Origin of the sequence: Kluyvera intermedia, assembly GCF_034424175.1 — a bacterium.
GTDB lineage: Bacteria > Pseudomonadota > Gammaproteobacteria > Enterobacterales > Enterobacteriaceae > Kluyvera > Kluyvera intermedia.
Window position 1 is genome coordinate 2,818,675 of sequence record NZ_CP139986.1, and the last position, 114,937, is coordinate 2,933,611.

At 53.4% G+C, this 114,937-nt stretch carries 110 protein-coding genes, 2 tRNA genes and 1 pseudogene (2 of these 113 running past the window's edge); 42 read left to right on the forward strand and 71 right to left on the reverse strand.

The features are described from left to right. The 5 genes from purB to U0026_RS13725 all read left to right on the forward strand — a co-directional run. Positions 1-1,056, forward strand: the 3' portion of a protein-coding gene (purB, locus tag U0026_RS13705; RefSeq protein ID WP_062774848.1) for an adenylosuccinate lyase. The gene continues 315 nt to the left of window position 1, outside the view; 1,056 of the gene's 1,371 nt are visible here — the last part of the coding sequence; its start codon lies beyond the left edge, outside the window; the stop codon is at positions 1,054-1,056. A 124-nt stretch (positions 1,057-1,180) separates the two neighbouring features. Next, complete coding sequence (phoP, locus tag U0026_RS13710; RefSeq protein ID WP_062774850.1) at positions 1,181-1,855, forward strand: two-component system response regulator PhoP; 675 nt, start codon at positions 1,181-1,183, stop codon at positions 1,853-1,855. Further along, the gene (phoQ, locus tag U0026_RS13715; RefSeq protein ID WP_062774852.1) at positions 1,852-3,315 is read left to right on the forward strand and encodes a two-component system sensor histidine kinase PhoQ; all 1,464 of its coding nucleotides are present in this window, start codon (positions 1,852-1,854) and stop codon (positions 3,313-3,315) included. The genes phoP and phoQ overlap by 4 nt, the downstream gene beginning before the upstream one ends. A 77-nt stretch (positions 3,316-3,392) precedes the next feature. Beyond that, a complete protein-coding gene (locus U0026_RS13720; RefSeq protein WP_062774854.1) occupies positions 3,393-4,514 on the forward strand; it encodes a ribosomal protein uL16 3-hydroxylase in 1,122 nt (373 codons plus the stop codon). Positions 4,515-4,859: 345 nt separating this feature from the next. Continuing rightward, entirely contained in the window at positions 4,860-5,840 is a 981-nt protein-coding gene (locus U0026_RS13725; RefSeq protein ID WP_062774862.1) for an IS110 family RNA-guided transposase, read from the forward strand. Positions 5,841-6,132: 292 nt separating this feature from the next. On the opposite strand, the gene pepT is transcribed toward U0026_RS13725, so the two are convergent. After that, positions 6,133-7,362, reverse strand: a complete 1,230-nt coding sequence (gene pepT, locus U0026_RS13730) for a peptidase T (protein ID WP_062777851.1) — start codon at positions 7,360-7,362, stop codon at positions 6,133-6,135. 269 nt (positions 7,363-7,631) lie between these two features. Between pepT and potA the strand changes: the two genes are divergently transcribed. From potA to potD, 4 genes are read left to right on the forward strand one after another with little or no spacing between them, the layout of a single operon-like run. After that, positions 7,632-8,768, forward strand: a complete 1,137-nt coding sequence (gene potA / locus U0026_RS13735) for a spermidine/putrescine ABC transporter ATP-binding protein PotA (RefSeq protein WP_062777853.1) — start codon at positions 7,632-7,634, stop codon at positions 8,766-8,768. Continuing rightward, complete coding sequence (gene potB / locus U0026_RS13740) at positions 8,752-9,609, forward strand: spermidine/putrescine ABC transporter permease PotB (RefSeq protein WP_062777855.1); 858 nt, start codon at positions 8,752-8,754, stop codon at positions 9,607-9,609. Before potA ends, potB begins: the two co-directional genes overlap by 17 nt. Continuing rightward, positions 9,606-10,397 carry a spermidine/putrescine ABC transporter permease PotC gene (potC, locus tag U0026_RS13745; RefSeq protein ID WP_062777857.1) on the forward strand — a complete coding sequence of 264 codons (792 nt, stop codon included), beginning with the start codon at positions 9,606-9,608 and terminating at the stop codon, positions 10,395-10,397. Before potB ends, potC begins: the two co-directional genes overlap by 4 nt. A gap of 16 nt (positions 10,398-10,413) precedes the next feature. Further along, positions 10,414-11,460, forward strand: a complete 1,047-nt coding sequence (gene potD, locus U0026_RS13750; protein WP_062777858.1) for a spermidine/putrescine ABC transporter substrate-binding protein PotD — start codon at positions 10,414-10,416, stop codon at positions 11,458-11,460. 71 nt (positions 11,461-11,531) lie between these two features. On the opposite strand, the gene cobB is transcribed toward potD, so the two are convergent. Genes cobB through lolC form a run of 5 tightly spaced genes read right to left on the reverse strand, consistent with a single transcriptional unit; the run spans position 11,532 to position 16,478 of the window. After that, complete coding sequence (gene cobB, locus U0026_RS13755) at positions 11,532-12,356, reverse strand: Sir2 family NAD+-dependent deacetylase (protein ID WP_062777860.1); 825 nt, start codon at positions 12,354-12,356, stop codon at positions 11,532-11,534. A 12-nt stretch (positions 12,357-12,368) separates the two neighbouring features. After that, positions 12,369-13,280, reverse strand: coding sequence for an N-acetylglucosamine kinase (gene nagK / locus U0026_RS13760; RefSeq protein ID WP_062777978.1), 912 nt, complete (start codon positions 13,278-13,280; stop codon positions 12,369-12,371). Positions 13,281-13,340: 60 nt separating this feature from the next. Further along, positions 13,341-14,585 (reverse strand): lipoprotein-releasing ABC transporter permease subunit LolE, encoded by a 1,245-nt coding sequence (lolE, locus tag U0026_RS13765; protein ID WP_062777862.1) that lies wholly within the window; start codon positions 14,583-14,585, stop codon positions 13,341-13,343. Continuing rightward, the gene (gene lolD / locus U0026_RS13770) at positions 14,585-15,286 is read right to left on the reverse strand and encodes a lipoprotein-releasing ABC transporter ATP-binding protein LolD (protein ID WP_062777864.1); all 702 of its coding nucleotides are present in this window, start codon (positions 15,284-15,286) and stop codon (positions 14,585-14,587) included. Before lolD ends, lolE begins: the two co-directional genes overlap by 1 nt. Then, positions 15,279-16,478 carry a lipoprotein-releasing ABC transporter permease subunit LolC gene (gene lolC / locus U0026_RS13775; protein ID WP_062777866.1) on the reverse strand — a complete coding sequence of 400 codons (1,200 nt, stop codon included), beginning with the start codon at positions 16,476-16,478 and terminating at the stop codon, positions 15,279-15,281. Before lolC ends, lolD begins: the two co-directional genes overlap by 8 nt. 172 nt (positions 16,479-16,650) lie before the next feature. Between lolC and U0026_RS13780 the strand changes: the two genes are divergently transcribed. Then, complete coding sequence (locus U0026_RS13780) at positions 16,651-17,274, forward strand: DUF2238 domain-containing protein (RefSeq protein WP_062777980.1); 624 nt, start codon at positions 16,651-16,653, stop codon at positions 17,272-17,274. Positions 17,275-17,354: 80 nt separating this feature from the next. Here the strand turns inward: U0026_RS13780 and U0026_RS13785 are convergent, their stop codons facing one another. From U0026_RS13785 to melA, 3 genes are all read right to left on the reverse strand, one after another. Continuing rightward, positions 17,355-17,609 (reverse strand): SemiSWEET transporter, encoded by a 255-nt coding sequence (locus U0026_RS13785; protein ID WP_062777868.1) that lies wholly within the window; start codon positions 17,607-17,609, stop codon positions 17,355-17,357. Positions 17,610-17,611: 2 nt separating this feature from the next. Continuing rightward, positions 17,612-19,042, reverse strand: coding sequence for a melibiose:sodium transporter MelB (melB, locus tag U0026_RS13790; RefSeq protein ID WP_062777870.1), 1,431 nt, complete (start codon positions 19,040-19,042; stop codon positions 17,612-17,614). A gap of 85 nt (positions 19,043-19,127) precedes the next feature. After that, complete coding sequence (gene melA, locus U0026_RS13795) at positions 19,128-20,480, reverse strand: alpha-glucosidase/alpha-galactosidase (RefSeq protein ID WP_062777872.1); 1,353 nt, start codon at positions 20,478-20,480, stop codon at positions 19,128-19,130. Positions 20,481-20,751: 271 nt separating this feature from the next. Here melA and melR point away from each other — a divergent pair, with 271 nt between their 5' ends. The 3 genes from melR to fhuE all read left to right on the forward strand — a co-directional run bounded on the left by melR (position 20,752) and on the right by fhuE (position 27,736). Beyond that, positions 20,752-21,678, forward strand: a complete 927-nt coding sequence (gene melR / locus U0026_RS13800; RefSeq protein ID WP_062777874.1) for a transcriptional regulator MelR — start codon at positions 20,752-20,754, stop codon at positions 21,676-21,678. 117 nt (positions 21,679-21,795) lie between these two features. Then, complete coding sequence (mfd, locus tag U0026_RS13805; RefSeq protein ID WP_062777875.1) at positions 21,796-25,242, forward strand: transcription-repair coupling factor; 3,447 nt, start codon at positions 21,796-21,798, stop codon at positions 25,240-25,242. A 307-nt stretch (positions 25,243-25,549) separates the two neighbouring features. Further along, positions 25,550-27,736, forward strand: coding sequence for a ferric-rhodotorulic acid/ferric-coprogen receptor FhuE (gene fhuE / locus U0026_RS13810; protein ID WP_062777877.1), 2,187 nt, complete (start codon positions 25,550-25,552; stop codon positions 27,734-27,736). Positions 27,737-28,039: 303 nt separating this feature from the next. Here the strand turns inward: fhuE and ptsG are convergent, their stop codons facing one another. The 14 genes from ptsG to yceD all read right to left on the reverse strand — a co-directional run bounded on the left by ptsG (position 28,040) and on the right by yceD (position 40,553). After that, the gene (ptsG, locus tag U0026_RS13815) at positions 28,040-29,473 is read right to left on the reverse strand and encodes a PTS glucose transporter subunit IIBC (RefSeq protein ID WP_062777878.1); all 1,434 of its coding nucleotides are present in this window, start codon (positions 29,471-29,473) and stop codon (positions 28,040-28,042) included. Positions 29,474-29,773: 300 nt separating this feature from the next. Then, positions 29,774-30,568, reverse strand: a complete 795-nt coding sequence (locus U0026_RS13820; protein WP_062777880.1) for a metal-dependent hydrolase — start codon at positions 30,566-30,568, stop codon at positions 29,774-29,776. 10 nt (positions 30,569-30,578) lie between these two features. Further along, positions 30,579-31,583, reverse strand: coding sequence for a DNA polymerase III subunit delta' (gene holB, locus U0026_RS13825; RefSeq protein ID WP_062777882.1), 1,005 nt, complete (start codon positions 31,581-31,583; stop codon positions 30,579-30,581). Then, positions 31,580-32,221: a dTMP kinase gene (gene tmk, locus U0026_RS13830; protein ID WP_062777883.1), complete on the reverse strand. Its 642-nt coding sequence runs from the start codon at positions 32,219-32,221 to the stop codon at positions 31,580-31,582. Before tmk ends, holB begins: the two co-directional genes overlap by 4 nt. Beyond that, entirely contained in the window at positions 32,211-33,233 is a 1,023-nt protein-coding gene (yceG, locus tag U0026_RS13835; protein ID WP_062777885.1) for a cell division protein YceG, read from the reverse strand. The genes tmk and yceG overlap by 11 nt, the downstream gene beginning before the upstream one ends. 1 nt (position 33,234) lies before the next feature. Continuing rightward, positions 33,235-34,044 (reverse strand): aminodeoxychorismate lyase, encoded by an 810-nt coding sequence (gene pabC / locus U0026_RS13840; protein WP_062777887.1) that lies wholly within the window; start codon positions 34,042-34,044, stop codon positions 33,235-33,237. Positions 34,045-34,184: 140 nt separating this feature from the next. Further along, complete coding sequence (gene fabF, locus U0026_RS13845) at positions 34,185-35,426, reverse strand: beta-ketoacyl-ACP synthase II (protein WP_062777889.1); 1,242 nt, start codon at positions 35,424-35,426, stop codon at positions 34,185-34,187. Between the two features lie 89 nt (positions 35,427-35,515). Beyond that, a complete protein-coding gene (gene acpP / locus U0026_RS13850) occupies positions 35,516-35,752 on the reverse strand; it encodes an acyl carrier protein (protein ID WP_000103754.1) in 237 nt (78 codons plus the stop codon). A gap of 209 nt (positions 35,753-35,961) precedes the next feature. Next, on the reverse strand, positions 35,962-36,696 hold the full coding sequence (fabG, locus tag U0026_RS13855) for a 3-oxoacyl-ACP reductase FabG (protein ID WP_062777891.1): 735 nt from the start codon (positions 36,694-36,696) through the stop codon (positions 35,962-35,964). Positions 36,697-36,707: 11 nt separating this feature from the next. Beyond that, positions 36,708-37,637, reverse strand: coding sequence for an ACP S-malonyltransferase (fabD, locus tag U0026_RS13860; protein WP_062777893.1), 930 nt, complete (start codon positions 37,635-37,637; stop codon positions 36,708-36,710). Positions 37,638-37,654: 17 nt separating this feature from the next. Next, complete coding sequence (locus U0026_RS13865; RefSeq protein WP_062777895.1) at positions 37,655-38,608, reverse strand: beta-ketoacyl-ACP synthase III; 954 nt, start codon at positions 38,606-38,608, stop codon at positions 37,655-37,657. A 58-nt stretch (positions 38,609-38,666) separates the two neighbouring features. Next, positions 38,667-39,722 carry a phosphate acyltransferase PlsX gene (gene plsX / locus U0026_RS13870; protein WP_073971201.1) on the reverse strand — a complete coding sequence of 352 codons (1,056 nt, stop codon included), beginning with the start codon at positions 39,720-39,722 and terminating at the stop codon, positions 38,667-38,669. Positions 39,723-39,844: 122 nt separating this feature from the next. Further along, on the reverse strand, positions 39,845-40,015 hold the full coding sequence (gene rpmF / locus U0026_RS13875) for a 50S ribosomal protein L32 (RefSeq protein WP_062777899.1): 171 nt from the start codon (positions 40,013-40,015) through the stop codon (positions 39,845-39,847). Positions 40,016-40,031: 16 nt separating this feature from the next. Continuing rightward, on the reverse strand, positions 40,032-40,553 hold the full coding sequence (yceD, locus tag U0026_RS13880) for a 23S rRNA accumulation protein YceD (RefSeq protein ID WP_062777901.1): 522 nt from the start codon (positions 40,551-40,553) through the stop codon (positions 40,032-40,034). Positions 40,554-40,695: 142 nt separating this feature from the next. Between yceD and U0026_RS13885 the strand changes: the two genes are divergently transcribed. Together U0026_RS13885 and U0026_RS13890 are read left to right on the forward strand one after the other, a co-directional pair. Next, positions 40,696-41,280, forward strand: a complete 585-nt coding sequence (locus tag U0026_RS13885) for a Maf family protein (protein WP_062777903.1) — start codon at positions 40,696-40,698, stop codon at positions 41,278-41,280. Between the two features lie 133 nt (positions 41,281-41,413). Further along, positions 41,414-42,565: a dienelactone hydrolase family protein gene (locus tag U0026_RS13890; RefSeq protein WP_062777905.1), complete on the forward strand. Its 1,152-nt coding sequence runs from the start codon at positions 41,414-41,416 to the stop codon at positions 42,563-42,565. A 124-nt stretch (positions 42,566-42,689) separates the two neighbouring features. Here the strand turns inward: U0026_RS13890 and rluC are convergent, their stop codons facing one another. Continuing rightward, a complete protein-coding gene (gene rluC, locus U0026_RS13895; RefSeq protein WP_062777907.1) occupies positions 42,690-43,643 on the reverse strand; it encodes a 23S rRNA pseudouridine(955/2504/2580) synthase RluC in 954 nt (317 codons plus the stop codon). Between the two features lie 676 nt (positions 43,644-44,319). On the opposite strand from rluC, the gene rne reads away from it, so the two are divergent. Further along, positions 44,320-47,511: a ribonuclease E gene (gene rne / locus U0026_RS13900; protein ID WP_062777908.1), complete on the forward strand. Its 3,192-nt coding sequence runs from the start codon at positions 44,320-44,322 to the stop codon at positions 47,509-47,511. A gap of 76 nt (positions 47,512-47,587) precedes the next feature. Here rne and U0026_RS13905 read toward each other — a convergent pair whose 3' ends face one another. Next, entirely contained in the window at positions 47,588-48,544 is a 957-nt protein-coding gene (locus U0026_RS13905; RefSeq protein ID WP_062777910.1) for a LysR family transcriptional regulator, read from the reverse strand. A 109-nt stretch (positions 48,545-48,653) separates the two neighbouring features. On the opposite strand from U0026_RS13905, the gene U0026_RS13910 reads away from it, so the two are divergent. Beyond that, entirely contained in the window at positions 48,654-49,856 is a 1,203-nt protein-coding gene (locus U0026_RS13910; protein WP_062777912.1) for an MFS transporter, read from the forward strand. An 81-nt stretch (positions 49,857-49,937) separates the two neighbouring features. Here the strand turns inward: U0026_RS13910 and flgL are convergent, their stop codons facing one another. From flgL to flgB, 11 genes are all read right to left on the reverse strand, one after another. Beyond that, positions 49,938-50,876, reverse strand: coding sequence for a flagellar hook-associated protein FlgL (gene flgL / locus U0026_RS13915; protein ID WP_062777914.1), 939 nt, complete (start codon positions 50,874-50,876; stop codon positions 49,938-49,940). Positions 50,877-50,890: 14 nt separating this feature from the next. After that, positions 50,891-52,570 carry a flagellar hook-associated protein FlgK gene (flgK, locus tag U0026_RS13920; protein ID WP_062777916.1) on the reverse strand — a complete coding sequence of 560 codons (1,680 nt, stop codon included), beginning with the start codon at positions 52,568-52,570 and terminating at the stop codon, positions 50,891-50,893. 63 nt (positions 52,571-52,633) lie between these two features. Continuing rightward, positions 52,634-53,584, reverse strand: coding sequence for a flagellar assembly peptidoglycan hydrolase FlgJ (flgJ, locus tag U0026_RS13925; protein WP_062777918.1), 951 nt, complete (start codon positions 53,582-53,584; stop codon positions 52,634-52,636). Then, a complete protein-coding gene (locus U0026_RS13930; RefSeq protein WP_062777920.1) occupies positions 53,584-54,681 on the reverse strand; it encodes a flagellar basal body P-ring protein FlgI in 1,098 nt (365 codons plus the stop codon). Before U0026_RS13930 ends, flgJ begins: the two co-directional genes overlap by 1 nt. Positions 54,682-54,692: 11 nt before the next feature. Continuing rightward, positions 54,693-55,391: a flagellar basal body L-ring protein FlgH gene (flgH, locus tag U0026_RS13935; RefSeq protein ID WP_062777922.1), complete on the reverse strand. Its 699-nt coding sequence runs from the start codon at positions 55,389-55,391 to the stop codon at positions 54,693-54,695. 105 nt (positions 55,392-55,496) lie between these two features. Beyond that, the gene (flgG, locus tag U0026_RS13940; RefSeq protein WP_052285574.1) at positions 55,497-56,279 is read right to left on the reverse strand and encodes a flagellar basal-body rod protein FlgG; all 783 of its coding nucleotides are present in this window, start codon (positions 56,277-56,279) and stop codon (positions 55,497-55,499) included. An 8-nt stretch (positions 56,280-56,287) separates the two neighbouring features. Further along, positions 56,288-57,043, reverse strand: coding sequence for a flagellar basal body rod protein FlgF (locus U0026_RS13945; protein ID WP_062777924.1), 756 nt, complete (start codon positions 57,041-57,043; stop codon positions 56,288-56,290). Positions 57,044-57,063: 20 nt separating this feature from the next. Continuing rightward, positions 57,064-58,329, reverse strand: coding sequence for a flagellar hook protein FlgE (gene flgE, locus U0026_RS13950; RefSeq protein ID WP_062777925.1), 1,266 nt, complete (start codon positions 58,327-58,329; stop codon positions 57,064-57,066). Positions 58,330-58,408: 79 nt separating this feature from the next. Next, a complete protein-coding gene (flgD, locus tag U0026_RS13955; RefSeq protein ID WP_062777927.1) occupies positions 58,409-59,107 on the reverse strand; it encodes a flagellar hook assembly protein FlgD in 699 nt (232 codons plus the stop codon). Positions 59,108-59,117: 10 nt separating this feature from the next. Continuing rightward, positions 59,118-59,522 carry a flagellar basal body rod protein FlgC gene (gene flgC, locus U0026_RS13960; RefSeq protein ID WP_062777929.1) on the reverse strand — a complete coding sequence of 135 codons (405 nt, stop codon included), beginning with the start codon at positions 59,520-59,522 and terminating at the stop codon, positions 59,118-59,120. Positions 59,523-59,525: 3 nt separating this feature from the next. Next, positions 59,526-59,942, reverse strand: coding sequence for a flagellar basal body rod protein FlgB (gene flgB, locus U0026_RS13965; protein ID WP_062777931.1), 417 nt, complete (start codon positions 59,940-59,942; stop codon positions 59,526-59,528). A 156-nt stretch (positions 59,943-60,098) separates the two neighbouring features. On the opposite strand from flgB, the gene flgA reads away from it, so the two are divergent. The 3 genes from flgA to flgN all read left to right on the forward strand — a co-directional run bounded on the left by flgA (position 60,099) and on the right by flgN (position 61,582). Beyond that, positions 60,099-60,758, forward strand: a complete 660-nt coding sequence (flgA, locus tag U0026_RS13970; RefSeq protein ID WP_062777933.1) for a flagellar basal body P-ring formation chaperone FlgA — start codon at positions 60,099-60,101, stop codon at positions 60,756-60,758. Between the two features lie 97 nt (positions 60,759-60,855). Further along, positions 60,856-61,149: a flagellar biosynthesis anti-sigma factor FlgM gene (gene flgM / locus U0026_RS13975; RefSeq protein WP_062777935.1), complete on the forward strand. Its 294-nt coding sequence runs from the start codon at positions 60,856-60,858 to the stop codon at positions 61,147-61,149. A 4-nt stretch (positions 61,150-61,153) separates the two neighbouring features. Continuing rightward, a complete protein-coding gene (gene flgN / locus U0026_RS13980) occupies positions 61,154-61,582 on the forward strand; it encodes a flagella biosynthesis chaperone FlgN (RefSeq protein ID WP_062777939.1) in 429 nt (142 codons plus the stop codon). Between the two features lie 44 nt (positions 61,583-61,626). On the opposite strand, the gene murJ is transcribed toward flgN, so the two are convergent. The 4 genes from murJ to rimJ form a co-directional block, all read right to left on the reverse strand. Beyond that, positions 61,627-63,162 carry a murein biosynthesis integral membrane protein MurJ gene (gene murJ, locus U0026_RS13985; RefSeq protein WP_062777941.1) on the reverse strand — a complete coding sequence of 512 codons (1,536 nt, stop codon included), beginning with the start codon at positions 63,160-63,162 and terminating at the stop codon, positions 61,627-61,629. Between the two features lie 252 nt (positions 63,163-63,414). Next, a complete protein-coding gene (locus tag U0026_RS13990; RefSeq protein ID WP_062777942.1) occupies positions 63,415-64,338 on the reverse strand; it encodes a Gfo/Idh/MocA family protein in 924 nt (307 codons plus the stop codon). Between the two features lie 5 nt (positions 64,339-64,343). Continuing rightward, positions 64,344-64,997: a YceH family protein gene (locus tag U0026_RS13995; protein WP_062777944.1), complete on the reverse strand. Its 654-nt coding sequence runs from the start codon at positions 64,995-64,997 to the stop codon at positions 64,344-64,346. 10 nt (positions 64,998-65,007) lie between these two features. Beyond that, positions 65,008-65,592, reverse strand: coding sequence for a ribosomal protein S5-alanine N-acetyltransferase (rimJ, locus tag U0026_RS14000; RefSeq protein WP_062777946.1), 585 nt, complete (start codon positions 65,590-65,592; stop codon positions 65,008-65,010). 353 nt (positions 65,593-65,945) lie between these two features. Between rimJ and tatE the strand changes: the two genes are divergently transcribed. The 7 genes from tatE (at position 65,946) to U0026_RS14035 (ending at position 70,362) form a co-directional block, all read left to right on the forward strand. Next, positions 65,946-66,167, forward strand: a complete 222-nt coding sequence (gene tatE / locus U0026_RS14005) for a twin-arginine translocase subunit TatE (protein WP_082806332.1) — start codon at positions 65,946-65,948, stop codon at positions 66,165-66,167. Between the two features lie 181 nt (positions 66,168-66,348). After that, the gene (locus tag U0026_RS14010; RefSeq protein ID WP_062777948.1) at positions 66,349-66,909 is read left to right on the forward strand and encodes a lipoprotein; all 561 of its coding nucleotides are present in this window, start codon (positions 66,349-66,351) and stop codon (positions 66,907-66,909) included. Positions 66,910-67,044: 135 nt separating this feature from the next. Then, positions 67,045-68,091 (forward strand): dihydroorotase, encoded by a 1,047-nt coding sequence (gene pyrC, locus U0026_RS14015; protein WP_062777950.1) that lies wholly within the window; start codon positions 67,045-67,047, stop codon positions 68,089-68,091. A 71-nt stretch (positions 68,092-68,162) separates the two neighbouring features. After that, positions 68,163-68,408 carry a DNA damage-inducible protein I gene (gene dinI / locus U0026_RS14020; RefSeq protein ID WP_062777952.1) on the forward strand — a complete coding sequence of 82 codons (246 nt, stop codon included), beginning with the start codon at positions 68,163-68,165 and terminating at the stop codon, positions 68,406-68,408. A 284-nt stretch (positions 68,409-68,692) separates the two neighbouring features. Continuing rightward, entirely contained in the window at positions 68,693-68,947 is a 255-nt protein-coding gene (gene bssS, locus U0026_RS14025) for a biofilm formation regulator BssS (protein ID WP_062777954.1), read from the forward strand. Positions 68,948-69,083: 136 nt separating this feature from the next. Beyond that, complete coding sequence (gene solA / locus U0026_RS14030; protein WP_062777956.1) at positions 69,084-70,202, forward strand: N-methyl-L-tryptophan oxidase; 1,119 nt, start codon at positions 69,084-69,086, stop codon at positions 70,200-70,202. 46 nt (positions 70,203-70,248) lie between these two features. Further along, a complete protein-coding gene (locus tag U0026_RS14035; RefSeq protein WP_073971202.1) occupies positions 70,249-70,362 on the forward strand; it encodes a DUF2770 family protein in 114 nt (37 codons plus the stop codon). Here U0026_RS14035 and trhO read toward each other — a convergent pair. Then, positions 70,359-71,420: an oxygen-dependent tRNA uridine(34) hydroxylase TrhO gene (trhO, locus tag U0026_RS14040; RefSeq protein ID WP_062777958.1), complete on the reverse strand. Its 1,062-nt coding sequence runs from the start codon at positions 71,418-71,420 to the stop codon at positions 70,359-70,361. The genes U0026_RS14035 and trhO overlap by 4 nt on opposite strands. 228 nt (positions 71,421-71,648) lie before the next feature. Here trhO and U0026_RS14045 point away from each other — a divergent pair, with 228 nt between their 5' ends. From U0026_RS14045 to U0026_RS14055, 3 genes are all read left to right on the forward strand, one after another. Then, entirely contained in the window at positions 71,649-72,569 is a 921-nt protein-coding gene (locus U0026_RS14045; RefSeq protein WP_062777960.1) for a Kdo(2)-lipid IV(A) acyltransferase, read from the forward strand. Between the two features lie 133 nt (positions 72,570-72,702). Next, on the forward strand, positions 72,703-73,920 hold the full coding sequence (gene mdtG / locus U0026_RS14050) for a multidrug efflux MFS transporter MdtG (RefSeq protein ID WP_062777962.1): 1,218 nt from the start codon (positions 72,703-72,705) through the stop codon (positions 73,918-73,920). Positions 73,921-74,024: 104 nt separating this feature from the next. After that, entirely contained in the window at positions 74,025-74,399 is a 375-nt protein-coding gene (locus U0026_RS14055) for a MysB family protein (RefSeq protein WP_062777965.1), read from the forward strand. Here the strand turns inward: U0026_RS14055 and U0026_RS14060 are convergent, their stop codons facing one another. From U0026_RS14060 to mdoG, 3 genes are all read right to left on the reverse strand, one after another. Continuing rightward, positions 74,400-74,627 (reverse strand): YceK/YidQ family lipoprotein, encoded by a 228-nt coding sequence (locus U0026_RS14060; protein ID WP_062777981.1) that lies wholly within the window; start codon positions 74,625-74,627, stop codon positions 74,400-74,402. Between the two features lie 141 nt (positions 74,628-74,768). Continuing rightward, entirely contained in the window at positions 74,769-77,297 is a 2,529-nt protein-coding gene (mdoH, locus tag U0026_RS14065; RefSeq protein ID WP_062777966.1) for a glucans biosynthesis glucosyltransferase MdoH, read from the reverse strand. After that, positions 77,290-78,825: a glucans biosynthesis protein MdoG gene (gene mdoG, locus U0026_RS14070; protein WP_126441008.1), complete on the reverse strand. Its 1,536-nt coding sequence runs from the start codon at positions 78,823-78,825 to the stop codon at positions 77,290-77,292. The genes mdoH and mdoG overlap by 8 nt, the downstream gene beginning before the upstream one ends. Before the next feature lie 272 nt (positions 78,826-79,097). On the opposite strand from mdoG, the gene mdoC reads away from it, so the two are divergent. After that, entirely contained in the window at positions 79,098-80,258 is a 1,161-nt protein-coding gene (gene mdoC, locus U0026_RS14075; protein ID WP_062777971.1) for a glucans biosynthesis protein MdoC, read from the forward strand. Here mdoC and ymdB read toward each other — a convergent pair. After that, positions 80,255-80,812 (reverse strand): O-acetyl-ADP-ribose deacetylase, encoded by a 558-nt coding sequence (gene ymdB / locus U0026_RS14080; RefSeq protein ID WP_062777972.1) that lies wholly within the window; start codon positions 80,810-80,812, stop codon positions 80,255-80,257. The genes mdoC and ymdB overlap by 4 nt on opposite strands. Before the next feature lie 71 nt (positions 80,813-80,883). Further along, positions 80,884-81,195, reverse strand: a complete 312-nt coding sequence (locus tag U0026_RS14085) for a hypothetical protein (protein WP_062777975.1) — start codon at positions 81,193-81,195, stop codon at positions 80,884-80,886. A 573-nt stretch (positions 81,196-81,768) separates the two neighbouring features. Here U0026_RS14085 and U0026_RS14090 point away from each other — a divergent pair. Beyond that, positions 81,769-82,466 (forward strand): IS1-like element IS1B family transposase gene (locus U0026_RS14090; RefSeq protein ID WP_223364178.1). Its coding sequence is split into 2 segments (ribosomal slippage): positions 81,769-82,018 and positions 82,018-82,466, totalling 699 coding nucleotides; the frame shifts between segments, so codons are not numbered across the junction. A 262-nt stretch (positions 82,467-82,728) separates the two neighbouring features. Next, complete coding sequence (gene csgD, locus U0026_RS14095) at positions 82,729-83,376, forward strand: biofilm master transcriptional regulator CsgD (protein ID WP_062779856.1); 648 nt, start codon at positions 82,729-82,731, stop codon at positions 83,374-83,376. Positions 83,377-83,438: 62 nt separating this feature from the next. Here csgD and U0026_RS14100 read toward each other — a convergent pair whose 3' ends face one another. The 4 genes from U0026_RS14100 to ghrA form a co-directional block, all read right to left on the reverse strand. Continuing rightward, complete coding sequence (locus U0026_RS14100; RefSeq protein ID WP_062779854.1) at positions 83,439-83,921, reverse strand: DUF1097 domain-containing protein; 483 nt, start codon at positions 83,919-83,921, stop codon at positions 83,439-83,441. 96 nt (positions 83,922-84,017) lie between these two features. Beyond that, positions 84,018-84,569, reverse strand: coding sequence for a TorD/DmsD family molecular chaperone (locus U0026_RS14105; RefSeq protein ID WP_062779852.1), 552 nt, complete (start codon positions 84,567-84,569; stop codon positions 84,018-84,020). A gap of 19 nt (positions 84,570-84,588) precedes the next feature. Next, the gene (locus U0026_RS14110) at positions 84,589-85,326 is read right to left on the reverse strand and encodes a phosphatase (RefSeq protein ID WP_062779850.1); all 738 of its coding nucleotides are present in this window, start codon (positions 85,324-85,326) and stop codon (positions 84,589-84,591) included. A gap of 66 nt (positions 85,327-85,392) precedes the next feature. Continuing rightward, positions 85,393-86,331 (reverse strand): glyoxylate/hydroxypyruvate reductase GhrA, encoded by a 939-nt coding sequence (gene ghrA / locus U0026_RS14115; protein WP_062779848.1) that lies wholly within the window; start codon positions 86,329-86,331, stop codon positions 85,393-85,395. Between the two features lie 260 nt (positions 86,332-86,591). On the opposite strand from ghrA, the gene U0026_RS14120 reads away from it, so the two are divergent. Next, positions 86,592-86,679 (forward strand) — tRNA-Ser (locus U0026_RS14120). Positions 86,680-86,781: 102 nt separating this feature from the next. Here the strand turns inward: U0026_RS14120 and U0026_RS14125 are convergent. Together U0026_RS14125 and U0026_RS14130 are read right to left on the reverse strand one after the other, a co-directional pair. Further along, positions 86,782-87,630: an arylamine N-acetyltransferase family protein gene (locus tag U0026_RS14125; protein WP_228552156.1), complete on the reverse strand. Its 849-nt coding sequence runs from the start codon at positions 87,628-87,630 to the stop codon at positions 86,782-86,784. 73 nt (positions 87,631-87,703) lie between these two features. Continuing rightward, positions 87,704-88,609 carry a LysR family transcriptional regulator gene (locus U0026_RS14130; RefSeq protein WP_062779875.1) on the reverse strand — a complete coding sequence of 302 codons (906 nt, stop codon included), beginning with the start codon at positions 88,607-88,609 and terminating at the stop codon, positions 87,704-87,706. A 115-nt stretch (positions 88,610-88,724) separates the two neighbouring features. On the opposite strand from U0026_RS14130, the gene U0026_RS14135 reads away from it, so the two are divergent. The 3 genes from U0026_RS14135 (at position 88,725) to U0026_RS14145 (ending at position 90,515) form a co-directional block, all read left to right on the forward strand. Beyond that, positions 88,725-89,591, forward strand: coding sequence for a pirin family protein (locus U0026_RS14135; RefSeq protein ID WP_062779873.1), 867 nt, complete (start codon positions 88,725-88,727; stop codon positions 89,589-89,591). Positions 89,592-89,604: 13 nt separating this feature from the next. After that, positions 89,605-90,282 carry an isochorismatase family protein gene (locus tag U0026_RS14140; protein ID WP_062779872.1) on the forward strand — a complete coding sequence of 226 codons (678 nt, stop codon included), beginning with the start codon at positions 89,605-89,607 and terminating at the stop codon, positions 90,280-90,282. A 145-nt stretch (positions 90,283-90,427) separates the two neighbouring features. Then, positions 90,428-90,515: transfer RNA gene (locus U0026_RS14145), tRNA-Ser, on the forward strand. A 201-nt stretch (positions 90,516-90,716) separates the two neighbouring features. Here the strand turns inward: U0026_RS14145 and U0026_RS14150 are convergent. From U0026_RS14150 to putP, 10 genes and pseudogenes are all read right to left on the reverse strand, one after another. Further along, on the reverse strand, positions 90,717-91,724 hold the full coding sequence (locus U0026_RS14150; protein ID WP_062779761.1) for a methionine ABC transporter ATP-binding protein: 1,008 nt from the start codon (positions 91,722-91,724) through the stop codon (positions 90,717-90,719). A gap of 11 nt (positions 91,725-91,735) precedes the next feature. After that, positions 91,736-92,510: pseudogene (locus tag U0026_RS14155) on the reverse strand (MetQ/NlpA family ABC transporter substrate-binding protein). A 10-nt stretch (positions 92,511-92,520) separates the two neighbouring features. After that, positions 92,521-93,186, reverse strand: coding sequence for a methionine ABC transporter permease (locus tag U0026_RS14160; protein ID WP_062779759.1), 666 nt, complete (start codon positions 93,184-93,186; stop codon positions 92,521-92,523). 9 nt (positions 93,187-93,195) lie between these two features. Continuing rightward, the gene (locus tag U0026_RS14165; protein ID WP_062779757.1) at positions 93,196-94,419 is read right to left on the reverse strand and encodes an SfnB family sulfur acquisition oxidoreductase; all 1,224 of its coding nucleotides are present in this window, start codon (positions 94,417-94,419) and stop codon (positions 93,196-93,198) included. A 284-nt stretch (positions 94,420-94,703) separates the two neighbouring features. Next, complete coding sequence (gene phoH, locus U0026_RS14170; protein ID WP_062779756.1) at positions 94,704-95,492, reverse strand: phosphate starvation-inducible protein PhoH; 789 nt, start codon at positions 95,490-95,492, stop codon at positions 94,704-94,706. Beyond that, complete coding sequence (locus U0026_RS14175) at positions 95,471-95,770, reverse strand: hypothetical protein (RefSeq protein WP_062779754.1); 300 nt, start codon at positions 95,768-95,770, stop codon at positions 95,471-95,473. Before U0026_RS14175 ends, phoH begins: the two co-directional genes overlap by 22 nt. A gap of 317 nt (positions 95,771-96,087) precedes the next feature. Then, complete coding sequence (gene efeB, locus U0026_RS14180; RefSeq protein ID WP_062779753.1) at positions 96,088-97,362, reverse strand: iron uptake transporter deferrochelatase/peroxidase subunit; 1,275 nt, start codon at positions 97,360-97,362, stop codon at positions 96,088-96,090. A gap of 5 nt (positions 97,363-97,367) precedes the next feature. Further along, positions 97,368-98,495 carry an iron uptake system protein EfeO gene (gene efeO, locus U0026_RS14185; protein WP_062779751.1) on the reverse strand — a complete coding sequence of 376 codons (1,128 nt, stop codon included), beginning with the start codon at positions 98,493-98,495 and terminating at the stop codon, positions 97,368-97,370. A gap of 52 nt (positions 98,496-98,547) precedes the next feature. Continuing rightward, on the reverse strand, positions 98,548-99,381 hold the full coding sequence (gene efeU / locus U0026_RS14190; protein WP_062779749.1) for an iron uptake transporter permease EfeU: 834 nt from the start codon (positions 99,379-99,381) through the stop codon (positions 98,548-98,550). Between the two features lie 302 nt (positions 99,382-99,683). After that, complete coding sequence (putP, locus tag U0026_RS14195; protein WP_062779748.1) at positions 99,684-101,204, reverse strand: sodium/proline symporter PutP; 1,521 nt, start codon at positions 101,202-101,204, stop codon at positions 99,684-99,686. Positions 101,205-101,615: 411 nt separating this feature from the next. Between putP and putA the strand changes: the two genes are divergently transcribed. After that, on the forward strand, positions 101,616-105,578 hold the full coding sequence (putA, locus tag U0026_RS14200) for a trifunctional transcriptional regulator/proline dehydrogenase/L-glutamate gamma-semialdehyde dehydrogenase (protein WP_062779746.1): 3,963 nt from the start codon (positions 101,616-101,618) through the stop codon (positions 105,576-105,578). A 284-nt stretch (positions 105,579-105,862) separates the two neighbouring features. Here putA and U0026_RS14205 read toward each other — a convergent pair whose 3' ends face one another. Further along, positions 105,863-107,203 carry an MATE family efflux transporter gene (locus U0026_RS14205; protein WP_062779831.1) on the reverse strand — a complete coding sequence of 447 codons (1,341 nt, stop codon included), beginning with the start codon at positions 107,201-107,203 and terminating at the stop codon, positions 105,863-105,865. Positions 107,204-107,398: 195 nt separating this feature from the next. On the opposite strand from U0026_RS14205, the gene U0026_RS14210 reads away from it, so the two are divergent. Then, on the forward strand, positions 107,399-107,794 hold the full coding sequence (locus U0026_RS14210) for a lysozyme inhibitor LprI family protein (protein ID WP_062779832.1): 396 nt from the start codon (positions 107,399-107,401) through the stop codon (positions 107,792-107,794). Here U0026_RS14210 and rutR read toward each other — a convergent pair. Both rutR and U0026_RS14220 read right to left on the reverse strand, forming a co-directional pair. Next, positions 107,791-108,429, reverse strand: a complete 639-nt coding sequence (gene rutR / locus U0026_RS14215; RefSeq protein ID WP_062779834.1) for an HTH-type transcriptional regulator RutR — start codon at positions 108,427-108,429, stop codon at positions 107,791-107,793. The two genes, U0026_RS14210 and rutR, sit on opposite strands and share 4 nt — an antisense overlap. Positions 108,430-108,539: 110 nt before the next feature. After that, positions 108,540-108,719 carry a con-10 family general stress protein gene (locus U0026_RS14220; protein WP_062779835.1) on the reverse strand — a complete coding sequence of 60 codons (180 nt, stop codon included), beginning with the start codon at positions 108,717-108,719 and terminating at the stop codon, positions 108,540-108,542. A 371-nt stretch (positions 108,720-109,090) separates the two neighbouring features. Between U0026_RS14220 and wrbA the strand changes: the two genes are divergently transcribed. Both wrbA and U0026_RS14230 read left to right on the forward strand, forming a co-directional pair. After that, positions 109,091-109,696: an NAD(P)H:quinone oxidoreductase gene (wrbA, locus tag U0026_RS14225; protein ID WP_062779837.1), complete on the forward strand. Its 606-nt coding sequence runs from the start codon at positions 109,091-109,093 to the stop codon at positions 109,694-109,696. A gap of 18 nt (positions 109,697-109,714) precedes the next feature. Continuing rightward, positions 109,715-109,942 (forward strand): YccJ family protein, encoded by a 228-nt coding sequence (locus U0026_RS14230; RefSeq protein WP_062779839.1) that lies wholly within the window; start codon positions 109,715-109,717, stop codon positions 109,940-109,942. 457 nt (positions 109,943-110,399) lie between these two features. Here the strand turns inward: U0026_RS14230 and U0026_RS14235 are convergent, their stop codons facing one another. The 4 genes from U0026_RS14235 to U0026_RS14250 are packed head-to-tail and all read right to left on the reverse strand — an operon-like array spanning position 110,400 to position 113,502. Continuing rightward, a complete protein-coding gene (locus U0026_RS14235) occupies positions 110,400-111,083 on the reverse strand; it encodes an amino acid ABC transporter permease (RefSeq protein WP_062778349.1) in 684 nt (227 codons plus the stop codon). Further along, a complete protein-coding gene (locus tag U0026_RS14240; protein ID WP_174525777.1) occupies positions 111,073-111,855 on the reverse strand; it encodes an amino acid ABC transporter permease in 783 nt (260 codons plus the stop codon). The genes U0026_RS14235 and U0026_RS14240 overlap by 11 nt, the downstream gene beginning before the upstream one ends. Next, the gene (locus tag U0026_RS14245) at positions 111,852-112,673 is read right to left on the reverse strand and encodes an amino acid ABC transporter ATP-binding protein (protein WP_062778351.1); all 822 of its coding nucleotides are present in this window, start codon (positions 112,671-112,673) and stop codon (positions 111,852-111,854) included. The genes U0026_RS14240 and U0026_RS14245 overlap by 4 nt, the downstream gene beginning before the upstream one ends. Before the next feature lies 1 nt (position 112,674). Next, entirely contained in the window at positions 112,675-113,502 is an 828-nt protein-coding gene (locus tag U0026_RS14250) for an ABC transporter substrate-binding protein (protein WP_062778353.1), read from the reverse strand. A gap of 388 nt (positions 113,503-113,890) precedes the next feature. Between U0026_RS14250 and U0026_RS14255 the strand changes: the two genes are divergently transcribed. Next, positions 113,891-114,298, forward strand: a complete 408-nt coding sequence (locus U0026_RS14255; RefSeq protein ID WP_062778354.1) for a Spy/CpxP family protein refolding chaperone — start codon at positions 113,891-113,893, stop codon at positions 114,296-114,298. Positions 114,299-114,333: 35 nt separating this feature from the next. Here the strand turns inward: U0026_RS14255 and U0026_RS14260 are convergent, their stop codons facing one another. Further along, complete coding sequence (locus U0026_RS14260; RefSeq protein WP_062778356.1) at positions 114,334-114,870, reverse strand: hypothetical protein; 537 nt, start codon at positions 114,868-114,870, stop codon at positions 114,334-114,336. A gap of 20 nt (positions 114,871-114,890) precedes the next feature. Beyond that, positions 114,891-114,937, reverse strand: the 3' portion of a protein-coding gene (locus U0026_RS14265) for a Qnr family pentapeptide repeat protein (protein WP_062778357.1). 601 nt of this gene lie beyond the right edge of the window; the window shows 47 of its 648 coding nt (coding positions 602-648); its start codon lies off the right edge, out of view; its stop codon occupies positions 114,891-114,893.

A 114,937-nucleotide genomic window follows, 5' to 3' on the forward strand; every position in this document is an offset into this window, starting at 1 on the left:
TCAGTGCCAGAGCTGCACGCCGTGTCCGAGTTTATCCACTTCGCCTGTACTTCAGAGGACATCAATAACTTGTCCCACGCGCTGATGCTGAAAACCGCTCGCGAGGAAGTGGTACTGCCATACTGGCGTAAAGTTATCGATGCGATTAAAGATTTGGCAGTGCAGTATCGCGATATCCCACTGCTCTCCCGTACCCATGGTCAACCGGCTACGCCGTCAACCATCGGTAAAGAGATGGCAAACGTCGCCTACCGTATGGAACGCCAGTTCCGTCAGTTAGAGCAGGTTGAAATTCTGGGTAAAATCAACGGTGCGGTCGGTAACTATAACGCCCACATCGCCGCTTACCCGGATGTTGACTGGCACCAGTTCAGCGAAGAATTCGTCACCTCTTTGGGCATTCAGTGGAACCCGTACACCACGCAGATCGAGCCGCACGATTATATCGCCGAACTGTTTGACTGCATCGCCCGCTTCAACACCATTCTTATCGACTTCGATCGCGATGTCTGGGGTTATGTTGCACTGAACCACTTCAAACAGAAAACCATTGCCGGTGAAATTGGTTCTTCCACCATGCCGCATAAAGTTAACCCAATCGACTTCGAAAACTCCGAAGGCAACCTGGGACTGTCCAACGCACTTCTGCAGCATCTGGCCAGCAAACTGCCGGTTTCCCGCTGGCAGCGCGACCTGACCGATTCTACCGTCTTGCGTAACCTGGGTGTAGGTATCGGCTATGCGTTGATCGCTTATCAGTCCACCCTGAAAGGTGTGAGTAAACTGGAAGTGAACCGCGATCGTCTACTGGATGAGCTGGACCATAACTGGGAAGTTCTGGCTGAGCCGATTCAAACCGTGATGCGTCGATACGGCATTGAGAAGCCATACGAAAAACTCAAAGAACTGACCCGTGGCAAGCGCGTTGACGCTGAAGGGATGAAGCAGTTTATCGATGGTCTGGCGCTGCCAGAAGACGAGAAAACCCGTCTTAAAGCCATGACGCCAGCTAACTATATTGGTCGTGCTATCACTATGGTTGATGAGTTGAAATAACCTGCACTTCCCCCTCCTTCGTCCTGAAGGAGGGGAAACTCCCGGCAATTTAATTAATGTTTATCTCCACAAAGCCATAATCGGCGTTAATATATTCATGTTATTAATCAAATGGAGATACAGTATGCGCGTACTCGTCGTAGAGGATAACGCTCTGTTACGTCATCACCTGAAAGTACAGCTCCAGGATATGGGCCATCAGGTAGATGCCGCAGAAGATGCGAAGGAAGCGGATTATTACCTCGGAGAACACGTTCCCGATATCGCTATCGTTGACTTAGGCCTGCCGGATGAAGACGGCTCATCGCTGATTCGTCGCTGGCGTAGCCATGATATTTCACTGCCTATTCTCGTGCTTACCGCACGGGAAGGCTGGCAGGATAAAGTCGAAGTGCTGAGCGCAGGCGCCGACGACTACGTCACCAAACCATTCCATATTGAAGAAGTTTCTGCGCGAATGCAGGCACTGATGCGCCGTAATAGCGGACACGCCTCGCAAATTATCTCCTTACCGCCATTCCAGGTTGACCTCTCACGCCGCGAGCTTTCCATTAATGACGAGGTGATAAAACTCACCGCGTTTGAATACACCATTATGGAAACATTGATTCGTAACAACGGTAAAGTTGTCAGTAAAGATGCGCTGATGTTGCAGTTGTACCCTGATGCCGAATTACGCGAAAGCCATACTATTGATGTTCTGATGGGGCGATTGCGTAAAAAAATTCAGGCTCAATATCCTCACGACGTGATCATTACCGTGCGTGGCCAGGGTTATTTATTTGAATTGCGCGCATGAAAAATCTTCGTCGGCATATTTTTCCGCTGTCGCTGCGGGTGCGTTTTCTGTTGGCGACAGCCGCCGTGGTTATCGTCCTGTCCCTCTCCTACGGGATGGTGGCGCTGGTCGGGTATAGCGTTAGCTTCGATAAAACGACATTTCGCCTGCTGCGCGGCGAAAGTAACCTCTTCTATACCTTATCAAAATGGGAAAACAATAAGCTTAGCGTTGAAATTCCCGACAACCTGAGCATGCAAAGCCCGACGGTGGCGCTGATTTATGACGCTCAAGGTAAGCTGTTATGGCAGCAAAAAGATCTGCCCTGGCTCGTTAAGCGCATCAGCCCAGACTGGCTTAAAGGCAACGGTTTTTATGAAATCGAGGCCGACGTTGACTCGACCAGTTCGCTATTGGAAACCGATCATGAGATCCAAAAAGAGCTCACGGAAATGCGTAACCAGGGCGATGATTCAGAGATGACACATTCGGTCGCCGTCAACAGTTATCCAGCTACCCGTCTGATGCCCGCCATGGTCATTGTGGTCGTCGATACCATCCCCATTGAGCTCAAACGTTCCTATATGGTCTGGAACTGGTTCTCTTATGTGCTGGTCGCCAATCTATTGCTCGTCATCCCGCTGCTTTGGGTCGCCGCGCACTGGAGTCTTCGCCCCATCGCCGCGCTCACGCGTGAGGTGCGGGAGTTGGAGGAACATCATCGCGAGCATTTGAATCCAGAGACAACGCGCGAACTGACGAGCCTGGTACGTAACCTGAATCGGTTGCTCAAAAGTGAACGTGAACGCTACGACAAATACCGGACGACGCTGACCGATCTGACACACAGCCTTAAAACGCCGTTGGCGGTTTTACAAAGTTCACTGCGCTCGCTGCGTAGCGAACAAATTACCGTTAGCGAGGCCGAGCCGGTGATGCTTGAGCAGATTAGTCGTATCTCGCAGCAGATTGGCTACTATCTGCACCGCGCCAGTATGCGCACTGATAGCACATTACTGAGCCGTGAATTGCATCCGGTAGCCCCGCTGCTGGACAGTCTGATCTCCGCGCTCAACAAGGTCTATCAGCTTAAAGGGGTCAATATCACGCTGGATATCTCACCAGAGATCGTTTTCGTCGGCGAGAAAAACGATTTTATGGAAGTCATGGGCAATCTTCTGGACAACGCTTGTAAGTATTGTCTTGAATTTGTGGAGGTTTCCGCCCGCCAGAATGGCAATGACCTGCATATCATCGTCGAAGATGACGGCCCCGGGATTCCGCAGGGTAAGCGCGATATCGTCTTTGATAGGGGCCAGCGCATCGATACGCTGCGTCCAGGTCAAGGCGTAGGGCTTGCCGTCGTGCGCGATATCGTTGAGCAGTACGACGGACGAATTGTTACCCATGATAGCCTGCTCGGCGGGGCAAAAATGGAGGTTATCTTTAGTCACCAGGATCTGGATGGTCACGAAGGGTAAATAGTGTTGCCGCAGCAGGGTAGTTTTGTGAATAAGAAGGTATAATCCGGTCATACACCTGCTGCGGAAATATTAATATGGAATATCACTTAACGCTGAACTGGCCCGATTTTATGGCGCGCTACTGGCAAAAACGTCCGGTCGTGCTAAAACGCGGGTTTGCCAACTTTATTGACCCGATTTCACCGGATGAACTGGCCGGTCTGGCGATGGAAAATGAGGTGGATAGCCGACTGGTGAGCCACCTTGACGGGGCATGGCAGGTCAAACATGGCCCATTTGAAAGTTACGACCATCTGGGCGAAAGCAACTGGTCGCTGCTGGTTCAGGCCGTGGACCATTGGCACGAACCTTCCAGCGCGCTGATGCGCCCCTTCCGCTCCCTGCCCGACTGGCGTCTGGACGATCTGATGATCTCCTTCTCTGTTCCCGGTGGCGGCGTAGGCCCGCATCTTGATCAGTATGACGTCTTTATTATTCAGGGCACCGGTCGTCGTCGCTGGCGTGTCGGTGAGAAGACCGCGCTCAAGCAGCACTGTCCACATCCCGACTTGTTACAGGTCGCCCCGTTCGAAGCCATCATCGACGAAGAGATGGAACCCGGCGATATCCTCTATATCCCACCAGGTTTCCCGCACGAAGGCTATGCGCTGGAAAACTCGCTGAACTATTCTGTCGGTTTCCGTTCACCGAATAGCCGCGAATTGATTAGCGGTTTCGCTGACTATGTGTTGCAGCGAGATCTGGGAAACCAGCACTATAGTGACCCGGATGTCCCGTCGCGTGATCATCCAGCGGATTTGCTGCCTGAAGAGGTGGAGCGTCTGCGGGGGATGATGCTGGAGTTAATTGGGCAACCGGAGCATTTCCAGCAGTGGTTGGGCGAGTTTATCAGTCAATCTCGACATGAGCTGGATATAGCGCCACCAGAGCCACCGTATCAGCCTGATGAAATTTACGATGCGCTGCAACAAGGTGACATGCTGCAACGCCTTGGCGGCCTGCGAGTGATTCGTATCGGTGATGATTTCTTTGTCAACGGCGAGAAAGTTGACTCTCCGCACCGTCAGGCGCTCGATGCGATGGCGGGAAGCATCATGTTAGAAAGCCAGCACTTTGGTGAAGCTCTTGACGATCCGTCGTTCCTGGCGATGTTGGCGGCACTGGTGAACAGTGGGTACTGGTTCTTCGCTGAGTAAACATCGAGGTTTCCCGGCGGCGCTGCGCTTGGCCGGGCTACAAATATGCACAATGTAGCCCGGCCACGCTCGCGGCGCTGGTGAACAGCGGGTATTGGTTCTTCGCCGAATAAACATCGAGGTTTCCCGGCGGCGCTGCGCTTGGCCGGGCTTGTATGATGACTCCATCAGAAAGAACCGGCCAGTTCTCTCTGATGGCAGTCCGGATGCCGTGGCCGGGCTTAGGCTTTTGCGCCTGTTCCGTGGATCTTTGCACCGGACTGCCGTTCTTTCTTATGTGACAAACCGGACAGTATCATGGACCGGCTTTCACCGGTAACCCGCATTCGCAAGGTTGGTTTCACTATGGAAAATGAACTCTACTTCATCGGCATTGATGTTGCCAAAGCTAAGCTCGATGTTGATATCCTGCGCCCCGATGGCCGACATCGCGGTAAAAAATTCGACAATACGTCCCCCGGGCATGAAGAACTTGTCCGCTGGCTTCGCAGCCATGATGTGAACCATGCTCATGTCTGCATGGAGTCCACCAGTACCTACATGGAAAATGCTGCCGCGTATCTGAGTGATGCCGGCTTCACCGTCTCCATTATCAACCCCGCCCTGAGTGCCGCCTTTGCCCGTAGTGAAGGGTTGCGCAGTAAAACCGACAAAGTCGATGCCCGTATGCTGGCGCATTTCTGCCGGGAGAAACGCCCGTCGGCATGGGAGGCTCCGCACCCGACAGAGCGGGCGCTGAAAGCGCTGGTATTACGGCATCAGGCGCTGACAGAGATGCAGACGCAGGAGAAAAACCGTCAGGAAACCGCCCCTGAGGTCCAGCTGGCAAGCATTGATGTGCTCCAGGAATGCCTGAGCGCTGAACTGAAGCGTATCGAAAAACAGATAAAAGAGCTGACGGATAATGACCCGGATATGAAGCAAAGGCGGAAGCTGCTGAACAGTATCCCGGGCATCGGTGAGAAAACGGCGGCGGTTCTGCTGGCGTACACGGGGCTGAAGCTGAAGTTCGACACGGCGAGACAGTTCGCCGCGTATGCCGGGCTGACGCTGAAACAGCATGAATCGGGGAGCAGCGTGATGCGGACGAGCCGGATGAGTAAAGCGGGTCCGGTTCAGTTGCGCAGAGCATTATATATGCCCGCGATGTCAGCGCTGTATCACACGACGTGGGGAAAAGCGTTCGGAAAGAGACTGGAAGGTAATGGAAAGCGCCCGAAAGTGATAATAGGGGCGATGATGCGCAAGCTGGCGCAGGTGGCGTATGGCGTGTTGAAGTCAGGGAAGCCGTTCGATGCGTCACAACATGGAATAGCGGTAGCGTAGGGAGGTAATGGCCCCGGGAAGAAAAAGACAGCACCAGAAGGTGCTGTCTTAGGTGTGCCTGTCATCCGGCCACTGGAAAGAATAACGGTAAGTAAAAATGGTTGCCGATGCTCACAGTATCTACAAATATGCACAATGTGGCCCGGCGATGCTTACGGTGCTGGTGAGCTGTGGGTATTGGTTCTTCGCCGAGTAAACATCGAGGTTTCCCGGCGGCGCTGCGCTTGGCCGGGCTACAAATATGCACAATGTAGCCCGGCCAAGCGCAGCGCCGCCGGGGTTATATCTGATCTTACCGCTCTCGTTTCGCCGTCAATTCGGCAATTCGCACAATCACCTGCACCGCCTTCTCCATTCCTTCCAGGGTCACAAACTCGTGCTTGCCGTGGTAGTTATAGCCGCCAGTGAAAATGTTCGGGCATGGCAGTCCCATAAATGACAACTGCGCACCATCGGTGCCGCCGCGAATCGGCTTCAGCTCAGGTTCGATATGACAGTCACGCATCGCCTGCTGGGCGATATCCAGAATATAAGGATGATCGGCCACCTTTTCCCGCATGTTGTAGTAGCTGTCTTCAATAATCAGCTCAATATAACAATCCGGGTGTAGCCCCTTGCCGACCTTCTTGGCGATTTCCATCATTTTGCGCTTACGCGCTTCAAACTGCTTACGGTCAAAATCACGCACGATGTAGTGCATTTCTGCACGATCCACCGAGCCTTTCATGCTGGTCAGATGATAAAAACCTTCATAACCTTCGGTTTTTTCCGGACTTTCATCTGCAGGCACTTCCGCATGAATACGCGCGGCCAGCGATAGCGCATTGACCATCACTCCTTTCGCCGTACCAGGGTGTACGTTATTGCCGACAATCTTGATAGTGACGGAAGCGGCGTTGAAGTTTTCATATTCCAGCTCGCCCACGCCACCACCGTCGATGGTGTAGGCCCACTGCGCGTTAAAGGCAGCAACATCAAAATGTTTCGCGCCCTTACCGACCTCTTCATCCGGCGTAAAGGCCACTCGAATATCACCATGCGGCACATCTTTTTCTTTCATCACCGCCAGTGCGGTCATGATTTCAGCAATCCCCGCTTTGTCATCGGCACCCAACAGCGTTTTGCCGTCGGTGGTGATTAGCGTCTGACCGAGCAGTTGATGCAATACCGGGAACATGACCGGTGACAGCACTTCGTCGCCAATACCCAGCGCAATATCGCCACCGCGGTAGTTTTCAACAATTTGTGGGTTGACGTTTTTACCGCTGAAATCAGGCGCGGTATCCACATGGGAAATAAATCCAATCGCCGGGATATCGCCGCTGACGTTGGCAGGCAATGTACCCATCAACGTACCCTTCTCGCTCAGAGTCACGTTGACCAGTCCCATTGTTTCTAACTGTTCTTTGAGCAGGTTCAACAGCTTCCATTGTCCCTCGGTACTCGGTACCTGGCGCACACCAGACTTCGATTGCGTGTCCAGAGAAACGTACTGCAAAAAACGTTCGAGCAATTTATCCATGTAGCCACCCTCTCTTTTTGTGACAACATTATCAATAAGCGAGAAAAGACAAATATTGCGTCAGGTCACTTTTAGCCCGGCAAAGGTGACTTTTTTTCGTGATACGGTATCTAATAGCATGAGATACATACACGTAGCTTAGACAACGATTGGCGATTAGGTATCGTTTGCCGTAGAATGCCAGCCCTTATTAATACATTTCAGACCTCTAAACGTCTAAAGGTGGTTGACCACAAACCCCGCATCGACACGCTTTCCGATGCGTTTACATGGGACAGAGTAATAAATTGAATACAAAATCGCGTTCGCTGTCACCGCTGGTGCAACTAGTGGGGATTCGCAAGGACTTCGATGGAAAAACGGTCATTTCGGATCTGGATTTGACCATTAACAACGGCGAGTTTCTTACGCTGCTTGGCCCCTCCGGTTGCGGTAAAACAACCGTTCTTCGCCTTATTGCCGGTCTGGAAAGTGTCGACGCCGGACATATTCATCTGGAAAATCAGGACATCACTCAGGTGCCTGCTGAAAATCGCCACGTCAACACGGTCTTCCAGAGCTACGCGCTGTTCCCCCATATGACGGTTTTTGACAACGTTGCCTTCGGCCTGCGTATGCAAAAAACGCCCGCCAGCGACATCACCCCGCGCGTCAACGATGCGCTGCGCATGGTGCAATTAGAAGAGTTTGCCCAACGTAAACCGCACCAGCTCTCCGGCGGTCAACAACAGCGCGTGGCGATTGCGCGTGCGGTGGTCAATAAACCCAGTCTGCTACTGTTAGATGAGTCCCTCTCCGCGCTCGACTATAAGCTGCGAAAGCAGATGCAAAACGAGTTAAAAGCGTTGCAGCGTAAGCTGGGGATCACTTTCGTGTTCGTTACGCACGATCAGGAAGAGGCACTGACCATGTCTGATCGCATTGTGGTGATGCGCGATGGCAAAATCGAGCAAGACGGCACGCCGCGTGAGATCTACGAAGAGCCGAAGAATTTGTTTGTCGCAAGCTTTATCGGCGAGATCAATATCTTCAGCGCCACGGTCATTGAACGACTCGACAACCTGCGCGTCCGCGCCCATGTTGAAGGCCGCGAATGCAATATCGACGTCACCTTCCCGGTCACGCCAGGCCAGAAACTCAACGTACTTTTACGCCCTGAAGATCTGCGCGTAGATGAAATTCACGATGGCGTTGAAGTCGAAGGGCTGATTGGTTACGTACGCGAACGTAACTATAAAGGAATGACCCTTGAGTCGGTGGTTGAGCTGGAAAACGGCAAAATGGTCATCGTCAGCGAATTTTTCAATGAAGATGACCCGGATTTTGACCATTCTCTTGACCAGAAGATGGCCATTAATTGGGTTGAAAGCTGGGAGGTCGTACTGGCTGATGAAGAGCACAAGTAAGTTCCAGAACATGGTGATTGCCACCATCGTCGGTTGGCTTGTGTTGTTTGTATTCCTGCCCAACCTGATGATCATCGTCACCAGTTTCCTGACGCGCGACGATGCCAATTTTGTCCAGATGGTCTTTACCCTGGATAACTACGCCCGGCTGCTCGACCCGCTGTACGCCGAGGTGTTACTGCACTCGCTGAATATGGCGATTATCGCCACCCTGGCGTGTCTTGTTCTGGGCTATCCGTTTGCCTGGTTTCTCGCACGCCTGCCGCAAAAGGTGCGTCCGCTCCTGCTGTTTTTGTTGATTGTGCCTTTCTGGACGAACTCTCTGATTCGCATCTATGGGTTGAAAATTTTCCTCAGCACCAAAGGTTATCTCAATGAGTTTTTGCTGTGGTTGGGCGTGATTGATACGCCAATCCGCATCATGTTTACCCCGAGCGCGGTGATCATCGGTCTGGTGTATATCCTGCTGCCGTTTATGGTGATGCCACTGTATTCCAGCATTGAGAAGCTCGATAAACCGTTGCTTGAGGCGGCAAAAGATCTTGGGGCGAACAAATTCCAGACCTTTATCCGCATTATTCTTCCATTGACCATGCCGGGAATTATCGCCGGATGTCTGCTGGTGATGCTTCCCGCCATGGGTCTTTTCTACGTTTCTGACCTGATGGGCGGCGCGAAAAACCTGCTGATTGGTAACGTGATTAAGAGCCAGTTCCTGAATATCCGCGATTGGCCATTCGGTGCGGCCACCAGCATTACGCTGACGGTGGTGATGGGGCTAATGCTGCTGGTGTACTGGCGAGCTTCGCGACTGCTGAATAAAAAGGTGGAACTGGAATGATAGGCAAACTGCTGCGCGGCGGGTTTATGTCCGCCATTTATGCGTATCTCTATATTCCGATTATCATTTTAATCGTGAACTCGTTTAACAGCTCACGCTTTGGCATCAACTGGCAAGGCTTCACCACTAAGTGGTACAGCCTGCTGATGAATAACGACAGCCTGCTACAAGCGGCCCAGCACTCGCTGACGATGGCCATTTTCTCAGCCACTGCCGCGACATTGATTGGCTCACTGACCGCCGTGGCCCTTTACCGCTACCGTTTTCGTGGCAAACCGTTCGTTAGCGGCATGCTGTTTGTGGTGATGATGTCGCCGGATATTGTGATGGCGATTTCCTTGTTGGTGCTGTTTATGTTGCTGGGTATTGAACTTGGCTTCTGGTCGCTGCTGTTTTCGCACATCACCTTCTGCCTGCCGTTTGTGGTGGTCACCGTCTACTCGCGGCTAAAAGGCTTTGATGTGCGGATGCTGGAAGCAGCAAAAGATCTCGGCGCCAGTGAGTTCACCATTTTGCGTAAAATCATTCTGCCTCTGGCGATGCCCGCTGTGGCTGCCGGTTGGTTGTTGAGCTTTACGCTGTCGATGGATGATGTCGTGGTCTCCTCTTTTGTGACCGGCCCTGGCTATGAAATTTTACCGCTTAAAATCTACTCAATGGTGAAAGTCGGCGTATCACCTGAAGTGAATGCGCTTGCCACAATTTTACTGGTACTGTCACTGTTGATGGTCGTTATCAGCCAATTAATTGCACGTGATAAAACAAAGAGCCTGAACGTCAGGCACTAACCTCAGGGGACGTAAAATGATGAAATGGTCACGCCACCTGCTCGCGGCAGGCGCTTTAGCACTCACCATGGGTGCCGCCCACGCGGACGACAGCAAGACGCTCTACTTCTACAACTGGACAGAGTATGTGCCGCCGGGGCTGCTTGAACAGTTCACCAAAGAGACGGGGATCAAGGTTATCTATTCGACTTACGAGTCGAATGAAACCATGTATGCCAAGCTCAAAACCTATAAAACCGGGGCTTACGATCTGGTCGTGCCATCCACTTACTTTGTCGACAAAATGCGCAAAGAAGGGATGATCCAGAAAATTGATAAAACTCAGTTGACCAATTTTGGCAACCTCGACCCTGAGATGCTGAATAAGCCCTTTGATCCCAACAATGACTACTCTATTCCGTATATCTGGGGTGCGACGGCCATTGGCGTAAACAGCGACGTCATTGACCCGAAAACGGTGACGAGCTGGGCCGATTTATGGAAACCGGAATACAAAGGCAGCCTGTTATTAACCGATGATGCGCGCGAAGTGTTCCAGATTGCTTTACGCAAACTGGGATATTCTGGTAACACCACCGATCCAAAAGAGATTGAGGCGGCTTATCAGGAATTGCGAAAACTGATGCCAAACGTCGCGGCATTCAACTCTGATAACCCAGCCAACCCGTATCTGGAAGGTGAAGTCAATCTGGGGATGGTGTGGAACGGTTCGGCGTTCGTTGCCCGTCAGGCCGGTGCGCCGCTGCAAGTGGTATGGCCGAAAGAAGGTGGTATTTTCTGGATGGACAGCCTTTCAATTCCGGCAAACGCCAAAAACAAAGAAGGTGCGCTGAAGTTGATTAACTTCTTACTGCGTCCAGACGTAGCAAAAGAGGTGGCGGAAACCGTCGGTTACCCAACGCCAAACCTTGCCGCACGTAAGCTGTTAAGCCCGGATGTCGCTAACGATAAATCGCTCTACCCTGACGCCGAAACGATTAAAAATGGTGAATGGCAGAATGATGTGGGCAGCACCAGCACGCTGTATGAAGAGTATTATCAGAAGCTAAAAGCCGGGCGATAAGTTGGTTGCAGTTCAATAAACGGTAGGCCGGATAAGGCATTTACGCCGCCATCAGGCCTACCGTTCATAAATCACTTCAGATCGTTCAAGAGATTTTCAACAAAAGCAGGCACCACTTCACTGGCCAGACCGTAATGTTTCTCTTCGAACTCGCTGCCAACCTGGCTGGGTTCGAGATTCAGCTCAACGGTATGCGCACCGTGCAGTTTAGCTTCGTGGACGAAACCGGCCGCCGGATAGACGTGCCCGGAGGTGCCAATGGCGATAAAAATATCCGCCATCGACAGCGCCAGATAGATGTTGTCCATCTCAAACGGCATTTCACCAAACCAGACGATATGCGGTCGCAACGGCGCCGGGAACTGACAGCAGTGGCAGCGTTCGTCGACGGACAGTTCACCGGGCCAGTCAAACACCTGACCACTTTGGGTACAGCGCACCTTCAGCAGCTCACCGTGCATATGCAGCACGTTGTTATTGCCCGCGCGCTCGTGCAGGTTATCGATATTCTGCGTCACCAGCATAAAGTGGTCGCCAAGCGCCTCTTCAAGCCTGGCGAGCGCAAGATGCGCTGCATTGGGCGCAATCTCCGGCTGCTGCAACTGACGACGGCGCTCGTTATAGAAGTTTTGCACCAACACCGGATCGCGTGCGTAGCCTTCCGGCGTCGCAACGTCCTCAACTTTGTGCTCTTCCCATAACCCATCGGCCGCACGGAAAGTCCGGATCCCTGACTCAGCCGAAATGCCGGCCCCGGTAAGTACCAGTACCCTCGGTTTTTCTGTCTTATCTGACATAGCTCTGTCCGCGAAAAATGTACGCTGGCGAAGACGCTGGCGCAGCTGACGTTTATTCCGACGAAAACGGCTCAATCGATGTAAGCGGCGCGACTGCATATCGACTCCATGTTAGTTGGTGAGATGAAGGAACGCCGCGCCGCGCATTCCCCCTGCATCACCGTGCCGCGCGCGTTCAATACGCGGTGGTCGGGCTACAGGTAACAAGTGGCGCGGCAAGCGGTGCGCTAGTCCATCGGCGATCGCTGAAAAATTAGATAACCCACCGCCGAGCACCACCAAATCTGGGTCGACAATGGTCAGAATATTGCCCAGGCACACGGCCAGCAGATCAAGGTAACGCTCGACATGTTCAAGGGCGTTAGCGTCTCCCTGCTGCCAAAGGGCAACGATTTCCGGCGAGGTAAGCGACTGCTGGTAAAAATGGTTATACAGCCAGGCAAACCCACGACCGGACAAATAGTTTTCGATACAGCCGAGCTGACCGCAGCCGCAGCGGGTGAGCGGGAAATCGCGCCCCACCACTTCCAGCGCATCAACCGGCAGGCGAATATGACCAAACTCGCCGGTAATATAACTGTGACCGGTAATTGATTTACCGTTTTGCACAATACCGCCACCGACGCCGGTGCCCAGAATGAGCCCCATCACCAGCGGATATTGGGTGAATTCGTCATCCCACGCTTCGGAGATGGCAAAACAGTTGGCGTCGTTATCCAGACGCACATTCCTATCCAGCAGGCGGCTTAAATCTGCACGCAGCGGTTTGCCAGACGCCGCTGGGACGTTCGCGGCATACAACAAACCGCCCTGTGTTTCCGGCATACCAGGGATGCCGATACCTACCGTACCCCGACACTGAAAACGCTCGTCGGCTTCCACCACCAGCCCGATAACCGCTTCCAGAAAGGCGTCATAACTCTCTTTCGGGGTCGGGATCCGCTTTTCCCACTGAAGCTGGCGCGATGTATCAAATACGCCCAGCGCGATTTTGCTGCCGCCAATGTCAAATCCATAATGCATCATTGTTCATTCCTCTAACTGACACGCGCAGCAGCAAAGCCCCGCGGTCAGGACGTCAAATTACTGGCCACTCAGCACCCTCGCAGGGTCAATTCGGCTGGCGCGGCGGGCGGGATACCAGCTTGCCAGCAGACTCAGCAACAGTGCCGTGACCAGCACGTAAACGACATCCAGCCAGTGCAATTCAGACGGCAAGAAGTCGATAAAATAAATGTCGCCAGATAAGAACTGGTGACCAATAAGTTTTTCAATCCAATTGATAATGTGGGTCAGATACAGGGAACCCAACACACCGATAACCGCACCACACAGGCTGCCAAACAGACCGGCCAATAAACCATACCATACGAAAATGGCGCGTATCAGCCCGTCTTTTGCACCCAATGTGCGCAGCACCGCAATATCGCTACTTTTGTCTTTAACCGCCATCACCAGCGTCGAAACGATATTAAAACAGGCCACGCCGATAACCAGCACCATCGCCAGATACATGATGGCGCGAATCATCTGAATGTCGCGGTACATATAGCCGTAGGTACCAATCCAGCTCTTGATGTACACGTAATTATTGGTCACCTCACCGGCGTCACGCACCAGCTTGTTGGCGTTAAATACGTCGTTCACTTTGATGGCAATACCGGAGATGCTCTCCCCCATATCCAGATATTGCTGGGCATCCGTCATCGGGATCATGGCAAAGCTGTGGTCGAGCTGACCGCTCAACTGCAAAATACCGACCACGTGCAGACGCACGCGCTTAGGCTGCAACAGCTTATGTTCCGGGTTGGAATTCGGGATCATAATCGATACCCAACCGCCGGCTTTCACCTTCAGCGCATCCGCCACGCCTTTACCCAGGATGATCTGCTGCTCGCCCGCCTTAAAATTGGCCCATGCATCACCCTGCACAAAGCCTGGCAGCGCACTGAGTTTCATTTCCTGCTTAGGATCGACGCCTTTCACCTGGATGGCCCGCAGATTACTGCCGCTCTCCACCAGACCGGTAAAGTTGATGTACGGGGCTGCGGCTTCAATGCCCTTCACCGCTTCGACTTTGGGTAATATTGTGCGCCAGTTATTCCACGGTTGATTAACCGCTTCGATTTCGCCGTGAGGAACGACCGCCAGAATACGGTTATTGAGCTCGCGCTCGAAACCGTTCATGGCGCTGAGGCCTATGATCAGTACCGCCACGCCCAGCGCGATACCCACCGTGGAAATAATCGAAATCAGCGACACCATGCCGCCGCGCCGACGCCCGCGACTAAAACGCAGGCCAATCAGTAACGAAAGCGACGGGGCCATTACTGCGCTCCCATCAGGGTCAGTTCAGCGCTCAAATGACCGTCGCGCATTTCCAGCTGGCGTCCCATCCGTTTGGCGAGTTGCAGGTCGTGAGTGACCACTAAAAACGCCGTCCCCTGAGATTGGTTCAGCTCACCGAGCAACTTGAAGATGCTGTCGGCATTTTTGGCATCAAGGTTACCGGTCGGTTCATCCGCCAGCACCAGACGCGGGTTATTGACCAGCGCACGGGCGATTGCCACGCGCTGACGTTCGCCGCCTGAAAGCTCCGACGGGCGATGTTTTGCACGGTGATCAAGTCCCACGGCTTTGAGCATTGCCAGCGCCCGCTCGTTGATTTCAGCGGTTTTCTTTTTGCCAATCAGCAGCGGCATTGCCACGTTTTCCAGCGCGGTAAAATCCGGCAGCAGATGGTGGAACTGATAAATAAAGCCGAGTTTCTGATTACGCAGCTCGGCTTTCGCCGCTGAGGAGAGTTTGCTCATCGGCTGACCGCTAAAAATTACGTCGCCGGAAGTTGGCGTGTCCAGCCCACCCAGCAGGTGTAACAGCGTACTTTTACCGGAGCCGGATGTGCCAACAATCGCCATGGTCTCGCCTTCGCCAATGCTGAAGCTGACATCATGCAAAACATCAGTTTGCACATTGCCTTCCTGATAGCGTTTGCACAGGTTGTCGCATTGCAACAGGATCTTATTCATAACGTAAAGCCTCAGCGGGTTGGGTGGCGGCAGCGCGCCAGGAAGGGTACAGCGTTGACAGCAGCGCCAGGGCCATCGCCACCAGCGCAATCACGATAACCTGCAGCGGCTCGATAGCGACCGGTAATGCCGCACCGTCGAGGAACGCGCCGATAATCGGCATTAAATTATTGAGCTGGCTGGCGAGCAATACGCCAAGTACCGCGCCCAGCAGCGCCCCAATCACCCCGGCGCTGGCCCCTTGCACCATAAAGACGGTGAGGATTTGGCGCGGCGTCAGCCCCTGGGTTTGCAAAATGGCGACTTCGCCCTGCTTCTCCATCACCATCAGCCCCAGCGAGGTGATGATGTTAAACGCCGCCACGGCGACGATCAGGCTCAGCAACAGGCCCATCATGTTCTTTTCCATGCGCACGGCCTGGAACAGCTCGCCTTTACGCTCGCGCCAGTCCTGCCATTTCGTCCCTTCGGGAAGGGTTTGCTGGCTGAGCGTATCGACCTGCAACGGCTTATCCAGCCACAGACGCCAGCCGGTAATGTTGCCCAGCGGGTAGAGCATCAGGCGCGACGCGTCCTGAATATTCGCCAGCATCTGGTAGCCGTCGACTTCACTGCTCGCTGCAAAGGTGCCAATGACCGTAAACAAGCGCTGGCTAGGCAGACGCCCCATCGGGGTGAACTGGCTGGCGGACGGGACCATCACGCGAATTTGATCGCCGCGATTGACGCCAAGCTGCCCGGCTAACTGCTCGCCGAGGATAACGTTATACTTTCCGGCCACGAGGTCCGTTTGTTTAACGTTAACGAGGTACGGCGTCAGCGGATCCTTTTGCGCAGGGTCAATCCCCAGCATCACGCCGACCGAGACGCTGCGCGCGCTTTGCAGCACCACATCGCCGGTAGTCAGCGGCGCAACGCGCGTCACGCCTTGCAATTTAACGCTCTGTTCCGGGAATTTTTGTGGGTTCAGCGAGCCTTGATCGGCGCTAAGAATGGCCTGCGGCATCAGCCCCAGGATGTTGTTTTGCAGCTCGCGTTCAAAGCCGTTCATCACCGAAAGGACGGTAACCAGCGCCATTACGCCAAGCGTAATGCCGATAGTCGACAGCCAGGAAACAAAGCGACCGAAACGGTCCGCTGCTCGCCCACGCATATAACGCAGGCCAATAAATAATGCGACAGGTTGGTACATGTAATCCGTCTGGTTGCTGATAGCAGAAGCACGAGTATATAAGCGAATGCGGGATGGGTAAATGACTGAACCGTAAGCGCAAGCCTGACATTGGCTGACAATACAACACGGACATTGAATTTTTCGCCACAACGGGCAATAGTGATGTTTTCCCTTTATTTGCGAATTCATGATGATCCGCACGTTAAACCCTCTGCTCTTACCCGCTGGCGCGCTGCTGCTCGCGCTGTTCCTGGTTTATACCGGCGTTAATGCCGCCGAGAAAGTCACCTGGCTTATGGAAGTGACGCCAGTCATTATCCTTATTCCCCTGCTGCTGTTAACGGCCAAACGTTATCCACTGACGCCTTTGCTCTACACACTGATTTTCTTCCACGCCATCATTTTGATGGTCGGTGGACAGTACACCTACGCGAAGGTGCCGATTGGCTTTGATGTGCAAGCGTGGCTGGATTTAAGCCGTAACCCGTATGACAAGCTGGGGCACTTCTTCCAGGGGCTCGTACCGGCACTGGCTGCGCGTGAAATTCTGGTACGTGGGCAGTTCGTCCGTGGACGTAAAATGCTGGCGTTTCTGGTGTGCTGCGTGGCGCTGGCGATTAGCGCAACCTATGAGCTTATCGAATGGTGGGCGGCACTGGCGATGGGGCAAGGCGCGGATGATTTTCTCGGCACACAGGGGGACCCGTGGGATACCCAATCGGATATGTTCTGCGCCCTGCTGGGTGCGCTGACAACGGTTATTGTGCTGGCCCGTTGGCACTGCCGACAGCTAAAAGCTGCCGGATGGCGCTAACGCTTATCCGGCCTACTGGACAGTCGTCGTAGGCTGGACAAGGCGCTTGCGACGCTATCCGGCAATCTTCGGAATACTCCCTATCCCCGGCGTAATTTGATAATCAGGATCGGCAAGGCGAACAGTAAGGTTAAAAAGTTCGCCATGCTGACCGCAGTATCTTCAATCATCACCCCGTAAATCAGCCACATCACCAGTCCGCAAACAAACATCACGTACATCAATCCGGATATCCCCTGGGTATTGCGAGTGCTAATCACCTTAATCGCCTGAGGTAAAAACGAGAGCGTGGTCAGGCTTGCCGCCAGAAAGCCAATCAGCGAAATCCACTCCATGGTTAAACCTTCACTTCGCTGACTGCCGCAACAGGTATCGCGGGAGTGTCCGAAAGCGGAGCTGGCTGTGGCACTTTGCGATATTTGTCTAACAGGTGGATCTGAATTTTACGCAACATATCGCCATTCAAGCGGTAATAGCGGAAGTAGAGCACCAGCGTTATCGCGAAGAACAGCGTCGGCAGCGCAATCATAATGAACTGCATTCCAAGGATAGTTTCAGCAGTCTGCGCGACGTTCGGAATATAGCCAATTACCCCCAGTACCACCGCGATAAAGAAGGCGGAAAACGCTGAACCGCCCTTCACCACCATCGTTTGTACCGCGTAGGCAATACTTTCGCAGCGCACATTAAACTTGTATTCGCCGTAATCGACAGTATCCGCCACCATGATCACCTGAAGCACCCAGAACAGCGCGGTACCGATATTGAGGAACACGCCCGCAAGGCAGATAAGGAAGAGGTTGTGATATCCCGCCAGCGCCATAAAAAGCAACACACCGCCGCTTAATATCGGCATCAACGATGCTCCGGCCCACAATATACGTCGCGACATCGCTCTCGCAAGCCTTGGGAACAGCACCAGCGTCAGCAGGTTTGCCGCCCCGGCATACGACAGGTAGTACGGGAACAGCGCTGCATCACCCACCACGTAGGTGAAATAGTAAATCGCAAAACCGGTGATAATGTTGGAAGCAACGTTATAAGACAGCGCCATGCCCAGCAGGCAGGTCAGCTGATCGTTTTTGTAAATCAGGGCGAGTATAGATTTTAGCGACAGCCGAGAGCTGTCTGCCGTCGCGTCACTGTCTGAGGAGAAGACCTCCTGTACGTTTCGCAGTGTCACGATGGTTGAAGCAATAAAGAATGCAATCAGGATAAGCGTGAACATCTGAAAACCAAACCCACGATCCGCACCGCCAACCCAATTCACAAACGGCAGCGTGATGCCCGCGGTGACAAACCCGGCAAGGCTTGCAAAAAAGCGCGGGAAAGGTACCAACTGTTCGCGTTCTTGCTTATCGAGGGTAATGGTGGGCACCAGCGACCAGAAGGGAATATCCATCAAGGTATAGGTCGTACCCCACAAGATGTAGGTGATGCAGACGAATACCACCTGCGTGGTGCCTTCAAATAGATGGGCACTGAACAGTAAAAACAGCACCAGCGAGTTCAACAGCGTGCCGAGCAGGATCCACGGTTTAAATTTACCCCATCGCGTTCGCGTAGCGTTCACCACCCAGCCCATGATCGGGTCGTTGAACGCGTTCCAGATTTTCGCCACCAGAAACAGCGACCCCACCACACCGACCGACAAGCCCACAACATCGGTGTAGTAATACATCAGATACATGTAGACGATGCCGATGGCGAAATCCTTACCAAATGCACCGAACCCGTAACTTAGCTTTGTTTTCAGAGAGATGCTCATAGGGTACCGGGTCGCTGTTACCAGCGCCCGCCTTTATGTTATTTGAGAGGTAAAACGCCGGATTCACCGCCCGGCGTCGCCGTTATTAACGGTGCAGCCAGGCCGGTAGCCAGTTGCCGTGGGAGGCAATCAGGTCATCCACCAGCGCATAAATCTCCTCGATGCCTAATACGGCAGCGGTATGCGGATCCATCATCGCGGCGTGATACACCCTATCGCGGTTTTCCGTCAAAATGGCTTCGGTGAGCAGCGTCTGTACGTTGATATTGGTCTGCATCATCGCCGCCAGATGCGATGGGATCGTGCCCACTTTCGTCGGCTGAATACCGTTGGCATCCACCAGGCAAGCAACCTCTACACAACTTCCCTGCGGCAGGTTGTCGATCAACGCATCGTTACGCACGTTGCCGTAAATCACGCTCGGTTCACCGGTCCAGATAGCGTTCATAATCGTGCTGGCGTATTCCCGCGACGGTTTAATATCAATGCGATCGGCCGTTTTGTACTCCTCCAGCTCTTTATGCCAGTTTGCCAGTTGCTCCACGCAGCGTTTCGGATACTCATCCAGAGGCACCTTATAACGCTCAATCAGATCTTCGCGACCCGGCTTGATAAACCACGGGGTATATTCCGCGAAGTGTTCTGACGACTCGGTGACAAAATAGCCCAGCTTCTTAAACATTTCGTAGCGCACGATATTCTGGCAGCGATCATTGCCGTGTAAATTCGGTTTTGGCGCCTTACCTTCAGTAAACGCCGCCAGCAGTTCCGGGTAGAGATCGACGTAGTGACCCTCTGCTGTTTTCCGCTCCAGCTCCAGATAGAACGCCATATGGTTAATCCCGGCACTGCGGTAGCGCAACGTAGCAGGATCGATATCCAGATCGCGCGCCAGTTCTTCCGCTGTTCCCTGCACCGAGTGGCACAGTCCCACCTGTTTGATATGCGGATAGCGGGCGTACATCGCCCAGGTATTCATCGCCATCGGGTTGACGTAGTTAAGCATGGTGGCATTCGGACAGACTTCGGTCATATCGTCGCATATCTGCCACAGATGCGGGATGGTGCGCAGCGCGCGCATAATGCCGCCAGGGCCCAGCGTATCGGCGATGGTTTGCTCCAGACCATGGCGCTTACAGACGTCAAAATCGGTCACCGTACACGGTTCATAGCCACCAATCTGGAAGGCAACAACCACAAAATCGGCATTCTGCAATGCCGCACGCTGATCGGTATGGCAGGTGATATGGCCGGAAGCCCCGGCGGAATCCATCAGTTTACGCACCACAATGTGCGACTCTTCCAACCGCGTTTCGTCGATATCCATCAAGGCGATATGCGCCGACTTCAGCGCCTCACGGTGGAAAACATCGCCGAGAATATTTTTAACAAAAATAGTCGAACCCGCGCCGATAAAGGTAATTTTTGGTGCTGTCATCGTGACTCTCCAGAACAGTAGTTAACGTCTTCATCGTGGCACGCGCGGTCGGGGAAAACCTCCAGCTTCCCGGATGAGCGCTCCCATAAACTCAGATCGTCTGCGGACAGCGCGTAAATCTGAGGTTATGGGACAAGTTCACCGGAAAAGCAGAGTATCCGGCCTGTAAATATGTCTACCATTAAATAAAAGTATGACTTATGTGTCGGCATTCTCGGTCGCGGCAGCGAAAACCTGCCATGATTCTGATAATTCAGGAAATGGAGTCATCATGAGTATCGATCCGATAACCCTCCTGCCACCCGACCCACATATGTGCAACGGTGATGAAAAGCAGACCCGCAGCCCGCTGTCGCTTTATTCGGAATATCAACGGATGGACATTGAGCTACGTCGCCCGCACGTCATGCCCAGCAGCCACTGGCATGGTCAGGTTGAAGTGAACGTGCCGTTTGACGGCGACGTTGAATATTTAATCAATAACGAAGTGGTGCAGATAGAACAAGGCCATATCACCCTATTTTGGGCCTGTACCCCGCACCAACTTACGCGCATAGGCCATTGCCAGCAGATGGCGATTTTCAGCCTGCCGATGCACCTTTTTCTCTCCTGGCCTCTCGACCGGGAGTTGATTAACCACGTCACCCACGGCATGGTGATTAAATCACTGGCCACCCAGCAGCTCAGCACCTTTGAAGTTCTGCGCTGGCAGCAGGAAGTGCGCAGCCCGAACGAACAGATTCGGCAATTGGCAATCGATGAAATCGGCCTGATGCTCAAACGCTTTAGCCTCTCCGGCTGGCAGCCTATTTTGCTCAACAAAACCTCGCGCACGCATAAAAATAGCGTGTCACGCCACGCACAGTTTTACGTCAGCCAGATGCTGGGATTTATTGCTGATAATTACGATCAGGCCTTAACCATCAACGATGTTGCCGAGCACGTGAAACTCAACGCCAACTACGCGATGGGCATTTTCCAGCGCGTCATGCAGTTAACGCTGAAGCAGTACATTACCGCCATGCGCATTAATCACGTGCGGGCGCTCTTGAGCGACACCGACAAAACGATTCTCGATATCGCCATGACCGCCGGATTTCGCTCCAGCAGCCGTTTTTACAGCACATTCAGCAAGCTGGTCGGCATGTCGCCACAACAATACCGCAAGCTAAGCCAGCAGCGCCGACAGCTCATATGACACGATATCGCCATTTTCAACGGTTGCACTCCCGCCGCCATCACGGATAATAAGCGTATAAGATTGATATGATTACCGTGTCGAACACGGCTTTTATTCTGGAGAACGTGCGCGACTATGCCTGAACATGCCCGTTATGCCCTACCGACGAAACCCGGCGAGCAACGCCTACTTGGCGAACTGACCGGTGCTGCCTGTGCGACCCTGGTCGCCGACATCGCCGAACAACATGCCGGGCCAGTGGTGTTAATCGCCCCGGATATGCAAAACGCCCTGCGTCTGCACGATGAAATTGGCCAGTTCACTGACGCTCTGGTGATGAACCTCGCCGACTGGGAGACGCTACCTTACGACAGCTTCTCGCCGCATCAGGATATTATCTCCTCGCGCCTGTCGACGCTTTATCAGTTGCCAACCATGCAGCGCGGCGTGTTAATTGTACCGGTCAGCACCTTAATGCAGCGCGTGTGCCCGCATAGCTTCCTGCACGGTCATGCACTGGTGATGAAAAAAGGTCAGCGCCTGTCGCGTGATGCGCTGCGCAATCAGCTTGATACCGCCGGATATCGCCACGTTGATCAGGTCATGGAACACGGTGAATATGCCATCCGTGGCGCTCTGCTCGATCTCTACCCGATGGGCAGTGAACAGCCTTACCGCCTTGATTTCTTTGATGATGAAATCGACAGCCTACGCGTCTTTGACGTCGACAGTCAGCGCACACTCGACGAAGTCGACGCCATCAACCTGCTGCCCGCGCACGAATTCCCGACCGACAAAGCCGCCATTGAGCTATTCCGCAGCCAGTGGCGCGACCAGTTTGACGTCAAGCGCGATGCTGAACATATCTATCAACAAGTCAGTAAAGGCACCCTCCCGGCAGGGATTGAATACTGGCAGCCGCTATTCTTTAGCGAGCCGCTACCGCCACTCTTTAGCTACTTCCCAGCCAATACGCTGCTGGTGAACACCGGCGATATTGACGCCAGCGCAAACCGTTTTCAGACCGACGCCCAGGCGCGTTTTGAAAACCGTGGCGTTGACCCGATGCGTCCACTGCTGGCCCCTGCGCAACTGTGGCTTCGTACCGACGAGCTTAATAGCGAGCTGAAAAAATGGCCGCGCGTACAGCTCAAAATGGAACATCTGGCGAAAAAGGCGGCCCACGTCAATATGGGCTTCCAGCCGCTGCCCGACCTTTCGGTGCAGGCGCAGAATAAAGCCCCGCTGGATAACCTGCGCAAATTTATTGAGTCCTTTAGCGGGCCGGTGATTTTCTCGGTCGAGAGTGAAGGTCGTCGCGAAGCGTTAGGCGAACTGCTGGCGCGTATCAAGCTTGCGCCAAAACGCATCCAGCGCCTCGGCGACGCAGAGGGTAACCAGCGTTACCTGATGATTGGGGCCGCTGAACATGGCTTTATCGACACCCAGAATAACCGCGCGCTTATCTGCGAAAGCGATCTTCTGGGCGAGCGCGTGGCGCGTCGTCGCCAGGACTCTCGCCGAACGATCAATCCGGATACCTTAATTCGCAACCTGGCGGAGCTGCATATCGGACAACCGGTGGTGCATCTTGAACACGGGGTTGGACGTTATGCCGGCATGACAACGCTGGAAACCGGCGGCATCACTGCCGAATATCTGATGCTTGTCTACGCCAACGACGCCAAGCTGTACGTGCCGGTATCGTCGCTGCACCTCATCAGCCGCTACGCAGGCGGGGCAGATGAGAGTGCGCCGCTGCATAAACTGGGCAGTGATGCCTGGTCACGCGCGCGGCAGAAAGCGGCCGAGAAGGTGCGTGACGTGGCGGCTGAGTTGCTGGATATCTACGCTCAGCGCGCAGCGAAAACGGGCTTTGCCTTTAAGCACGACAAGGAACAGTATCAGCTATTTTGCGACAGCTTCCCGTTCGAAACCACACCAGATCAGGCGCAGGCCATCAACGCTGTACTTAGCGATATGTGCCAGCCGCTGGCGATGGATCGCCTGGTGTGTGGTGATGTGGGATTTGGGAAAACCGAAGTGGCGATGCGGGCGGCCTTCCTCGCCGTCGAAAACCACAAGCAAGTCGCGGTACTGGTGCCGACCACCCTGCTCGCTCAGCAGCACTACGATAACTTCCGCGACCGCTTTGCCAACTGGCCGGTGCGCATTGAAATGCTGTCACGTTTTCGTAGCGCCAAAGAGCAAACGCAGATCCTGGCTGAAGCCGCCGAGGGTAAAATCGATATTCTGATTGGCACGCATAAGCTGCTGCAAAGCGACGTTAAGATGCGCGATCTGGGGCTATTGATTGTCGATGAAGAGCACCGTTTCGGCGTTCGCCACAAAGAACGTATTAAAGCGATGCGTGCCGATGTCGATATTCTGACGCTTACCGCAACGCCTATTCCGCGAACCTTGAATATGGCCATGAGCGGTATGCGCGATCTGTCGATCATCGCCACGCCGCCGGCCCGTCGCCTGGCGGTGAAAACCTTCGTGCGCGAGTACGATAGTCTGGTGGTACGCGAAGCCATTCTGCGTGAAACCTTGCGCGGTGGTCAGGTGTACTATCTGTTCAACGACGTTGAAAACATTCAGAAAACCGCGGATAAACTTGCGGAATTGGTGCCGGAGGCGCGTATCGCTATCGGCCACGGTCAGATGCGCGAGCGTGAGCTGGAACGAGTGATGAATGATTTCCACCACCAGCGTTTCAACGTGCTGGTGTGTACCACCATCATCGAGACCGGGATCGATATCCCGACCGCGAACACCATCATCATCGAACGAGCCGATCACTTCGGTCTGGCGCAGCTTCACCAGCTGCGCGGGCGCGTGGGTCGTTCCCACCACCAGGCCTATGCCTGGCTGTTAACGCCGCACACGAAAGCGATGACGACCGATGCGCAAAAGCGTCTGGAAGCCATTGCCTCGCTGGAAGATTTAGGTGCAGGATTTGCGCTGGCGACCCACGACCTTGAAATTCGTGGCGCAGGCGAGCTGCTGGGTGAAGGCCAGAGTGGGCAAATGGAATCTATCGGCTTCTCGCTGTATATGGAGATGCTGGAGAACGCTGTCGATGCGCTCAAGGAAGGGCGCGAGCCGTCGCTTGAAGATCTCACCAGCCAGCAGACAGAAGTCGAGCTGCGGATGCCGTCATTGCTGCCGGATGACTATATCCCGGATGTGAATACCCGCCTGTCATTCTACAAGCGTATCGCCAGCGCTAAGGGCGAGCATGAGCTTGACGAGATCAAGGTTGAATTGATTGACCGCTTCGGTCTGTTACCGGACGCCGCACGCAATCTGCTGGATATTGCCCGTTTGCGTCAGCAAGCGCAGAAGCTTGGGATTCGCAAACTGGAAGGCAATGAGAAAGGCGGCGTGATCGAGTTTGCCGAGAAAAATCACGTGAATCCATCGTGGCTTATCGGTCTGCTGCAAAAACAACCGCAGCACTACCGTCTGGACGGCCCAACGCGTCTCAGGTTCTTCCAGGAGCTCGCCGAGCGTAAAACCCGCATGGACTGGGTTCGCCAGTTTATGCAGCAACTCGAAGAAAACGCCCTCGCCTAAGGGTCATAGCAGCGGGTACGTCAACGTACCCGCTTGACTCGACAGACTCGCATCCTTTTTGTGTTATCCCTCTCTCCCCCCTTTCAAACCAGCATCACCACCGGTGATATAAATCTTTCTCCTGCACATTAATTTACTAAAAAGCCATTTCATTACGTCTCAACTCTGATGCTTACTTCTGTTTACATTTTAATAAAAATGCGTATATTTCTCATTTGCATTCACCACAACGTATGCGCGTGGCAACTATTGACCGTAGCCGTAGAGCTCCGGAGAAAAATAAATATCATTTGATTAAGGACTTACCATGTCTTTCACTTCCAACACCCGGGATGGTCGTACCGCACCGTCTCTGATTGCTATCGGCGTCGCACTGGCGCTCTATCCTCAACTGGGCATGACCGCTGATAAAACTGAAGACACGATTGTTGTCGAAGGTTCATCAACCGATTCCAGTACCGATACGCAAAAACAGGACTACAGCGTTAAGACGACTACGGCTGGCACGAAAATGCAGATGGTCCAGCGTGATATCCCGCAGTCGGTCAGCATCATCAGCGAGCAACGCATGCAGGATCAGCAGTTGCAAACCCTTGGCGATGTCATGGACAGTACAACCGGCATCAGCCGCAGTCAGGCGGATTCTGACCGCAACAGTTATTACTCCCGCGGCTTTGAAATCGATAACTATATGGTCGATGGTATTCCGACCTATTTTGAATCACGCTGGAATTTGGGTGATGCCCTGTCCGATACCGCACTCTATGAGCGCATTGAAGTGGTACGCGGTGCCAACGGCCTGATGACCGGGACAGGTAACCCTTCTGCCTCCATCAATATGATCCGCAAGCACGCCACCAGCCGCGAGTTTACCGGCAATGTCTCCGCTGAATATGGTAGCTGGAATAAGCAGCGTTATGTCACCGACCTGCAAAGCCCACTGACCGAAGATGGCAATGTGCGCGCACGTATTGTGGCGGGCTACCAGAATAATGATTCATGGCTCGATCGCTACAACAGCGACAAGACGTTCTTCTCAGGCATTCTGGATGCAGATTTAGGTACAGCCACCAGCCTCTCCGTGGGCTATGAGTACCAGCGCATCAACGTCGACAGTCCAACCTGGGGCGGCCTGCCGCGCTGGAATACTGACGGCAGCACTCGCCACTACGACCGCGCGCACAGCACCGCGCCGGATTGGGCCTATAACGATAAAGAAAGCAACAAAGTCTTTATGACGCTAAAACAGCGCTTTGCCGACACCTGGCAGGCTACGCTGAATGCGACCCATACTGAGATCAAATTCGACAGTAAAACCATGTATCTCGACTCCTATGTCGACAAGACGACCGGTATGCTGGTTGGCCCTTATGCAAACTACGGCGAGGGTTATGACTACATTGGCGGTACGGGCTGGAACAGCGGCAAACGTAAAGTCGATGCGCTGGATCTGTTTGCAGATGGCAGCTATGAGTTGTTCGGTCGTCAACATAACATGATGGTGGGCGGGAGCTACAGCAAGCAAAACAACCGCTATTTCAGCTCGTGGGCTAACGTATTCCCGGATGAAGTCGGCAACTTTAACAACTTCGACAGTGCGAGCTTCCCGCAAACTAACTGGAAGCCTCAGAGTCTGGCGCAGGACGATACCACGCGGATGAAGTCTCTGTATGCCGCCACGCGCGTGACCCTGGCTGACCCGCTGCACCTGATTCTTGGCGCACGTTACACCAACTGGAGCCTGGATACGCTCAGCTACTCGATGGAGAAAAATCACACTACACCGTACGCTGGTCTTATTTATGACATCAATGATAACTGGTCAACTTACGCCAGCTATACCTCCATTTTCCAGCCGCAGAACGTCCGCGATAGCAGCGGGAAATACCTGACGCCGATTACCGGGAATAACTACGAGCTGGGTCTGAAATCTGACTGGATGGACAGCCGTCTGACCACGACCCTGGCAGTTTTCCGTATTGAGCAGGATAACCTTGGGCAATCAACCGGCAGACCAATTCCGGGAAGCGCGAATGAGACGGCCTATACCACGGCTGACGGCACTGTAAGTAAGGGCGTAGAGTTTGAGATAAACGGCGCGCTAACCGATAACTGGCAGATGACCTTCGGTGCAACGCGTTTTGTCGCGGATGATAACGAAGGCAATGCGGTCAACCCTAACCTGCCGCGTACCAGCATCAAGTTGTTCACCAGCTATCGTCTGCCAGCAGTGCCTGAGCTAACCGTGGGCGGTGGCGTTAACTGGCTGAATCGTGTCTATAAAGATACCGTGACGCCATACGGTACTTTCCGTGCAGAACAAGGCAGTTATGCGCTGGTTGATTTGTTCACGCGCTACCAGGTTACGAAGAACTTTTCCGTACAGGGCAACCTTAACAACCTGTTCGATAAAACCTACGATACAAACATCGATGGTTCTGTTGTTTATGGGGAACCGCGTAACGTGAGCGTAACTGCAAGCTACCAGTTCTAATGCTAATTTGAACGACACCCGGGGAGCCATCAGGCTCCCTTTTTATCGTCGGAACCTTCCCGGGGGCGGCTAGCGCCTTGCCCGGGCTACATAAGCCAGGCAACGCGACGCCTGGATATCTACCCAACCCACAAACGTAAAAAAGCCTCCCTTTCAGCGCTCCGACCTCCCCGGGCTACATTTACGCATGCAATTGTAGCCCGGCCAAGCGCAGCGCCGCCGGGATGTCTGCCCAACCCACAAACGTAAAAAAGGCAGCCATTCGGCTGCCTTAGTCTCCCCAAATCTACGACTTCGAATAACTTAGTTATTGCGAATATAGTCGTCCATCTCGGTTTTCAGGTTATCGGATTTAGTCCCGAAAATCGCCTGAACGCCGGAACCTGCGACAACCACACCTGCTGCACCCAGTTTCTTCAGCCCTGGCTGATCCACTTTCGCAACGTCGGCTACGCTCACGCGCAGACGGGTGATACAAGCATCGAGGTTAGTGATGTTTTCTTTACCGCCGAAGGCCGCAATCAGCGCCGGAGCCATTTCGCTGGTCGCCGTTGCTTTCGTGTCTTCAGTGTTGTCTTCACGACCTGGTGTTTTCAGGTCCAGTGCTTTAATCAGCACGCGGAAAACAACATAGTAAACGATCGCATAGCAGATACCGACAATCGGGAACAGCCACAGTTTGCTGCTGTTACCAGATAGAACGATAAAGTCGATCAGGCCGTGAGAGAACGAAGTTCCGTCGCGCATACCCAGCAGAATACAGATCGGGAATGCCAGACCTGCCAGTACTGCGTGAATGATGTACAGGATTGGCGCCACGAACATGAAGGAGAATTCAATAGGTTCGGTGATACCGGTCAGGAACGAAGTCAGCGCAGCGGAGATCATGATGCCGCCGACTTTTGCACGGTTTTCTGGTTTAGCAGAGTGCCAGATTGCGATAGCCGCAGCCGGCAGGCCGTACATTTTGAACAGGAAGCCGCCAGACAGTTTGCCAGCAGTTGGGTCGCCTGCCATGTAGCGAGGGATGTCACCGTGGAATACCTGACCTGCTGCGTTGGTGTATTCACCAATCTGCATCTGGAAAGGAACGTTCCAGATGTGGTGCAGACCAAACGGCACCAGGCAGCGTTCAATGAAGCCGTAGATACCAAACGCAACAACCGGGTTCTGGTAAGCAGCCCACTGAGAGAAGGTCTGAATAGCAGTACCGATCGGTGGCCAGATGAAGGACAGCACGATGCCCATAAAGATCGCGGTCAGACCAGAAATGATCGGCACGAAACGTTTACCGGCGAAGAAGCCCAGATACTCAGGCAGCTTGATGCGGTAGAAGCGGTTGAACATGTAAGCCGCGATCGAGCCTGCAATGATACCGCCCAATACACCGGTATCGGCAAGGTGTTTCGCTGCAATCTCTTCAGCTGGCAAATGCAGCACCAGAGGCGCAACCACTGCCATGGTTTTCACCATGATGCCGTAGGCCACAACGGAAGCCAGTGCGGATACACCGTCGTTATTGGTAAAGCCTAAGGCAACACCGATAGCGAAGATAAGTGGCATGTTAGCAAAAACGGAACCGCCCGCTTCAGCCATAACATGAGAGACGACGGCTGGCAGCCAGCTGAAGTTTGCGGAACCGACGCCCAGCAGGATACCTGCGATAGGCAATACGGAGACCGGCAGCATCAGCGATTTACCGACCTTCTGCAGGTTAGCAAATGCATTCTTAAACATAATTAGGAGTGCTCCTGAGTATTTGTACTTTTATCTACGTTTTCACGCATTAGTGAGTGGGGAGAGACTCACCAGGGACAGGGCATCTAAAGCACCCTTTATTTATTACACAGAGTAAAATAATTCACCTGAGTTTTGTTTGACCGCTATCACATTTCAAATAGCTATGACTTAGAATTTTAATCTTCTTTACATTAAACAGGCCCGTTTATTGCAAGATTAACATTCACCGCCACTTTTACGGCGGTGAACTCTACTCGCTTTAAGCATTAATTACGAGCATTAAAATAAGTCACGAAATCAGGCAGATTGTAGGCGGGTAGGATCGATATGGAAGAGGTTTGCGAAGTTGTCCGTCGTCGTCTGCGCCAGTTGTTCCACGCTAACGCCCTTCAGTACGGCCATGTATTCCGCGACATCACGCACCATTGCCGGCTGGTTCTCTTTACCGCGATGCGGCACCGGTGCCAGATACGGAGAGTCCGTTTCAACCAGCAGCCTATCCAAAGGAACATAACGTGCGGCTTCACGTAACTGCTCCGCATTGCGGAAAGTCACGATCCCGGAAAACGAAATATAGAACCCCATATCCAGCAGCTTACCCGCAGTCTCTGTGTCTTCAGTGAAACAGTGTAGTACACCGCCACAATCCATCACGTTTTCTTCACGCAGGATAGCCAGCGTATCGGCACGTGCATCACGGGTATGCACAATCACCGGCTTATTCAGCTCACGGCCAATCTGGATATGCTGACGAAACGACAGCTGTTGTTGTGCTTTAGTTTCCGGGGTATAAAAGTAATCAAGCCCCGTCTCCCCCATCGCCACAACGCCCTCTTCTGCTGCCATGCGACGCAAATCTTCGACATCGTAAGCTTCATCCTGGTTAAGTGGATGAACCCCGCAGGAGAAGACCACTTCCGGACGCTCCCCGACCAGTTCGCGCATCTGGCGATAGCCTGGCAACGTGGTCGCGACGGCAAGAGCAAAACGGACATCACGTGCGGCGGCTTTCGCCATCACATCGTCAACGTCTTTGTGCAGGGATTGATAATCAAGGCCATCAAGATGGCAGTGCGAGTCGACTAAAAACATAATGTCTCTCTTAGAGGTGGGATACTGGCAGTACCGCACCAGGTTGCAAATACTGTTCCCAGCGCAATAAGCGCTCGGTGAGGATAAGTTCGCGGTTCAACCCCGTGACGCTTAGCAGCTGTTCGCGGCAAACGCAGGCGTCGGCGGCAATGGCCTGTAACCGGGAAGCAGATAAAAGATTAGCCAGTTGATTCACAAGCGTCGTGTTGTCGACATTCGTCAAACGGACGATCCGCTGCTGATGTTTCAGCGCATCCAGCAGTAACGTTGACAACCAGTGTAGCCGTTGCACGACGCCATCGTGGTTCAGCGCTGGCAAAAGCGCCAGCCAGTCACCGCTATTTAAGCTGCTACCAAGCGCCTGACACAGCTTTTCGCGCGCCCCCCACGTATCGGCGGCCAACAGTTCCTGTGCGGCGGCAGGAGCATTATCGCAAAGGCGTAACGCCGTCAGCAGCGTTTCGCGCGGCGCGGTCATTTCACGCTCCAGCCAGGCTAGCGCATACTGTTCGCTGGGCGGGGCCAGATGGTAGAGCCGGCAGCGGCTGCGCATCGTTGCCAGCAAGCGTGCGGGTTCTTCACAGGCGAGAAAGAACCAGGTATTTTTTGGCGGCTCTTCCAGCGTTTTTAATAGCGCATTCGCGGCAGCTTCGGTAAACAAGGCCGCATCGGCTATCCAGACAACTTTTGCACCACCCAAACGAGCATGTTCGTAGAGTTTTTCGCTCACGCCACGCACCGCATCGATACCCAGCGTACTTTTACCTTTTTCCGGCTGTAGCACGTAGTAATCGGGGTGCGTTCCGGCCTGCATCAATTGGCAGCTATGGCACTGACCGCAGCTCTTATGACCATCAGGGTGGTGACACATCAGAAAGCGGGTAATGGCATAGGCCAGCGAATCAGCCCCCATGCCAGCGCGCGCCTGAATCAACAGCGCATGGTGACCCCTTCCCACTTGATAGCTTGCGACAAGCTGCTCAAACGGCGGGCGTAACCACGGATACCATTTCATGCCTGCTGCTCCGCTACCCACGCGGTGACCGTCGCGCGAATATCACTCATCACCTTTTCAAGTGGTTGAGTCGCGTCGATAGTGCGAATGCTGGAGTCCGCAGCCGCCAGTTCCAGATAACGCGCCCGCGTACGGTTGAAGAAGTTCAGGGATTCTTGCTCGATACGGTCAAGATCGCCGCGCGCTCGCGCACGTTTGAGGCCGACTTCCGGCGTTACATCAAGATAGATAGTCAGATTCGGACGGAAGTCACCCAGTACAGCATCACGCAGCGTCGCCAGCATCTCACGGTCGATACCACGTCCACCGCCCTGATAGGCCTGGGTAGAGAGATCGTGGCGGTCACCAATAACCCATTGGCCTTGTGCCAGAGCGGGTTTGATGACGGAATCGACAAGCTGTACACGAGCGGCGTAAAACATCAGCACTTCCGCTTTATCGGTAATCACTTCATCGCCAACCGATTTAATGTCCAGCACCAGGCTGCGCAGCTTTTCTGCCAATACGGTGCCGCCCGGTTCACGGGTGAACAGCAGGTCGTTGATGCCAAGGTCTCTTAGCGTCTCAACGATAACGTCCCGCGCGGTGGTTTTACCCGCCCCTTCCAGTCCTTCAATGACGATGTAATTACTGCGCATTTTTATCCTTTAGCACTTTCAGGTAATCCTGCACCGACCGGTTATGGCTTGCAAGATTGGTATTAAATGTATGCCCGCCTTTACCGTCGGCAACAAAATAGAGATATGGCGTTTTCGCCGGATGCGCGGCAGCCCTCAGCGAGGCTTCGCCCGGATTAGCAATCGCTCCCGGCGGCATACCGGCAATAGTGTAGGTATTATACGCGGTTGGCGTCTCAAGGTCTTTACGTGAGAGCTTTCCATTGTAGCTTTCACCCATGCCGTAGATCACGGTCGGGTCAGTTTGCAGCCGCATCCCGATACGCATACGGTTAATAAATACCGACGCTACACGATCACGTTCTTCCGCCACCGCCGTCTCTTTTTCAATAATGGAGGCCATGGTAACCAGCTGATTTTTATCATGGTATGGCAGATTATCCACCCGCCCATCCCATATTTTATCCACCTGGGTTACCATTTTTTGATGTGCACGCTTGAGGATAGCCACATCGCTGGTATTCGCGGTATACATCCAGGTATCCGGCCAGAACCATCCTTCAACCCATTCAGGGTTTTCCAGTTTTAACGCTGCCGCCACCGTCGCATACTTATCATCACTCAAAGTATGTTCGATATACGGTGACTCACGGAGCTGCTTGAGGTAATCACTCAGACGCATTCCTTCAACAAAACGCAGCGGGAACTGTGCTTCTTTACCACTGGCTATCAGTCGCAACATTTCGCGGACGGTCATTTGCGGCGTAAACCGGTAAGTCCCGGCCTTAAAGTGTGAAAGCTCAGGCTCCAGGCGCAGCAGCCACTGGAATACGCGAGGGCGATTGAGCACTTTCTCAGCGTAAAGCTGCTCCCCCAGCGCCAGACGCCCGGTGCCCGGTTTAAGGGTAAAGATGGTTTCGTCTTTAATGAGCAGCGTGCTGTCCGCCAACTGACGCACCTTCCACATGCCCACACCGGCAGCAATGCCGAGGACAACCAATATCAACAAAACAAAACGTAACATTTTCTTCATGTTAATCAGACGACTCACAAAGTGGGGCTAAAAATTGGTAAAGTTCGCGGGCAGGCCACTGTTGGTCTGCATAGCGCTGCACGGGAATAACCGGCATCAGCGCGTTACAAATAAGCACTTCATCCGCTTGCGCCAGCACGCCTGGCTTCGCATTAACTTCGACAACGCGATACGGTGAGTGTGCCAGCTGCGCAATAATAAACTGGCGCATAATGCCGTCCACCCCAGCCTGATCGAGGCGCGGTGTGTACACATCTCGTCCACAGCGCCAGAATAAATTCGCGGCACAGCATTCCGTAAGCCACCCATCGCTGTCAAGAACAAGGGCCTCATCGGCGTCCGTCTGCTCAAGATGAGAACGAATCAACACCTGTTCAAGACGGTTAAGATGTTTGAGACCGGCCAGATAAGGATTACGACCAAGCGGCACCGGGCTGAGTGCAAGGGTGACACCGGTCTGTTTCCAGCGATCATAATGGGCAGGCGTCGCCGAGGTTGAAACAATGCGCGTGGGCAATGCGCAGGCGCTGCCGCTATACCCTCGCCCACCCGCGCCACGGCTGATAATGACTTTCAGCACGCCGTCACGCTGCCGTGCGGCCAGTGCCGACATTTCTTGTGCCAGTAAAGACCAATCACTAAAGGGAATAGACAGGCGCTCACACGCCTGTTGCAGGCGTCCGATATGCGCGGCCATCAGCGGTACTCGCCCCTCAGTGATGCGCGCGGTCGTGAAGCTACCGTCACCAAACTGTGTTGCGCGATCGTTTGCCGCAAGCGTGTTTTGTTCGCTGCCATTTATCAAGAACATTGTGGCTCCTTAACAAGGGGCAATAGTTTCGCAGGATGATGTTGCCTGAACAAGCGGAGAAAGCTGAATAAAAAAAGGCCCGCCAGGCGGGCCTTCATCAATGCGTTATCTGACAGCTTCAAGCCGTCAGATAATCAGGCTCAGACCTTTTTGAAGATCAGTGAGCCGTTGGTACCACCGAAGCCGAAGGAGTTACACAGGGTGTACTCCATGCCGCTAACCTGACGGGCTTCGTGAGGCACGAAGTCCAGGTCACAACCTTCATCCGGGTTATCCAGGTTGATGGTTGGCGGAACGGCCTGGTCGCGCAGCGCGAGGATGGAGTAGATAGACTCTACTGCACCCGCAGCACCCAGCAGGTGACCGGTCATTGACTTGGTGGAGCTGACCATCACGCGGCTTGCAGCGTCGCCGAAAACAGACTTAACAGCCTGAGTTTCTGCTTTATCGCCAGCAGGGGTCGAGGTTCCGTGGGCGTTAACGTAGCCAATCTGACCCGCATCAATACCCGCGTCGCGAAGCGCGTTAACCATCGCCAGCGCTGCACCTGCACCGTTTTCCGGTGGTGAAGTCATGTGATACGCATCGCTACTCATACCGAAGCCTACGACTTCCGCATAGATTTTTGCACCACGTTTTTTGGCGTGTTCGTACTCTTCGAGTACAACCATGCCCGCGCCGTCACCCAGCACAAAGCCATCACGCTCTTTATCCCACGGACGGCTCGCCGCCTGAGGGTTGTCATTACGCGTAGACAACGCGCGTGCCGCGCCAAAGCCACCCACGCCAAGCGGGGTACTGGCTTTTTCTGCGCCGCCAGCAACCATTGCATCTGCATCGCCATAGGCGATGATACGCGCTGCCTGACCGATGTTATGCACACCAGAAGTACATGCAGTCGCGATGGAGATGCTCGGGCCACGTAAACCAAACATAATGGTCAGATGACCTGCCACCATGTTAACAATCGTTGACGGAACAAAGAATGGGCTAATCTTACGCGGTCCACCGTTTACCAGTGAGGTATGGTTTTCTTCGATAAGACCAAGACCGCCGATACCAGAGCCGATAGCGGCGCCAATACGATGGGCGTTCTCATCCGTAATTTCGAGGCCAGAATCCTGCATGGCCTGGGCGCCAGCGACAATTCCATATTGAATGAAGGCATCCATCTTGCGCTGTTCTTTGCGCGAGATAATGTCATCACAGTTAAAATCCTTTACTAAGCCAGCAAATTTCGTTGCATAGGCGCTAGTATCGAAATGGTCGATCAGGCTGATGCCACTCTGACCGGCAAGGAGAGCTTTCCAGGTAGACTCTACGGTATTGCCGACAGGAGACAACATGCCCAGTCCGGTCACAACTACACGACGCTTAGACACGTTTGTCCTCCAGGGAGGGATTAAAATAGATGCTTGTGGGACAAAAAGATAAAACTCAGGCGGTCGAATGACCGCCTGGAGATGTTCACTTACGCCTGGTGACCGTTGATGTAATCAATGGCAGCCTGAACGGTGGTGATTTTCTCAGCTTCTTCGTCCGGAATCTCAGTATCAAACTCTTCTTCCAGAGCCATTACCAGCTCAACGGTGTCAAGAGAATCTGCGCCCAGGTCTTCAACGAAGGAAGCATTGTTGGTCACTTCTTCCTGCTTAACGCCCAGCTGTTCGCCGATGATTTTCTTAACGCGTTCTTCGATAGTGCTCATACTCTTAAATTTCCTATCAAAACTCGCTTTCGCGATGGTTTTCGTAGTGTATAAAATGTTGAAAAATTTGCAACTAAATCCCGGCAGGTCGTACCACGATTTTGCGCTATTTTGCGGGTGTTTGCCCTCATAACGCAAATGATTTTGCACTAATCATACTCAGATATACGTAGATTGCCCGTTGTCTGAGCACTTTGTGCAAAACACGGTCAGACCATATACATCCCGCCGTTAACGTGCAACGTTTCACCCGTGATGTAACTTGCTTCGTCGGAAGCCAAAAATGCAACCGCACTGGCGATTTCATTTGGAGAGCCGAGGCGCCCCGCAGGAACAGCCGCCAAAGTACCCGCACGCTGCTCATCAGTCAGCGCACGCGTCATGTCCGTTTCAATAAAACCCGGAGCAACTACGTTTACAGTAATACCGCGTGACGCAATTTCACGCGCCAGTGATTTACTGAAGCCGATCAGACCCGCTTTCGCCGCAGCGTAGTTAGCCTGACCTGCATTTCCCATGGTACCAACCACAGAACCAACAGTGATAATACGTCCATGACGCTTTTTCATCATAGCGCGCATTACCGCTTTTGACAGACGGAAAACAGATGACAGATTGGTTTCGATGATATCGTTCCACTCGTCATCTTTCATGCGCATTAACAGGTTATCACGAGTAATCCCAGCATTATTGACCAGAATGTCGACTTCACCAAATTCCGCACGAATTTTTTCCAGAACAGATTCAATAGATGCCGGGTCAGTCACATTCAACATCAGACCTTTACCGTTTGCACCCAGATAATCACTAATTGCCTGCGCACCATTTTCGCTTGTCGCAGTGCCGATAACTTTCGCGCCGCGTGCGGCGAGTGTTTCAGCGATTGCGCGGCCAATACCGCGGCTTGCACCTGTTACCAGGGCAATTTTACCTTCAAAGCTCATGCTTTCCTCTTTTATTGCGCAAGTGCCGCTGACAGCGCAGTCGGCTCATTAATCGCCGATGCAGTCAGGGTATCTACAATACGTTTGGTCAGACCGGTGAGGACTTTACCCGGACCAACTTCATACAGGTGCTCTACGCCCTGGGACGCCATAAACTCAACGGTTTTGGTCCACTGTACTGGGCTATAAAGCTGACGAACTAACGCATCGCGAATCGCATTTGCATCAGTTTCGCACTTCACGTCGACGTTGTTCACAACCGGAACAGTCGGCGCGTTAAAGGTGATTTTTTGCAGCTCAACGGCCAGTTTTTCCGCCGCGGGCTTCATCAGCGCACAGTGGGAAGGGACGCTGACAGGCAGTGGCAGTGCGCGTTTTGCGCCCGCTGCTTTACAGGCCGCACCTGCACGTTCAACCGCTTCTTTATGACCAGCAATAACCACCTGGCCTGGCGAGTTGAAATTAACCGGGGAGACGACCTGCCCTTCGGCTGATTCTTCGCAAGCTTTAGCGATAGAAGCATCATCAAGACCAATGATAGCGGACATGCCGCCAGTGCCTTCTGGTACCGCTTCTTGCATGAACTTACCGCGCATCTCAACCAGACGAACCGCATCGGCAAACGCGATAACGCCCGCGCAAACCAGCGCAGAATATTCGCCCAGGCTGTGACCGGCCAGCATGGCTGGTGCTTTACCGCCCTGCTGCTGCCACAAACGGTACAGCGCAACGGACGCGGTCAGCAGTGCCGGTTGAGTCTGCCAGGTTTTGTTTAACTCTTCCGCCGGGCCCTGTTGGGTCAGCGCCCAAAGATCATAGCCCAGTGCCGCAGAGGCTTCATGAAAAGTTTCTTCAATTACCGGATAGGTTGCTGCCAGTTCAGACAACATCCCTACCGTCTGGGAACCCTGTCCAGGGAACACAAATGCGAATTGCGTCATGTTTTTTATCCTTGTACTTAGAAACGAACCAGCGCAGAGCCCCAGGTGAAACCACCACCGAATGCTTCTAACAGCACCAGTTGGCCGCGTTTAATACGGCCATCGCGGACGGCTTCGTCAAACGCACACGGCACGGAAGCGGCTGAAGTGTTACCGTGACGGTCAAGCGTCACCACTACGTTGTCCATAGACATGCCAAGCTTCTTCGCCGTTGCGCTAATAATACGTAAATTCGCCTGATGCGGAACCAGCCAATCCAGCTGTGAACGGTCGAGGTTGTTGGCCTCAAGCGTTTCATCAACGATATGTGCCAATTCGGTCACGGCAACTTTGAAAACTTCGTTACCGGCCATCGTCAGGTAGATTGAGTTATCTGGGTTCACGCGATCAGCATTCGGCAGCGTCAACAGCTTGCCATAGCTACCGTCGGCATGCAGGTGGGTAGAAATGATCCCCTGCTCTTCAGATGCACCCAACACCACAGCACCTGCACCGTCACCAAAGATAATGATCGTGCCACGATCGGTTGGATCGCAGGTACGGGCCAGCGTGTCAGCACCGACCACCAAAGCATATTTCACCGCACCAGACTTCACGTACTGGTCAGCGACGCTTAGCGCATAAGTAAAACCTGCACAGGCTGCGGCGATATCAAACGCTGGTGCGCCTTTCACGCCCAACATATTTTGAATCTGGCATGCCGCACTTGGGAAAGCATGGGTCGCAGAGGTGGTCGCGACCACGATCAAGCCCAGTTCACTGGCTTCAATGCCCGCCATTTCCAGCGCGCGCTTAGCCGCTTCGTAACCCAGCGTAGACACGGATTCGTCAGGGCCAGCGATACGGCGCTCACGGATACCTGTACGGGTGACAATCCACTCGTCGGTGGTATCAACCATTTTTTCCAGATCGGCATTAGTCCGCACCTGCTCAGGCAGGTAGCTGCCGGTACCAATAATCTTCGTATGCATGTACGCTCAGTCACTTTTCGCTAATATAGCCGCCCAACTCAACCCCCTGAAACTGGCCTTACTTGCTAGCTTCAGGAGTGTCAAATCCTGCGGGGTATACGGATTCCAGGCGAGCGGCAATTCTCTTTGGAACTTGTCGCTGCACTGCCTGCACTGCCTGTTCTATGGCGACCGTAAAGGCTCGCTGATTGGCCGCACCATGACTCTTAATCACCGTGCCGCGCAATCCTAACAGACAGGCGCCATTATACTGGTCGGGGTTGAGGTGACTAAATCGCCTGGTGAGACTTTTTTGTAACCAACGCTTTAATAAAATCAGCCACCACGACCGTTTTTTCCCCTCGCTCTGTGATTTCAGCAGCGAAAGGAAGACTCTGACAACCCCTTCCATCGTCTTTAAGGTGACGTTACCTGTGAAGCCATCGCAAACCAGAACATCGGTTTTCCCCGTCAACAGTTCGTTGGCTTCAAGATAGCCGATATAGTTGAGAGAGGAGATTGTTTTTAGCACTAAAGAGGCATCACGGATACTGTCGTGCCCCTTAATTTCTTCTTCGCCAATGTTAAGCAGCGCGACGCGTGGGTTCACGATCTCCAGCACCTCTTCTGCCATCACGGACCCCATGACGGCAAACTGCACCAGCATGGTACTGTCACAATCCACGTTAGCACCGAGATCCAGCACCACCGTTTTGCCCTTTTGTTGATGCGGTAAAACCGTCACCAGCGCCGGGCGCTCAATCCCCTGAAGAGGTTTGAGCAATAATTTAGCCAGCCCCATCAGCGCGCCGGTATTTCCCGCGCTGACACAAGCTTCGGCTCGCCCTTCTTTCACCATTTCTAGCGCCACACGCATTGAGCTTCCGCGACTATGGCGAATAGCATGCGAGGGCCGTTCATCACTGGCAATAACCGACTGGGCAGGAATTATCTGCAAACGTGAACGTTGTTCAAAGTCAGCTTTGGCGAGTAATGGCGTAATGTCGTCGGGATTGCCGACTAAAAGAAGTGAGAGTTGCGAATTAGAACCCAGTGCCTGCAATGCTGCAGGCACTGTCACAGAAGGGCCAAAATCGCCCCCCATGACATCTAACGCCAGGGTTAGACGTGTCAAGGTATCGTCGCCGCTTGGTTTGGTGTTTCCCCAGTTACCCGGGGAAATGCCTCACTAAGCTTCACCACGCTAAGGCTCGGGTCTTTCACATACGAGATGTGATTGACGAGAGCATCGCGTGATTACTTAGCGATAACCTTACGGCCACGGTAGAAACCGTCGGCAGTGATGTGGTGACGCAGGTGCTTCTCGCCAGAAGTTTTGTCTACAGACAAGTTGACTGCGGTCAGAGCGTCATGGGAACGACGCATGCCACGTTTGGAACGGGTTGGTTTATTCTGTTGTACGGCCATGGACCTTACTCCTCAATTACTTTTGCTTTAAGCTGGCTAATACGGCAAATGGATTTGGCTTCTGTGCCTCTTCAGGCAATTCACCAAAGACCATGTCCGCCTCGGACACTTCACAGTGTTCAGAATCATGCACCGGAACTACCGGCAAGGCGAGGATGATTTCATCTTCGACCAACGCCAGCAGATCGATTTCACCGAATTCGTTAACCTGAATTGGTTCATACGCTTCCGGGAGTGCTTCAACCTGGTCATCATTTTTGACCGGACTGAAACAATACGTTGTGTGTACATGATGGGTAAACGATTTCCCGCAACGCTGACATTCCAGCGACACCGTCACCTTCGCATCGCCGGTAATGACCGCAAGGCGTTGGTTATCGATGGCGAAAGAAATTTCGCATTCCACATCAGTGTCCACACTGACTACGAACTCGGCAACACGCTCTACCTGATCGCGGGAATACATACCCGTATAATCAAGGCGTTTTTGAGCCGTGCGAACCGGATCGAGAGTCAGGGGTAATTTTACGTTTTGCATAGGGCGCGCATATTAACTTTGTAACGTCATAGAGTCAAAGAAAAAGGCAGCCTCAGGTTGCCTTTTGCCAATTATTCGCACACATTGCGGCCTATAGTTTAAAATGTCGGAATCTAATTCGCTACACTCTATTTGAAAAATTATGCCTGAATTGATCCTTGCCTCCACATCCCCCTATCGCAAACTGCTGTTAGAGAAGCTTGAGCTGCCTTTTGAGTGCGCCGCACCAGAGGTTGATGAGCTACCGCTGCCGGGCGAAACACCGCGCAGTCTTGTGCTACGTCTGGCTCAGGCGAAAGCACAGGCGCTAGCCGAACGCTATCCACACCATCTCATTATTGGTTCCGATCAAGTTTGCGTACTGGATGGTGAAATAACCGGCAAACCCCACACCGAAGAGAATGCGCGTCTGCAATTAAGAAAGGCCAGTGGTAACGTGGTGACCTTTTATACCGGGCTGGCACTGTATAATTCCGCAAACGGGCAACTGCAAACAGAATGTGAGCCGTTTGATGTCCATTTTCGCCATCTAAGCGAGCAAGAGATTAACGTCTACATCCGCAAAGAGAGCCCGTTGAACTGCGCGGGGAGCTTTAAAAGCGAGGGATTGGGCATCGCGCTGTTTGACCGCCTAGAGGGGCGTGACCCTAACACGCTGGTAGGATTGCCATTAATTGCACTGAGCAAAATGCTACGCCGTGAGAACCTCAATCCGCTATTAGATTAATATTTTCCCGGCCTCGGCCGGGAAGTTCGGCCCATGATGTTGTTTATTCCTTCCGCGATCACAGTTTATTTTTCCACCATCATTAAAATCCTCAAACCAATATTGAAACAATGTTTTGATTTAAGGAGCGAGGATGCGTGGCAAAGGTAAAATATTCTTTATGCTGGCAATGTTAACCGCAATGCAGGCAAATGCCGATGATAGCTGGCAGCATCAGGGGGTAGTTGAAGGTAATCTGCCCGCCAGTTGGCAACAGATGAAAACGCAGATGACCTATCCGGATTCATGGCTCTCCGGGCACTATTCCAACTTTACGCGCTGGCAGCAGCATGCCCGCAAGGAATTCCGCCAATCCCTGCTGACGCCGGAATCAACCAAACCTTTCGCTGCAACGCAAATTTCCACGCAAGATCGCGGCAGCTATATTGCCGAAAAACTCGCACTCAACATCACCGATGATAACCGCATCGCCGCCCTGATGCTGACGCCGAAGACGCCTGGACCACACCCTGCGATCGTTCTTCTCCATGACCATGGTTCAAAATTTGATATTGGCAAAGAGAAGCTGATTCGTCCGTGGGGTGACGCTTCGCAACTTGCCAGCGCCGAGGCCTGGGCAGACAAATTCTTTACCGGAAAGTTTATCGGTGACGAACTGGCAAAACGCGGTTACGTGGTTATCGTCATCGACAGTCCCGGCTGGGGTGACCGTGGGCCGATGGTCTATGAGCAGCAACAGGCGCTCGCCAGTAACTACTTCAATCTCGGGCGTTCGCTGGCAGGAGAAGTAGCGTATGAAGATATGCGTACCGTCGATTTTATGGCGTCGCTGGAAAGCGTCGATAGCCAACATATTGGCGTACTGGGTTTCTCAATGGGCGGATTCCGTGCCTGGCAGTTGGCCGCACTCTCAGAGAAGGTCGCGGCTACGGCGGTCATTTCGTGGTTTGGCACTTATGAAGGGCTGATGAAGCCGGGTAACAACGTGCTGCGGGGGCAGTCGGCGTTTTACATGCTACACCCCGGTATGCCTGCCAAAATGGATATCCCCGATATCGCCAGCATTGCCGCACCGAAACCGATGCTGATTTTCAGCGGCGGGCAGGACAAACTGTTTCCGGCAAAAGCAGTCGATGACGCTTTTACCAAAGTACATCAAGTCTGGACGTCACAGAATGCAGATGAAAAACTCCTGACAAAGAGTTGGCCTGAGCTGGGCCACGTTTTTTATCAACAGCAGCAAGATGAAGTCTTTCCGTGGCTGGATAAGTGGTTAAAGCCGTAAAGATTGTAGCCCAGCCAAGCGCAGCACCACCGGGAATTTACGATGTCGCATTTGACACCGTATCTCCCCGGATTCAGCGTAACCGCCCTCGTCCGGGCTACCGGTCATTGCAGGTTGTGATAGTTTACTTCTGGTTGCGCAGCGCTTGCAAGCAACGTTTGAGCACGTTATCCATTGGAGCCTCAACGCGCATCACTTCTCCGGTGCCCGGGTGGGTGAACTTCAGCGCAGCGGCATGCAGGAAGAGGCGATTTAGTCCCGTGCCAGCCAGTTGCTTATCGAACTCGCGATCGCCGTAACGATCGTCAAAAGCAATCGGATGGCCCGCATGCAGCGTATGCACACGAATCTGGTGTGTACGCCCCGTCACCGGGCTACAGCGAACCAGCGTCGCATGCGTATAACGCTCTTCTACCTTAAAGCGGGTTTCAGACGGTTTGCCTTCCTGATTAACACGCACGATACGTTCGCCGCTCTGCAGAATGTTCTTCAGCAAGGGAGCCTGCACGCTTTTCACATGCGACTGCCACTGTCCACGCACCAGCGCCAGGTAATCTTTTTGCATCCCCTTCTCGCGCAACTGCTCGTGCAGCGAACGTAGCGCCGAGCGTTTTTTCGCCACCAGCAGGACACCCGAAGTATCACGGTCGAGACGGTGAACCAGCTCAAGGAAGCGGGCTTCCGGGCGTAACGCACGAAGACCTTCAATCACACCAAAGCTTAATCCGCTACCACCGTGAACCGCAGTTCCCGACGGTTTGTTGAGCACCAGGATATGATCGTCTTCATAGAGAATCACATCATTCAACGCGGCCACTTTTTGCAGATGCGGCGACAGCGCGTCTTCTTCTCGCTCGGCGACACGCACCGGCGGCACGCGAACTTGATCGCCATCTTCCAGTTTATACTCTGGCTTGACGCGTTTTTTGTTCACCCGCACTTCGCCTTTACGCAGGATGCGGTAAATCATACTCTTCGGCACGCCCTTAAGCTGGGTGCGCAAAAAGTTGTCAATTCGTTGCCCGGCTTCATCAGCGCTGATGGCAATCATTTTTACGGTCGGAGTCTCAGTTTTCATGGTGCGCGATTCTAATTACCCCCGCTCAATAGCGCCACTCATTTTTATATGCTTATATTTAGCATAATCGGTTTTCTGCTGGTGCTTTGCTCCCCGAGTTGTTTGTTATTAGAACAATCTCACAGGGCAGGTGAAGAAACTGTGAGTAACCGGGTGATAAAAGGTGAAAGTCATCTTGCTATAACCGGGTTAGCAAGGAATAATGAAGCTGTTTTCCGTGTTGAACCTGGAATAACAAGGGCATTTACGGAAAGACCCATTTTGTTTGTTTGATCATCCACGCAGCAATGGCGTAAGACGTATTGATCGCTCAAACAGTTAGCGGGCTGCGGGTTGCAGTCCTTACCGGTACGTATACTGTACGAATTTTAGTGGATAGACAGAAAGCGAAGCGGGAAATACCCGTGCTTACGTAAGTAAGACGCCAAGACCTCTGTTCTCTAAAAGATGACAAGTATAAATGGAATCTTCTCTGGAGAGTTATCCCAGGTTGTTCCCCAAATAATTGCACTGTGGTTCCGTTTGAAACACAGGCTACCGACACTCTGCGCCTCTTAAACGAGCGACAACCGTGAGGTTGGCGACGTGAATAGTCACGAGGCCATCGGTTTACCCCGGAAAGGCATTACTCTGCTCGCAGCTTAGTCGTCAATGTAAGAATAATGAGTAAGTTACGATGAAAAGAATGTTAATCAACGCAACTCAGCAGGAAGAGTTGCGTGTCGCCCTCGTTGATGGGCAGCGTCTGTACGATCTGGATATTGAAAGCCCAGGACACGAACAGAAAAAAGCGAACATCTACAAAGGCAAAATTACCCGTATTGAACCGAGTCTCGAAGCCGCATTTGTTGACTACGGCGCCGAACGTCATGGTTTCCTCCCCCTTAAAGAAATTGCTCGCGAATACTTCCCAGCCCATTACAACTCACACGGCCGTCCTAATATCAAAGACGTGCTGCGTGAAGGTCAGGAAGTTATCGTACAGATTGATAAAGAAGAGCGCGGCAATAAAGGCGCTGCGCTGACCACCTTTATCAGCCTGGCAGGCAGCTATCTGGTTCTGATGCCAAACAACCCACGTGCTGGCGGTATTTCTCGTCGCATCGAAGGTGACGATCGCACTGAACTTAAAGAAGCGCTGGCAAGTCTTGAACTGCCAGATGGCATGGGCTTAATCGTCCGTACCGCAGGCGTAGGTAAATCTGCCGAAGCGTTACAGTGGGATTTAAGCTTCCGCATGAAGCACTGGGAAGCTATCCAGAAAGCTGCTGAAAGCCGCCCTGCTCCGTTCCTGATTCACCAGGAAAGCAACGTTATCGTGCGTGCTTTCCGCGATTATCTGCGCCAGGACATTGGTGAAATCCTGATCGACAACCCGAAAGTTATGGAAATGGCGCGTCAGCACATTTCTGCGCTGGGCCGTCCAGATTTCAGCAGCAAAATTAAACTGTACACCGGTGAAATCCCGCTGTTCAGCCACTACCAGATTGAATCGCAGATCGAATCCGCTTTCCAGCGTGAAGTTCGTCTGCCATCCGGTGGCTCTATCGTTATCGATAGCACCGAAGCACTGACCGCAATTGATATCAACTCCGCACGAGCAACGCGCGGCGGCGATATCGAAGAAACCGCGTTCAATACCAACCTTGAAGCGGCCGATGAAATCGCTCGCCAGCTGCGTCTTCGTGACCTCGGCGGCCTGATTGTTATCGACTTCATCGATATGACCCCGGTACGCCACCAGCGCGCGGTAGAAAACCGTCTGCGTGAAGCGGTACGCCAGGACCGTGCACGTATCCAGATTAGCCATATCTCTCGCTTTGGTCTGCTGGAGATGTCTCGTCAGCGTCTTAGCCCATCACTGGGTGAATCCAGTCATCACGTCTGCCCGCGTTGCTCCGGCACTGGCACCGTACGTGATAACGAATCGCTGTCACTCTCTATCCTGCGTCTGATTGAAGAAGAAGCGCTGAAAGAGAACACCAAAGAAGTTCACGCGATTGTCCCTGTGCCGATTGCCTCTTACCTGCTGAACGAAAAACGTGCTGCAGTTACCGCCATTGAAGCTCGCCAGCCCGATGTGCGCTGCATCATCGTGCCAAACGATCAGATGGAAACGCCACACTACTCCGTACTGCGCGTGCGCAAAGGTGAAGAGACAACCACTCTGAGCTATCTGCTGCCGAAGCTGCACGAAGAAGAGATGGCGCTGGCAGTCGAAGATGAAGTTGCAGAGCGTAAAATCCCTGAACAGCCAGCACTGGCGACCTTCATCATGCCAGAAGTGCCACCGACGCCAACGGCAGAAAGTGCACCGGTTGCAGCACCGAAGGCGAAAGCTGCCGATGTAGCATCGACTGAACCGGGCCTTGTCTCCCGCTTCTTTGCTGCGCTGAAAAACCTGTTTGCGGGTGCTCCGGAGAAACCGGTTGAAGCCGAACCTGTGAAGCAGCCAGAAGCCAAACCAGAGCGTCAGCAAGACCGTCGTAAACCGCGTCAGAACAACCGTCGCGATCGTAATGACCGCAACGACCGTCGTAATGACCGTGGCGATCGTAATGACCGCAACGAGCGTAACGAGCGTAACGAGAATGCTGAAGGTCGCGAACCGCGTGATAACCGCGAAGGTCGTGAAGACAACCGCCGTAACCGCCGTGAGAAACCACAGCAGTCTTCTGAGGTGCGCGAAAACCGCCAACAGAGCGCAGCCGTCGTTGATGACAGCGAAAAAGTGAAGTCTCGTGACGATCAGCAGCAGTCTCGTCGCGAACGTAACCGTCGTCGCAGTGATGACAAGCGTCAGGCTCCACAGGACGCTAAACCACAGAACAGCGAAGTAGAAGTTGTTGTCGCAGCTCCGGAAGCGGCCCCAGAAGATCGTGTACAGAATATGCCGCGTCGCAAGCCGCGTCAGCTGTCACAGAAAGTGCGTATTGAAACCGCAGAGCAGACCGCCGCTCGCGAATTCGCACCAGAAGAACCTGTGTCCGAAGCACCGCGTACTGCACTGGCTAAAGTTGATTTGCCAGCCGTCGTAGAAGCACCGGTTCAGGCCGAGCACGATGATAACGGTGAAGCACGCGATAACAACGGTATGCCGCGTCGTTCCCGTCGCTCTCCGCGCCACCTGCGCGTGAGCGGTCAGCGCCGCCGTCGTTACCGTGACGAGCGTTACCCGACTCAGTCTCCTATGCCGTTGACCGTCGCATGCGCTTCACCAGAGATGGCTTCTGGCAAAGTGTGGATCCAGTACCCGGTCACCCAGGTTCAGGATCAGGCCGTTGTTGATGCACCAGTTGAGCAGGAAGTGATTGAACAACCTGTTGTTGCTGAGACCATCGAGCAGACCGTTGCACCGATTGCTGCCGCTGAGCCGGTCGCCGTTGAAGCACCGGCAGAGCCTGAAGCGATCGTTGAACCAACCACTGAAGACGTTGCACCAGTACAGGAAGAGACCCCTGCTCCGGTGATGGCCGAAACACCTGCAGTTGAAGCACAAACTTCACAGCCGGTAGAAGAAGCCGTACAGCCTGTCGAAGACGTGAAAGAGGAAACTCCAGTCGTCGCCGAACCGGTTGTTGAGCCAACGCCAGTAGTTGAAGCGCCTGTGGAAACAGCGCCGGTGGAAGAAACACCTGTGGTAGAAACCCCGGTTGCGCCAAAACCGGTCACTGTTGCCACAGCGGCGGTAAGTCACTCTACGGCGCCGATGACTCGCGCACCGGCACCTGACTATGTACCGGAAGCACCACGTCACAGCGATTGGGTTCGCCCATCCTTCGATTTTGAAGGTAAAGGCTCTGCTGGCGGTCATAGCGCAACGCATACCGCTACGGCCGGTCCTACGCGTCCGCAGTCGGCTGAATAATCCGACATAAGCGACATAAAAAATCGGCCCTGGTGGCCGATTTTTTTATTGCTGATATTTGCCTTTTACGCCTCAGCTATCCTGACGATTTATCCGATATGTCTTTTTCCGGTTGCCGCATTCCGGCTATTTGCGGCATCACTTCCCGCATCAGGTCGAGAAATTTACGTAATCGCGTCGGGTAATAACGCGCCCACGGATAGACCAAATGCACCGGCAATGGCGTAACCTGCCAGGCTGGCAACAGCTCAACCAGTTGCCCGCTCGCCAACTCCTCTTCCACTATCCAGCTTGAGACTACCGCAGCCCCCACGCCTGCCAGCGCGGCATTTTTCGCCACATACAGGCTATCTGTGCTCAAACGCGCCGCAATAGCAACATTGGCCGTTTGCTGGTCACCGTGATGATGCAGCACCACTTCATGCTGATAGAAGGTACTGATGGCAACCCACGGCAGCATCGAAAGTTGTTGCGGTTCTGTCACCGTGGCATAGCCGCTGAGCAACGCGGGCGCCGCGACAATACAACGCGGAACTTCCGCCAGCAGCACCGATACGGTTGCCGGATCGACATCGGCGCCGACGCGGATCGCACAATCAACGTTATCACTGATAAAGTCCACCGCCCTGTCATGCAGCATCCACTCAACCGACAGTTGTGGGAAGCGTGCCAGAAACCCCACTAGCGGCATCAAAAGCTGCTGCTGACCAAAGGCATGCGGAGCGCGTACCCGGAGCGTACCCACCGGTTGTTCATCTGTAATTTGCAGCGCATCCTCCAGCGCCAGCCATGAATCGACCACCTGACGCGCATGCTGATAGCAACGCTCGCCATCATCGGTCAACTTCATTGCATGGGTAGAGCGCAGCAGCAGCTTAGCTCCAAGCATCTCCTCCAGCGACTGTAACCGTCGGCTGATGGTCGCTTGAGTGGTTTCCATCTGCCGGGCGGCGGCTGACAATGAACCCGATTCCACAATTCGGATGAACGTGCGCATTAACTCAACGCGATCTATACGCTCATTTCTCTTCATAAACTTCCTGCCTATACGCCAAACGTATAACTGTTTTACCACTGCAACGGCTACCGCACCAGCCGTAAGAGGCGGAAAATGCGCTCCATACACCGTTGAGGACCAAACAATGAACAGTCAAAACACACATACTCCAACGTCCAGTCTGATGATTTTTATCCTGGCACTTGGCGCCGGATTCAGCGTCGCCGCTATTTACTACGCCCAACCGCTGCTGCCGCTAATGGGCAGCACCTTACATCTGAGCGTGGAAGGAATGGGGCTTATCCCAACGCTAACTCAAGCAGGCTATGCGCTGGGCATTTTGTTCCTCTTGCCGCTGGGCGACCGCTACGACCGCCGGACGCTGATCCTCGTAAAAAGTCTGGCTCTCGCCGTCTTGCTGCTGGTTTACAGCCTGACTCAACAGTTCCATTCGCTGCTGGCGGTGAGTTTGCTGATTGGGATGGCCGCCACCATGGCGCAGGATATCGTCCCCGCAGCCGCCATTCTGGCCCCCGCCGGAAAACAGGGAAAAATGGTGGGTACGGTGATGACCGGCCTTCTGCTGGGGATCCTGCTGTCGCGTACCGTCAGTGGCGTTGTTGGTGAGCTGTTTGGCTGGCGCGTTATGTATCAGGCCGCCGCGGTAAGTATCGCGTTGATAGGCGCAGTGATGTGGCGCGTGCTGCCTCACTTTGTAGCCCACTCTGAGTTACGCTATCCCGCATTGATGGTATCAATGGCGCACCTGTGGCGTCGTTATCCTACGCTGCGTCGTGCTGCGATAGCACAGGGTTTTCTGTCCATCGCCTTTAGCGCCTTCTGGTCGACTCTGGCGGTAATGCTGGCTGAGCACTATCACATGGGCAGCGCCGTTGCCGGTGGTTTCGGTATCGCAGGTGCGGCCGGTGCGCTGGCAGGCGGTCTGGCGGATAAAGTCGGTGCAGAGAAAGTTACGCAGTTAGGCGCTGCGCTAGTCAGTGTGTCGTTCGCGCTGATGTTTCTGTTACCCGCCCTGCCGCCAATGGCACAGTTGGTATTGATTGCAGCCTCCGCTATCGGCTTTGACCTGGGTCTGCAGTCAAGCCTGGTTGCGCACCAGAATCTGGTTTATAGCCTCGAACCGCAGGCTCGTGGCCGCCTGAATGCGCTGCTGTTTACTGGGGTATTTATCGGGATGTCGTTAGGATCGGTATTGGGTACCCAGATTTATGCCCTGGCAGGCTGGGAAGGTGTCGTCGCGCTGGCGACGGTGGCGGGTCTTATCGCACTGGCGATTCGGGTCAGTGAAACCTACCGCCTACGCAGCACGCAGGTCAGTACGCAGTAAAGAATAAAAAAAGCCCGCGACGGGGTGGTGCGCGGGCGATAAAAACACATCCAGCTTCCAGATATGTTCTGACCTGCTTTATTATTTATTCAGTTGAAACAGCGACATGCCTTGCATATCGGTAAACGCTTTGTACGCCGCCTGCAAGGCGGTTTGCTGCATGGTGTAGTTGGAAATGGTTTCATTCCAGTCCACATCCACCAGGTTACTCATCTGCTGAGATTGCGCGAGCTTGCGGTCATCGCCCAGCGCATCCAGATTTTCCAGTTCTTTAAGCTGGGTTCCGAGTTCAGCGCGAACGGTCAGCACGTTGTTGAGCGAGTTGCTCAGGCTACGGTTAGTCCGATCAATGTCGGCGGTCACCTTATCTTTCGTTGCATCATCAGCATCCGCTACGGGTATATTCAACGCGGCGATCGCCGAGTCGAGTGCGGTAAAGATATTATCGTCCGCATCCGGTTTGGCATTACTGGTTGAGTGATCGAAGATCAAATTACCCGTATGACCAATCACCATTGAACGCGATGAATCCACCTGTTGTTCGACGTTAATATCACCGCCGACATATTTGCCGGTGTCATCAAAAGGCGGCGTATCCGTTTTGTAACCGGCAAAAATATAGCGCCCGTTACCATCGGTGCTGTTGGCCAGGTTCAGGATCTGATCGCGGATCCCCTGCAGGTCTGTCGCCAGCGAGGCACGGTCGTCATCGCTGAGCGTGCCGTTACCGGCATAAACGATCTTCTCCTGCGCTGCCTGAATCGCGGTCGTCACCTGTTTTAAAGTGCTCTCTTCGGTCGACACGCGTTGTGTCGCAAAGGTACGCGCGGTGGCATACTGAGCCGTCTGCGCCTGAGCCTGAGACAACACAACAGCCTGCGAAGCCGCCACCGGATCGTCCGACGCACGGTTAACCCGTTTACCGGTCGACATCTGCTCACCGTACTTCAACCATTCAGACTGGGAGTTGGTAATCCCCCCCATATTCTGCTGGTACATCATTAAGGTACTGACGCGCATGATTTACCCTCTCCTTAACGGATATTAATTAATGCGTCGAAGAGGGTGCTTGCGGTTTGCAGCACCTGCGCATTGGCCAGATAGTACTGTTGGAAGAGCTGCAGGTTGCCGTACTCTTCATCAAGGTTTACTCCGGAGATAGACTGCTGCTGCTTGTTAAGCTGCGTCACCACGTTCGCCTGGGTGGTACTGCTACTTTTCAGCGTCGCCGTTTGGGTACCAATAGAACTCACCATCGCGGCATAGGCGTCGTTAAAGCTTTTTGAACCACCAACAACTTTGCTGGTTTGCAGATCCAGCAGCGCCTGGCCGTTACGGTTATCACTTTCACCACCGCTGGTACCGGTCGTATCCGCCAGCCCCATCGCGATTTGCGATTCGCTGCTGATTGCCACATTCATATTGACGATGGTGTCGCTTACCGGTTTGACAATAAAGCTATCGCTACTCTGTGCCGGGTCGGTACCGCCGGTTTTAATCTGCGCCGTAACCGTCAACCCATCAAACTTCAGCACGCCATTGGCAGGATCGCTATCGGTATCCAGTTTGACACTGGTGTTGTCAGACAGGCGCGTAACGTCCCAACCGCTGTCGGTTTTGATGATTTTGTAGTCTGTTGCCTGGACGGCAGAAGACTTATCGATTGTCACTTTCAGATCAACATCGCCAGTGTTTTTACTGTTCGACACCGAAGATGGCTTACCTAAATTAAAGAAATCAACGCCCGTTTTACCGTCGGCATCAATCCCCTGCTTATGCACCGTATTAAAAGCATCACCAAACGCCAGCGCCATCTGATTGAGGCTATTACGCGTTTGATCAAGGTCCTGAGAGCGGAATGTCAGCAGACCGCCCAGCGAACCGGAAGTCAGCATTTTTTCCGGGATTTCGACGTTACCCGCAACGTTATCAACGTAGGCTATGGTCGTACGATTAGGATCTGCGCTACTTGGTACCGCCGCCAGTTGGCTGGCTTTACTGCCGGCCACGAGGGTATAACCATTGGCCATGGTGATGTTATAGGTGCTGCCATCCTGGACGTTAACTTCGACGCCCACCAGCTTATTCAGCTCGCTCACCAGTTGATCACGCTGGTCGAGCAGATCGTTTGGTGATGCCCCTGCTCCCACGCCACTGAGGCGAGAGATTTTGTCGTTCAGACTGGCAATTTGCGAGGAGTAGTTGTTGACCAGGTTGACCGTTGAGCTGATAGACAGGTTCACCTGCTTATCCTGATCGCGCAGATACTGATCGACAACTTTAAACTGGTTTACCACCCCATCCGCTTTACCCAGCACGGTCTGACGCGCTGCCGGGTCTTCGGCATTGCTGACCAGCGTTTGCAGGCTGCTGAAAAAGTCCTGTAAGGTCGTCGACAAGTTATTGGTCGAGCTGGAGATCATGCTGTCGATTTTCGACACCTGCTCGTAGCGGGTGGTTAAGCCACTGCTCTGATTCTGTGCCGCACGAAGCTGGTTGGTAATAAATGCGTTGTACTCTCGCTGCACGCCAGTCACGTTAACGCCATTACCCACCCAACCGCCCGCGCCCATCGTGCTGTTGGCTGCCGCCAGCACGGTCGTCTGGCGGGTGTATCCGGCGACGTTGTAGCTCGCAATGTTATTACTGGTGGTGTTCAGCGCTGACTGCGCGGCGCTGAGCCCGCTCATCGCGCTGTTAATTAAACTGGACATGAACGCTCCTTCTTAAGGCCATGGTATTACTTATCGGATGGCGGACTGCAAACTTGAGGCTAATCAGAACAGATTTTCGATATCGTTGCGGTAGGTGTTACTGACCTTCTCGCTCATCGATTTCAACTGCTGGATCATGCCGGTTAATTTACGTGCGTACTGCGGATCGGTTGCGTATCCGGCATTCTGTAACGCTTGCGCGCCCTGCTCTGCGGTCGATGCTGAAGTCACCGCCGCATAGCGTGGATTACGGGTCAACAGGCCGACGTAATCTGACAGCGCTTCGAGGTAAGAACTGTAAACGCGGAATTTGGCCTTCACCTTCTTAGCCTCACCGTTTTCAAACTCAGTGGTCGTAATCTCGGTCACTTTGCCCTTCCAGTTCCCCGAGGCTTTGACACCAAACAGGTTGAAGCTCGGCTCGCCGTTTTGCTGGCGGATTTGCCGCTGGCCCCAGCCTGATTCCAGCGCGGCCTGCGCCAGAATCAGGTGGTGTGGAATACCGCTTTGCTCACTCGCCAAACGCGCAGGCAAAGAGAGCTGGGCCAAGAAGTCCTTCGAGTCGCCAGACAGCGGAACATCGCTATTGTCCGGCGCTTTCGGCAGCGCTTTACGCACCATTTGCGTCAGCGCGGCATTCTGATAGCTGGTGACGGTCTGCATATCAAACTTCATCGGCACCTGGCCTGCATTTTCCGCAGGTGCTTGCTGCTGTGCTGACAGCTGTTTAACCATCTCTTCCGCAAGTCCCAGCCCTTTACCCGCGGTCATCTGCTGGGCGATTTGCTGGTCATACATACTGGTATAGAGCCGGGTCTGGTCGCTGCTGAACATGCCATCTTTCGGCAGCGTCTCGCGCATACTCTTGAGCATCATCTGCACGAACATCCCCTCCACCTGACGCGCCACCGGCCGAAGGTTGGCCTGCGGATCTTGTCCGGCTTTGGTTTTCAGTTCGTTTAATGACTGCGCATCCCAGGCGGCGCTGGACAGTAATTTGCTGTCAGTCAGCATTAGACAATCTCCACCTTCGCGCGCAGGCAGCCCGCGCTCTGCATCGCTTGAATGATGGACATCAGTTCCATTGGCGTTGCCCCCAGCGCATTCAGTGCACGCACGACGTTGTTGAGGTTGGCACTGGCGCGAACGCTCTGCAACGAACCGCCGCTCTGGCGTAAATCAATCTGCGTTTGTGGCGTCACCACCGTTTGACCACCGCCAAATGGCGTATCCGGCTGGCTAACCTGCGCGGAACGGTTGACGGATACCGACAGGTTCCCCTGCGCGACAGCACAGGTATCCAGCGTCACTTCGCGGTTCATAACCACCGATCCGGTACGCGAGTTGATAATGATTTTCGCGTCCTGTGGCGGCATGCCCACTTCAAGATTCTGGATATCCGCCAGCAAGCGGACCTGGCCGCTGCCGCCGCTTGGCGCACGGATCTGCACGGTACGGGCATCCAGCGCGGTAGCGTTCCCCATGCTGCTGCGACGGTTGATGGTATCGGCAATCTGCTGCGCCATCGTGAAATCATCGTCATTGAGCTGCAAGTTGATGGTATTCCCCGAGCCAAACTGGGTAGGCAGTTCACGTTCAATGGTCGCACCAGCGGTAATTCGACCGCCGTTCAGCTGGTTTACCTGTACGCTGCTGCCGCCCGCCGAGGCGCCTGCCCCGCCGACCAGAATATTGCCCTGCGCCAGCGCGTAGACCTGGCTGTCGACGCCTTTCATTGGCGTCATCAGCAGCGTGCCGCCACGCAGACTTTTGGCGTTACCCATTGAGGACACGACTACATCAATGGTTTGCCCCTGACGGCCAAAGGCCGGAAGCTGCGCGGTCACCATCACCGCCGCCACGTTTTTCAACTGCATATTGGTGCCCGCAGGAACGGTAATCCCCAACTGCGACAACATATTGTTCAGACTCTGGGTGGTAAACGGCGTTTGCGTCGTCTGGTCACCCGTACCGTCAAGCCCCACCACCAGACCGTAGCCAATAAGCGAGTTTTCCCTGACCCCTTGCACACTTGTCAGATCGCGAATGCGTTCGGCGTGCGCCAGCCCGGTGACCAGCACCAGCGCCAGAGTTAGCAGAGTTTTAAACATGATTCACCTCGTTACATCGGCGATAAGTTAAGGAAGAAACGCTGCAGCCAGCCCATATTCTGCGCTTCATTGATGTAGCCGTTGCCCACGTATTCGATACGCGCATCTGCCACCTGCGTCGACGGCACGGTATTGCTGCCGCTGATAGTGCGCGGGTTAACCACCCCGGAGAAGCGGATAAATTCGGTACCCTGATTAATGGCAATTTGTTTTTCGCCGACGACATGCAGGTTGCCGTTTGCCAGCACCTGATCGACGGTCACGGTCAGCGTGCCGCTAAAGGTATTGCTGGCATTGGCCCCACCCTTACCATTAAAGCTATTGCCACCGGAAGCTTCGACGTCAGCACGTTCGTTGCCAAACAGTCCCTGCAAGTAACGCGGTACGGTGTCGAAACCAAAACTTGTTTTGCCATCGCGACTGGCGTTAGCCGACGAGCTTTTGCTCGCACTGACGTTTTCCTGCAATACGATAGTCAGCGTATCGCCAATATTGCGCGGACGGCGATCCTCAAACAGCGGTTGATAGCCGTAGTTAATCGGCTGCGCGGTCTGGAAAATAGAGCCATTTACCACAGGCACCGGGCCGGGGGTCGGCTGCGCGGTGGTCGCCCCTTCCACCAGCGGTTTGCTTGGAATCAAGGCACACCCCGCCACGCTAATGGCGACGACGGTTAAAAGCGGAAAACGGAACGCTGCGGATTTTTGCATTGCTTTCTTCTTCTGAATTTCAGGGACATCCCGGCGGCGCTTCGCTTGGCCGGGCTACAATAGAACGAGTAGCCCGGCTTCGCGCCGCGCCGCCGGATCATCCCTTTACAGTTGCGTCAGTTTTTGCAGCATCTGGTCGGTCGTTGATACCGCTTTACTGTTGATTTCGTACGCGCGCTGCACCTGAATCATGTTGACCAACTCTTCCGCCACGTTGACGTTCGAGGTCTCAACATATCCTTGATACAGCAGACCCGCGCCGTTCAAGCCTGGCGTGGTATCGTTCGGCGCACCCGACGCCTGTGTTTCGATGTACAGGTTTTCACCAATACTCTCGAGACCGGTATCGTTCATAAAGGTCGACAGATTCAGTTGCCCTACCTGTACCGGGTTCGCTTGCCCCTGCTGGGTCACGCTGACAATACCGTCGCGGCCAATCGTGATACTGATAGCGTTCGCCGGAATGGTGATGGCAGGCTGCACCTGATAACCGCTGGCGGTCACCAGTTGACCGTTTTGATCGACCTGGAACGAACCATCACGGGTATAGCCGGATGAACCGTCTGGCAGCAGGATCTGGAAGAATCCGTCACCTTTGATCGCCACGTCTTTACTGTTGTTGGTCTGTGACAGGTTGCCCTGGCTATGCAAACGTTCGGTTGCTACGGGACGCACCCCGGTACCAATTTGCAGGCCTGAAGGCAGCGTCGTTTGTTCGGATGATTGCGCACCCGGCTGGCGAACGGTTTGATAGAGCAAGTCTTCAAAGACCGCGCGCTGGCGCTTAAAACCATTGGTACTGACGTTCGCCAGGTTGTTGGCGATAACGTCCATATTGGTTTGCTGCGCATCAAGACCGGTTTTGGCGATCCATAATGAACTGATCATAATTTTCCTTAGCTCATTGACAGCAACTGGTTAGCTTTCTGCGTGTTTTCATCCACGCTGCTGATAACCTTCATTTGCATTTCAAAACGGCGGGAGCTGGCGATCATCTCTGCCATCGCCGCCACGGGTTTCACGTTACTGCCTTCCAGCACGCCGGACTGCAGGCGCAGCGTCGGATCGGCCTGTAGGGTCTGTCCACGCGTCGCCACGGCCTGCGGCGTCAGGTGGAAAAGCCCATCGTCACCGCGCGTGACTTCCGTTGCATTGGCTTTGACCACTTTCAGTTTGCCGACCGGTGACACCGTGTTAGCCGGGTCTCCAGGCGTCAATGCCGAAATCGTACCGTCCGCAGCAATGGTCACCTGCGAACCTTCCGGCACGCTCAGTGGACCGGCATCGCCGATAACCGGATGACCCTGAATGGTCAGTTGACCGGTCGAGTCGACCTGGATATTACCGTTGCGGGTATAGCCTTCACTGCCATCCGCCGACTGCACCGCCAGCCAACCATCCTGCTGAACCGCCACATCCAGCGGGCGCGCGGTATAGTCCAGTTGTCCCGGAGTCATATCGGCTCCCGGCGTGGTGGCGGCGACCAGCGTACGGGTCTCCACGGACGGCCCCATTACCGGCATCGCGCGCATAGCATTGAGCTGCGCGCGAAAGCCCGGCGTTGACGTGTTCGCAAGGTTGCTCGCCGTGACCGCTTGCTGTTGCATGGTCTGGCTGGCGGCGCCCATTGCCGTATATATCGCGTGATCCATAAGGTCACCCTGTTAGAGGATTAACGTAGGTTAACCAAAGTGTTAAGGATCTGATCCTGGGTTTTGATAGTCTGCGCATTCGACTGATAGTTACGCTGCGCGACGATCATATTCACCAGCTCCTTACTCAGATCGACGTTGGATGCTTCCAGCGCGCCATTGGTCAGCGAGCCGAAGTTGCCCGTCCCCGCCGTACCCAGTAGCGCCACGCCGGAAGATTGTGTCGCTGACCAGACGTTATCGCCTTCAGATTGCAGGCCACCGGTGTTTGAGAAGTTGGCGAGCACAATCTGCCCCAGCAACTGGCTTTGACGGTTGGAGTAGTTACCGACCACCGAGCCATCATCGTTGACCTGATAGCTCACCAGGCTGCCCGGCTCATAGCCGTTCTGCGTGGTGGCAACAACATCACTTGAACCGGTGTTTTGCTGCATGGAATTCAGGAAGCTCAGGGAGAAGTTGCTCGCCTGTGAGCCATTGAGAGAAGCCAGCGCGATATTGATTTCAGGGTTGGCGTTAGCCGGGCCGAGAATTAACGTCCCTGGGTTAGCAGTATCGTCAATATAGTTAGATACTGATGTCAGCGTACCGTTGTCATTAAAGCCCATCTGCGCCGCTTTCACGGCTGCTGCACCGCTGACGCTGGTATCTTGCGTGTAGACATCCCACTTATTCGCCGCTGTTTTCACGTAGTAAACGTTCAAATCGTGGGAGTTACCCAGACTGTCGTAAACGGTGACGGTACCTTTTTTGTTGTAGGTGTCCGGGTCGCTGACATTGAACGTTTTAGTGATAGTGCTATCCGTGGAATTCAGGTTCATCTGCATGGTGCCGGTCGTTGAGGCTTTAGCCGACATCAGTGAGTTCGGAATCGACAGTCCTACCGGGTTTGCCCCCTGCTGAATAGTTGGAGGCGTACCACTTGCCGGGTAGCCGGTCAGCTTCAAGCCCTGAGAATTCACCAGGTTACGGTCTTCATCGAGTGAGAATTGACCGTTGCGGCTGTAGTACACCGTGCCGCTGTTATCGACCAGACGGAAGAAACCGTTCTGACTGATAGCAACATCCAGCGCACGTCCGGTACTGGTCGTGGTGCCGTCGGTGAAATCCTGAGTGATCCCTGCCACTTTAACGCCAAGACCCACTTTGGAGCCGGCAAACATATCGGCAAAAGACGCCGACCCGGATTTAAACCCGTAGGTGGCGGAGTTAGCGATGTTGTTGCCGATAACATCGAGGTTAGTGGCAGCCGCGTTTAAACCGCTGACCGCTTGTGAAAAAGCCATAACGTCTCTCCTGAAATAGTGATGCACGAAATCATTCAAGTCGCTTTACAGCTGCCTGAATAATGACGTGTAGAAAGGCTTAGATAATCTGGCGAACCTCATCCAGCGTGGTGGTACCGTAAGTGCCTAAATCCAGCTTATTGCCGTCTTTGCCAAGCGTAACGCCCTGCACCAACGCGAACTGCAACGGCTGAGCGACCAACTGTGTCGTCCCCTGACTTGCCGCAAAGTTGATGGTGTAAGCACCATCCGGCACCGCAGCGCCGTCATCCATCAAACCGTCCCAGGTAAAGGTGTGTACGCCTGCGGTCTGCGCGCCCATATTCAGCGTGCGGACAACTTTGCCGTTACCGTCGGTGATGGTGGCCGTCACTTTCTCTGCCGCCTGAGACAGCTCAATGCCAAACGGCGTGGTGTCTACGCTGTCACTGCTACTGCTTTTACCAGCCAGTATCGAGGTTCCCGGAATCATGACCCCGCGACCGACCAGTGAGCTGGCCTGCAACGATTGGCTGTTATCGATTTGCCCGGAAATAGACCCGAGGGTAGTGTTGAGCTTCTCAATGCCGCTCAGGGTGCTGATCTGTGCCAGCTGTGAGGTTAATTCATTGTTTTGCAGCGGGTTGGTGGGATCCTGGTTTTTCAGCTGCGCCACCAAAAGCGTCAGAAAACTGCTTTGAAGATCCGAGGAACTGTTGGTTCCCGTACTGCTCACCGACGACGATGAAGATGTCGCGGTACTGCTGGCGGTATCATTAATATTGGATACGATGGACATTGTTATCTCCTTATTGCCCAAGCGTCAGTGTTTTAAGCATCATGCTTTTTACGGTGTTCAACACCTCGACGTTCGCCTGATAGCTGCGCGATGCCGACATGGTGTTCACCATTTCCCCTACGACGTCCACATTAGGCATGCGGACATACCCTTTGGCATCCGCCAGCGGGTTACCCGGCTGATACACCATCTTGTCAGGCTCCTGACTCTCCACGACATCCGCCACTTTGACACCGCCGGTCGCGGCACCGATTGGCGCATCAACCTGGAAAACGACCTGCTTTGCGCGATACGGCTGTCCGTCGGGACCGGCGACACTGTCAGCGTTCGCCAGGTTACTGGCGGCGACGTTCAGACGCTTAGACTGCGCGGTTAACGCAGACCCGGCGACGTCGAAGATATTGAGTAATGCCATGGGTTAGTTCCCCTGCTGCAGGACACTCATCATGCCCTTGATTTGTCCGCCCAGAACCGTAAGCCCGGTCTGGTACTGGAGGCTGTTATCGGCAAACTGCGTGCGTTCCCGGTCCATATCGACGGTGTTACCGTCCATAGCGGGTTGGTCAGGAATGCGGTACAGCAAATCGGCTTCAGGCGTCGAAATGGTCTGGGCGGGAATATGGCGTGAAGAGGTCAGCGTCAGCGCAACTCCGCTGTTTTCCGCCCGCCCGCGCGCCATCACTTTTTTAAGTTCACTGGAAAAATCAATATCGCGCGCCTGATACCCAGGGGTATCCGCGTTCGCGATATTGGCGGCCAGAATTTCCTGACGCTCCGCGCGCAGGTTTAGAGCTTCTTGCTGAAAACGTAATGCGGCGTCGAGTTTATCGAGCATGTCTCCTCCGCTAATGGCAAAGTTTCAGCTCACAGCTTAATTCCCCTTACACGCGCGTTATCGCCGGAATAAGCGCAATATGCGTCGCTATTTATTGCGTTGATGTCACCGACATATGGGTAAAATGCATACATTCGCCATCCACTGGAGCGTTCAATGCGTCAGCTCATTGCCCCGTTAACCGCAGCGATACTGGCTTTTAGCCCGCTGGCTCAGGCCGCCGATATTCAGACGCAACTGCGCGATTTTTTTAGTGCGCGGCTGACCGGTTTTAGTGATGAGGTCAACGTCAGTCTGCGAAATACGCAGAATTTGAAACTGGCCTGTGAGAATCCGACGTTCAGTACACCAGGCAATTCACGCCTTTGGGGAAACCTGACGGTGTTGGCGCAGTGTGGGAATGCGAAACAATATTTGCAGGTGAGCGTGCAGGCTGTCGGTGATTACGTCGTCGCTGCCACCCCTATCGTGCGTGGCGCGCCGATTGAAGCACAGAGCGTGACCTTAATGCGTGGACGATTAGATCAGTTGCCACCGCGCACAATGCTGACGCTTGCGCAAACCGAGGACGCTATCAGCCTGCGCGACGTGGCGATTGGTCAGCCGATTCAACTGTCGATGGTGCGTCAATCATGGCGCGTCAAGGCCGGGCAGAAAGTTCAGGTGATTGCGCAGGGTGAGGGATTCAGTATTAACGGTGAAGGCCAGGCATTAAATAATGCGGGTGTTTCGCAAAACGCTCGCGTGCGAATGTCGTCAGGACAGGTTGTGAGCGGACAGGTGAATACTGATGGGAATATTCTGATTAATCTATAAACGTCATAAAGAAACCGTGTCGCTTGCCGATAGATAATTAACAATTAATGAGAGTCGGCGCCTGCGCCCATACCAGAGCCTCCATGAGGAAAGAACCATGAGCATCGATCGTACATCACCTCTGAAAGCTGTCACCAGCGTACAACCGCGCGAAACGCCAGAAACCAGCGCGCAAAAGGCCCGTACGGAACAAACCACCACCGCCACCAGCGCGAGCGTCACCCTGAGCAATGCACAGACGGCATTAACGCGCTCTGGCAGCAGCGATATTAATATGGCGCGTGTTGAAGAACTCAAAACGGCAATCCGCAACGGTGAATTGAAGATGGACACCGGCAAAATTGCTGACGCATTGATTCAGGACACGCAAGACTATTTGCAGAGTAAATAAGCACATGAGCGGTTTGTCAGCAATTCTCGACCAAATGACCAGCATCCTGACCTCGTTAAATGAGGTGATGGATGCTGAGCAACATCAGCTCTCCGCAGGCAACGTTAACGGCCTGCAACTTGCCAGCATCACCGAAGAGAAAAGCTCTTTGCTGGCAACCTTAGACTATCTGGAGAAGCAGCGTCGCGTCGAGCAAAATGCCCAGCGCAATGCAGAAGAAGGAATAAGCGAACGCTGGCAGGCAATCACCGACTCAACGCAAGAATTACGCCGTAAAAACCAGCATAACGGCTGGCTGCTCGAAGGACAGATTGTGCGTAATCAGCAGGCGATCGATGTGCTCAAGCCGTACCAGGAAACCGGCCTTTACGGTAAAGATGGTCAGACTGCCAGCAATGGTGTGGCGCGCAGCGCGAAGAAGTTTTCAGTTTGAAGGTATGCGGGGCCACGGAATGAGCCCCGCCAGATTTATTTTGCTTACGCCGTGCGGCGGGCAAACTCTTTGATTTTGAACCCCAGCACCGCCAGTGTCGCAAAGTAAGCCACCACACCCACTACCACTACGCTAATCAGGCGCAGCAAGCGATACAGCATCGTTCCTTGTGACCATTCCGGCATCACATGCATCATCCCCAGTAACGCCGCGGCCATGACCAGCACAGACACTACCAGACGGACTAAGAACAGACGCCACCCTGGCTGCGGGGTGAAGATTTTTTGTTTGCGTAGTTGCCAGTACAGCAGCGCCGCGTTAAGGCAAGCCGCCAGACCAATCGACAACGATAACCCGGCATGCTTGAGTGGACCAATAAATGCCAGGTTCATCACCTGGGTCAAAATCAGCGTCACAATCGCAATTTTTACCGGCGTTTTGATGTCCTGACGCGAATAGAAGCCCGGCGCCAGGACTTTCACCACAATCAATCCCATCAGGCCCACAGAGTACGCGACCAGCGCGCGCTGGGTCATCGCCGCGTCAAATGCGGTGAATTTTCCGTACTGGAACAGGGCTACGGTCAACGGTTTCGCCAGAATACCCAACGCCACGGCACTCGGTAGCGCCAGCAGGAAACACAGACGTAATCCCCAATCCATCAGGCGCTGATATTCATCATGGTTGCCGCTGGCAAAGCTTTTTGACAGCGATGGCAGCAGAATTGTCCCCAGCGCGACACCCAGCACGCCGGACGGAAACTCCATCAAGCGGTCGGCGTAGTACATCCAGGAGACGGAGCCTGATACCAGGAATGATGCAAAAATGGTGTTGATAATCAGTGAGATTTGGCTCACCGACACGCCCAAAATAGCTGGGCCCATCTGTTTTATCACACGCACCGCGCCCGCATCTTTAAAGCTGACTCGCGGCAGCACCAGCATACCGATCTTTTTCAGGTGCGGCAGCTGATAGGCAAGCTGCAATACGCCGCCCACGGTGACGGCCCACGCCAGTGCCAGCACCGGCGGATTGAAGTACGGTGCAGCAAACAGCGCAAAGCCAATCATGCTGACGTTCAGGAAGGTTGGCGCAAAGGCTGGAACGGAGAAACGGTTCCACGTATTGAGGATAGCCCCCACCAGCGAGGCCAGCGAGATCAGCAGAATGTAGGGGAAGGTGATACGCAGCAGTTGGGTTGTCAGCGTAAACTTCTCTGCGGTATTGGCAAATCCAGGGGCGGTGATGGTTATCACCCACGGAGCGGCAATCATCCCCAGCACGGTAATCACCGCCAGCGCTAAGGTCAGAAGGCCTGAGACATACGAAACAAATACGCGAGTCGCATCCTCGCCCTGCTTACTTTTGTATTCAGCAAGAATAGGCACGAACGCCTGAGAGAATGCCCCTTCAGCAAAAATACGGCGTAGCAGGTTCGGCAGCTTAAACGCCACGAAAAAGGCATCCGTTGCCATCCCGGCACCGAAAATCCTCGCCACAATCGCGTCGCGCGCAAATCCCAATACGCGCGAAAACATGGTCATCGAGCTGACAGCTGCCAGCGATTTAAGTAGGTTCATTAATCTGTGATTCCACAACCCGGAACAAAACGCCCCATCAGCGGGCGCTGAAAAAGTGGCGTTAGTCTACCGGGTTCGGGGTGAATTGCTACTCTCAGATGTTACAGCGGGTTAGAGTCTGTCTCACTAGCGGAGAGTGGCACCGGGGGCTCCCCGGAGTCGGCGCTGTCGCGTCTCGTCCGGGCTACCGGTTATACGCTGTCTGTAGCCCGGTCGAACGCAGTGACACCGGGATCGTCTCAGGATCTGCGCTTATTCGCGAATGGCTTCGCGCCATAACCCTTCTACAATGCGCTGGGCGAAAATCGCCTGCTCACCGGCCGTTTCCGGAACCGTCTGATTTTGCACGCATTCAATAAAATGTCGCGCGCAACCGACGAAACCGCGTTGTTCGAGGGTCGTTTGCCAGCCAGGTATTGGTCGGGTGACAATACCGGCACCGCGCTCTTCCCGCCATTCACGCATATCCGTGACTTCGTACAGTCCACCGTCGGCCACTGCCTGCACCCATTCCCGCTGGCTACCTGCCCGCCGGTGCATACTGGTGGTTATCTGCAAGCCCGGTTGGCTGAAATGGTGTTCGGCATAGAACATACAGCCTTCATCGGTGGTACTTAACACGCCACCGCTCAGCTTCGCCTTCCCGTCTGCCAGCCATAGCGCGGTATCCACCACGTGCAAATAATCATCCAACAGCGTAAAACGCAAATCATGCGGGCCAACGCTATCGGCGCGATGTTTATCCATACGCAGCGACGACATCTCCCCGGCACGTGTTTTCAGCTCCTGATACAGCGGAGAGAATCGACGATTAAAACCGACCATCAGCGTCAGATGCTTACGCGCCGCCAGGGCGACCAACCGTTCGGCATCGTCCAGTTTGTCAGCCAACGGTTTATCGACGCAGACATGAACGCCGGCATTGAGTAGCTCGCTCACCACCGCATAATGCGACGCTGTTGAACTGTGAACAAACACGGCATCGCACTGAGCGGCCAGAGTCGCCAGCGAGTCGGCGTAAGGCAGGCGGTAAGTTTCACACACCCGCAGCGCTTTTTCTTTCCCCGGCGACCAGGCGGCCTGTAGTGTCCAGTCGGTCGCGGCGCTTAACACCGGCAGCCATGCTTTCTGCGCGATACCGCCAAGACCGACGACACCAATGCGTAATTTAGCCATGCTGATTACTCCCCGAGATGTGCCAGCAGTGAGTCCAGACGCTGTTTTAACTCGGCAACCTCGCCTTCAAGCGCAAGAACGCGGTCGCGTAAATCATCATTAGCACCCGATGCATCAGGCTGGCTTGTCGCCATCGTGTCAACGTCAACCTCACCGCTGAACAGATGCATATAGCGACTCTCGCGTTTTCCTGGCTCACGCGGCAGACGCACGACAAACGGGCCATCTTCGCGATTAGCCAGACGTTCAAGCGTATTTTCAACCTCAGCCATATCGCCAAATTCGTGCATGCGCTGCGCACGTCCACGCAATTCGCCCGGCGTTTGAGCGCCGCGTAACAGCAGCGTGGTCACCAGTGCAACCTCAGCGCTCGACAGTTTAAGGTCGCCAAATTCCGAATTACAAAAACGTTGTTCATACTTGGTGACGCGGTTGCCAAAACCGCTGACCGTACGCAGATAGTGGCGCTTAACCAGCATATCCAGTTGATCCTGTACCTCGGCATCGCTTAGTGTCATCACCGGTTCACGGTTGGTTTTCTGGTTGCAGGCGGTGGCGACACCGTTAATTGACAGCGGATACTGCTCCGGCGTAGTCACCTGTTTTTCCAGCAAACAGCCGATAACACGCGCTTCCAGCGGGCTTAATTGATATTTCATCTTTGTCTCCTTATCGACCGGCAGTCCATTGTGGGGTGGTTAACGCGGTAAGCACATGGTCACGCCACTCGCCATCAATCAGTAAATAGTCTTTTGCATACCCTTCTTTTTCAAATCCCAGACGTGCCAGCAGTCCGCCGCTGCGCTGGTTATGGGGCATGTAATTGGCCATGATACGGTGGATATGTTTCGTACGCTGCATATAACGAATGGCGCTGGTCAGCGCCTCATACATCATCCCCTGTCCCTGCCATTTTTGCGAAATGGAGTAACCGAGGTAACAGGCGTGGAACGAACCGCGCACGACGTTGGAAAAATTAGCCACGCCGATAATCTCTTTCTCTTCAGGATCGAGCAGCGCGAAGTAATAGGCCGTTCCCTGTTTATGAAATTCATTAATCATCGACAGCCGCGCCTGCCAGCCCGAGGGATAACAATGGCTGTCATCACGGATCGGTTCCCAGGGTTTTAAAAACTGCCGATTCTCTGCATAGTAATCAGCCAGACGCCAGGCGTCCCTCTCATGAACCAATCGCACAACAAGTCGGTCGGTGGTCAACCGTACTTTCGGTACACTACTGCGATAGCCAAACATCTCACTACTCCCGTACCCAACGTATACCCTGGTCATTTCACTATACCTGCCCGAAGGCGGCCAATGAAAAAACAATCTGTTATTTTGCATTGTGATAAAAAAGTGGTGTCGCTGGCAATACGTCAAAAGGTGAGATAACCCGGCAAAATCAATATGTTTCTCGTCAATGCTAACCGCTTGAGAAGTCGAGAGAATTCGGAGTGGTTATTTCTTCGACGTATTTCCGTTTTTTATGCCATTTTCAGACAAATAAAATCCCCCACGCTTTGCGAAAATCCCCCATCAGAAAATCTCGTGCCGTGAGTCATTGGCAAATCGGCGGCACTCTTCTTTATCTGCAAAAAAGGTTCATGATGGGTGAAATTAGTATTACCAAACTGCTGGTGATTGCCGTGCTGGTTATTTTATTGTTCGGCACCAAAAAACTGGCCACGCTTGGCACCGATGTTGGTGCAGCATTGAAAGGCTTTAAAAAAGCGGTGAATGACGATAAAGCGGGAGATGACGCCGACTTTTTGAATCCACATAAGGCGACAGACGAGTCATCAAAAGTCGACAATACGTCAAAGCGTTAGCCGTTATTGTCCAGCCTGTTATCAGCATCAGAATTTACGTAAGTCAGAAGAATATCCCGATTGCAGACAATTGATTTTGCCCTCCGGCGGCACTTTCAGTATTTTCCGCTGTCGGAAACATACTGGCATCGTATGCTGCTGTCTGTCAGGATGAACACGATGCTTCACGCTGAGGAACCCCATGAAAAAATTGTTAGTCATTGCCGCTTTGATCATAAGCGGTCTGGTTGTCGGCTGTAATCAGCTTACGCAGTACTCCGTGAGCGAACAGGAGATTAATCAGGCGCTGCAAAAGCGCAATAATTTCTCCAAAGATATCGGGGTACCTGGCGTTGCCGACGCCCATATTGTTTTAAACAATCTGACCAGCTCGATTGGCCGTACCGAGCCGAACAAAGTCACGCTTAGCGGTGATGCAAAACTGGATCTGAACTCACTGTTCGGCAGCCAGAAAGCCAATATCGCCCTGACCCTGAAAGCGTTACCGGTGTTTAATCAGCAAGAAGGCGCAATTTATCTTCAGGAAATGGAAGTGGTCGATGCCAAAGTCTCACCGGAAAAAATGCAGTCGGTGGTGCAGACACTCATCCCTTATCTTAATCAGTCACTACGCACCTACTTTAACAAGCAGCCTGCCTACGTGCTGAAAGAGGACGCCAGCCAGGGTGAAGCGCTGGCGAAGAAATATGCTAAAGGAATCGAAGTTAAACCGGGTGAAATTATTATCCCATTCACTAACTAATTCGATCCCTCACTGCCCGGTATTACCGGGCAGTTTTTTACTTAAAAAGGATGCAAAGGAAAACGTTTACGCTTATCCTTAGTGCCCGGCAAAAAGCAGCCATTATGACTGATCTCTCACCAGCCGGAGTCTCCCATGACCGCATTACCTCAAGTTCTGAAAATCCGCCGCCCTGATGACTGGCATATTCACCTTCGCGATGGCGAGATGCTGAACACGGTTGTTCCGTATACCAGTGAACTGTATGGTCGCGCGATTATCATGCCGAATCTGGCGCCACCCATTACCACCGTGGATGCGGCAATGGCTTACCGCCAGCGTATTCTCGACGCGGTTCCGGCAGGCCATAACTTTACGCCGCTGATGACCTGCTATTTGACCGACACGCTGGATGCCAACGAGCTTGAGCGTGGCTTCAATGAAGGCGTTTTTACCGCTGCCAAACTCTACCCTGCGAATGCCACCACCAATTCCAGCCATGGTGTTACCAGTACTGATGCCATTATGCCGGTGCTTGAGCGTATGGAGGAACTGGGGATGCCGCTGCTGGTTCACGGGGAAGTGACCCACGCCGATATCGACATTTTCGACCGCGAAGCGCGCTTTATCGATACCGTCATGGAGCCACTGCGCAAGCGGCTGCCGGGCCTGAAGGTCGTGTTTGAACATATCACCACCAAAGACGCGGCGGAATACGTGCGCGATGGCAATGACCTTATTGCCGCCACGATTACACCACAGCACCTGATGTTTAACCGCAATCATATGCTGGTTGGCGGCGTACGCCCTCACCTTTACTGCCTGCCAATTCTTAAGCGTAACGTCCACCAGCAGGCGCTGCGTGAACTGGTTGCCAGCGGTTTTACCCGTGCTTTCCTCGGCACTGACTCCGCGCCTCATGCTCGCCATCGTAAAGAGGCGAGCTGCGGCTGTGCTGGCTGCTTCAATGCCCCGACCGCACTGGGTAGCTATGCCACTGTGTTCGAAGAGATGAATGCCCTTGAGCACTTTGAGGCCTTCTGTTCGCTGAACGGACCACGCTTCTACGGCTTGCCGGTCAATGAAGATTTTGTTGAACTGGTGCGTGAAGAAAGTATTGTCGCCGAAAGTATCGCGCTCAGCGACGACACGCTGGTGCCATTCCTCGCCGGTGAAACTCTGCGCTGGACTGTAAAAAAATAAATTCGCGCTCCCTGTTGTAAATTCACGAAGGTGACTGTATAAATATACAGTATATTACACAGGGGGCAATTATGCGTATTGAAGTCACCGTAGCAAAAACTACCACGCTACCCGCCGGCGCCTTAGACGCACTGGCAGACGAACTTTCCCGCCGTATTAATGACCAATTTCCTGACCGTGGAGGTAGCGTCAGCGTGCGCTATGCCGCGAACAATAACCTCTCCGTCATCGGTGGCATCAAAGAAGATAAAGACCGTATCACCGAAATACTCCAGGAAACCTGGGAGAGTGCTGACGACTGGTTCATCACTGATTAACCTTTGTCACAACATTGTGTTTTTGCCGGGTCGCCCCGGCTTTTTTTAATCTTTATCTGGTTGTTATTCCTGCCATCCATCCCCATTATTTAATATCAGACGCAAAAACAATGCGCTACATGCTTGTTTATTGTGCAAACAACACGCTACTCAGGAATTTATGTTGCTTTTGACCTCAATTTTCGAGTATTGCTTAAATTGTTGTATACTGATAAAGCTTCACTAAAAATCGCATTAAACCTCGAGAGTTGTTGTTGCCTTTAACGCATAAATAAGGGGTTATGATGGAAAAGAATAATGAAGTCATCCAGACCCATCCCCTCGTCGGATGGGACATCAGCACCGTAGACAGCTACGACGCGCTGATGTTGCGCCTGCACTACCAAGACCCCAATGAATCGAGCAACAAAGAAGCAGAAGTTGGCCAGACGCTGTGGCTAACGACGGACGTCGCACGTCAATTTATTTCTATTCTGGAAGCTGGGATTGCCAAAATTGAATCTGGCGATTATCAGGCCAACGAGTATCGCAGGCATTAATAGCGATACTTTCCTCGAATTAAGCGCAAACAGGCACCTTCGGGTGCCTTAATTATTTCCACACTTGTATAACAACTGTAGGTTAATTACTCTACCAGACACTGTTTCACGCCTTATCATCGCGTCAGGAAAGACTATGCAATACGATCTCATCATTATTGGCAGCGGCTCAGTAGGTGCTGCGGCGGGTTATTATGCCCGTAAAGCGGGCTTAAATGTCCTGATGACTGACGCCCATATGCCTCCCCACCAGCACGGTAGTCATCACGGCGATACCCGTTTGATGCGTCACGCCTATGGCGAAGGCGAGAAGTACGTGCCGCTGGTGCTGCGCGCTCAGACGCTGTGGGATGAATTAGCCGCAGCTAGCGGTGAAGATATTTTTGAACGCAGCGGCGTGGTCAATCTTGGCCCTGCTGACTCCACTTTTCTCAATACCGTTGCCCAAAGTGCCGCCCAATTTTCACTACCGATAGAGCATCTTGATGCGGCTGCGGTCATGAAACGCTGGCCGGAAATTACCGTGCCACAGGATTATCAGGCTATTTTCGAACCTGACTCTGGGGTGTTGAAAAGCGAACTGGCAGTCAAGACGCTGATCGCCATGGCAAAAGATGCGGGTTGCGCACAGCTCTTCAATTGCCCGGTCACCGCCATTAAAAGCGACGCTAGCGGCGTAACGATTGAGACATCTGAAGGAAGTTGGCAGGGTAAAAAGCTGTTATTGACTGCGGGAACCTGGGTCAAGCAACTCTATCCAGAGCTGCCAATTCAGCCGGTGCGCAAGGTGTTCTCCTGGTTCCAGGCCGACGGCCGCTACAGTCAAAAGAATAACTTCCCGGCGTTTACCGGTGAGTTACCTAATGGTGACCAGTTCTACGGTTTCCCGGCGGTGGATGATGCACTAAAAATTGGTAAGCATAATGGTGGACAGATAATCAACAGCCCGGAAGAGCGTAAAGCTTTCGGCGCGGTAGCCACTGACGGTTCTGAAGCGTTCAGTTTCCTGCGACAAATCCTGCCGGGTATCGGTGGCTGTCTACACGGGGCAGCCTGCACCTACGATAATTCACCGGATGAAGACTTTATTATCGACACGCTACCGGGCCAACCGGATGTGCTGTTTATCGGCGGTCTGAGCGGTCACGGTTTTAAATTTGCAACGGTACTGGGGGAAATTGCCGCCCAGTTTGCTCAACAACAAACGCCTGAGTTTGATCTGAGCGCCTTTGCGCTAGACCGTTTTAACCATTAATAACAAAACGGCCCCGTATTACCGGGGCCGTTCATTAGAGAATACTATGCGTCGCCTGCTCGACTTCCTTATCAACAACATCCGCGAACACCTGATGCTCTATCTGTTGCTTTCGCTCCTGCTGGCCCTGCTCGACGTCGCGTATCTCTATTTTAGCTAGTTGCTGCTGGTTTCCGGGTCAGGAATACCCAGTTGGGTATTTAAACGGCCACGCGATTTATTAAAGATCTTATTGCCATTTTCACGCCCAGCCCGGCGCAGTCGCTGCTCTTCTTCCGGCAGTTTATGCTCTTCCTGACAGGCTTCGCTGCAGCAACCCTCATATTTTACGGCGCAAACCGGGCACTGGATAAACAGCAGGTGGCATCCATCATTCAAGCAATTGGTATGGCTATCACACGATGAACCACACTGGTGACAATGGGAAATCACTTCATCAGAAATACGCTCGCCCATACGTTCGTCAAAGACAAAATTCTTACCGATAAAACGCACCGGCAGACCTTGTTCGCGAGCGCGGCGCGCGTACTCAATGATACCGCCTTCTATATGCCATACCTGTTTAAAGCCGTTATGCTTCATAAAAGCGCTGGCTTTTTCACAGCGGATGCCACCGGTGCAGTACATCACAATTTTTTTATCTTTGTTTTCCTGCATCATCTCAACCGCTTTTGGCAGCTGTTCGCGGAAGGTATCCGCAGGAATTTCTAGCGCATTATCAAAATGGCCGACTTCGTATTCATAATGGTTACGCATATCGATAAACACCGCATCAGGGTCATCGAGCATGGCGTTAACTTCCGCCGCCTTCAAATACTTACCCACATTGCTGGCATCAAAAGTCGGATCCTCAATGCCATCGGCCACAATGCGATCGCGCACTTTCATGCGTAGCACCCAGAAAGATTTGCCGTCATCGTCAAGCGCAATATTTAGGCGCAAATTCTTCAGGGCCGGGTCGAAGCTGTCCAGGCATGCACGCAGTGCATCAACATTGCTCGCAGGAACGCTAATCTGCGCATTGATCCCTTCACGTGCAAGATAGACGCGGCCAAAGACATTCAACGCTGACAACGCCACGTAGAGAGCATCACGGGTCGCTTTTGGGTCGACGATGGTGAAATATTTATAGAATGAGATAGTGGTGCGTGGCTCAGTTTCAGCCAGCATCTGCGCTTTCAGCGTCTCATTCGATATGCGGTTATGTAACACTGGCATGGTGTTCTTATCCTGCAAAATTGAATTGATGGGTTTAGTAATAAACGCCGCGCATAATATAGCAATCACTGTTAATTTACATCCCTGCATTTTGCGCTACATTATCATCATCAATCATCACCTAAGAAAAACAATTGTTTGAATTAGCGTCAGTCGAGAGCTGGTCGTTTTGGATGACAGGAAAAAAGTGCAACAATAGCGTCAGTTGCTCATGACAACAGGATAGACATGACCCAGTTACCCAAATTTACCGCCGCACTATTACATCCCCGATACTGGCCATACTGGTTAGGTGTGGGTTTTTTGTGGTTAATCGTGCAGTTACCGTATCCGGTTCTTTACCGATTGGGGAATAGCCTGGGCAGGCTGTCTTTGCGCTTTATGAAGCGCCGCGCGAAAATTGCTTACCGCAATCTTGAACTGTGTTTCCCCGAGAAGACGGATGCAGAACGTCATCAGATGGTCGTCAAAAACTTTGAGTCGGTCGGCATGGGCGTCATCGAAACCGGGATTGCCTGGTTTTGGCCAACACGCCGGGTCAATCGTTGGATGGACGCCAGTGGCCTTGAACACATTCGCGCCGTACAGGATTCCGGGCGTGGTGTTTTGCTGATCGGTATTCATTTCCTGACGCTAGAGATGGGCGCACGCATGTTCGGCATTCACAATCCCGGGATTGGTGTCTATCGTCCAAACGACAACCCGGTTATTGACTTGATGCAAACCTGGGGTCGTATGCGCTCCAATAAAGATATGATTGACCGCAAAGATCTTAAAGGCATGGTACGCGCCCTTAAAAATGGTGAAATCATCTGGTATGCACCGGATCACGATTACGGCCCACGCGCCAGCGTATTTGCCCCGCTGTTTGCCGTTAAGGATGCTGCAACAACCTCCGGCACCTGGATGCTGGCAAAGATGTCCAAAGCCTGCGTTGTCCCGTTCGTTCCGCGCCGTAAACCTGATGGTAAAGGTTACGAACTGATTATTCTGCCGCCAGAGTGCAATCCGCCACTCGATGATGCGCAGACCACCGCGACATGGATGAACAAGATCATCGAAGAATGCATCATGATGGCGCCTGAGCAATATATGTGGCTCCACCGCCGCTTCAAAACCCGGCCTGAAGGCGTTCCCTCTCGCTACTAACCATCAAAACGCGCAGCCCCGGCTGCGCGTTTTAGCTTTAAAAGCTTCTCGCATTGCGACGGTATGAACACAGGTGCATAATTAGCAGGCTTATAAACACACCCTTTTGGCGTGATACCGCCCGCGGAATCTTATGCAACCCTCAGATGTGCCCATTAACTGGAAGCGTAATCTCGCTGTCGTCTGGCTAGGCTGTTTTCTAACCGGCGCCGCATTCAGTCTGGTAATGCCCTTTCTCCCCCTCTACGTCGAACAACTTGGCATCACCGGCCATAGCCAGCTCAACATGTGGTCTGGGTTAGTATTCAGTATCACCTTCCTGTTCTCCGCCATTGCATCACCGTTGTGGGGCGGGCTGGCTGACCGTAAGGGGCGTAAAATTATGCTGCTGCGTTCAGCCCTCGGGATGGCTATCGTGATGCTGCTGATGGGGCTGGCGCAGAATATCTGGCAGTTTCTGATTCTGCGGGCGCTACTTGGGCTTCTGGGCGGTTTTATTCCCAATGCGAATGCGTTAATCGCCACGCAAATTCCGCGTCATAAAAGCGGTTGGGCACTGGGTACGCTCTCGACAGGTGCGGTCAGCGGCGCATTGCTAGGGCCGCTCGCTGGAGGTTTTCTGGCAGATAACTACGGCCTGAGGCCTGTATTCTTTATGACTGCCACCGTGCTGCTAATCTGCTTTGTTCTGACGCTGTGTTTTATTCGTGAACAGTTCACGCCAGTGTCTAAAAAAGAGATGCTGCACGTCAAAGAGGTGTTTGGCTCGTTAAAGAACCGCGAACTGGTGCTGAGCCTGTTTGTGACCACATTGATTATTCAGGTCGCCACCGGTTCAATTGCGCCGATTCTGACGCTGTATGTGCGCGACTTAGCGGGGAATATCAGCAATATTGCGTTTATCAGCGGCATGATAGCCTCGGTGCCCGGCGTTGCAGCGCTGCTGTGCGCGCCGCGTCTGGGTAAGTTAGGCGACCGTATCGGCCCGGAGAAAATCCTGATTGTGGCCTTAGTGGTATCGGTGCTGCTGCTAATCCCCATGTCGTTTGTTCAGACGCCGTGGCAACTGGGTATCTTACGTTTTCTGCTGGGTGCCGCAGATGGTGCGCTGCTGCCTGCCGTACAAACGTTACTGGTGTACAACTCAAGTAACCAAATTGCCGGACGTATTTTCAGCTATAACCAATCATTTCGCGATATCGGGAACGTCACCGGGCCGTTGATCGGTGCCGCAGTCTCGGCACAGTACGGCTTCAGAGCCGTATTTTGCGTCACCGCTATGGTGGTGTTGATTAACGCCATTTACACCGGAATCAGCCTACGCCGCCGCGCATCCCCTTCCCGCCCTTAATACACTTGCCCGGTGGTTTGTATAAATTAAAAGCGCCGGGCGTGTACAAGTAAAAACTTAAGCTATTATTTCCCTGAATACCCATCAAATTGCAGGGAGTTGAGATGACTTTATACGCCACACTCGAAGAAGCTATTGATGCGGCTCGCGAAACGTTCCTCGCCGATAATCCTGGCCTTGAGGAAGGTGACGCGAATGTACAGCAATTCAATATGCAGAAGTACATTCAGCAAGACGGCGACATTATGTGGCAGGTCGAGTTCTTTGCCGACGATGACGAACAAGGTGAATGCTTGCCGATGCTCAGCGGCGAAGCCGCTCAGAGCGTGTTCGACGGCGATTTCGATGAAGTGGAACTGCGCCAGGAGTGGATCGAAGAAAATACGCTGCACGAATGGGATGAAGGCGAGTACCAGCTTGAACCCTCACAGGATACCGAAGAGGGTCAGGCCGCGGCTGACGAATGGGATGAACGCTAGTTACTCGTAAGGACCATGGCTGGCGTCAATGGGCAACAGTAAAGTATCAAAGACCAGCGAGAACGGCAGATCGAGGATAGTCACGTAACGCCACGCTGAATCACGCAAGTCCCATTGTACCCCTGGATAATACTGATTCCCGTGGCCCTGCCCCGGGATTGTCCGGCTGATAATACTGCCGCAACCACTCAGCACTAGCGCCATAGCAGAGACCAGGATAATTCGTATCACGTCGTCATTCCTCATTAAACAGGCAAAAAAATACCGGCACAGTATGCCGGTATTTTCTGTCGGTGAATATGTCTTCCACGCATCCCCGGAGTCGGTGTAACCACCTCGTCCGGGCTACCGGTCGGAAGCCTATCACCCTTATTTCGTTTTTAATGCCAACGGGTTCAGCTTCAGCTTATCGTACTCACTCACCCAGGACGTATATCTCTCAGGCGAAGCCCAGACACGATAGTGCAAACGCGCCAGCGTCACCGGGTCGCTCAGCAGCACCAGACGACGGTCGCGATTGAGTTTTTCCGGCGTTTCGTTCAGTGCCTGCTCAACATGACGATCGCGAGCGATCTCCAGCACATGGCTGGCACGGTGACGCGCTGTCGCCATGGCTGTCGCCAGGGCATTAAACGACGGGTTAAACACCGCATGCATAAAGCCATCATCGAGGATGCGTTCGCGGTTAAGCTTCAGATACGCTTCGGTATCGGCCAGCACTTTCGGCGTGTTGTATTCCTCTGGGATCAAGAACAATTTCCAGCGCTTGGAGCGCAGTCCGTTGGTTGCCCTGCTGGACACCACCGACACAAACGGCGACAGAATCAGCGAGAAGACAATCGGCGCCAGCCAGAACAGGAAGCGCAGATCCAGCCACGCCATGCCAACGGCCCAGACCAGGCCCAGCAGCATCTGCGAGCCATGACGCATAAAGGCTTCACCCCACGGCGTAGAGTCATCATCACGCTGCGGCGAGTTCCAGACCACTTCCCAACCGAGGAATGCGCTGACCACGAACACGGTGTGGAACAGCATACGCACCGGCGCCAGCAGTACTGAGAACAGCACTTCCAGCAGCAGAGAAATCGTGACGCGAACGAAACCACCGTACTCTTTAGAGCCTTTGCACCACACCAGAATAATGCTCAGCAATTTCGGTAGGAACAGCAGCACCATCGTGGAAGCAAACAGCGCAATCGCCAGCTCAGGACGCCACTGCGGCCACACCGGGAACAGCTGGCGTGGTTGCAGGAAGTACTGTGGCTCAGTCAGCGCATGGACAACCTGTAACGCGGTCGACAAGGCCAGGAACATAAACCACAGCGGCGCGGAGAGGTAAGACATAACCCCCGTCAGGAACACCGCACGGTGTACCGGGTGCATACCTTTGACCAGGAACAGACGGAAGTTCATCAGGTTACCCTGACACCATCGACGGTCACGCTTGAGTTCATCCAGCAGATTCGGCGGCAGTTCTTCATAGGAGCCCGGCAGGTCATAGGCAATCCACACGCCCCACCCTGCACGACGCATCAGCGCAGCTTCAACGAAGTCATGCGACAAAATGGAGCCAGCAAAGTTACCGTCACCCGGCAACGGTGCCAGCGCACAGTGCTCGATAAACGGTTTCACGCGGATAATAGCGTTGTGGCCCCAGTAGTGCGATTCCCCCAACTGCCAGAAGTGCAGGCCCGCGGTAAACAGCGGTCCGTAGACACGAGTCGCAAACTGCTGACAACGTGCATACAGCGTGTCCATTCCGGAGGCGCGCGGTGAAGACTGGATGATCCCCGCATTCGGGTTCGCTTCCATCAGGCGCACCAGGTTGGTCAGACAGTCGCCGGACATTACGGAGTCGGCGTCCAGCACCACCATGTAGCTATACTGATTGCCCCAGCGACGACAGAAGTCATCAATGTTGCCACTTTTACGTTTCACACGACGACGACGACGACGGTAGAAGATCTGCCCTTCGCCCTGCACCTCTGCGATAAGCTCCATCCAGGCCTTTTGTTCTGCAACGCAGATGTCCGGATTGTAGCTGTCACTTAAGATGTAGACGTCAAAGTGTTTCTCCTGCCCGGTTGCTTTAACAGACTCCCAGGTCGCACGCAGACCCGCAAATACGCGGGACACGTCCTCATTACAGATAGGCATAATCAGCGCCGTCCGGTGTTCCGGATTCAGCGGCTCATCGCCTACCGTCGAGGCAGAAATACTGTATTTATCGCGACCTATCAGCAGTTGCAGGAAGCCCATCAGCGCGGTCCAGAAACCGGCAGAAACCCAGCAGAACAGCACCGCGAACAGGATAAGGATCCCCGTTTGCAGCAAATACGGCAGCAGCTGCATAAAGGAGACCCAGACGTTTTGTCCAACCATATCGGCAGGATTGATCAACGCCCATCCTTGATACGGAAGAATGGTCTTCATGTACCAGGTAGCCACTACGGTCTGCGCCAGCGTCAGGATGAGCAGCGTATAGCGGCGTAAAGAACCCACCGTACGCCATTTTGCCTCATGCTCCTGCTCTTCTTTGGTCAGGCGGGAAAGATAGCGTGGCGTAACATCACGTCCACGAAGGCGATCCCAAAAACGCCCCACCGGGTTTGTCCGCCAAGGATCGGGGAACATAGAAGAACGCGTTGCCTTCGGCATCGCCTTAAGCTGAGCACGTCCTTCATCATCTTTGGTGAGCTGATCGCCCGCCAGAGAGTCAGGCCAGCTCTGTTCGAGCCGGGCCTTAACGGATGCCAGGGGCGTGTCATCATCACGGGAAAAAGTCTGATGTTCGCCATCAAGCGCTTCATGAACAGCACGAATACTCGTGCTGGGAAGCGCTGCTTTTTCGGTATCCGTAAGCGACAGTGCGTCGATGTACTTCGTTGTGTTATTCATTTGCAGGCAGCTGATAGCTCCAGGTTTCACTCAGCGGCTGATCGGCGTTGACCAGTGCGGCGCGCATTTCAGTGGTTTTCTTCGGATCTTTCACTTTCACGCGCAGCGTTAAGCGCCAACCTTTGGTGACCGGGTTGTAGCGAACGCTGTTTTCGACGATTTCACCGTTGTCGCCAATGCTGGCCTGCGCCGTTACCGGCGTATCCTGCGGCATTTTGCGCATATCTGCGCCGGTGAAGTCGACCACGAAGGCCACCGTACCGTCTGGCTGACGAATCAGATTAGACTGTTTCACATCACCGGTAGAACGACGGGTCTGCATAACATAAGCGCTGTCAGCGTCGTGCAGTTTTTCTTCGTCACGGGTGAAGGTGATGGTGTACTTGTAGTTCATCTCTTTACCGGCTTCCGGCAACTTGTCCGGCGTCCAGTAAGCGACGATGTTATCGTTGGTTTCGTCGTTGGTCGGAATTTCTACCAGTTCAACGGTCCCTTTACCCCAGTCACCTTTTGGGGTGATCCAGGCGCTTGGACGCAGATCATAGCGGTCGTCAAGATCTTCAAAGTGCGAGAACTGACGGCCACGCTGCAGCAAACCAAAGCCCTGTGGGTTTTCGGTAGCAAAGCTGCTTACGGCCAAGTGTTTAGGGTTGTTCAGCGGACGCCAAATCCACTCATCGTTACCCGCATGAATCGACAAACCGTTTGAATCATGCAGTTCTGGACGATAGTTGGTCGCCTGCGACGGCTGATTTGGCCCAAACAGGAACATACTGGTTAACGGTGCGACACCCAATTTGCCGACTTTATCGCGAAGATAGATTTTGGTCTGTACGTCAACCACGGTATCGCGACCAGGCATAACCACGAAACGGTAAGCACCGGTTGCACGTGGAGAGTCCAGCAGCGCATAGATAGTCAGGCGTTTATCATTGGCTTTCGGACGCTCAATCCAGTATTCACGGAAGCGAGGGAACTCTTCACCGGATGGCAAAGCGGTGTCGATAGCCAGACCACGCGCGGACAGACCATATACCTGGCCCTGACCGAGCACGCGGAAATAGCTAGCACCCAGCATGCTCACGATTTCGTCGTTTTTATCTTTGCTGTTGACAGGGTAAAGCACTTTAAAACCGGCGAAACCAAGGTCTTTCACCGTGTCTTTATCGTGTTTAACGTCACCAAAAGTAAAATAGTCCGGGCTGTATTTAATTTTACGCACGGAAGTCGCCGTGACTTCATTAATGGTCACCGGCGTGTCGAAGTACATACCCTGGTGGTAGAATTCGAGCTTAAATGGGGTCTTTATTTTGTTCCAGTAGGCCTTATCGTGGTTGAACTGGATTTGCTGGTAGTCCGCATATTTCATATCGCGGAACACGGATGGCAGGTTGCTTTTCGGCGCTTCGTAGCTTTTATCCGCCAGCGACTTAGCCTGCTTCGCAACGTCATCAATAGTGAATGCCCATGCAGATGAAGTACACAGGGACAACATTACGGCTGCGCCTAACCAACGCAGTTTCATCATCTGTGGTGTATGTTTCATATAACTAAGCACTTCCCCCTTTGTGTGCTTAAATCGATCCGATCCATTTTACTGGAAATTCAAGCAATCCGACAACATAATCCCCATATTGTTCAGTGCAGTGGCTTATGGAGTAAGCAACTGGTCACTGCACTTTGCACTTTGCGTGCTTATCCTGGAGACAGGTAACCAGAGTTAGTGTAGGGTTGCCAACGAATGTAATCTTTATCGTCTGGCTACGTAAGGCGATTAGTCTGAGAATCTTGCCTAACCCTATGAATAACAAACCCGCACAGCGTGAATACTTCCTCGACTCCATTCGGGCCTGGTTGATGCTACTGGGAATACCCTTTCACATCTCATTACTTTACTCCAGCCATACCTGGCATATGAACAGCGAAACACCCTCATGGTGGCTGACGCTGTTTAACGATTTTATTCACGCTTTTCGCATGCAGGTGTTCTTTGTTATCTCCGGCTACTTTTCCTATATGCTTTTTTTGCGTTATCCACTTAAAAAGTGGTGGAAAGTCCGCGTAGAGCGCGTTGGCATCCCATTGCTGACCGCGATCCCACTGCTCACGTTGCCGCAATTTCTGATGTTGCAATATGTAAAGGGTAAGACGGAAAGCTGGCACACGCTCAGTTTCTATCAAAAATATAATACGTTGGCCTGGGAACTGGTATCACACCTGTGGTTCTTGCTGGTGCTCGTCGTATTGACCACGATTGGGATTGCCGCATTCCGCCTGATGCGCCGTCGCCAGATGCGCAGACGAGCCGATCTTTTCGATAATATGTCGATGGCAAAACTGACGCTGATATTTCTACTGCTGGGCGTGGTTTACGCCGCCGTTCGCCGTACGCTTTTCCTGCTCTATCCGCCGATCTTAAGTGATGGCTTGTTTAACTTCGTCGTGATGCAAACGCTTTTTTACGTACCGTTCTTTATTCTGGGCGCACTGGCCTTTATCCACCCTCGGCTAAAAGCGCTCTTTACCACCCCTTCTCCCTGGTGCATTTTTGCGGCATTACTCGGGTTTGTCGCTTATCTCATGAACCAGCGTTATGGGTCGGGTGATGCGTGGATGTATGAAACAGAATACGTGATTACAATGGTGCTGGGGCTGTGGATGGTCAACGTGGTGTTCTCGTTTGGCTATCGTCTTCTGAATTTCCAGTCATCGCGAGTGACCTATTTCGTCAATGCCTCTTTGTTCATCTATCTGGTCCATCATCCCTTAACGCTGTTCTATGGCGCGTGGATTATGCCAAATATCAGCTCAAATTTGCTGGGCTTTACCACCGGTCTTATCTTCGTTGTCGGCTGCGCAATCGTGCTCTATGAAATTCATCTGCGCATTCCGCTGCTGCGTTTCCTGTTCTCCGGAAAACCGCAGCAAAAGGTCGAAAAAGCGCAGACGGCTAGCCGTTAAGTATTGGCGTCATTAGCCAGACTCGGAATGCGGGTCTGGCTCAGTTGATGTTGATATAACGCCAACATCTCTTCATCAAAACAAACAAAATAGACAACCTCAGGCAGGCTTCGGCGAGTCAAAAAAGCGGCAACCGTATTAACGGCGATTTCTACGGCTGCTTCATGAGGATACCCATACGCACCGGTCGAAATAGCTGGAAACGCCAGTGTGTGGTAACCGTTATCCAGCGCCAACTGCAAACTATTGCGGTAGGCCTGCTCTAACAGCGACGCTTCGTGCTCCCCTCCCCCCTGCCACACCGGCCCGACGGTATGAATCACTGCTTTCGCTTTGAGATTTCCCGCATGGGTAATCACCGCATGCCCAGGTGGGCAGGTGCCCTGCTGCTGACGCACAACGGCGCAAGCTTCCTGCAATGCAGGTCCAGCGGCTCGGTGAATAGCACCATCGACACCGCCGCCGCCCATTAGCGACGGGTTGGCGGCATTGACAATAACATCCACCTCGAGGCGAGTGATATCGCCCTGCAGCACCTGAATTCTTTCGGTCATGCTCACAATCCTCTGACTAAGACTGCCCTATTGTCTACCATAGACAACGCAGACCGCAATTTCGTTTCCGACTATTTATACTCAACCTGCAAGATGGCCATATTTTGTTCTTTGCTTATCCACTTTAACTGCGCAGTGCTTCTGTCATTGACTACAGGCCGCCCTTCCAGCAAAGCATTGAGTGGGATAACGTGTTCCGTATGGCGTTGGTTTTCATAGCAGTTCAAGCTGAGATTTTGCTGAGATGGCTGGTTATAAACACACGGTGACTCAACAATTTGCCCACGAAAATGGATAATACCGTCAGCGACGGCAAGCGTATCAGCGCTATACAGTACCAGTAACGAAGAAAGATAGAGCGGAAGGCGAGATAATGTTTGCATGGCAACTCCCCGTTTAGCCGGGGCCTCTCCTTATTTAAGGGAGGGCCTGTATGTTGAACCCATAATGAGTATACATTTCGTAAACATTTTGATTACATTAGTGCGTAAAAATACTTTCCGCAAAACCTTTTTATAGAGTAATTTCAGATAATTAGCATCAATTTATTATCTTGAATACATATATTTTTCATATCAATACGACACCAAAAAGCCATCGCGCTCGGGTTACAGCCATAAAGAATGTGTCAGCCTGTTATTCAGACATGATTTTCTCAATAGAAAGTATGATTAATTTCCCACTACTCAGACTTAAGTATTAAAATTTAGGTTAGTGAGAAACGTCTGCGAGGTAGTAACAGAAGGACCAATTATTGGTAGGGGAATTCAGCCATGGTGTGCCTTCTCCTTAACATCTCCCAACACCATCATTCAAAAAAACTGATATGCTCCTAAAAAACAAAACATAATATCTTGTTATTAATGACATTATATTTAAACAAATATATGTATGATAATTGGGTGATGCTGCCAACTTACTGATTTAGTGTATGATGGTGTTTTTGAGGTGCTCCAGTGGCTTCTGTTTCTATCAGCTGTCCCTCCTGTTCAGCTACTGACGGGGTGGTGCGTAACGGCAAAAGCACTGCCGGACATCAGCGCTATCTCTGCTCTCACTGCCGTAAAACATGGCAACTGCAGTTCACTTACACCGCTTCTCAACCCGGTACGCACCAGAAAATCATTGATATGGCCATGAATGGCGTTGGATGCCGGGCAACCGCCCGCATTATGGGCGTTGGCCTCAACACGATTTTCCGCCATTTAAAAAACTCAGGCCGCAGTCGGTAACCTCGCGCATACAGCCGGGCAGTGACGTCATCGTCTGCGCGGAAATGGACGAACAGTGGGGATACGTCGGGGCTAAATCGCGCCAGCGCTGGCTGTTTTACGCGTATGACAGGCTCCGGAAGACGGTTGTTGCGCACGTATTCGGTGAACGCACTATGGCGACGCTGGGGCGTCTTATGAGACTGCTGTCACCCTTTGACGTGGTGATATGGATGACGGATGGCTGGCCGCTGTATGAATCCCGCCTGAAGGGAAAGCTGCACGTAATCAGCAAGCGATATACGCAGCGAATTGAGCGGCATAACCTGAATCTGAGGCAGCACCTGGCACGGCTGGGACGGAAGTCGCTGTCGTTCTCAAAATCGGTGGAGCTGCATGACAAAGTCATCGGGCATTATCTGAACATAAAACACTATCAATAAGTTGGAGTCATTACCTGATAATTGACGCCTTGCATTTTAACTTCTAGAAATTTACAACTTTTACAACTTGTAATTTATTTTTACATCCAGTTTCGCGATTATTTCTTGCTTTAAAAGCCCGAACGACTAAATTTTAAATTAAGTGTAACTTGTTATTATTCCTATATTGGTAACCTTTTAACAACACCGCAACCACTTTTCAGCCGCGCTTAACCTGATGATTTTATGCTATTTGCTGCTGTTAAAAAAATGGGGTCTCATCATGCCAAAAGAGCTCAACCTTTCGAACCAGACTCTTTTCCTCATCACCCGGCCTTCGCTTCAATCCAGCGCACTGTCTCAAAATCTAAAAAAACAGCTAAAAATGGATGTTAAAATTATTAATATTCATCAATTTAACCTTGAGACCATAGCGAGTGGAATTATTCTTTTCGATATGATTGAAACTGACCGGCGGCTGGTTAAGGGATGGCAGGAAGAATTGTGCAAAATAAAAAGCGGCGTGAAGGTGCTACTTTTCAATACCCCGGCAGATTATGCCTTTTCAGAAATTAAATCCTGGCCGCATATCTGCGGCATTTTCCATGTACACGATGAAGAACACTTCCTGATCAAAGGGCTGGAAAAAGTAATGGAAGGAGAATGCTACTTTTCCCGCAAGTTGGCCAGCTATCTGATTATGCATTCAGGGAACTATCGTTATGACAACTCTGAAAGCACCATTTTGACCTATCGCGAGAAAGAGATTCTGAATAAGCTACGCATTGGCGCCTCCAACATTGAAATTGCCCAATCTTTGTTTATCAGTGAAAGCACGGTGAAAACCCATCTGTACCATCTTTTCAAGAAGATTGCGGTGAAAAACCGTACCCAAGCCGTATCATGGGCAAATGATAATTTTAAGCGCTAGCCGTGAACGATAAAAAAAGGCGGCAGGTTCTTAACCTACCGCCTTTTTTTAACTAATCGGCTTTACAACGCTGACTCATCCACAAGCTGACTTTTCGCTTTGCGATTCGCCAGCCATAAGCCGCTATTCTTCATCGCATAACCAAACACAAGCCCCACCAGCAATGATGGCACCACCAGCTTCCAGTCTCCCTGCCCGGCAAACGTCGCGCACGCACCGATGAAGGTACCAGGAACAAAGGCCAGCAGTCGTTGACGTGCCTGAATACACATTAAAAATGCCACGATGCCCGTCATAACGTAGCTGACGATTTCCAGATGTGGCGCTAAGGCGCTGCCGTAGATAATCACCAGTGCCCAGATAACACCGCTCAGCGTTGTGCTGCCAGAAATTGCCAGGCCTTTAAGACCACCAGTCGGACAGGCGAAATAAGCCGTGCAGCCTAAAAATCCAGCCCAGCTCAATAAACCAAGAGAGACAGCGACCCATCCCCAAATGCCGGAGAGGAGACCTGTTGTGATTGCGATAGCTAAGATAACGTTCATGGCGGGCATCTTAGCAGATGCCCGCCAATTTGATGAGATCACGAGCACATTATGCTCATCAAATACATTTCAGTTACATTGATTTTGTGACTTGCATCACTCTTCGTCAGTTTCCTGTAACTCATCGTACATCGCGGAGAGCGCTTCGCGCGTCAGCGTCGCCATGGTACGCCAGAAAGTGGTCGTGGCATGCGCTTCGAGTTTGCCAAGGAAAGTTCCCACCCAAGGCAGAATATACTCATCAAACAGCACTTCCAGCGCGTCATCATCTTCAACAGCATTGTCCTCAAGCCAGGAGGCAGCCAGCAGCAGTGTCCCTATCTGATCCGCTGGATTCTCGCCCAATGGCATACCGCATTCGGTCAGGAAGGCGCGAACCTCAGCTTCCGTTGCCCCCTCAACCCACGCGCTGCGCACCGGTGGCACGCTGCATTCCGCACCGACAAACAGGGCATTATAGTCAGCGGCAATTTGCCCAATATCACAGCTTTTTTGCAGACGGACCAGCAGTTCATCCTGCTCCAGAGGCCAGTTAGCCGCCAGCTTGCCTTCGCGGATCAGGGTAAACAGCGGAACCAGCAGCGGGTCTTGCGGTTGACGATAATACAGCGAGCCAAGCGCACGACAGATGATTGAAAACTCGTTCATGGGTTAATCCAGTTAGTCATTAAAGTTCAGCAAATTCACGAATCGGCGGCATTCCGCGCGACTCGAGGAAATTAAGAAAACGACGCGGCGTGACGTTTAAGATCCGCTCCTGCGGGAAGTCCACCGCATCAAGGATCTTTTGGCACTCGGTAAATTCACCCAGTGTGAAGGCGGTATGAGAATCCGAGCCCAGCGCCAGCCAGCCGCCAGCATCGCGGACAGCGGCAGCAATCGCCTGGCAGTTATGTTCACTGCCAATGCGCGAGCTGACAAAAGAGGAATTATTGATTTCCAGCGCCACATGATATTTCGCCGCTGCTGCGGCTATAGCCGGGATATCAACCGGGAATTTAGGGTTACCGGGATGGCTTATCATATGCACGTTTCCGCTTGCCATCGCCGCAATCATGGCCTGCGTGTGGGTCTCTTTGTCCTGTGGCGCAAAGACCGGCTCATGGAAGCCCGCAATGATAAAATCGAGCGAGGTGAGCATCGGCCCGGTGCAGTCAATTTCACCGTCGATATTTTTAATGTTCGACTCAATCCCGCGCAGGATCCCCACCCCATCGACCATTCGCGGCCAGATACGCATATTCACAAAATGCCAGTAATGCGGGGCATCGGCCATATCCGGGCCGTGATCGGTTATCGCGAAAAGCTTTATTCCTTTATGCTTTGCCGCGGCAATATAGTCATGCAACGTGCTGTAAGCATGCGTGCTAGCAACAGTGTGCATATGTAAGTCAACAGGATACATCACATTCTCCTCTCTCGTGATATGCCAAGAATAGCAGGAAAGCCTCGTTTTTATTAGCCAGGTGTATCAATAGCCGCGCTCGCGATCGACCTGACCGCCCGGCTTTTCGCCGCGCTCAAGCTGCATAATGCTCTGCGAAATATAGGCGATAGCTTCCTGTGGGCGAGTGACTGCAGCGACATGCGGCGTGATAGTCACGCGCGGATGACGCCACAGCGGGCTTGCCTCTGGCAGCGGTTCGCGGCTAAAGACATCCAACATTGCGCCTTTCAGTTTGCCGCTATCGAGTGCCGCCAGCAGAGAATCCTCGACCACGTGAACACCGCGCGCCAGATTCAGCACATAGCTATTATCCGGCAATTGCGCCAACAGCGACTGATTGATAATCCCAACGGTTTCAGCGGTATTCGGCAGCAGATTAATCAACACCCGGGTGTGTTGCAGGAAATCGGCCAACTCCCCTTCCCCGGCAAAGCTTTTCACCTGCGGCCACTCTTTACGACTACGGCTCCAGCACCTGACCGGGAATCCCCACGCCAGCAAGCTTTGCGCCACTTTCGAACCGAGCACGCCTGCTCCCATGATGCCAATAGTGAATGTGTCGTGCGGGTAGTCTGGCAGCGGCTCCCAACGGCCTTCGCGCTGCAACGCCTGGTAATCATCGAATCGACGGAACCAATGAAGCACCTGGCTCACGGCATATTCCTGCATCTGGCTTCCCATCCCGGTATCCTCAAGGCGATACAGCGGAATGGACTGTGCCAGCATTTCAGGATGTGCTTTGAGTTTACTGAGAATGGAGTCCACGCCCGCACCTAATGCAAAAACAGCCTTCAGGTCACGGCCCTGTAGCATTTCAACAGGAGGATGCCACACCAGGGCGTAGTCAGCGGGGGCATTATCACCACGTTGCCATGCGCGTATTTTTGCCCCCGGCAGTTTTTTGCCAAGCTCAGCTATCCAGTACGGGGTATCAAACGTAGGATGGTAAAAGATGATCTCCATAATGACTCCTGATTTAAAGCGCCTTGCCAGTTAACCCGCGGCACATTTTTTGATTTTTTGTGATTGAACAGCATAGCAAATTTCGTTTCGCTGTCCCGGCAAATGCGAGAGCGATCGCAAAAAAGACGATTTATGCGTGTTTAAGAAGCAAGTTGCGCGAAGTTTGTCTAAATGCACGTTTTTTTTAAAAAGTTTATTGACGGTGACAGGCCTTTTCCCTACATTATCGCTCGTCCCAGCAATGCTGGTGATGACAATACGGTGAGGTGTCCGAGTGGCTGAAGGAGCACGCCTGGAAAGTGTGTATACGGCAACGTATCGAGGGTTCGAACCCCTCTCTCACCGCCACATTTAAGAAAGAGCTCGTACGCAAGTACGGGCTTTTTTTTTTCGTCTGTAGACCGCCAACATCCAGCCAATATTTCCCGAGGTCTTGTACGCTCACCCGGGCTACTTCTCCCGTTCGTCCATCGGTAACTGCACGACAATCTCTTCTGCAATACCAAACCGTTCAATCAACAGCGCTTGCTGCTGACGATGCGTTAGCGACGTGAAGATCTCTTTACCTGCAACATCCCGTACGACTTTCTCCCCCTTAACAATCCCGGTGATGGACTCCCGTCCCGCTAAACGAATCAGCATTGCGCCATCAAAACGGCTATTACCCCGACTCTGTTCATGGCGCTTTGGATACTCATACCCTGCCGCATCCATCTCCAGTAGCTGGCAATCCACCCGCGACCGCCCAAGCGGTTTCCAGTTAACGCACCAGACGCCCTCATCTCTGTGAACCCGGGTTCCCCAGACCGGATGAGGTGAGTACCACGCTTGCAGCGGGAGAGGCTGATCGTGCAGCATCGTGGCATCAACGATAAACATCGTCTCGCCCAGACGGACAAAAAGCGTGCCGTGTCCTGGGGAATCGGCGCTAACCGGGCGTGGAGAACGCATGGTCGTGAGACCAAACTGCACGCTAAACCCTAGCGCGTTTAACAACGCATACAGCGCACCATGCCCAGCCCAGCAGGTGCCGCCGGTACCATAACGTAGCCAGCTGGCGAAGAAATGATCGGGGATAAAACCAGGAAGTTCAGCGTGTGCGCCTTTTGCCACCTGGATGCGCCGAAGGAGATTGTCGAAAGGCACGGTACGACACCATGCCTGATAGAGCTGGGTTAGCCCATGTTCAGTGAGCGCAGGCGGCTGACCAAAGCCCAGTTTTTCCAGAACCTGCTCGGTACGTGCCCGGCTGATTGCCATTTGAATATCTCGCGTATTCATTACTTGCTGCTGGCTCATGAACCCTATCCACAAAGAAACCGAGCTATGAGAGATAGCATATTTAGCGCGTAATTGTAAATAAAGTGTAAAATTACTCTTCAACTATCTGAGCATACTCTTCACTCAAAAAATCCACTAAGGCCCTTACCGCAGGCAGTAATCCCCGGCGTGACGGGAATACCGCGTGGATCACCTCCCGCTTCGGTTCCCACTCTTCGAGCACGCGTACCAGCGTCCCGTCCGCCAGTTGTTCACGCGCCATCAACAGAGGTAATTGCACCACGCCCACACCTGCCACCGCAGCTTCACGCAGCGCGAGCATATCGTTAGTGATAAACCGCGGAGTAAAATGCACCTCTGCTTTGGCCTTATTTGGGCCAGAGAGTCGCCATTGATGGGTATGCTTCCCCGCCGCCATGCTTAGCCCCGGCCAGCGACTCAGTTCATCGGGTGTCTGTGGCTTACCCAATGAAGCCACAAGCTCCGGACTGGCCACCAGACAGTGCCCCCGGTCAGCCAACACGCGCATCACCAGATCGCTATCATCGAACGGGCGAGGCCTGACGCGAATCGCAATATCAACCCCTTCAGCCACCAGATCGACTCGCCGGTTGGTGGCTTCCAGCTGAATTTGTACACCAGGATATCGCAGCATAAAACGTGCCAGCATCGGCCCTACATGAACGTGTAACAGCGTGACTGGACAGGTGATCCTGACGCTACCACGCGGTTCGGCTTGCAGCATGGCAATCGCTTCCTGCGCCGCCTCCGCTTCAATCAGCATCGCCTTACAGTGCTGATAAAAGGTTTGTCCCACCTCGGTGACCGTGAACTGGCGTGTCGTCCGATAAATGAGTCGCACGCCAAGCTGTTCCTCCAGTTGGGCGATACGTCGACTGAGTTTTGACTTCGGAATATCCAGCGCTCTCCCCGCTGCCGCAAAGCCACCGTTATCCACCACCCGTACAAACCAGGCGAAATCATTAAGATCCTGCATCCCTACCCCATCGTTCTATTTTTGCAACAGTGAGTACCAATTTCGCTATCTACCGAAACATTAACCACAAATATAAGCTAATAAACATCAAAGCTCACTACGCAGGAGGAAACAAATGAAACAGATTACGGGTGTTTATACCGCGCCACGTCCGCATTGGGTGGGCGATGGCTTCCCGGTTCGTTCGTTATTTTCTTATCAATCGCACGGTGAAAGCCTAAGCCCTTTCCTGCTGCTGGATTACGCCGGACCGCATCACTTCCCTGCGGACGGCGCAAAGCGCGGTGTGGGTGAACATCCCCATCGTGGATTTGAGACCGTCACTATCGTCTACGCCGGTGAAGTGGAACATCGTGATTCTACCGGTAAAGGCGGCGTGATTGGCCCAGGCGACGTGCAGTGGATGACGGCGGGTGCGGGCATTCTCCATGAGGAGTTTCACTCGGCGGAATTTGCCCGTCGGGGCGGCGAGCTGAAGATGATCCAGCTTTGGGTCAATCTTCCAGCCAAAAACAAAATGACCGCACCGGGTTACCAAAGCATTGAGGCGGCAGCCATTCCAACGGTACGTCTGCCCGAGAGCAACGGTTCGCAGCGGGTTATCGCAGGCCGTTATCAGGACGCAGTCGGCCCGGCGAGCACCTTCTCACCGCTGAACGTCTGGGATGTGCAGCTCGCACAGGACAACGAGTTTTCCTTTGAACAACCAGCGGGCTGGAGCACTGCGCTGGTAGTGCTGGAAGGCAGCGTGACGGTAAACGGTAGCGCAACGGCTCAGGAGGCGCAGCTCGTGGTGTTGAGCCAGCAGGGTCAACGCGTGCATCTGCATGCCAGCAGCGACGCCAAAGTACTGGTACTCGCCGGTGCGCCTATTGATGAACCGATTGTCGGCTACGGCCCTTTCGTGATGAACAGTAAAACTGAAATCGATGCAGCTATTCGCGATTTTAACTCCGGCCGTTTTGGTCAAATTGACGCTTAAAGAGGTGAAGAATATGTCTACTCCCGCTAATTTCAACGGTGCACGCCCGGTCATTAATGTCGACGACGCGGTGATGTTGCTCATCGATCACCAAAGCGGCCTGTTCCAGACCGTGGGTGATATGCCGATGCCTGAACTGCGTGCTCGTGCCGCAGCGCTGGCAAAAATGGCAACGCTTGCCGGTTTACCGGTGATCACCACCGCATCGGTGCCACAAGGCCCGAACGGTCCGTTGATCCCTGAGATCCACGCCAATGCACCGCATGCGCACTATATTGCACGTAAAGGCGAAATTAACGCCTGGGACAACCCGGAGTTTGTGGCTGCCGTGAAGGCAACCGGGCGTAAAACGTTAATTATTGCCGGGACGATCACCAGCGTGTGCATGGCATTTCCGGCGATTGCCGCCGTCGCTGATGGCTATAAAGTTTTCGCGGTGATAGATGCCTCCGGGACTTACAGCAAAATGGCTCAGGAGATTACGCTGGCGCGTGTAACGCAAGCAGGCGTGGTACCTATGGACACCGCCGCAGTCGCGTCTGAATTGCAGCGTACCTGGAATCGTCCGGACGCCGCGGAATGGGCCGAGGTGTACACCCACGTATTCCCGGCCTACCAGTTGTTGATTGAGAGCTATGCTCGCGCCCAGGATGTGGTGAAGAATAACGAGCAGTTGGATTCCCAGCGATAAATCACCCGCCCCGGTCATCAAGGCCGGGGCAGTGTTCATTGCTTAACCAAACAAGACGAAACGCATAAATTATGCTTGACCGTTTTAGCGCGACTCCCTATAGTAGCGCCCCGTTGCCCACCTAAGGTGAGCAGCGAGACAATACGGTGAGGTGTCCGAGTGGCTGAAGGAGCACGCCTGGAAAGTGTGTATACGGCAACGTATCGAGGGTTCGAACCCCTCTCTCACCGCCACATTTAAGAAAGAGCTCGTACGCAAGTACGGGCTTTTTTTTCGTCTGTAGATCGCCAACATCCAGCCAATATTTCCCGGCGGCGCTTCGCTTGGCCTGGCTACATTCGTGCATAGTTATAGATACGGTGAACACCTACACCCACTGTACACGAATGTATCCCAGCCAAGGCGTTTACGCCGCCCCCGGGAAGGGCATCGCACTAACCCGCCTGCACCGCAATCCTGTCTGCCACCCCCGCCGCTAGTCTCAACGTTTCCGCCGTTAGCGGCGTATCCACGCGGATTTTTAACTGCCCCACCACGCGTCCCTGAATAGGTTCACAGCTGCTATAAATCAACTGGCTACCGCTGCCCAACACGCGAGAAATCTCCCGTAAATCCGGCCGAATGCCATTCATACCATTAAAATGCAACGTGACAAACTGCTGCCCAACGGCCAACTGCTCACCGTATTCCGCGCGACCATGATGTAACGTCCCCAGCATCCCACGGGTTATCTCGTGCTGTGGATCGCCAAACACACGCCAGACATCGCCTTGTTCAATCACCCGTCCGCTCTCCAGCACCGCCACCCGATCGCACAACGTCCGGATAACGTCCATTTCATGGGTGATGAGAATGATCGTCAGCCCCAATCGCTGGTTAATTTCTTTAAGCAGGCTCAACACCGCCAGCGTATTTTCCGGGTCGAGTGCAGAGGTTGCCTCATCACACAGCAGAATCTCCGGCTGGGTGACCAACGCGCGGGCAATCCCGGCACGCTGTTTTTGTCCACCGGAGAGTTGTGATGGCCAGCTCTCTCGCAGCGACTCAAGCCCTACCAGCCGTAAAATATCGTCCACCCGGCGTTGCCGTTCACCGCGAGGAATGCCCGCCATCCGCAGCGGCAGCGCCACGTTCTCGGCTACCGTTTTTGTCGACAGTAAATTAAAGTGCTGGAAGATCATCGCCACCCGACGGCGCAAATCCCGCAGTTGCCGACGCCCCCCACCGCTTATCGATGTGCCGTTAATGTGAATATCGCCACTGTCAGCACCCTCCAGACGGTTAAACAAGCGCAGCAGGGTTGATTTCCCGGCCCCACTACGGCCGATAATGCCGAAAATCTCCCCGCTCTGAATCTCCAGATTGATAGCCTTTAACGCCTGCACCCCGTTCGGATAGGCCTTGCTAATATCGCGAAGCTGGATATGAGAATGTTGCGTCATACCGTACTCTCCTAAAACCCCGGGGCGATTTTTCCCTGATATCGTGTCAGGATGAACTGGCGTACCGCATCAGAATTCAGCGCTTTCGCCAGCTTTTGAATGCCTGGATCGTTAATGTTATCCGGCCTCGCTACCAGATATTCGACGTACAAACTCTTACCTTTTTCAACAATCAGCGCCTTGTCGGTATCTATTCCCGCTTCCAGCGCATAGTTGGCGAAAATAAACGACAGATCCACCTGGCTCACCGCGCGCGCTAACATTGCCCCTTCCAGCGGGCGAATCTTAAAGTGATGTGGATTCCCGGTAATATCCTTCTGGGTCGATTGCGGATCTTGCGGGTTTTTCAGCGTAATCAGCCCCGCCTCAGCCAGCAACACCAGCGCCCGTCCGGTATTCACCGGATCGTTTGGGATCGCAACGGTTGCTCCATCAGGCAGTTCTTTAAGACTTTTATATTTGGTCGAGTAAGCGCCGAACGGTTCGATATGCACCCCGACGACCGGCACCAGATCGGTGTGGCGGGTCTTGTTATAATCATCCAGGAACGGGCGATACTGGTAATAGTTGGCATCGAGATTCTTTTCGGCCAGTTGCTGATTAGGCTGAATAAAATCGTTGAAGACCTTTATTTTGAGGTCGATCCCCCTCTTTTGCCAGTGTCGGTTTTACAAACTCGAGGATCTCAGCATGCGGAACCGGTGTCGCCCCCACGACGAGCGTTTCATTGGCAACAGCCGCGGCACTCAACAGTGCCAGTAACCCAGCAATTATGGTTTTTTTCATTATCGTATCCTTATTTACGGCTCATTCGGCGCACCAGACGGTCACCGCTCATTTGTAAAATCTGTACCAGAGCAATAAGCAGTACCACCGTCACTGCCATCACATCGGTTTGAAAACGCTGATAGCCAAAACGGATCGCCAGATCCCCTAGCCCACCGCCGCCAATCACGCCCGCCATCGAGGTGTAGTCCACCAGCACAATCGCCGTGACGGTCACCGCCGCAATCAATCCTGAACGCGACTCCGGCAGTAAGGTGTACCAGATCAATTGCCAGGTGCTGCCGCCCATCGCCCAACTGGCCTCTACCAGCCCATGATCGACTTCACGCAGCGATGTCTCCACCAGACGCGCAAAGAAAGGTGCGCAGCCCGCCACCAGCGGCGGGATCGTGCCCTCAACGCCCAGTGACGTACCGGTAATCAGCGTGGTAAGAGGGATCATCACAATCAACAAAATGATGAAAGGCAGCGAACGCATTACGTTAACCAACAGCGAAAGTACCCGATGCAGCAACGGCGCATACAGCAGGCGCGGCTGACCTGTCAGGTACAGAATGACGCCGAGCGGGAGTCCAATCAGCACCGTAAACCCCAGCGCCCAGCCCAACATGGTCAGGGTATCCCCTACCGCTTCCGCTACATCACCCCAGTCAATACCGGCAAGAAACGCGAACATACTCACTCCTTAGTTCCAGTCGTGACGCGCGGGTGCTTTGCCGTTCAATACCCAGTTGCCCAGCAGGTGGTATTTCCAGCGCACCGGATCATGCAGGGTGTGAACCCGGCCATTACGCCAGTGACGATCGAAGTTATAGCGTGGATGCGTCGAGCGGGTTCCACCCAGTTCAAACAGCCGTGAGGCGGCTTCAAGCGCGGCTTCGGTGGTGAAAATTTTGGCGCGCGCGACGGCCAGGGATGCCAGCGCTACGGTCTCTTCGGTCAGGTGATATTTATAACGATCCAGCACCTTTCCGGCCTGTTCTAATAACGCATCAGCGGCGGCAATTCGGCTATCGAGTACGCCAATTTGATGGATAGTGAGAGGATCATCCCCGGCTCGCTCCACGCCCGCATCAATCCACGGACGCGCAAACTGGTTCACGAAGCTGACGGTGTCATTCAGGGCTGCGCGAGCAATCCCCGCGTCTATTGCGGCAGTGGTCAACTGAGCAAAGGGCCCGGCGAGCGTCGGCGTATCATAGGATTTCCAGCTAGGGATCAGATTGAATGGCTCCACCAGCAGATTATCCACCAGCACCGTACCACTGGAGGTTGTGCGCTGTCCCAGGCAGACCCAGTCGTTCACCACCGTCAACCCGGTCGCATGACGCGGGACAAACGCCAGTTGCGCCCGTCCCTCTTCGTCAAGCGCCAGCACGCCCAGCCAGTGCGCGTACAAAGAGCCGGTGCAGTAGCCTTTACGCCCATTAATCCGCAGACCCTCTGAGGTTTGTGTCAACCGGGTCTGGATATCCTGTACCGTCTTGCCGCCGGTTTCTGACAGCGCATTAGCAAAGCGATGACCGCTCAACGCCAGTTCAAAGAAGAAACGGCGCTGCTCGTCGCTGCCCTGCAAGCGGATATCTTCGAGCAGACAGTAGTGATTCTGCGGGATTTGCCCCAGCGCCGGGTCAGCCGCGGAAATGATCGCAATAACTGCTGCCAACGTAGCAGCCGAAACCTCTGCGCCGCCAAACTCATGCGGCACGGTTATTCCCCATAGGCCGCTGTTCGAGAAGGCATTTACCACCTCCGCAGGAACAACACCCGATAGATCGCGCTCCGATGCGCCCGGTTGCAGATAAGCGGCAATTTCATGGGCAATGCTGAGGGCCTCTTCATCGCTGGTAATACGATAAGCATGGGGAGTGTGTTGGGTATAATCTGGCGTGTCCTGGGTCACTGGCATAGCGTCATCTCTTAGGTTTTATCAGTACGTCCAGACACAATCATCCGATTGATATTTATACATATCCATTTATGGGATTAATTATTGTGTCTTTACGCCGTTAGGTTATATGTGTTGATAGCAAAGTCTATGCCAGGATGAGAGGTGATATCTTTCAATGAGTTATATTTATTGATGCGGGTGACGCGGTGTGAAATGCAACACGCTTTCGCTGAGGCTGTTGGATTTGCAACAGCCAGAAATAACAAAGCCCGGTTTCCCGGGCTTTGCAGAGGTGATAACGATCAGTCGTAGGCTTTCAGCGTCCGCTGGCAAAGCGCCGAGCGGACGCAATCGTCTTTGGTGAAACGGACAATGCCTATCATTTCATCTTCTTCGAAACGGGCCATGGCATCACTGAGGCCAGATTGAACGCCGCGAGGTAAATCACACTGGGTGATATCCCCGTTCACGATAACCGTGACGTTCTCCCCGAGGCGGGTTAAAAACATCTTCATTTGCGCGGCGGTGACATTCTGAGCCTCATCAAGAATGACCACGGCATTTTCAAATGTACGTCCGCGCATATAGGCGAACGGCGCGATCTCTACCTTACCGATTTCCGGACGCAGGCAATATTGCATAAAGGAGGAGCCAAGCCGCTTCACCAGCACGTCATAGACGGGGCGGAAATACGGGGCGAACTTCTCCGAGATGTCGCCTGGCAGGAATCCCAAATCTTCATCAGCCTGAAGGACGGGACGCGTGACGATGATTTTATTCACATCCTTATGAATCAGCGCCTCGGCCGCTTTTGCGGCAGAAAGCCAGGTTTTGCCACAGCCCGCTTCGCCAGTCGCGAAGATCAGCTGCTTACTCTCGATAGCATTCAAATAATGGGCCTGAGCTTCATTGCGGGGGGCAATGGCAGAGCCGTCGCGACTGTCGCGAGCCATGCCAATAGCTTCCACACCACTCATATGCACAAGCGAGGTGACCGATTCTTCTTCACGTTGTTTGTGGCTGCGTGAATCCCGTCTGAGCACACGTTTTGCTTCGCGATGAGCTTTGATCACTGCTTTCTGTCTTCCCATGGATAGCACCTTGAGTTGTTGGTATACATCACACGCGCTAATAACAGCGCGATTATGCGCACGAACGTCTGAGGTTTGGCTTCCTTGTAAGCCATAGCAATTGCCTGTCGAAATGAAGCCAATACGCGGCTACGCGCACCGCGCATGACATCGTTTACTTCAAGTTGAATTCTGCATGGGGGAAAAATTAAGGTGACGAAATCGCTGCCGGAGGAGAGGCCTCCGCGCTGGATGGTGCGGGTTTTGATGCTGCTAAGTCCAGTCAAGGACGCTACCATTCGCGATCTCCATAGTGAAACTGCATCACTGCCGGGAACTACCGCTCTACTTTATGTTTACATCATAAAACATAAATTATGCAACATAATATTTACATAATTATAACGATGGTCACTGAAGATAGCATCTGACACTTATGTGACAGTTTTATATCAATCGGGGGAGAAATGAAAAAAAGTGCTGATTTTTGGCGATATTCTGAGTATGTGCAGATAAACCCGGCGGCGCTGCGCTTGGCCGGGCTACCAATATGCACTCGCCGGTATATAAATATGTACAAATGTAGCCCGGCCAAGCGCAGCGCCGCCGGGAATGCTCAAGCTTCCAGCAACGTGCTGCCTAAATAAGCCTGCTGTGAAACCACACCCGGCAACACAAAGAAATACCCGCCGCCAATCGGCTTCACGTACTCCTCAAGCGCCTCACCGTTGAGTCGTTTCTGCACTGCCAGGAACCCTTTTTCAAGGTCGTGCTGATAGCACACAAACAACAGCCCCATATCCAACTGGCCGGAGTTGGTCACCCCCAGTGAGTAGCTATAACCCCGGCGCATCATCAGGCTCGACTGCGTCTCTTTGGTGCGGGGGTTAGCCAGACGAATATGGCTATCCAGCGCAATCACCTCACCGTCCGGGTCGCGGCTGTAGTCCGGCACATCGTGCTCGAGCTTCATGCCAAGCGGCGCACCGCTGTGCTTGTCGCGGCCAAAAATCGTCTGCTGCTCTTTCAGCGGCGTACGATCCCAGAACTCGACGTGGAACTGAATAATCCGCACCGCCTGATACGAACCGCCCTTCGCCCACGCCGGTTCACCCTGCTCGCCTGTCACCCACACCACTTCGTCCATCAGCGAGGTATTGCTGCCGTCGGGGTTAGCAGTACCGTCTTTAAAGCCCAGCAGATTGACCGGTGTCTCTTTACCTTTGCTGCGCGCCGCGTGGTCAGAGATAAACCCTTCGCGCTTCCAGCGCACGCTGAGCAGGTCAGGCGTGTGCTTGATAATATCGCGCAGTGCATGGATAACCGTGTCCTGAGTATTGGCGCAAATCTGCAGCAACAGATCGCCATGACACAGCGCGGCATCCAGCGAATCGTTGGGAAAGCGCGTCATCTTCTGCAACTTTCTCGGCGCTTTATCCGCCAGCCCAAAGCGCATATCAAACAACGACTCGCCGACTGATAGCGTCATCGTCAGGTTATCCGGCGCGATGTACGCCCCCAGAATACCCGAGTCCATCGGCGGCAAGCGCGGATTTGGCGTATCCGGTGCCGGGCCGCCTGTGGTCAGAAACGCGATACGCTGCGTCAGCAGACGGAACAGACGCTCAAGGTCGGTTTTATCGGCCGCCAGCACGTCAAACGCCACCAGCATCATCGATGCCTGCTGCGGCGTTAACACGCCAGCCTGGTGCTCACCGTAAAACGGCTGCGTCTCCATCCGGCTATTCGAGGCGACCGCGCCGCCAGGCTTTGCCGCATGCGCCACCGGACAACCACCCGCAATAGCCAGCGCGCCTCCCAGCGCGCCGATCCCTTTTAATAAACGACGACGTGACGGTTCATTCAGGTCATCAGTGTGCTGCTTTTCCATGGTGCTTAGTCCAGACCCAGGATCCCACGCAGTTGCGCCAGATCTTCCGCCAGTGTGGTGATCGGCCCTTTCAGCGCATTGCGGTCAGCGTCGGTCAGTTTGTCATAGGTTTCATAACCGTCTTTGGTACGGTATTTCGCCAGAATCGCATCTACTTTTTTGAAGTTAGCGTCAACTTTAGCCAGCAGTGCACTGTTCTCTTTTTGTAACTGCGGACGCAGCAAGTTAACGATTTTCTGCGCGCCATCGATATTGGCCTGGAAGTCCCACAGGTCAGTATGGCTGTAGCGATCTTCTTCACCGCTGATTTTGCTCGCCGCCACTTCTTCAATCAGACCCGCCGCGCCGCCGACCACTTTTGATGGCGGGAAGGCCAGTTCGTCGATGCGTTTTTGCAATTCCAGCACGTCACTGTTCAACTGGTCAGCATAGTGTTCCATGCCTTTAACGCTGTTGTCGCCAAACAGGGCTTTTTCAAGACGGTGGAAACCGGTGAACTTCGGATCGGCCGCTTTCTGCTCGTAGTCATCTTCGCGGGCATCAATGCTGCCGTCGAGGTCAGAGAACAACTCGGCAATCGGTTCGATACGCTCATAGTGCTGACGCGTTGGCGCGTACAGGGCTTTCGCTTTTTCGATATCGCCCGCTTTCACCGCGTCGGTAAAGGCTTTGGTGCCTTTGACCAGTTCGGCAGTTTCTGCCACCACATAAGCTTTATAAGCGGTGATTGCCGTGCTGAGATCCAACAGAGCATTGGCTTTCGCTGCATCGGCTGTGGCTTCGCCTTTGACAATCAGCTTACCTTTCGGGTTAGTCAGCAGACCGCAGGTCATGTCATATTCGCCCGGTTGCAGATTAGCAGTCATCTTCTGGGTGAAGCCCGGCGCAATGTTCTCACGCTCTTCAACCACCATCACCCCTTTGAGGATCTCCCACTCCAGCGCTTTCTGGCTATGGTTCTGGATGATGAACTGGGTTTTACCCGCGTTCACGGTGAGGGACATCGGTTCACACTGTTTGTCGTTCACCGTCACTTTAACCTGAGGAATATCAGCGGCGTGTGCCATAAACGCGGTCGAGAAGAGTGCGACGATACCGGTCTGCAACGCGCTGCGGCGGAAGTTCTTGGTCATGTTCCATCCCTTTTAAAGAAAGTTTGTTGTCACTAAGCAACCGTTATCAGCCTTACGGGGCGATACGTGATGTTGATGTCGTTGCGCGCGGCGGCCAGAAAAACAGCACCAGTGCGGGAATCAAATACAGGAAATAGACCGCCACTTCGCTAACGCTTGGCGCTTCCTGGTAACCAAAAATGCCTTCCAGCAGCGTGCCAAAAAGCGAATGTGTCGTCAGGGTGCCGCTTAAATCAAAGGCCACATCCTGGAAAGCGTTCCACAAGCCGGCTTCGTGGAAGGCACGAATCGCGCCCGCTGCCAGACCGGCCGCAACCAGCAAAATAAACAGACTGGTCCAGCGGAAGAACACACCGAGATTCAGGCGGATCCCGCCCCAATACAGCATGAAGCCCAGCACAATTGCCGTTGCCAGCCCAAGTAATGCGCCTATCGGCGGCCAGATGCCGACATCCTGCTGGAACGCCGCTAACAGGAAGAACACCGACTCCAGCCCTTCACGCGCCACGGCGAAGAAAACCATCATCACCAGCGCCCAACCGTGGTTATTGCCTTTTTGCAGCGCGTTATCCACCGCCTGCTCCAGCTGCTGTTTGACGTTGCGGGAAACTTTACGCATCCAGAACACCATCCAGGTGAGGATCACCACGGCAATCACCGCCACCAATCCTTCAAACAGTTCCTGTTCTTTTTGCGGGAACTCGCCGGTAGTTTCGTTGATAAAAATTCCTAAGCCCAAGCACAGCGCGGCGGCAAGGATCACGCCAATCCACATCACGCCAATCCAGCGTCCGCGTTGTGTACGTTTTAGATAGCTGGCAATCAGGCTAACAATCAGCGCCGCTTCCAGCCCTTCCCGCAACATAATGAGAAACGGAACAAACATGCAGACATCCTTAAATGTGAAACGCCGTCAACTTTTGCAAAGACAGGTAAATGTGAGTGATAGTGATTATCATTAAGCCAAACGGAAACACAAGGGAAATATGTGGGAAATAATGACGAGATGTAAAAGAATAGCGGCGGAATAGTTGCGTGATTTATCGGTAGCAAACTAATACTGTGCGCGTAAAAAAGCCTGCAATATGCAGGCTTAGAATTGTGCGTCCGGGCTACAACCTCAACAGCCGTGTAGCCCGGCCAAGCGCAGCGCCGCCGGGATGTACTCCAGACTTCGCAGAGTCGGCGCTAGCGCACCTCGTCCGGGCTACCGGTACGGGGTACTGGCGCCGTATGATAATACGCATCCGCGTCAGCAAAGCGTTTTTGTATGCTGGCAGATGGCGCTTTACCAAGCAGGCTGAACAGCACAATGCCGATGCTGCCAAAGATAAAGCCTGGGATAATTTCATACAGCCCCAACCACGCAAACTGTTTCCAGATAATCACGGTGAGCGCACCGATAACCATCCCCGCCAGCGCGCCGTTGCGGGTCATGCGTGACCACATAACGGAGAACAGTACTACCGGGCCAAACGCGGCACCAAAACCTGCCCATGCATAGCTCACCAGACCCAACACGCGGTTTTCCGGGTTTGCCGCCAGCGCAATCGCCACCAACGCCACCACCAGCACCATAAAGCGCCCTACCCACACCAGCTCTTTCTGGCTGGCGTTTTTACGCAGAAACGCTTTGTACAGATCTTCAGTAATCGCACTGGAACAAACCAGCAACTGACAGCTTAACGTCGACATCACTGCCGCCAGAATCGCCGACAGCAGGATGCCCGCAATCCACGGGTTAAACAGAATTTGCGCCAGCTCGATAAACACGCGCTCAGCATTCTGGCTCACCGGGCCTGCTAACGCAGGGTTATTCTGGAAGTAAGCAATACCAAAGAAACCGACGGCAACCGCACCGGCAAGACACAGGATCATCCAGGTCATACTGATACGACGAGCATGCACGATACTGTGGTGAGAATCTGCCGCCATAAAGCGCGCCAGAATATGCGGCTGCCCGAAGTAGCCCAGACCCCAACCCATCAGCGAGACAATCGCCACAAAGTTAAGCCCTTTGAGCATATCCACGTTTTCAATGCTCTTTTGCTTAATCACTTCCAGTGAATCACCCAGACCGCCAACGGCAAATATAACGATAACCGGTGTCAGGATCAGAGCGAATATCATCAGGCTCGCCTGTACGGTATCCGTCCAACTTACCGCCAGGAATCCACCGATAAAGGTATACAGAATTGTCGCTGCCGCACCGGCCCACAGCGCCGTTTCGTAGCTCATGCCGAAGGTGCTTTCAAACAGACGCGCCCCGGCAACAATCCCGGAGGCACAGTAAATAGTGAAGAACAGCAAAATAACCAGCGCTGAAATAATTCGCAGCACGCGGCTATTATCTTCAAAGCGGCCGGTGAAATAATCCGGCAACGTTAAGGCGTTATTATTGGCCTCAGTGTGAACGCGCAAGCGTCCGGCCACCAGTTTCCAGTTAATCCATGCGCCAAGTGTCAGGCCAATGGCAATCCAGCTTTCAGAAATACCGGCGATAAAAATCGCCCCCGGCAGGCCCATCAACAGCCAGCCGCTCATATCAGATGCACCGGCAGACAGCGCGGTAACAAACGGCCCTAAGCTACGCCCACCCAAAATATAATCATCGAAGTTTTTGGTGTTGCGCCAGGCAAAAAAGCCAATGAGGATCATGCCAAAAATATAAACAAGAAAAGTCACCAACATCGGTGTGCTAATAGTCATTACAGTCTCCAGAATTATTTGTCGGCAATATCCCAATTTGCCGTTTTTTACCATTGCCGGAACGGGACAATGATTTGAGGCGACCGTATCCTGACGGAAGCTGAATTTTTTCACAAACGATTTAACACTGCATTTACATCAAATGCATCCCTGCATTAAGAGCATTTTTCTATAGGTTGCACTCTCTCACGCTTTTTCAGGTTGCACCACGAATAACTGTTAAGTCGCTCATGAAATAACGCTTTATCGCCTATTGCCAGGCACACTTATCATAAGTTTTACCATTAACATTTAATTCATTTTCAAGCCTGCAACGGACATCACATTTAACACGGTTGCACAAAGTTGCAACATGGTGGATATTCCTGTCACGCACATAAAAATCAAAGTCAAGCAACAGGAGTAGACAGCATGGGCACCACCACCATGGGGGTTAAGCTGGATGATGCAACGCGTGAGCGGATTAAGAGCGCGGCGACACGGATCGACCGCACCCCTCACTGGCTCATCAAGCAGGCAATTTTTAACTATCTGGAAAAACTGGAAAACAACGAAACTCTACCGGAGCTGCCTGCATTGCTGTCCGGTGCCGCCAATGAAAGCGATGAAACTGCGCCTGCGGTTGAAGAAAATCACCAGCCTTTCCTGGAGTTTGCTGAGCAGATCCTGCCGCAGTCGGTGACTCGTGCCGCGATCACCGCCGCCTGGCGCCGCAGTGAAACCGATGCCGTCCCGATGCTGATGGAGCAGGCCCGCTTGCCGCAGCCGATTTCTGAAAAGTCTTATCAGCTCGCCTGGACGCTGGCAGAAAAGCTGCGCAATCAGAAAACCGCCAGCGGCCGTGCCGGCATGGTGCAGAGTCTGCTGCAAGAATTTTCCCTCTCCTCTCAGGAAGGCGTGGCGCTAATGTGTCTGGCGGAAGCGCTGCTGCGTATTCCTGATAAAGCCACTCGCGATGCCTTAATCCGCGACAAAATCAGCAACGGTAACTGGCAGTCTCACATTGGCCGCAGCCCGTCGCTGTTCGTCAACGCCGCCACCTGGGGGCTGCTGTTTACCGGTAAGTTAGTGTCCACCCATAACGAAACCAGCCTGTCTCGTTCGCTGAACCGAATTATCGGCAAGAGCGGCGAGCCGCTGGTACGTAAAGGCGTCGACATGGCGATGCGCTTGATGGGCGAGCAGTTCGTCACCGGTGAAACCATCGCTGAAGCGCTGGCCAACGCCCGCAAGCTGGAAGATAAAGGTTTCCGCTACTCCTACGACATGTTGGGTGAAGCAGCGTTAACCGCCGCCGATGCCCAGGCTTACATGGTCTCGTATCAGCAGGCCATCCACGCCATTGGTAAAGCCTCCAATGGTCGCGGTATTTATGAAGGCCCGGGGATTTCCATCAAACTCTCCGCCCTGCACCCGCGCTACAGTCGTGCGCAATACGACCGCGTCATGGATGAGCTGTATCCACGTCTGAAATCACTGACGCTGCTGGCACGCCAGTACGATATTGGCATTAATATCGACGCCGAAGAGGCTGACCGTCTGGAGATCTCCCTCGACCTGCTGGAAAAACTCTGCTTTGAGCCTGAGCTGGCGGGCTGGAACGGAATTGGTTTCGTGATTCAGGCCTACATGAAACGCTGCCCGTTCGTCATTGATTACCTGATTGACCTTGCGACCCGCAGCCGTCGCCGCCTGATGATTCGTCTGGTGAAAGGCGCGTATTGGGACAGCGAAATCAAACGCGCACAGATGGATGGCCTGGAAGGCTATCCGGTTTACACCCGTAAGGTCTACACCGATGTCTCCTATCTGGCGTGTGCCAAAAAACTGCTCGCGGCACCTAATCTGATTTACCCACAGTTTGCCACGCACAACGCCCATACGCTGGCAGCAATTTATCAGTTGGCCGGTCAGAACTACTATCCAGGTCAGTACGAATTCCAGTGCCTGCACGGGATGGGTGAGCCACTGTATGAGCAGGTAGTGGGCAAAGTTGCTGACGGAAAACTGAACCGTCCATGCCGTATTTATGCGCCAGTAGGCACCCACGAAACGCTGCTGGCTTACCTGGTGCGCCGCCTGCTGGAAAACGGGGCCAACACGTCCTTTGTCAACCGTATCGCCGACAGCACTCTGCCACTGGAAGAGTTGGTTGCCGACCCGGTACTGGCGGTCGAGAAAATGGCGTTGCAGGAAGGTACCGCGGGTCTGCCACATCCGAAAATTCCTCTGCCGCGCGAGCTGTACGGTAAAGGCCGCGTCAACTCTGCCGGTCTGGATTTGGCTAACGAACATCGTCTGGCGTCACTCTCTTCTTCCCTGCTAAACAGCGCCTTGCAGAAATGGTCGGCAAAACCGATGCTCGAATCCGCCGTCACCGAGGGCAATATGACGCCGGTGATGAACCCGGCAGAGCCGAAAGACGTGGTGGGCTATGTGCGTGAAGCCACGGAAAGCGAAGTGGAACAGGCGCTGGAAAGTGCCGTCAACAATGCGCCAATCTGGTTCGCAACCCCGCCAGAAGAACGCGCCGCCATTCTCGAACGTGCTGCGGTGTTAATGGAAGATCAGATGCAATTACTGATGGGTATTCTGGTGCGCGAAGCCGGGAAAACCTTCAGCAATGCTATCGCTGAAGTGCGCGAGGCCGTCGACTTCCTGCACTACTACGCCGGTCAGGTACGCGATGATTTTGATAATGAAACTCACCGTCCATTAGGTCCGGTAGTGTGTATCAGCCCGTGGAACTTCCCGCTGGCCATCTTTATGGGACAGATCGCCGCAGCGCTTGCCGCAGGGAATAGCGTGCTGGCAAAACCCGCCGAGCAAACACCACTTATCGCCGCGCAGGGTGTCGCCCTGTTGCTGGAAGCGGGTGTTCCGCCAGGCGTGGTGCAGTTGCTTCCAGGCCGTGGTGAAACCGTTGGCGCACAGTTAACCAGTGATGCCCGCGTTCGTGGGGTGATGTTCACCGGTTCGACCAACGTCGCGACGCTCTTGCAACGCAATATCGCCACGCGACTGGATGCACAAGGTCGCCCAACGCCGCTTATCGCCGAAACCGGCGGGATGAATGCGATGATTGTCGACTCTTCCGCACTGACCGAGCAGGTAGTAGTGGATGTGGTCGCATCAGCCTTCGACAGCGCCGGACAGCGCTGCTCGGCGCTGCGCATTCTCTGTTTACAAGATGACATCGCCGACCACACCCTGACCATGTTACGCGGCGCCATGGCCGAGTGCCGGATGGGCAACCCGGGTCGCCTGACAACCGATATTGGTCCGGTGATTGATGCCGAAGCGAAAGCGGGTATTGAGGATCATATCCAGGCAATGCGCGCCAAAGGACGCACTGTGTTCCAGGCGGCGCGTGAAAACGCGCAAGACAGCCAGGAATGGCAGAGCGGCACCTTTATTCCACCAACGCTGATTGAACTGGAAAGCTTCGATGAGCTGACAAAAGAGGTCTTCGGCCCGGTACTGCACGTAGTGCGCTACAACCGCAGCCAGCTTGATGCGTTAATCGGTCAGATTAATGCTTCCGGCTATGGTCTGACCCTCGGGGTGCATACCCGTATTGATGAAACCATTGCCCAGGTCACCGGCAGCGCCAAAGTCGGCAACCTGTATGTGAACCGCAATATGGTGGGTGCTGTGGTTGGCGTGCAGCCATTCGGCGGCGAAGGTCTTTCCGGTACCGGCCCGAAAGCCGGTGGTCCGATGTACCTGTATCGCCTGCTGGCAAGTCGTCCGGAAACGGCGCTGAAGACAACGCTGGCGCGTCAAGATGCAGGCCAGGTGGTGGATACTCAGTTGAAAACGCTGCTGGAAAAACCGCTCATCGAGCTGCAAACCTGGCTGGCGAATCGCCCAGAACTGCTGGCGCTGAGCCAACAGTACAGCGAACTGGCGCAGGCCGGTACTCAGCGCGTACTGCCGGGGCCAACCGGCGAGCGCAATACCTGGACGCTGGTGCCTCGCGAACGCGTGTTGTGCCTTGCCGATAATGAAAACGACCTGCTGACGCAGTTGGCTGCGGTTCTGGCAGTAGGCAGTGAAGTTCTGTGGGCCGATGCGCCATTACAACGCGAACTGGCAAAATCATTGCCAAAAGCGGTGACTGAGCGCCTGCACTTTGCGAAGCCGGATGTGCTGATGACCCAATTCTTCGATGCGGTTATCTACCACGGTGATTCCGACCAGTTGCGCGAATTGTGCGAACAGGTGGCGGCACGTGATGGCGCGATTGTGTCGGTACAGGGCTTTGCACGCGGGGAAACCAATCTGCTGCTTGAGCGTTTGTACCATGAACGTTCGCTCAGCGTGAATACCGCAGCGGCTGGCGGCAACGCCAGTTTGATGACCATCGGTTAATCGTTCAATCCCGGCGGCGCTACGCTTGGCCGGGCTACATTTGTGCATATTTGTAGCCCGGCCAAGCGTAGCGCCGCCGGGAATCCACCAAACCAAAACGTAGCCCGGACGAGCGTAAAGCGCCCCCGGAAACCCACCACACCAATATGTAGCCCGGCCAAGCGCAGCGCCGCCGGGAACCCACCAAACCAAAACGTAGCCCGGACGAGCGTAAAGCGCCCCCGGGAACCCACCACACCAATATGTAGCCCGGCCAAGCGCAGCGCCGCCGGGAACCTCCCGAACTAAAACATCGACTTTGTCGTCCACACCCTGCTGCGCCAGCGGCGGAACATCAGCACCGCACGTAACCCCTCATCAATAATGTACGCCAGCCACACCCCAACCAGCCCCAGCCCGGCATAAACCCCGAGCAGATACGAGAAGGGCAGACTGACAATCCACATCACGATAATCCCGCAAATAAATGGAAAACGCACATCTCCGGTAGCATTCAAACTGCTTATCACAATGATATTGGTCGCGCGACCCAGCTCCAGCAAAATGGAGAATAAAAACAGCCGCTTGGTCAGAGCAATAATCTCCTGATTCCCGGTGAAAAGCTGCATAATCGGCTCGGCGAACAGGTAAATCACCACGCTTATCGACAACGCCACCAGCATCCCCAGCCGCCAGCTTTTCACCCCTTGCCGATATGCTGCATCAATTTCCCTCGCCCCCACCGCGCGACCGATAATAATCTGCGATGCCTGCCCAATCGACATGGCAAACAGCGCGACAAATTGGCTAATGGTTGATGCGTAAACTTTGGTGGTCAGCGCTTCGGTGCCGAGAAACGCAATAATCGCCGTCACCACTAACTGTGAGCCTGCATAGGAAAGATTTTCCCCCGCCGACGGCAGGCCATAACGTAAAATAGCCCCGAGCATTTTGCGTGAGCATTGCTGCAACTTCTGCCAGCGGAAAACATAGCCAATGTATTTTTTCAGCATCCAAGCCGACATCAGCATACCAATCACATTCGCAATACCGACCGCGATACCCACGCCGGTCACGCCAAGGCCAAGAAAACTCAGCTTCCCGTAGAGAAACAGATAATTGAGCACCACGTTAACCACGCTCACGGTAATCGGTACCAGCATGGCCTGACGCACGAAGCCGTGGGTGCGGAGAATCGGCAGAATGGAAGAGTAAAGCGCAATCACCACCGAGATACCGCCGATGATACGAATAAACGGCGAGCCCACCGCAACCAGTTGCTGGCTCAGACCAAGCATGCGTAAGAAGCTGTCGCCAAAAAGCACGAATACCAGACTCATGATGACACCAATTAAGAATGCCACCACCAGCCCGTTGGTGATCACCCGCTCTACGCGTTTAAAGCGTTTTGCCCCAATAAGCTGCGACACCACAATTTGCACGCCGACGGTGAGAAAACCATAAAATATCACCGAGATAGCAAGAATTTGATTGGCAACGCCGGTAGCGGCAACCGCTTCATCTGAATAGTGTCCGAGCATAAAAACGCTGACATAGCCCAGCATCAGCCGTAGCAGCTGTTCCACAAAAATGGGCCAGGCAAGGGTATAAAGTCCTAACCGTCCCTGAGTTTCCACACCCGACATCGCTGATAATCTCCCTTTGCCCCAACACACGCATCCTGCGACGGATCATCAACCTTCTACACCTGAGCGTCTAGGTGAACGTTGCGCCACCTTCAAAATTAAGAAAAACGCACGCTGGTTGGACGAGATTCCACGGTAAAATCGTGTTATATCCTGAACGAATTGGCTTTATCTGAACATCTGGGGAGTAAATCAATGAAACGTGTTTTACCGGCTCTTGCCCTGCTGCTGGCAAGCGGCTACACGCTGGCGGACGACTGTACCAACGCCAGCACGCAAGCTGACATCAATACCTGTACCGCTAACGAATACCAGGCGGCGGATAAGAAGCTAAACCTTACCTGGCAGGACGTGATGAAACGGGCAGCGCCCGCGCAGCGTGATTTACTCAAGAAAGCGCAAAGCGCATGGATTGCCCTGCGCGATGCCGACTGTGCATTTATCAGTTCCGCCACCGAAGGCGGCAGTATTCAGCCGATGGTTCACAGCCAGTGTCTGACGGATAAAACCGTCGACCGGGAAGCGTACCTCGCCTCGCTGATGCAGTGTGAAGAAGGCGACCTGAGTTGCCCGCTTCCACCGGCTAACTAACGCACGCGAATCCCGTCGATAATGATCTGCTGAACATTTTCTACGGTTTGCTGGAAGAAGGTTTCATCACGCAGCGTTTTGTCGGTCACCGCCTCCACCTGGGTGGCGAAATCGGCATAATGCTGCGTAGTTGCCCAAATCATAAAAATCAGATGATGCGGGTCTATGGGCGCGAGCTTGCCGCTATCCACCCATGCCGCAATGATCGCTGACTTATCAGCCACCAGCGTTTTCAGATCCCCCGTCAACTCGTTCATCACCAGCGGCGCGCCCTGTAGCATCTCCAGACAGAACAACTTTGAGGCCTGCGGATAGTCGCGCGACACTTCGAGTTTAAGCCGGATGTACTCTTTGACGGCCACTAATGGCGCCAGATCCTCACGGAATGCCTTCAGCGGCGCCAGCCAGATATCGAGAATCTGCTGCATCACGGCAACATACAGTGCTTCTTTTGAGGGGAAATAGTAGAGCAGATTTGTTTTGGAGACCCCGGCAAGTTCTGCAACCTGTTCCAGGCGCGTCCCGTGGATCCCATACTGCGAAAAGGTATTCAGCGCGGCGCTGAGAATGGCCTGTTTTTTGGCGCTCACCGCCTGCGAACGTTTGCCACTCTTTTTTACTGCATCCTGAGCCATCCGCCCTCTCCTTGTTATTTACAGCATCAATACCTATTTTGCGGGTTGGCGCCATAAAAAGAAACCGCCGGGTCAACCGGCGGTCTGGTGAGGGACAGATAATTTACGCATTACTGGCTTTCGCGATGCGTACCATGGCTGTTTTTCCCGCCTTTTTTACCCGCCTCAGAGGCGCGCTGGGGATCGTTTTTAAAGTTCCCGCCGCTATGCTGGCCTCCTTTACGACCTGCTTCTGATGCTCTTTCACGGTCTTCGGCAAAGTTGCCTGAACCGCCACGATGGTTTGCCATTACTGACCTCCAGTTGTGAGAACGCATAATGCATGATGTCGATGAAAAGCGTCATCACCCGTACCGTTGCACGGGTACTTTAAAGCATAGCTGTCGTAAAGGGCGTCTCCGGGTCTTGGTCATATTTTGTCATATTTCACCCCCGCTATTTTCCGCCGCCGCCAGGGTTTCGCCTTAATTCACTCTTATCGCTAAAGAAAAACAGGCCCGCAAAAATGTGTCATTGTGCGTCAATGTACAGCACCGGTGGCAGCGCTGCGTGCCACCCTTGCCCGTTTTTATTGCGGGCGCGATACGGCACGCTTTTGAAGAGCGACTATGCTTAATGAGGCTTGTTGTATCACCAACCAATTTGACACAGGAGAGTTAAGATGAGTGGAAATGCAAGTATTCTGGTGCTCTATTATTCCATGTATGGACACATTGAGACGATGGCAAAGGCCGTCGCGGAAGGCGCAAACAAGGTGGATGGCGTCGATGTTGTCATTAAGCGCGTACCAGAAACCATGCAAGCAGAAGCGTTCGCTAAAGCGGGCGGTAAAGCTCAAGCTATCCCTGTCGCAACCCCACAAGAGCTGGCGGATTACGATGCGATTATCTTTGGTACGCCAACCCGTTTCGGCAATATGGCCGGGCAAATGCGTACCTTCCTCGATCAGACCGGCGGCCTTTGGGCATCCGGCGCGCTGTACGGCAAGCTGGCGAGCGTATTTAGCTCAACAGGCACCGGCGGCGGTCAGGAGCAAACCATTACCTCCACCTGGACGACGCTTGCCCACCACGGCATGGTGATTGTGCCGATTGGCTACGCCGCTCAGGAACTGTTTGATATTTCAGAAGTTCGCGGCGGGACACCGTACGGTGCTACCACCATTGCCGGCCCGGACGGTTCGCGTCAACCGAGCCCTGAGGAGCTGTCTATTGCTCGCTATCAGGGTGAGTACGTGGCGGGGCTGGCGGTTAAATTAAAAGGCTAATTATTGAGGGAGTCAGATATGCCCACAAAAGAAGACAAAGCACATCACGTTGGTGAATGGGCGAGCTTACGTAACACCTCGCCAGAAATAGCCGAAGCGATTTTTGAGCTCGCAAAATACGATGAGAAAGTCGCGGAAAAAATCTGGGAAGAAGGCAACGATGCCGTTCTCGAACTGGCCTTTAGCAAAACAGATAAAGATGCGCTGTTTTGGGGAGAGCAAACCATCGAACGTAAAAATGTCTGATTAGCGTTCGGATTCCCCCGGCGGCGCTTCGCTTGGCCGGGCTACAGATTGGGTAGCCCGACCGAGCGAAGTGCCGCCGGGAAATCAGATTGGGTAGCCCGGCCAAGCGAAGCGCCGCCGGGAAATAAGATTTAGTAGCCCGGCCAAGCAAAGCGCCGCCGGGAAATCAGATTGGGTAGCCCGGCCAAGCGAAGCGCCGCCGGGAAATAAGATTTAGTAGCCCGGCCAAGCAAAGCGCCGCCGGGAAATCAGATTGGGTAGCCCGCCCGAGCGAAGCGCCGCCGGGAAATAAGATTTAGTAGCCCGGCCAAGCAAAGCGCCGCCGGGAAGTAAGATTGGGTAGCCCGGCCAAGCGAAGCGCCGCCGGGAAATAAGATTGGGTAGCCCGGCCAAGCAAAGCGCCGCCGGGAAATAAGATTGGGTAGCCCGGCCAAGCGAAGCGCCGCCGGGAAATCCGTTACCCCGCAACCCGTCTTTGCCAGCGTTTTGCCACTCTTTCCAGCCCAAAACAAAGCACGTAGTAAACCACACCGATAAACACGAAGATCGCCGTCGGGTAAATCTGTACACGGTTATTCACCTGCCCCGCCACGGTGGTTAGCTCTGGCACGTTGACGATAAACGCCAGCGACGTATCCTTGAGTAAACCAATAAAGATCCCCACCAGCGACGGCAACACGTTACGCAACGTCTGCGGCAACAAAATTAAGCGCAAGCTCTGCCCGGCACTCAATCCCTGCGTCAGCGCCGCCTCATATTGCCCACCCGGCAATGCCTGAAGCCCCGCCAGCACAGAGTGCATCACCATTGCCGCCGTAAACCAGGCCAGCGCCAGAGTGACCGTCACCGCACCGGGCAAATCGCTACCGGTCAGCATTGGCAGCAGGTACCACAGCCAGAAGATGACAAAAATCAGCGGGATCCCGCGAATGATTTCGGCCCACAAATACAGCAACCGCCGCACCGTACCGGGAAAGCGCCAGGCCACACAGGCCAGTAGAATCCCGCCGGGTAACGCCAGCACGCCCGCCCCCACAGCCATCATCAGCGTTAACGCCACGCCACCCGGCTCACCGACCGCCAGCCGTCCCCACAACAGGTAATCCAGGTTGTCGTAAATGACCGCCAGATTAGCGTTCATACTCAATACCTCCCTGTACATTCGTCGCCTGACGTTTGCGCGTAGACTGCCCCACCGGTTTTGGCCCCAGGCGAGTCAGCAGCAGCCCCAGCACCACGCCGGTGAACAGATAAAGCACTGTGCCAACAGCAAATGCCTCCAGCGCATGCGCGTTGTAACTTTCAATTTGCCGCACTTGATAGGTCAATTCGGCAAAGCCAATACCGCTTGCCAGCGATGAGAGCTTCATCAAATTGAGATACTGCCCGACCACCGGCTGCCAGGCGTTTGCCAGCCCCTGCGGCAGCAGTACATGTCGCAACAAACCGGCGGTGGAAAATCCCTGCGCTAATGCAGCTTCACGCTGCCCGTCAGGGACGCTTCGCAGTCCAGACGCGACCTCTTCAATCAAAAACGCCGAGGTAAATACGCCTAATCCCCAGGCAGAACAGATAAACTCCGGCGTCAGCCACCAGACGTTACCCGGCAGAATCGACCACTCGTGCGGATCGTTGATGAAGTTGCGCAGTTCTGATGGCAGAAAATTCCACGCGGCAAAGTACCAGAACAGCAGTTGTACCAGTAGCGGCGTATTGCGAAAAATAGACACCCAACAGGCGGTAATGCCCTGCCCAAATCTTCCACCCGCCAGACGCAGCAGCAAAAACAGCGTCGCCAGCAGACTGGCCAGCACCATTCCCGCGAGCGTCACCCACAGCGTGGCCAGAAAACCCGAGATTATCCATTGCAGAGGTTGTCCACTTAGGACTCCCTGCCAGTCAAAATGCATCATGACGTTGCTCGCTCCTGATGCAATGGATCGAGCACTTTTTGCAGGAAACGTACCGCACGTGGATGGCGTGGACGCATAAAGAACTCATCCGGCGATGCCACTTCCAGCACATCCCCACCGTCGATAAAGACCACCCGGTCAGCGATTTCGCGCGCGAACTGCATCTCGTGAGTGACCACAATCATGGTGATACCGCTATGCGCGAGCGACTGCATAACCTGTAGTACCTCGCCGATCATCTCCGGATCCAGCGCCGATGTGGGTTCATCGAAGAGAATGATTTGCGGCGATGAGGCCAGCGCCCGGGCTATCGCCACGCGCTGCTGTTGACCGCCGGAAAGCTGGGAAGGCATGGCGTCTGCTTTTTCAGCAAGCCCAACCCTGGCCAGTAATTCCAGCGCCCGTTTATGCGCATCATCACGCTTCCAGCCGTGTACCGACTCCAGCGCCAGCATGATGTTCTGCGATGCCGTCAGATGGGCGTAGAGGTTGAACTGCTGGAAAACAAATCCAATCCGGCTGCGCAACTGGCGTAATGCTTTGCCGCCGAGTTGCCTTGTCGGTTTGCCATCCACCAGAATCTCTCCGCCGCTGAGGGTTTCAAGTTGGTTAATCAGACGAATCAACGTTGATTTCCCCGAGCCGGAAGGCCCGAGGATCGCCACCACTTCGCCGGGGTTAATCGTCAAATTGATACCATTGAGTACCCGATGACTGCCATATTCTTTCACACTCTGACGGAACTCCACGCTGGCATTCTCTAGATGTGAAAAATCCGCGGCCTTTGCCGCGGAGTGTGAGCGTAAAGCCGACAACATATTATTTTGCTTCTATGGTAAAAGAACGGGGTTGTGGGGCTTTGGTGGATGGACCAAACCAGACGTCGTAAATCTTCGCCGCGTCACCGGATTTTTCCAGCGCCACCAGCTCATCATTGACCGCTTTCAACAGCGAAGCTTCGCCTTTCTTCACGCCCACACCGATCTCTTCTTTACTCAGCAATTCCGGCAGGATTTTGAATTTGGCTTTGTCCGGTGCTTCGCCCAGCAGACCCGCAAGAATGGTGCTGTCCTGAGTGATTGCCTGCACATTACCGTTACGCAGCGCAGTCAGCGCCAGCGGAATATCATCATAAGAGAGCACGCGCGATTGCGGGAAACGCTGGTGTAGCGTCTGCTCGCCGGTGGTGCCTTTCACCGCGCCAATACGGGCTTTGCTGTAGTCATCCAGCTTGTCGCCGCTTGCAACCGGCACCAGGAATTGCTGTCCGGTCACAAAATACGGCGTTGAGAAATCAATCACCTGCGCGCGTTCTGGGGTGATGGTGATATCCGCCACAATCAAATCAGCCTTGCCGGACTGTAATAAGGGGATACGGTTTGCCGGATTCGTCGCCACCAGTTCCAGCTTCACGCCCAGTGATTTCGCCAGCGCTTTGGCAAAATCGACGTCGTAGCCCACCAGTTCATGGGTTTTAGCATCGACGGAGCCAAACGGAGGATTCGCGTCAAAGGTCGCGACTTTCACCACGCCTTTAGCTTTAATATCCGCCAGTTGGTCGGCCTGTGCTGAGAAGGTGGTCAGACCGGTAGCCGTCAGGCCAACGATCAGTGCAATTTTTGTGAGTGTGCGTTGCGTCTTTGCCATAAGTTTTCTCGATACCCTGTTTTTGTATTGTCCTTTTACGCTCCCACACCGCCCTCACCGGTACAAATAACAATTCGTTATTCCTTATATCTAAAAAGGTTATAGGTAAAGTGATTGTTATTTAAAGGTAAAATAGAATCAAAACTGGCTACGCATGTGCAAAAATCGCATTTGCTTTGGCGTATTTTGCATTTCCACTGAGGCTATTTGACTGCTTAAATAAGGCAAGGAAGAGGTCAATAAATATGATTCCGGAGGGTGCTTGTTTCTCATCGTTACCCGCTGACACAACAATCTGCGAGCATCCATCACCACAGGCAACCTATTATAAATCCGACAATAAACGTAGGGTTTACCCTGTAACTTGACCGCTTTATGGATGACTATAATGATTAAATTTACCCGCACTGCTTTGCTTATCGCCACATTGGCTGGCACCACCTTTGCCGCCCAGGCCGCCACCACGACAACTCCTGCACCCGCACAAGATCCGATTGTTCAACACCTGAAGCTCAGCGATGCCCAGGTGTCAAAAATAAAAACGCTGCACCAGCAGCTGGAAAAGAACGTTGAAGGCATCTCAATGAAAGAGGTGAAAGACGGGATGATTATCGATATGTTCCAGTCCGGAAAATGGAATGAGGCAGGCGTCCAGAAACAGCTTTCTGCATTCAGCAAAGTTGACCAGCAGGTACGTTATTACAAAGTGAAATACTACTTTGACCTGAGCCAGGTTCTGACCGCTGAGCAACGTCAGCAGGTGCAGAAAGATTTGGCGCAGGCTGCGTCAGAGTAAGATTAAGTATGGCGCGGTGGAACCCTCCACCGCGTTCATTGGTCAGGCGATACCAGCGTGTAGGGATACAGGTGAACGAGGTTACCCGCCAAAGGGAAAAAGCCTAAGCTTTCCGTCCTTTTCTTTAATTCATCAAGCGCAAGACCGGCAACCGGTTCACGTCCACCCCAAACCAGCAGGCCGTTGTGTTGGTAATCTTCCATCACCTCAAGGGTTTTTCCATTGCTTAAGGCAATGACGAGTCTTTTCTCATTAACCGGTTGCAGATGCTGTTCGTCCTCTGCAATAAAGAGGTTCATCCCACCTGATTCGGCACTCTTTTTATCCCGTGGCGAAATAATCACGCCATTCGATGCCACCGGGGTAATCGTTAATTGCGCGGATTGGGGTTCAACCAATGTATGCGATGGCACTCTACCGCCCCAGACATGGAGGCCGTCTGGGATACCCGGCGGCAGCGGATTGGGGCTTTCCGCCAGTTCGAGCGTTTTGCCATTAGCGAACTTAGCGACAATGCGGTCGGCTTTTTGCAATAACACATCGCCATTCTTATCCACGGTATAGATTTTCATGCTCTCTCCCAAAATAGTCGCTAGGCAATGACCAGGATCCCAAGACGTTCCATAAGTAAGGATGCCT

Excerpts from the sequence above, each read along its gene's own strand:
- phoP (WP_062774850.1), top strand. The coding sequence starts at position 1,181 with ATGCGCGTACTCGTCGTAGAGGATAACGCTCTGTTACGTCATCACCTG.
- phoQ (WP_062774852.1), top strand. The coding sequence starts at position 1,852 with ATGAAAAATCTTCGTCGGCATATTTTTCCGCTGTCGCTGCGGGTGCGT.
- U0026_RS13720 (WP_062774854.1), top strand. The coding sequence starts at position 3,393 with ATGGAATATCACTTAACGCTGAACTGGCCCGATTTTATGGCGCGCTAC.
- U0026_RS13725 (WP_062774862.1), top strand. The coding sequence starts at position 4,860 with ATGGAAAATGAACTCTACTTCATCGGCATTGATGTTGCCAAAGCTAAG.
- pepT (WP_062777851.1), bottom strand. The coding sequence starts at position 7,362 with ATGGATAAATTGCTCGAACGTTTTTTGCAGTACGTTTCTCTGGACACG.
- potA (WP_062777853.1), top strand. The coding sequence starts at position 7,632 with ATGGGACAGAGTAATAAATTGAATACAAAATCGCGTTCGCTGTCACCG.
- potB (WP_062777855.1), top strand. The coding sequence starts at position 8,752 with ATGAAGAGCACAAGTAAGTTCCAGAACATGGTGATTGCCACCATCGTC.
- potC (WP_062777857.1), top strand. The coding sequence starts at position 9,606 with ATGATAGGCAAACTGCTGCGCGGCGGGTTTATGTCCGCCATTTATGCG.
- potD (WP_062777858.1), top strand. The coding sequence starts at position 10,414 with ATGATGAAATGGTCACGCCACCTGCTCGCGGCAGGCGCTTTAGCACTC.
- cobB (WP_062777860.1), bottom strand. The coding sequence starts at position 12,356 with ATGCAGTCGCGCCGCTTACATCGATTGAGCCGTTTTCGTCGGAATAAA.
- nagK (WP_062777978.1), bottom strand. The coding sequence starts at position 13,280 with ATGCATTATGGATTTGACATTGGCGGCAGCAAAATCGCGCTGGGCGTA.
- lolE (WP_062777862.1), bottom strand. The coding sequence starts at position 14,585 with ATGGCCCCGTCGCTTTCGTTACTGATTGGCCTGCGTTTTAGTCGCGGG.
- lolD (WP_062777864.1), bottom strand. The coding sequence starts at position 15,286 with ATGAATAAGATCCTGTTGCAATGCGACAACCTGTGCAAACGCTATCAG.
- lolC (WP_062777866.1), bottom strand. The coding sequence starts at position 16,478 with ATGTACCAACCTGTCGCATTATTTATTGGCCTGCGTTATATGCGTGGG.
- U0026_RS13780 (WP_062777980.1), top strand. The coding sequence starts at position 16,651 with ATGATCCGCACGTTAAACCCTCTGCTCTTACCCGCTGGCGCGCTGCTG.
- U0026_RS13785 (WP_062777868.1), bottom strand. The coding sequence starts at position 17,609 with ATGGAGTGGATTTCGCTGATTGGCTTTCTGGCGGCAAGCCTGACCACG.
- melB (WP_062777870.1), bottom strand. The coding sequence starts at position 19,042 with ATGAGCATCTCTCTGAAAACAAAGCTAAGTTACGGGTTCGGTGCATTT.
- melA (WP_062777872.1), bottom strand. The coding sequence starts at position 20,480 with ATGACAGCACCAAAAATTACCTTTATCGGCGCGGGTTCGACTATTTTT.
- melR (WP_062777874.1), top strand. The coding sequence starts at position 20,752 with ATGAGTATCGATCCGATAACCCTCCTGCCACCCGACCCACATATGTGC.
- mfd (WP_062777875.1), top strand. The coding sequence starts at position 21,796 with ATGCCTGAACATGCCCGTTATGCCCTACCGACGAAACCCGGCGAGCAA.
- fhuE (WP_062777877.1), top strand. The coding sequence starts at position 25,550 with ATGTCTTTCACTTCCAACACCCGGGATGGTCGTACCGCACCGTCTCTG.
- ptsG (WP_062777878.1), bottom strand. The coding sequence starts at position 29,473 with ATGTTTAAGAATGCATTTGCTAACCTGCAGAAGGTCGGTAAATCGCTG.
- U0026_RS13820 (WP_062777880.1), bottom strand. The coding sequence starts at position 30,568 with ATGTTTTTAGTCGACTCGCACTGCCATCTTGATGGCCTTGATTATCAA.
- holB (WP_062777882.1), bottom strand. The coding sequence starts at position 31,583 with ATGAAATGGTATCCGTGGTTACGCCCGCCGTTTGAGCAGCTTGTCGCA.
- tmk (WP_062777883.1), bottom strand. The coding sequence starts at position 32,221 with ATGCGCAGTAATTACATCGTCATTGAAGGACTGGAAGGGGCGGGTAAA.
- yceG (WP_062777885.1), bottom strand. The coding sequence starts at position 33,233 with ATGAAGAAAATGTTACGTTTTGTTTTGTTGATATTGGTTGTCCTCGGC.
- pabC (WP_062777887.1), bottom strand. The coding sequence starts at position 34,044 with ATGTTCTTGATAAATGGCAGCGAACAAAACACGCTTGCGGCAAACGAT.
- acpP (WP_000103754.1), bottom strand. The coding sequence starts at position 35,752 with ATGAGCACTATCGAAGAACGCGTTAAGAAAATCATCGGCGAACAGCTG.
- fabG (WP_062777891.1), bottom strand. The coding sequence starts at position 36,696 with ATGAGCTTTGAAGGTAAAATTGCCCTGGTAACAGGTGCAAGCCGCGGT.
- fabD (WP_062777893.1), bottom strand. The coding sequence starts at position 37,637 with ATGACGCAATTCGCATTTGTGTTCCCTGGACAGGGTTCCCAGACGGTA.
- U0026_RS13865 (WP_062777895.1), bottom strand. The coding sequence starts at position 38,608 with ATGCATACGAAGATTATTGGTACCGGCAGCTACCTGCCTGAGCAGGTG.
- rpmF (WP_062777899.1), bottom strand. The coding sequence starts at position 40,015 with ATGGCCGTACAACAGAATAAACCAACCCGTTCCAAACGTGGCATGCGT.
- yceD (WP_062777901.1), bottom strand. The coding sequence starts at position 40,553 with ATGCAAAACGTAAAATTACCCCTGACTCTCGATCCGGTTCGCACGGCT.
- U0026_RS13885 (WP_062777903.1), top strand. The coding sequence starts at position 40,696 with ATGCCTGAATTGATCCTTGCCTCCACATCCCCCTATCGCAAACTGCTG.
- U0026_RS13890 (WP_062777905.1), top strand. The coding sequence starts at position 41,414 with ATGCGTGGCAAAGGTAAAATATTCTTTATGCTGGCAATGTTAACCGCA.
- rluC (WP_062777907.1), bottom strand. The coding sequence starts at position 43,643 with ATGAAAACTGAGACTCCGACCGTAAAAATGATTGCCATCAGCGCTGAT.
- rne (WP_062777908.1), top strand. The coding sequence starts at position 44,320 with ATGAAAAGAATGTTAATCAACGCAACTCAGCAGGAAGAGTTGCGTGTC.
- U0026_RS13905 (WP_062777910.1), bottom strand. The coding sequence starts at position 48,544 with ATGAAGAGAAATGAGCGTATAGATCGCGTTGAGTTAATGCGCACGTTC.
- U0026_RS13910 (WP_062777912.1), top strand. The coding sequence starts at position 48,654 with ATGAACAGTCAAAACACACATACTCCAACGTCCAGTCTGATGATTTTT.
- flgL (WP_062777914.1), bottom strand. The coding sequence starts at position 50,876 with ATGCGCGTCAGTACCTTAATGATGTACCAGCAGAATATGGGGGGGATT.
- flgK (WP_062777916.1), bottom strand. The coding sequence starts at position 52,570 with ATGTCCAGTTTAATTAACAGCGCGATGAGCGGGCTCAGCGCCGCGCAG.
- flgJ (WP_062777918.1), bottom strand. The coding sequence starts at position 53,584 with ATGCTGACTGACAGCAAATTACTGTCCAGCGCCGCCTGGGATGCGCAG.
- U0026_RS13930 (WP_062777920.1), bottom strand. The coding sequence starts at position 54,681 with ATGTTTAAAACTCTGCTAACTCTGGCGCTGGTGCTGGTCACCGGGCTG.
- flgH (WP_062777922.1), bottom strand. The coding sequence starts at position 55,391 with ATGCAAAAATCCGCAGCGTTCCGTTTTCCGCTTTTAACCGTCGTCGCC.
- flgG (WP_052285574.1), bottom strand. The coding sequence starts at position 56,279 with ATGATCAGTTCATTATGGATCGCCAAAACCGGTCTTGATGCGCAGCAA.
- U0026_RS13945 (WP_062777924.1), bottom strand. The coding sequence starts at position 57,043 with ATGGATCACGCGATATATACGGCAATGGGCGCCGCCAGCCAGACCATG.
- flgE (WP_062777925.1), bottom strand. The coding sequence starts at position 58,329 with ATGGCTTTTTCACAAGCGGTCAGCGGTTTAAACGCGGCTGCCACTAAC.
- flgD (WP_062777927.1), bottom strand. The coding sequence starts at position 59,107 with ATGTCCATCGTATCCAATATTAATGATACCGCCAGCAGTACCGCGACA.
- flgC (WP_062777929.1), bottom strand. The coding sequence starts at position 59,522 with ATGGCATTACTCAATATCTTCGACGTCGCCGGGTCTGCGTTAACCGCG.
- flgB (WP_062777931.1), bottom strand. The coding sequence starts at position 59,942 with ATGCTCGATAAACTCGACGCCGCATTACGTTTTCAGCAAGAAGCTCTA.
- flgA (WP_062777933.1), top strand. The coding sequence starts at position 60,099 with ATGCGTCAGCTCATTGCCCCGTTAACCGCAGCGATACTGGCTTTTAGC.
- flgM (WP_062777935.1), top strand. The coding sequence starts at position 60,856 with ATGAGCATCGATCGTACATCACCTCTGAAAGCTGTCACCAGCGTACAA.
- flgN (WP_062777939.1), top strand. The coding sequence starts at position 61,154 with ATGAGCGGTTTGTCAGCAATTCTCGACCAAATGACCAGCATCCTGACC.
- murJ (WP_062777941.1), bottom strand. The coding sequence starts at position 63,162 with ATGAACCTACTTAAATCGCTGGCAGCTGTCAGCTCGATGACCATGTTT.
- U0026_RS13990 (WP_062777942.1), bottom strand. The coding sequence starts at position 64,338 with ATGGCTAAATTACGCATTGGTGTCGTCGGTCTTGGCGGTATCGCGCAG.
- U0026_RS13995 (WP_062777944.1), bottom strand. The coding sequence starts at position 64,997 with ATGAAATATCAATTAAGCCCGCTGGAAGCGCGTGTTATCGGCTGTTTG.
- rimJ (WP_062777946.1), bottom strand. The coding sequence starts at position 65,592 with ATGTTTGGCTATCGCAGTAGTGTACCGAAAGTACGGTTGACCACCGAC.
- tatE (WP_082806332.1), top strand. The coding sequence starts at position 65,946 with ATGGGTGAAATTAGTATTACCAAACTGCTGGTGATTGCCGTGCTGGTT.
- U0026_RS14010 (WP_062777948.1), top strand. The coding sequence starts at position 66,349 with ATGAAAAAATTGTTAGTCATTGCCGCTTTGATCATAAGCGGTCTGGTT.
- pyrC (WP_062777950.1), top strand. The coding sequence starts at position 67,045 with ATGACCGCATTACCTCAAGTTCTGAAAATCCGCCGCCCTGATGACTGG.
- dinI (WP_062777952.1), top strand. The coding sequence starts at position 68,163 with ATGCGTATTGAAGTCACCGTAGCAAAAACTACCACGCTACCCGCCGGC.
- bssS (WP_062777954.1), top strand. The coding sequence starts at position 68,693 with ATGGAAAAGAATAATGAAGTCATCCAGACCCATCCCCTCGTCGGATGG.
- solA (WP_062777956.1), top strand. The coding sequence starts at position 69,084 with ATGCAATACGATCTCATCATTATTGGCAGCGGCTCAGTAGGTGCTGCG.
- U0026_RS14035 (WP_073971202.1), top strand. The coding sequence starts at position 70,249 with ATGCGTCGCCTGCTCGACTTCCTTATCAACAACATCCGCGAACACCTG.
- trhO (WP_062777958.1), bottom strand. The coding sequence starts at position 71,420 with ATGCCAGTGTTACATAACCGCATATCGAATGAGACGCTGAAAGCGCAG.
- U0026_RS14045 (WP_062777960.1), top strand. The coding sequence starts at position 71,649 with ATGACCCAGTTACCCAAATTTACCGCCGCACTATTACATCCCCGATAC.
- mdtG (WP_062777962.1), top strand. The coding sequence starts at position 72,703 with ATGCAACCCTCAGATGTGCCCATTAACTGGAAGCGTAATCTCGCTGTC.
- U0026_RS14055 (WP_062777965.1), top strand. The coding sequence starts at position 74,025 with ATGACTTTATACGCCACACTCGAAGAAGCTATTGATGCGGCTCGCGAA.
- mdoH (WP_062777966.1), bottom strand. The coding sequence starts at position 77,297 with ATGAATAACACAACGAAGTACATCGACGCACTGTCGCTTACGGATACC.
- mdoG (WP_126441008.1), bottom strand. The coding sequence starts at position 78,825 with ATGATGAAACTGCGTTGGTTAGGCGCAGCCGTAATGTTGTCCCTGTGT.
- mdoC (WP_062777971.1), top strand. The coding sequence starts at position 79,098 with ATGAATAACAAACCCGCACAGCGTGAATACTTCCTCGACTCCATTCGG.
- ymdB (WP_062777972.1), bottom strand. The coding sequence starts at position 80,812 with ATGACCGAAAGAATTCAGGTGCTGCAGGGCGATATCACTCGCCTCGAG.
- U0026_RS14085 (WP_062777975.1), bottom strand. The coding sequence starts at position 81,195 with ATGCAAACATTATCTCGCCTTCCGCTCTATCTTTCTTCGTTACTGGTA.
- csgD (WP_062779856.1), top strand. The coding sequence starts at position 82,729 with ATGCCAAAAGAGCTCAACCTTTCGAACCAGACTCTTTTCCTCATCACC.
- U0026_RS14100 (WP_062779854.1), bottom strand. The coding sequence starts at position 83,921 with ATGAACGTTATCTTAGCTATCGCAATCACAACAGGTCTCCTCTCCGGC.
- U0026_RS14105 (WP_062779852.1), bottom strand. The coding sequence starts at position 84,569 with ATGAACGAGTTTTCAATCATCTGTCGTGCGCTTGGCTCGCTGTATTAT.
- U0026_RS14110 (WP_062779850.1), bottom strand. The coding sequence starts at position 85,326 with ATGTATCCTGTTGACTTACATATGCACACTGTTGCTAGCACGCATGCT.
- ghrA (WP_062779848.1), bottom strand. The coding sequence starts at position 86,331 with ATGGAGATCATCTTTTACCATCCTACGTTTGATACCCCGTACTGGATA.
- U0026_RS14125 (WP_228552156.1), bottom strand. The coding sequence starts at position 87,630 with ATGAGCCAGCAGCAAGTAATGAATACGCGAGATATTCAAATGGCAATC.
- U0026_RS14130 (WP_062779875.1), bottom strand. The coding sequence starts at position 88,609 with ATGCAGGATCTTAATGATTTCGCCTGGTTTGTACGGGTGGTGGATAAC.
- U0026_RS14135 (WP_062779873.1), top strand. The coding sequence starts at position 88,725 with ATGAAACAGATTACGGGTGTTTATACCGCGCCACGTCCGCATTGGGTG.
- U0026_RS14140 (WP_062779872.1), top strand. The coding sequence starts at position 89,605 with ATGTCTACTCCCGCTAATTTCAACGGTGCACGCCCGGTCATTAATGTC.
- U0026_RS14150 (WP_062779761.1), bottom strand. The coding sequence starts at position 91,724 with ATGACGCAACATTCTCATATCCAGCTTCGCGATATTAGCAAGGCCTAT.
- U0026_RS14160 (WP_062779759.1), bottom strand. The coding sequence starts at position 93,186 with ATGTTCGCGTTTCTTGCCGGTATTGACTGGGGTGATGTAGCGGAAGCG.
- U0026_RS14165 (WP_062779757.1), bottom strand. The coding sequence starts at position 94,419 with ATGCCAGTGACCCAGGACACGCCAGATTATACCCAACACACTCCCCAT.
- phoH (WP_062779756.1), bottom strand. The coding sequence starts at position 95,492 with ATGGGAAGACAGAAAGCAGTGATCAAAGCTCATCGCGAAGCAAAACGT.
- U0026_RS14175 (WP_062779754.1), bottom strand. The coding sequence starts at position 95,770 with ATGGTAGCGTCCTTGACTGGACTTAGCAGCATCAAAACCCGCACCATC.
- efeB (WP_062779753.1), bottom strand. The coding sequence starts at position 97,362 with ATGGAAAAGCAGCACACTGATGACCTGAATGAACCGTCACGTCGTCGT.
- efeO (WP_062779751.1), bottom strand. The coding sequence starts at position 98,495 with ATGACCAAGAACTTCCGCCGCAGCGCGTTGCAGACCGGTATCGTCGCA.
- efeU (WP_062779749.1), bottom strand. The coding sequence starts at position 99,381 with ATGTTTGTTCCGTTTCTCATTATGTTGCGGGAAGGGCTGGAAGCGGCG.
- putP (WP_062779748.1), bottom strand. The coding sequence starts at position 101,204 with ATGACTATTAGCACACCGATGTTGGTGACTTTTCTTGTTTATATTTTT.
- putA (WP_062779746.1), top strand. The coding sequence starts at position 101,616 with ATGGGCACCACCACCATGGGGGTTAAGCTGGATGATGCAACGCGTGAG.
- U0026_RS14205 (WP_062779831.1), bottom strand. The coding sequence starts at position 107,203 with ATGTCGGGTGTGGAAACTCAGGGACGGTTAGGACTTTATACCCTTGCC.
- U0026_RS14210 (WP_062779832.1), top strand. The coding sequence starts at position 107,399 with ATGAAACGTGTTTTACCGGCTCTTGCCCTGCTGCTGGCAAGCGGCTAC.
- rutR (WP_062779834.1), bottom strand. The coding sequence starts at position 108,429 with ATGGCTCAGGATGCAGTAAAAAAGAGTGGCAAACGTTCGCAGGCGGTG.
- U0026_RS14220 (WP_062779835.1), bottom strand. The coding sequence starts at position 108,719 with ATGGCAAACCATCGTGGCGGTTCAGGCAACTTTGCCGAAGACCGTGAA.
- wrbA (WP_062779837.1), top strand. The coding sequence starts at position 109,091 with ATGAGTGGAAATGCAAGTATTCTGGTGCTCTATTATTCCATGTATGGA.
- U0026_RS14230 (WP_062779839.1), top strand. The coding sequence starts at position 109,715 with ATGCCCACAAAAGAAGACAAAGCACATCACGTTGGTGAATGGGCGAGC.
- U0026_RS14235 (WP_062778349.1), bottom strand. The coding sequence starts at position 111,083 with ATGAACGCTAATCTGGCGGTCATTTACGACAACCTGGATTACCTGTTG.
- U0026_RS14240 (WP_174525777.1), bottom strand. The coding sequence starts at position 111,855 with ATGATGCATTTTGACTGGCAGGGAGTCCTAAGTGGACAACCTCTGCAA.
- U0026_RS14245 (WP_062778351.1), bottom strand. The coding sequence starts at position 112,673 with ATGTTGTCGGCTTTACGCTCACACTCCGCGGCAAAGGCCGCGGATTTT.
- U0026_RS14250 (WP_062778353.1), bottom strand. The coding sequence starts at position 113,502 with ATGGCAAAGACGCAACGCACACTCACAAAAATTGCACTGATCGTTGGC.
- U0026_RS14255 (WP_062778354.1), top strand. The coding sequence starts at position 113,891 with ATGATTAAATTTACCCGCACTGCTTTGCTTATCGCCACATTGGCTGGC.
- U0026_RS14260 (WP_062778356.1), bottom strand. The coding sequence starts at position 114,870 with ATGAAAATCTATACCGTGGATAAGAATGGCGATGTGTTATTGCAAAAA.